The organism is Actinokineospora baliensis (assembly GCF_016907695.1).
Lineage (GTDB): Bacteria > Actinomycetota > Actinomycetes > Mycobacteriales > Pseudonocardiaceae > Actinokineospora > Actinokineospora baliensis.
On sequence record NZ_JAFBCK010000001.1, the window covers coordinates 4,136,910 to 4,252,252 of the forward strand.

The 115,343-nt window shown below is 70.8% G+C and carries 84 protein-coding genes (2 of these 84 cut by a window edge); 57 read left to right on the top strand and 27 right to left on the bottom strand.

The features are described 5' to 3' along the window. Positions 1–165, top strand: partial view of a calcium:cation antiporter family protein gene (locus JOD54_RS19210; RefSeq protein ID WP_204451851.1) — the 3' portion only. 1,155 nt of this gene lie to the left of the window's left edge; 165 of the gene's 1,320 nt are visible here — the last part of the coding sequence; its start codon lies off the left edge, out of view; the stop codon is at positions 163–165. Here the strand turns inward: JOD54_RS19210 and JOD54_RS19215 are convergent. Continuing rightward, the gene (locus tag JOD54_RS19215; protein WP_204451852.1) at positions 144–566 is read right to left on the bottom strand and encodes an anti-sigma factor antagonist; all 423 of its coding nucleotides are present in this window, start codon (positions 564–566) and stop codon (positions 144–146) included. The genes JOD54_RS19210 and JOD54_RS19215 overlap by 22 nt on opposite strands. Before the next feature lie 163 nt (positions 567–729). On the opposite strand from JOD54_RS19215, the gene JOD54_RS19220 reads away from it, so the two are divergent. From JOD54_RS19220 to malQ, 3 genes are all read left to right on the top strand, one after another. Then, positions 730–1,266 carry a hypothetical protein gene (locus JOD54_RS19220; RefSeq protein ID WP_204451853.1) on the top strand — a complete coding sequence of 179 codons (537 nt, stop codon included), beginning with the start codon at positions 730–732 and terminating at the stop codon, positions 1,264–1,266. Positions 1,267–1,304: 38 nt separating this feature from the next. Then, on the top strand, positions 1,305–2,642 hold the full coding sequence (locus JOD54_RS19225) for an SDR family oxidoreductase (RefSeq protein WP_307860167.1): 1,338 nt from the start codon (positions 1,305–1,307) through the stop codon (positions 2,640–2,642). A gap of 70 nt (positions 2,643–2,712) precedes the next feature. After that, a complete protein-coding gene (malQ, locus tag JOD54_RS19230; RefSeq protein ID WP_204451855.1) occupies positions 2,713–4,572 on the top strand; it encodes a 4-alpha-glucanotransferase in 1,860 nt (619 codons plus the stop codon). A 223-nt stretch (positions 4,573–4,795) separates the two neighbouring features. On the opposite strand, the gene JOD54_RS19235 is transcribed toward malQ, so the two are convergent. After that, a complete protein-coding gene (locus tag JOD54_RS19235; RefSeq protein WP_204451856.1) occupies positions 4,796–5,380 on the bottom strand; it encodes a DUF7711 family protein in 585 nt (194 codons plus the stop codon). Between the two features lie 123 nt (positions 5,381–5,503). On the opposite strand from JOD54_RS19235, the gene JOD54_RS19240 reads away from it, so the two are divergent. Next, positions 5,504–6,703, top strand: coding sequence for a cytochrome P450 (locus JOD54_RS19240; RefSeq protein WP_204451857.1), 1,200 nt, complete (start codon positions 5,504–5,506; stop codon positions 6,701–6,703). Next, positions 6,700–6,918: a ferredoxin gene (locus JOD54_RS19245; protein ID WP_204451858.1), complete on the top strand. Its 219-nt coding sequence runs from the start codon at positions 6,700–6,702 to the stop codon at positions 6,916–6,918. Before JOD54_RS19240 ends, JOD54_RS19245 begins: the two co-directional genes overlap by 4 nt. A gap of 493 nt (positions 6,919–7,411) precedes the next feature. Here JOD54_RS19245 and hisG read toward each other — a convergent pair whose 3' ends face one another. The 3 genes from hisG to JOD54_RS19260 form a co-directional block, all read right to left on the bottom strand. Next, on the bottom strand, positions 7,412–8,278 hold the full coding sequence (hisG, locus tag JOD54_RS19250; RefSeq protein ID WP_307860168.1) for an ATP phosphoribosyltransferase: 867 nt from the start codon (positions 8,276–8,278) through the stop codon (positions 7,412–7,414). 438 nt (positions 8,279–8,716) lie between these two features. Next, complete coding sequence (locus tag JOD54_RS19255) at positions 8,717–9,319, bottom strand: SRPBCC family protein (protein WP_204451860.1); 603 nt, start codon at positions 9,317–9,319, stop codon at positions 8,717–8,719. Further along, positions 9,316–9,666 (bottom strand): ArsR/SmtB family transcription factor, encoded by a 351-nt coding sequence (locus JOD54_RS19260; protein ID WP_204451861.1) that lies wholly within the window; start codon positions 9,664–9,666, stop codon positions 9,316–9,318. Before JOD54_RS19260 ends, JOD54_RS19255 begins: the two co-directional genes overlap by 4 nt. Before the next feature lie 179 nt (positions 9,667–9,845). Between JOD54_RS19260 and JOD54_RS19265 the strand changes: the two genes are divergently transcribed. Continuing rightward, the gene (locus tag JOD54_RS19265) at positions 9,846–10,208 is read left to right on the top strand and encodes an STAS domain-containing protein (RefSeq protein WP_204451862.1); all 363 of its coding nucleotides are present in this window, start codon (positions 9,846–9,848) and stop codon (positions 10,206–10,208) included. On the opposite strand, the gene JOD54_RS35645 is transcribed toward JOD54_RS19265, so the two are convergent. Both JOD54_RS35645 and JOD54_RS19275 read right to left on the bottom strand, forming a co-directional pair. Then, the gene (locus JOD54_RS35645) at positions 10,205–11,548 is read right to left on the bottom strand and encodes an FAD-dependent monooxygenase (protein ID WP_204451863.1); all 1,344 of its coding nucleotides are present in this window, start codon (positions 11,546–11,548) and stop codon (positions 10,205–10,207) included. The genes JOD54_RS19265 and JOD54_RS35645 overlap by 4 nt on opposite strands. A gap of 1,006 nt (positions 11,549–12,554) precedes the next feature. Then, positions 12,555–13,718, bottom strand: coding sequence for an MFS transporter (locus tag JOD54_RS19275; RefSeq protein WP_204451864.1), 1,164 nt, complete (start codon positions 13,716–13,718; stop codon positions 12,555–12,557). Between the two features lie 165 nt (positions 13,719–13,883). Between JOD54_RS19275 and JOD54_RS19280 the strand changes: the two genes are divergently transcribed. The 3 genes from JOD54_RS19280 (at position 13,884) to JOD54_RS19290 (ending at position 18,210) form a co-directional block, all read left to right on the top strand. Then, positions 13,884–16,424 carry a terpene synthase family protein gene (locus JOD54_RS19280; protein WP_239573436.1) on the top strand — a complete coding sequence of 847 codons (2,541 nt, stop codon included), beginning with the start codon at positions 13,884–13,886 and terminating at the stop codon, positions 16,422–16,424. Positions 16,425–16,522: 98 nt separating this feature from the next. Next, the gene (locus JOD54_RS19285) at positions 16,523–17,194 is read left to right on the top strand and encodes a hypothetical protein (protein WP_307860169.1); all 672 of its coding nucleotides are present in this window, start codon (positions 16,523–16,525) and stop codon (positions 17,192–17,194) included. After that, positions 17,191–18,210, top strand: a complete 1,020-nt coding sequence (locus tag JOD54_RS19290) for a GNAT family N-acetyltransferase (RefSeq protein ID WP_204451865.1) — start codon at positions 17,191–17,193, stop codon at positions 18,208–18,210. The genes JOD54_RS19285 and JOD54_RS19290 overlap by 4 nt, the downstream gene beginning before the upstream one ends. On the opposite strand, the gene JOD54_RS19295 is transcribed toward JOD54_RS19290, so the two are convergent. Beyond that, positions 18,194–19,378, bottom strand: coding sequence for a hypothetical protein (locus tag JOD54_RS19295; protein ID WP_204451866.1), 1,185 nt, complete (start codon positions 19,376–19,378; stop codon positions 18,194–18,196). The genes JOD54_RS19290 and JOD54_RS19295 overlap by 17 nt on opposite strands. Before the next feature lie 4 nt (positions 19,379–19,382). Continuing rightward, entirely contained in the window at positions 19,383–20,147 is a 765-nt protein-coding gene (locus JOD54_RS19300) for a hypothetical protein (protein ID WP_204451867.1), read from the bottom strand. A gap of 135 nt (positions 20,148–20,282) precedes the next feature. Between JOD54_RS19300 and JOD54_RS19305 the strand changes: the two genes are divergently transcribed. Then, positions 20,283–21,023: a death domain-containing protein gene (locus JOD54_RS19305; protein ID WP_204451868.1), complete on the top strand. Its 741-nt coding sequence runs from the start codon at positions 20,283–20,285 to the stop codon at positions 21,021–21,023. Between the two features lie 529 nt (positions 21,024–21,552). Here the strand turns inward: JOD54_RS19305 and JOD54_RS19310 are convergent. Both JOD54_RS19310 and JOD54_RS19315 read right to left on the bottom strand, forming a co-directional pair. Then, positions 21,553–22,344 carry a hypothetical protein gene (locus tag JOD54_RS19310; RefSeq protein ID WP_204451869.1) on the bottom strand — a complete coding sequence of 264 codons (792 nt, stop codon included), beginning with the start codon at positions 22,342–22,344 and terminating at the stop codon, positions 21,553–21,555. Then, complete coding sequence (locus tag JOD54_RS19315; protein WP_204451870.1) at positions 22,341–23,318, bottom strand: hypothetical protein; 978 nt, start codon at positions 23,316–23,318, stop codon at positions 22,341–22,343. Before JOD54_RS19315 ends, JOD54_RS19310 begins: the two co-directional genes overlap by 4 nt. Before the next feature lie 69 nt (positions 23,319–23,387). Here JOD54_RS19315 and JOD54_RS19320 point away from each other — a divergent pair, with 69 nt between their 5' ends. From JOD54_RS19320 to JOD54_RS19405, 18 genes are all read left to right on the top strand, one after another. Next, positions 23,388–23,771, top strand: coding sequence for a YybH family protein (locus JOD54_RS19320; RefSeq protein ID WP_204451871.1), 384 nt, complete (start codon positions 23,388–23,390; stop codon positions 23,769–23,771). 283 nt (positions 23,772–24,054) lie between these two features. After that, a complete protein-coding gene (locus JOD54_RS19325) occupies positions 24,055–25,062 on the top strand; it encodes an NAD-dependent epimerase/dehydratase family protein (protein WP_204456382.1) in 1,008 nt (335 codons plus the stop codon). Continuing rightward, complete coding sequence (locus JOD54_RS19330) at positions 25,059–26,039, top strand: glycosyltransferase family 2 protein (RefSeq protein ID WP_204451872.1); 981 nt, start codon at positions 25,059–25,061, stop codon at positions 26,037–26,039. Before JOD54_RS19325 ends, JOD54_RS19330 begins: the two co-directional genes overlap by 4 nt. Continuing rightward, complete coding sequence (locus JOD54_RS19335; RefSeq protein WP_204451873.1) at positions 26,036–27,250, top strand: ATP-grasp domain-containing protein; 1,215 nt, start codon at positions 26,036–26,038, stop codon at positions 27,248–27,250. The genes JOD54_RS19330 and JOD54_RS19335 overlap by 4 nt, the downstream gene beginning before the upstream one ends. Positions 27,251–27,278: 28 nt before the next feature. After that, positions 27,279–28,832 carry an amidohydrolase gene (locus tag JOD54_RS19340; RefSeq protein WP_204451874.1) on the top strand — a complete coding sequence of 518 codons (1,554 nt, stop codon included), beginning with the start codon at positions 27,279–27,281 and terminating at the stop codon, positions 28,830–28,832. 18 nt (positions 28,833–28,850) lie between these two features. After that, the gene (locus tag JOD54_RS19345; RefSeq protein WP_307860170.1) at positions 28,851–30,023 is read left to right on the top strand and encodes a sensor histidine kinase; all 1,173 of its coding nucleotides are present in this window, start codon (positions 28,851–28,853) and stop codon (positions 30,021–30,023) included. Between the two features lies 1 nt (position 30,024). Next, positions 30,025–30,663, top strand: coding sequence for a response regulator (locus JOD54_RS19350; RefSeq protein WP_204451875.1), 639 nt, complete (start codon positions 30,025–30,027; stop codon positions 30,661–30,663). Positions 30,664–30,742: 79 nt separating this feature from the next. Beyond that, positions 30,743–32,020 carry a DUF8832 domain-containing protein gene (locus JOD54_RS19355; protein WP_307860171.1) on the top strand — a complete coding sequence of 426 codons (1,278 nt, stop codon included), beginning with the start codon at positions 30,743–30,745 and terminating at the stop codon, positions 32,018–32,020. Then, a complete protein-coding gene (locus tag JOD54_RS19360) occupies positions 32,017–32,421 on the top strand; it encodes a FixH family protein (RefSeq protein ID WP_204451876.1) in 405 nt (134 codons plus the stop codon). The genes JOD54_RS19355 and JOD54_RS19360 overlap by 4 nt, the downstream gene beginning before the upstream one ends. 30 nt (positions 32,422–32,451) lie before the next feature. Beyond that, positions 32,452–33,537: a hypothetical protein gene (locus JOD54_RS19365; protein WP_204451877.1), complete on the top strand. Its 1,086-nt coding sequence runs from the start codon at positions 32,452–32,454 to the stop codon at positions 33,535–33,537. A 3-nt stretch (positions 33,538–33,540) separates the two neighbouring features. Beyond that, complete coding sequence (locus JOD54_RS19370) at positions 33,541–34,059, top strand: hypothetical protein (protein ID WP_372440326.1); 519 nt, start codon at positions 33,541–33,543, stop codon at positions 34,057–34,059. A 181-nt stretch (positions 34,060–34,240) separates the two neighbouring features. Then, positions 34,241–34,489, top strand: a complete 249-nt coding sequence (locus JOD54_RS19375) for a hypothetical protein (RefSeq protein ID WP_204451878.1) — start codon at positions 34,241–34,243, stop codon at positions 34,487–34,489. A gap of 141 nt (positions 34,490–34,630) precedes the next feature. Then, entirely contained in the window at positions 34,631–35,584 is a 954-nt protein-coding gene (locus JOD54_RS19380; protein WP_204451879.1) for a small ribosomal subunit Rsm22 family protein, read from the top strand. Between the two features lie 60 nt (positions 35,585–35,644). Then, complete coding sequence (locus tag JOD54_RS19385) at positions 35,645–35,923, top strand: sigma factor-like helix-turn-helix DNA-binding protein (protein WP_204451880.1); 279 nt, start codon at positions 35,645–35,647, stop codon at positions 35,921–35,923. Between the two features lie 50 nt (positions 35,924–35,973). Further along, positions 35,974–36,399, top strand: coding sequence for an ester cyclase (locus JOD54_RS19390; protein WP_204451881.1), 426 nt, complete (start codon positions 35,974–35,976; stop codon positions 36,397–36,399). Positions 36,400–36,714: 315 nt separating this feature from the next. Next, positions 36,715–39,117, top strand: a complete 2,403-nt coding sequence (locus JOD54_RS19395) for an immune inhibitor A domain-containing protein (RefSeq protein WP_307860172.1) — start codon at positions 36,715–36,717, stop codon at positions 39,115–39,117. Between the two features lie 142 nt (positions 39,118–39,259). Then, the gene (locus JOD54_RS19400) at positions 39,260–39,901 is read left to right on the top strand and encodes a DUF2306 domain-containing protein (RefSeq protein WP_204451882.1); all 642 of its coding nucleotides are present in this window, start codon (positions 39,260–39,262) and stop codon (positions 39,899–39,901) included. A 9-nt stretch (positions 39,902–39,910) separates the two neighbouring features. Then, positions 39,911–40,672, top strand: a complete 762-nt coding sequence (locus JOD54_RS19405; RefSeq protein WP_204451883.1) for a hypothetical protein — start codon at positions 39,911–39,913, stop codon at positions 40,670–40,672. Positions 40,673–40,677: 5 nt separating this feature from the next. Here the strand turns inward: JOD54_RS19405 and JOD54_RS19410 are convergent, their stop codons facing one another. From JOD54_RS19410 to eccCa, 5 genes are all read right to left on the bottom strand, one after another. Next, positions 40,678–41,166, bottom strand: coding sequence for a sigma-70 family RNA polymerase sigma factor (locus tag JOD54_RS19410; RefSeq protein WP_204451884.1), 489 nt, complete (start codon positions 41,164–41,166; stop codon positions 40,678–40,680). A 121-nt stretch (positions 41,167–41,287) separates the two neighbouring features. Beyond that, a complete protein-coding gene (locus JOD54_RS19415; protein ID WP_204451885.1) occupies positions 41,288–41,659 on the bottom strand; it encodes a nuclear transport factor 2 family protein in 372 nt (123 codons plus the stop codon). 10 nt (positions 41,660–41,669) lie between these two features. Then, positions 41,670–42,797: a S8 family serine peptidase gene (locus tag JOD54_RS19420; protein ID WP_204451886.1), complete on the bottom strand. Its 1,128-nt coding sequence runs from the start codon at positions 42,795–42,797 to the stop codon at positions 41,670–41,672. Next, on the bottom strand, positions 42,794–43,009 hold the full coding sequence (locus JOD54_RS19425; protein WP_204451887.1) for a hypothetical protein: 216 nt from the start codon (positions 43,007–43,009) through the stop codon (positions 42,794–42,796). The genes JOD54_RS19420 and JOD54_RS19425 overlap by 4 nt, the downstream gene beginning before the upstream one ends. 390 nt (positions 43,010–43,399) lie before the next feature. Beyond that, a complete protein-coding gene (gene eccCa / locus JOD54_RS19430; RefSeq protein ID WP_204451888.1) occupies positions 43,400–47,347 on the bottom strand; it encodes a type VII secretion protein EccCa in 3,948 nt (1,315 codons plus the stop codon). Positions 47,348–47,512: 165 nt separating this feature from the next. Here eccCa and eccD point away from each other — a divergent pair, with 165 nt between their 5' ends. From eccD to JOD54_RS19490, 12 genes are all read left to right on the top strand, one after another. Next, positions 47,513–48,877, top strand: a complete 1,365-nt coding sequence (gene eccD, locus JOD54_RS19435) for a type VII secretion integral membrane protein EccD (protein WP_204451889.1) — start codon at positions 47,513–47,515, stop codon at positions 48,875–48,877. Positions 48,878–48,941: 64 nt separating this feature from the next. Further along, on the top strand, positions 48,942–50,276 hold the full coding sequence (eccB, locus tag JOD54_RS19440) for a type VII secretion protein EccB (RefSeq protein ID WP_204451890.1): 1,335 nt from the start codon (positions 48,942–48,944) through the stop codon (positions 50,274–50,276). Positions 50,277–50,294: 18 nt separating this feature from the next. Continuing rightward, entirely contained in the window at positions 50,295–50,594 is a 300-nt protein-coding gene (locus JOD54_RS19445; protein ID WP_204451891.1) for a hypothetical protein, read from the top strand. A gap of 51 nt (positions 50,595–50,645) precedes the next feature. Then, on the top strand, positions 50,646–50,936 hold the full coding sequence (locus JOD54_RS19450; protein ID WP_204451892.1) for a hypothetical protein: 291 nt from the start codon (positions 50,646–50,648) through the stop codon (positions 50,934–50,936). A 104-nt stretch (positions 50,937–51,040) separates the two neighbouring features. Beyond that, positions 51,041–51,415, top strand: a complete 375-nt coding sequence (locus tag JOD54_RS19455) for a type III PLP-dependent enzyme domain-containing protein (protein WP_204451893.1) — start codon at positions 51,041–51,043, stop codon at positions 51,413–51,415. Positions 51,416–51,445: 30 nt separating this feature from the next. Next, positions 51,446–53,683: a hypothetical protein gene (locus JOD54_RS19460; protein ID WP_204451894.1), complete on the top strand. Its 2,238-nt coding sequence runs from the start codon at positions 51,446–51,448 to the stop codon at positions 53,681–53,683. A gap of 121 nt (positions 53,684–53,804) precedes the next feature. Further along, positions 53,805–54,203: a YbaB/EbfC family nucleoid-associated protein gene (locus JOD54_RS19465; protein WP_204451895.1), complete on the top strand. Its 399-nt coding sequence runs from the start codon at positions 53,805–53,807 to the stop codon at positions 54,201–54,203. Beyond that, the gene (locus JOD54_RS19470) at positions 54,200–54,505 is read left to right on the top strand and encodes a hypothetical protein (protein ID WP_204451896.1); all 306 of its coding nucleotides are present in this window, start codon (positions 54,200–54,202) and stop codon (positions 54,503–54,505) included. The genes JOD54_RS19465 and JOD54_RS19470 overlap by 4 nt, the downstream gene beginning before the upstream one ends. A 35-nt stretch (positions 54,506–54,540) precedes the next feature. Then, positions 54,541–65,361: a toxin glutamine deamidase domain-containing protein gene (locus JOD54_RS19475; protein WP_204451897.1), complete on the top strand. Its 10,821-nt coding sequence runs from the start codon at positions 54,541–54,543 to the stop codon at positions 65,359–65,361. Between the two features lie 99 nt (positions 65,362–65,460). Next, a complete protein-coding gene (locus tag JOD54_RS19480) occupies positions 65,461–65,778 on the top strand; it encodes a DUF6292 family protein (RefSeq protein ID WP_204451898.1) in 318 nt (105 codons plus the stop codon). 1,709 nt (positions 65,779–67,487) lie between these two features. Beyond that, positions 67,488–68,240: an ANTAR domain-containing protein gene (locus JOD54_RS19485; protein WP_204451899.1), complete on the top strand. Its 753-nt coding sequence runs from the start codon at positions 67,488–67,490 to the stop codon at positions 68,238–68,240. Between the two features lie 367 nt (positions 68,241–68,607). Further along, positions 68,608–70,950 (top strand): M4 family metallopeptidase, encoded by a 2,343-nt coding sequence (locus JOD54_RS19490; RefSeq protein ID WP_307860174.1) that lies wholly within the window; start codon positions 68,608–68,610, stop codon positions 70,948–70,950. A gap of 59 nt (positions 70,951–71,009) precedes the next feature. On the opposite strand, the gene JOD54_RS19495 is transcribed toward JOD54_RS19490, so the two are convergent. The 3 genes from JOD54_RS19495 to JOD54_RS35650 all read right to left on the bottom strand — a co-directional run bounded on the left by JOD54_RS19495 (position 71,010) and on the right by JOD54_RS35650 (position 76,910). Next, positions 71,010–71,654, bottom strand: coding sequence for a class I SAM-dependent DNA methyltransferase (locus JOD54_RS19495; RefSeq protein ID WP_204451901.1), 645 nt, complete (start codon positions 71,652–71,654; stop codon positions 71,010–71,012). A 1,117-nt stretch (positions 71,655–72,771) separates the two neighbouring features. Then, the gene (locus JOD54_RS19500; protein WP_204451902.1) at positions 72,772–73,365 is read right to left on the bottom strand and encodes a hypothetical protein; all 594 of its coding nucleotides are present in this window, start codon (positions 73,363–73,365) and stop codon (positions 72,772–72,774) included. 113 nt (positions 73,366–73,478) lie between these two features. After that, positions 73,479–76,910, bottom strand: coding sequence for an FG-GAP-like repeat-containing protein (locus tag JOD54_RS35650; RefSeq protein WP_204451903.1), 3,432 nt, complete (start codon positions 76,908–76,910; stop codon positions 73,479–73,481). Positions 76,911–77,439: 529 nt separating this feature from the next. Here JOD54_RS35650 and JOD54_RS19510 point away from each other — a divergent pair. Genes JOD54_RS19510 through JOD54_RS19520 form a run of 3 tightly spaced genes read left to right on the top strand, consistent with a single transcriptional unit; the run spans position 77,440 to position 85,330 of the window. Continuing rightward, positions 77,440–84,336 carry an RHS repeat-associated core domain-containing protein gene (locus JOD54_RS19510; protein ID WP_204451904.1) on the top strand — a complete coding sequence of 2,299 codons (6,897 nt, stop codon included), beginning with the start codon at positions 77,440–77,442 and terminating at the stop codon, positions 84,334–84,336. Beyond that, complete coding sequence (locus JOD54_RS19515; protein WP_204451905.1) at positions 84,333–84,797, top strand: CDI toxin immunity protein; 465 nt, start codon at positions 84,333–84,335, stop codon at positions 84,795–84,797. The genes JOD54_RS19510 and JOD54_RS19515 overlap by 4 nt, the downstream gene beginning before the upstream one ends. Beyond that, on the top strand, positions 84,794–85,330 hold the full coding sequence (locus JOD54_RS19520) for a hypothetical protein (RefSeq protein WP_204451906.1): 537 nt from the start codon (positions 84,794–84,796) through the stop codon (positions 85,328–85,330). The genes JOD54_RS19515 and JOD54_RS19520 overlap by 4 nt, the downstream gene beginning before the upstream one ends. On the opposite strand, the gene JOD54_RS19525 is transcribed toward JOD54_RS19520, so the two are convergent. Further along, positions 85,313–85,786 (bottom strand): GNAT family N-acetyltransferase, encoded by a 474-nt coding sequence (locus JOD54_RS19525; protein ID WP_204451907.1) that lies wholly within the window; start codon positions 85,784–85,786, stop codon positions 85,313–85,315. The two genes, JOD54_RS19520 and JOD54_RS19525, sit on opposite strands and share 18 nt — an antisense overlap. A 53-nt stretch (positions 85,787–85,839) precedes the next feature. Here JOD54_RS19525 and JOD54_RS19530 point away from each other — a divergent pair, with 53 nt between their 5' ends. Continuing rightward, positions 85,840–88,977, top strand: a complete 3,138-nt coding sequence (locus JOD54_RS19530) for a toll/interleukin-1 receptor domain-containing protein (RefSeq protein ID WP_204451908.1) — start codon at positions 85,840–85,842, stop codon at positions 88,975–88,977. Then, positions 88,977–89,831, top strand: coding sequence for a macro domain-containing protein (locus tag JOD54_RS19535; RefSeq protein ID WP_204451909.1), 855 nt, complete (start codon positions 88,977–88,979; stop codon positions 89,829–89,831). Before JOD54_RS19530 ends, JOD54_RS19535 begins: the two co-directional genes overlap by 1 nt. Here JOD54_RS19535 and JOD54_RS19540 read toward each other — a convergent pair. Continuing rightward, positions 89,805–90,629 carry a helix-turn-helix domain-containing protein gene (locus tag JOD54_RS19540; protein WP_204451910.1) on the bottom strand — a complete coding sequence of 275 codons (825 nt, stop codon included), beginning with the start codon at positions 90,627–90,629 and terminating at the stop codon, positions 89,805–89,807. The genes JOD54_RS19535 and JOD54_RS19540 overlap by 27 nt on opposite strands. A 613-nt stretch (positions 90,630–91,242) precedes the next feature. Between JOD54_RS19540 and JOD54_RS19545 the strand changes: the two genes are divergently transcribed. From JOD54_RS19545 to JOD54_RS19570, 6 genes are all read left to right on the top strand, one after another. Continuing rightward, positions 91,243–92,094 (top strand): helix-turn-helix domain-containing protein, encoded by an 852-nt coding sequence (locus JOD54_RS19545; protein ID WP_204451911.1) that lies wholly within the window; start codon positions 91,243–91,245, stop codon positions 92,092–92,094. 20 nt (positions 92,095–92,114) lie between these two features. Next, complete coding sequence (locus JOD54_RS19550; protein WP_204451912.1) at positions 92,115–92,291, top strand: DUF397 domain-containing protein; 177 nt, start codon at positions 92,115–92,117, stop codon at positions 92,289–92,291. A 385-nt stretch (positions 92,292–92,676) separates the two neighbouring features. Then, the gene (locus JOD54_RS35155) at positions 92,677–95,802 is read left to right on the top strand and encodes a hypothetical protein (RefSeq protein ID WP_204451913.1); all 3,126 of its coding nucleotides are present in this window, start codon (positions 92,677–92,679) and stop codon (positions 95,800–95,802) included. Between the two features lie 12 nt (positions 95,803–95,814). Next, entirely contained in the window at positions 95,815–95,991 is a 177-nt protein-coding gene (locus JOD54_RS19560) for a hypothetical protein (RefSeq protein ID WP_204451914.1), read from the top strand. Then, complete coding sequence (locus JOD54_RS19565; protein WP_204451915.1) at positions 95,976–98,990, top strand: right-handed parallel beta-helix repeat-containing protein; 3,015 nt, start codon at positions 95,976–95,978, stop codon at positions 98,988–98,990. Before JOD54_RS19560 ends, JOD54_RS19565 begins: the two co-directional genes overlap by 16 nt. A gap of 107 nt (positions 98,991–99,097) precedes the next feature. After that, complete coding sequence (locus JOD54_RS19570; protein WP_204451916.1) at positions 99,098–101,041, top strand: S8 family peptidase; 1,944 nt, start codon at positions 99,098–99,100, stop codon at positions 101,039–101,041. 51 nt (positions 101,042–101,092) lie between these two features. Here the strand turns inward: JOD54_RS19570 and JOD54_RS19575 are convergent, their stop codons facing one another. After that, positions 101,093–103,231: an Hsp70 family protein gene (locus tag JOD54_RS19575; protein ID WP_204451917.1), complete on the bottom strand. Its 2,139-nt coding sequence runs from the start codon at positions 103,229–103,231 to the stop codon at positions 101,093–101,095. Between the two features lie 140 nt (positions 103,232–103,371). Here JOD54_RS19575 and JOD54_RS19580 point away from each other — a divergent pair, with 140 nt between their 5' ends. Genes JOD54_RS19580 through JOD54_RS19590 form a run of 3 tightly spaced genes read left to right on the top strand, consistent with a single transcriptional unit; the run spans position 103,372 to position 106,346 of the window. Next, entirely contained in the window at positions 103,372–103,872 is a 501-nt protein-coding gene (locus JOD54_RS19580; protein ID WP_204451918.1) for a histidine kinase, read from the top strand. Then, entirely contained in the window at positions 103,863–104,525 is a 663-nt protein-coding gene (locus tag JOD54_RS19585; RefSeq protein ID WP_204451919.1) for a response regulator transcription factor, read from the top strand. Before JOD54_RS19580 ends, JOD54_RS19585 begins: the two co-directional genes overlap by 10 nt. A gap of 3 nt (positions 104,526–104,528) precedes the next feature. After that, a complete protein-coding gene (locus JOD54_RS19590; protein ID WP_204451920.1) occupies positions 104,529–106,346 on the top strand; it encodes a sensor histidine kinase in 1,818 nt (605 codons plus the stop codon). Between the two features lie 3 nt (positions 106,347–106,349). On the opposite strand, the gene JOD54_RS35655 is transcribed toward JOD54_RS19590, so the two are convergent. The 3 genes from JOD54_RS35655 to JOD54_RS19605 are packed head-to-tail and all read right to left on the bottom strand — an operon-like array spanning position 106,350 to position 108,911. Continuing rightward, a complete protein-coding gene (locus tag JOD54_RS35655; protein WP_204451921.1) occupies positions 106,350–107,282 on the bottom strand; it encodes a sensor histidine kinase in 933 nt (310 codons plus the stop codon). A 25-nt stretch (positions 107,283–107,307) separates the two neighbouring features. Continuing rightward, positions 107,308–108,726, bottom strand: coding sequence for a serine/threonine-protein kinase (locus JOD54_RS19600; protein ID WP_307860175.1), 1,419 nt, complete (start codon positions 108,724–108,726; stop codon positions 107,308–107,310). Positions 108,727–108,770: 44 nt separating this feature from the next. Next, positions 108,771–108,911 carry a hypothetical protein gene (locus tag JOD54_RS19605; protein WP_204451922.1) on the bottom strand — a complete coding sequence of 47 codons (141 nt, stop codon included), beginning with the start codon at positions 108,909–108,911 and terminating at the stop codon, positions 108,771–108,773. Positions 108,912–109,145: 234 nt separating this feature from the next. On the opposite strand from JOD54_RS19605, the gene JOD54_RS19610 reads away from it, so the two are divergent. After that, entirely contained in the window at positions 109,146–111,896 is a 2,751-nt protein-coding gene (locus JOD54_RS19610; protein WP_204451923.1) for a helix-turn-helix transcriptional regulator, read from the top strand. On the opposite strand, the gene JOD54_RS19615 is transcribed toward JOD54_RS19610, so the two are convergent. Next, positions 111,878–112,357 (bottom strand): DUF6328 family protein, encoded by a 480-nt coding sequence (locus tag JOD54_RS19615; protein ID WP_204451924.1) that lies wholly within the window; start codon positions 112,355–112,357, stop codon positions 111,878–111,880. The genes JOD54_RS19610 and JOD54_RS19615 overlap by 19 nt on opposite strands. Before the next feature lie 418 nt (positions 112,358–112,775). On the opposite strand from JOD54_RS19615, the gene JOD54_RS19620 reads away from it, so the two are divergent. Further along, entirely contained in the window at positions 112,776–113,093 is a 318-nt protein-coding gene (locus JOD54_RS19620; RefSeq protein ID WP_204451925.1) for a hypothetical protein, read from the top strand. A 40-nt stretch (positions 113,094–113,133) separates the two neighbouring features. On the opposite strand, the gene JOD54_RS19625 is transcribed toward JOD54_RS19620, so the two are convergent. Continuing rightward, positions 113,134–115,343 carry the 3' portion of an ATP-binding SpoIIE family protein phosphatase gene (locus JOD54_RS19625; RefSeq protein ID WP_307860176.1) on the bottom strand. The gene runs 151 nt beyond the window's last position, so only the last 2,210 of its 2,361 coding nucleotides appear in the window; its start codon lies off the right edge, out of view; it ends in the stop codon at positions 113,134–113,136.

Genomic DNA, 115,343 nt, shown 5'->3' on the forward strand with positions numbered 1-115,343 from the left:
GTGCTCGCTGGGGTGCTCCCGCAGTCGATCAAGGGCATCGAACTGGTCGCCCTGTCGATCGCCTACCTCGTGGCCGCCGCGGTCGTCACGGTCCGTTCCCGGCGCCACCTCGTCACCCTGGCCAGGGACGGGTTCCGCACCCCCTACCGGGAACTCGCTGACTGACGGTGCGGTTCGAGCGGATCGTCGGCCGCGCTGTGCAACCGGAACGTGCGACGCAGTCCGGTGACGTCCAGCAGGCGCGGCACGGCACGGCCACCGACCACCAGCCGCAGGTCCACCGCCCGCGCCCCCGCCAGGTCGCGCAGTTCGACCAGGGCGCTCAACCCCACCGCGGCCAGGAAGTCCACTTCGGACAGGTCGACCACCAGCAGCAGCGGCTCCGGCACGGCGAGTCCGGCCAGCAGCGCCCGCCGGGTCGCGGCCACGGTCGCCAGGTCGATCTCCCCGCGCACGGTCACCAGCACCGCCCACGGCCCCACCCGCTCGACCTGGAGCCGCTCGCGCGCGCTCGGCGGTCTTGGTGCGGGGATGGGGATAGCCGGGGTGCGGCTGCGAGGAACCATGGCGGCCTCGGTTCGTGCCGTCGGGAAGTCCTCGAAGCATAGAGCACCGTTTTCCCCGGGCAAGGGCCTCTGTGGCGCTTCCCCCGATGGGCGCAGAACAGCGCGATTGGGACTGCCCGAACAGGGGTAGCTCACCGGTGGGCTGGTCACCTGAGGAGGACACGTGCTGCGACGGAACCTGGTGCGCTCCTACCGACTCGCTGTGACCGCGCTGTCGGCACTTGTCGCATTCACGGGCGTGTGCGCGGGCATGTCGTTGCTACGTTCGTGGACTCTGGTTTTCCTAGCGGTGACCGCGGTCTGCCTGGGGCTCGCCCTGTCAGCCGCTCTTACAGGCAACACGAGCCTTAACGGCCTCGCGCTGTCGGCACTCGTGTTCGGAGCGTTGATCGGGACGACCGGGCTGTTCCTGCTCGTCGACTGGGTCGCTTTCGCTCTTGCGGCGGCCTTGGTCGTGGCCGCCATCCCCCTGCGCGGGGGCAGGGGGCACAGCACCGCGCACCTCTGCACCCGTTGGCAGGAAACTCTGATCGCTCTGCGTCAGGCCACCAACCCGGCCCAGGCCGCCGCCCTCCTCCGCGACCGACAACGCTGCCTCGACGAGTTGGAGCGGCGCCACCCAGAGGCGTTCCTCCGGTGGCTCGCCACCCCCGACGCCGATCCCGCGAGCGTCCTGGCTCCCCGGCAGGCCTCTCGCTGACACGCGGGCCCGTGGTGAACCGGGGAACAATGGGGGTCGTGCCCACCTGTCTCGTCCTCGGCGCCGGGGGCTACATCGGCGTCCACCTCACCGCCGCCCTGGCCTCCGCCGGGCACCGGGTCCGCGCGCTCGGCAGGTCCCTCGAAGCCGGGCCGGACGTCATCCGCGCCGACGTGCTCGACGAGACGGCCCTGCGGGACGCGATGGCAGGCGTCGACGTCGTCTACCACCTCGTCCACTCGATGACCGGCGCCGACTTCGCCGCCACCGACCAGAAGATCGCCGTCGCGGTGGCCGCGGCCGCCGCCGAGGCGGGCGTTCGGCAGGTGGTCTACCTCGGCGGGCCGCGTCCCACCGACGGCCCGATGTCGGCCCACCTGGCGTCCCGTGCCCAGGTGGGGGACGTTTTCCTGGCCGCGCGGACCCCGGCCCTGGTCCTGCAGGCGTCGATGATCATCGGGGCTGGCTCGGCGAGCTTCGAACTCCTGGCCAAAGCGGCTCGCGGCGGACCTGTCCTGCCGAACCCCTCTTACATGAGCAACCGAAGTCGCCCGATCGCCATCCGCGACGTCTTGCACTACCTCGTGGAGGCCGCCGAGCGAGAACCGGTCAACTCCGTCGCCGACATCGCGGGCCCCGACACGGTCACCTACCTGGACCTGGTCCAGCGTTGCGCGCGTATCGCGGGTCTGCCGAAGCGCCTCGCGGTCCCTGTGGCACTACCGCCTGCCGTCGTCGCTGCCGTCACTCCCGAGCCACTGGTCCGATCCTTGGTCGAGTCCTTGCAGCACGATCTGGTTCCCGCCGAGGTACTGCCACCACCGCCAGGCGGTGCCACCAGTGTCGACAGGGCGCTAAGAGAGGCATTGGGCGTGCCAACGCCGGAAGGTCCACCTATCGATTCGCCGGACCTCCTACGCGACCACAAGACCACGCGCGTAAGAGCCACACGGGACAGGCTCTGGCAAGTCATCACCGACATCGGAGGCTCCAGCGGGTGGCACACCGTTCCCGGCGCGTGGTCGCTAAGAGGCGCGTTGGACCACCTGGTTGGCGGTGTTGGCCTACATAGAGGCAGGCCCACCCACCTCAACTCCGGCGACACCGTCGACAGTTGGTCCGTGGTCGAGCGGTCCGACGCGACAACCGAACTCGTCCTACGCACCGACATGCGCCTGCCAGGCCGCGCCTGGCTCTCGCTCCGCGCGACCGACAGCGACAGGCCGGGGGAGAGCGGCCTCGAACAAACCACCTGGTTCGAGCCTTACGGCCTCGCGGGCAAGCTCTACTGGTACGCCCAGAAGCCCGCCCATGACGTCGTGTTCGGGTTCATGGGCAGCGGGATCGCCCGCACGGCCGAATCGGGCACCGGGTGAGCCGACGTGGACGGCGCGACCGCCGCCGTTCCGGTTGAATGGGGGCAGCCCCCTCCCGAAAGGCTCCCTTGTGGACGATCGACTTGCCGAGTTGGCCGCCGCCCACGGTGTCGCGTTGGAGTACGAGAACGGCGAGCGGCAACGCGTGCGGGTGGACCCCGCGGTGGTCCGGGCGATCCTGGACGAACTCGGCGACCCGCCGACCCGCGCCGCGCTGCCTTCGGTCATCCGCCAAGGCGAGCGCGTCGAGGTCGGCAGGGGCGAGGTCGAGCTGGAGGACGGCAGCTCTGTCGCCGTCAACGGGGCCCTGCCCGATCTGCCCCTGGGGTGGCACAAGCTGCGCGTAGGCGATCGGGAGACCTCCCTCGCCGTCACCCCCACCCGCCTCCCGGACCTGGAACGCACGTGGGGCTGGATGGTCCAGCTCTACAACCTGCACACCCCCGACTCCTGGGGCATCGGCGACTACCGCGACCTGCGGACCTTCGTCACCCACGCGGCCACCGACGAAGCCGCCGCCATCCTGGTCAGCCCGGTCGCGGCGGGTGCGGTGACGAAACCGGTGCGCAAGTCCCCGTACTCGCCGTCGAGCAGGCGGTTCCTCAACCCGCTGCACCTGGCGGTCACCGACACCCCCGAGTTCGCCGCCGCCGACGCGGACACCCGCGCCAAGGTGCTCGGCCTGCGGCCCGCCCTCGGCGAGCAGATCGACCACGACGCCGTCTGGGACGCCAAGACCGCCGCGTTCGCCCTGCTCAACCCCCTCCTCCCGGACCTGTCGGCGCTCGATCGGACACTGCTCGACTTCGCCACCTTCAGCGCGCTCGCCGAACGCCACGGCCCCGATTGGCGCACCTGGCCTCCCGAGTTGCGCCACCCCGGCAGCACCGACGTGATCCGCGCCCGCGAGGAGCTCGCCGACAGGGTCGCCTTCCACGCATGGCTCCAGCAGCGCTCCGCGGCCCAACTCGACGCCGTGCGCTCCGCGGCCACCGGAATGCGCGTAGGCGTGATCCACGACCTGCCGGTCGGTGTCGACCCGGGCGGCGCGGACGGCTGGTCGCTGCAGGACGTCCTCGCCTCGCGGGTCACGGTCGGAGCGCCTCCCGACGCGTTCAGCCCCCTCGGGCAAGACTGGGTGCTGCCCCCGCTGCGCCCCGACAAGCTCGCCGACCAGGGGTACCGCCCGTTCCGCGACATGATCCGGGCTGTTCTCACCCACGGCGACGGCATCCGGGTCGACCACGTCGCCGGACTCTGGCGGCTGTGGTGGATCCCACCGGGCGAATCCCCGGACCGCGGCACGTACGTGCACTACGACGGCGAGTCCATGCTGGGCGTCTTGGCCCTAGAGGCGCACCGCGCGAACGCGGTCGTCATAGGCGAAGACCTGGGCACAGTGCCGGAGTACGTCACCGAACAGCTGCAAGAACGCGGTGTGCTCAGCTGCGCGGTCGCCTGGTTCCAGCGCGACCGGGACAACCGGCCGCTCCCCGCCAACCGCTACCCCCGACAAGCGGCCGCCAGCATCTCCACCCACGACCTCCCCACGGCCACGGGGTTCCTCTCCGGTGAGCACGTCCGGGTCCGCACCGACCTCGGCCTGCTGACCGACCCCGAAGCCGAGCGCGAGACCGCGGCCGCCGAACGCGCGGCGATCCTGCGGTCGTTGGTCGAAGAAGGCCTGCTCGCGAGTGTGGACGCCCCGGTGGAGGAGATCGTGCTCGCACTCCACCGGTTCATCGCCAAGACCCCCTGTGCCTTGGTGTTCGCCGCTCCCCAGGACCTGATCGGCGAGAAACGCCAACCGAACTTGCCCGGCACCGTCGACCAGTACCCCAACTGGCGGCTTCCGCTGCCCATGACGGTGGATGAGGTGATGGGCCACCCCGCGGTGCGCGCGGCGGTGGCTGCCCTGCGAACCCGGTAGCTAAGGCCGGGCCAGTTCCGGCTCTGGCAGCGGTGCGCTGATCGGCTCCTCGGCCAGGCCCTGCTCCAGCAGCAGCGCGGTGTAGATCGGGTTCGGGTCGACGTCGCCCACGATGGTTCTGCTTTCGCTCGCGTGTACTCGGACGGTAGCGGTGTATCCAGCTGCCACCAGTCTCACACCTCCGTTCGGGTGACGGTTGCCAGTTCGCATTACCCGGAAGGCGCTATTTGATCACATCGAGTAGGTCCAGGTACCCGGCACTGGCCTGCCACAGCGCGTCCGAGACCGGCTCCAGCTTCCCCGGCTTCCACCGCCGCCGCTCGTACTCGTCGGTACCGCCGCGCAGCGCGCGCAGGCTCAGCGCCAGTTCCGCCGCCAGCCGCTCGGCCAGTTCGTCCGCGCTGGGTGCCTGCGGGCGCAGCGCTTCGCCCTCGCCGTCGCCGATCGCCGCGAGCGCCGCCTCGTCCACCCCGCCGTCGACCGACCACACCAGCACCGGCCGCTCCAGCACGTGGTTCCACACCGGCGCGTGGTTCGACCGCCAGTACGCGGTGGCCGGGGTCTGCGGCAGCCGCGCCGCCGCGGCCCAGTGCCGGGAGCCCGACGGCTCGGTGCGCCAGGGCACCTCCTCCACGTCCACCGACAGCGCCACTGTGATCGTCTCCAGCTCGCGGGGCCGCCCCAGCACACCGCCCGCCGCCCACAGCCGGTCCACCCGCAGCGGGAAGATCGACGCCGGTCGGGTCGCCATGTCGGCGCAGGTCGTGGCCAGGGTGGTCAGGTGGTGCACCGCACGCGTCCAGTTCACGCGGCAATCCTGCCGTACCCGACCGGTGGTCACCGTCCGCGACTGATCGTTGACGGTCCGACGTCGACCGTCGTACGTTGGAGGCAGGTGACCGGAGTGGGTGTCCCACGAAGGGGGATCGCGATGACCGCCGCGCCCGAACGCGTCCACGACTACCCGTTCAACCGCCCGGAGGGCCTCGACCTCGCGCCCGCGTACCGCGCCGCGCGCACGAGCCCCGGGATGATCCGCGTGCAGCTGCCCTTCGGCGAGCCCGCCTGGCTGGCCACCCGCTACGAGGACGCCCGGTTCGTCCTCGGCGACCGGCGGTTCAGCCGCGCCGAGGCCGCCGAGCACGACGAGCCCCGGGTGCAGTACCACCGCGGCAGCGGCGGCATCCTCGCCATGGACCCGCCCGACCACACCCGGCTGCGGGTGCTGGTGGCCAGCGCGTTCACGGTCCGCCGCGTCGAGCGGCTGCGGCCCAGGGTTCGCGAGATCGCCGAGGAACTCATCGCCGACATGCGGGCGGGCGGCACCACCGCCGACCTGGTCGACTCCTTCGCGCTCCCGCTGCCGGTGCGGGTGATCTGCGAACTGCTCGGCGTCCCGGCCCGCGACCAGCACCTGTTCCGCGAGTGGAGCGACGGGCTGCTGTCCACCGCGGCGCTGACCGCCGAGGAGTTCAGCCGCAACGACCAGGAGCTCTCGGCCTACATGGCGGGCCTGGTCGCCCAACGCCGCGAAGAACCGGCGGACGACCTCATGTCCGCCCTGATCGCCGCCCGCGCCGACAACGTCGACCGGCTGACCGAGCGCGAACTCGTCGAGCTGTGCGTCGGGGTGCTCGTCGCGGGCCACGAGACGACCGCGACCCAGATCCCCAACTTCGCGCACGTCCTGCTCAGCCAGCCCGACCGGTTCGCCGAACTGCGCGCGGACCCCGACCTCATCCCCGCCGCCGTCGAAGAACTCATGCGGTTCGTGCCTCTAGGCGCGACCTCGGCGTTCGCCCGCTACGCCACCGAAGACGTGCAGGTCGGCGAGGTGGTCGTGCGCAAGGGCGAGGCCGTGCTCGCCGCGATCGGCTCCGCCAACCACGACGAAACCCGCTTCCCCGACGCCGACCAACTCCGCTTCGACCGCGGCGGCACCGGCCACCTCGGCTTCGGCCACGGCGCCCACCACTGCCTCGGCGCCGCCCTCGCCCGGGTCGAGCTGCAGGAGGCGCTGCGCGCGCTGCTGGCACTGCCGGGTCTGCGTGAGGCCGGGCAGCCGGAGTGGAAGACGCAAATGCTGGTCCGCGGCCCCCGCAAGATGCCCGTCACCTGGGAGGCCCAATGACCTGGTCGATCGCCGTTGACGAAACCGCCTGCCTCGGCTCCGGCATCTGCGCAGGCTCCCGCCCCGACGTCTTCGCCTTCCACGGCACCCACGCCGTCCCGGTGGCCGAAGGGATAGCGCCGGACGAAGACGTGCTGGACTTGGCCGACACCTGCCCGGCAGCGGCCATCCTCATCCGGGACGAATCAGGGGCGGAGCTGGCACCCCGCCCCTGACCGGTTCACGCCGCGGCCGGATTCCCAGCGCAGGCCCCGCACGAGGCTCATATCCGGCTGGACTCCAGCGGCGTGAGGATCGTCTTTGCCTGGAGTGCCTAGGCCCGCTCATTGGGGAACGGTGCCCGGTCCTGGGACTGGCGGACCGCACGGCCGTTCAGCCCTTCGCGGCCAACCCGGTGAGACCGGGGGACCAGCTAGCGCTCGGTCGTCCAGCCCGCTCGCGGAGCGCGCTTGGCGCCTCGTGGGCGACGCGACGCGGGGGCGCAGTTGGCAGCTGCGCCCCAGCACCCGGGCTCAGATCCGGCTGGACTCCAGTGGCGTGACCAGGATCGCCCTGGCGCGGTGTCCCGGAGTTCGTCACTAGGAGCGGTGTCAAGGTCCGGGCTGGCGAACGGCACGGTCCTCCAGCCCTTCGCCTGCGAGCGCGGCGAACACCCTGTGGCGACGCGATGTGGGGGGCGGAGCCGGGTGGCCCGCCCCCACATCGGGCTTAGATCCGGCTGGACTCCAGTGGCGTGACCAGGATCGCCCTGGCGCCGACGTCCCAGAGTTCGTCCATGACGAAGGGGGCTCGGTCTCGGGGGACGAGGGAGCGGACGGCCACCCAGCCCTCGCGGGCCAGTGGGGAGACCGTGGGGGACTCGATGCCGGGGGTCAGGGCGCAGGCCGCTTCCCTGACCTCGGTCGGGCAGTCGAAGTCGATCATCACGTACTGGCGGGCGATGAGCACGCCCTTGAGCCGCCTGCGCACCCGCTCGACCGCGGCCGCGGCGGTGCCGTCGTCGTCCTCGGTGCCGGGGCGGCGGATCAGCACCGCTTCCGAGCGCAGGATCGGCTCGCCGAACACCGCCAGGCCCGAGTTGCGCAGGCTGGTGCCGGTCTCGACCACGTCTGCCACCGCGTCGGCGATGCCCAGTTGCACCGAGGTCTCCACCGCGCCGTCGAGCCGCACCAGGCGCGCCTCGATGCCGTGCTGGGCCAGGTGGGCGGCCACCAGGCCGGGGTAGCTGGTGGCGATCCGCTTGCCTGCCAGATCGGCCACCTGGGTGAGATCGCCGGGGCGGGCGGCGAAGCGGAAGGTCGACTCGGAGTAGCCGAGCGGCAGGACCTCCTCGGCGCCGGTGTCGGCGTCGAGCAGCAGGTCGCGGCCGGTGATCCCGGCGTCGAGGGTGCCGGAGCCGACGTAGAGGGCGATGTCGCGCGGGCGCAGGAAGAAGAAGCGCACGTCGTTGCGCACGTCATCGATCATCAGCTCGCGGTTGCCGCGATGGACCCGGTACCCCGCCGCGGTGAGGAGCTGCTCGGAGGGGACGCTGAGCGACCCCTTGTTGGGCACGGCGATGCGTAGCGTGGTCACGCGCCGGAATCCTGCCATACCGCAGCAGCGCGGCCGATGACCCCGGATTGAACTCCAGACGACCTCACCCGCTCCGCCAAGCCGGGAACCACACAGCGAGCCCGCTCCACCAAGCCGGTAACGGTGCCGGGCGGGGACGTGGGGGTGGGTGGTGGGTGGTGGGAGAGAGTGACACAGCCCCGGCGAGGCCGGACACGCAGGGCGTAGGTCGCGTGTCCGGCCCGTACCCGTGGCCGACCCACCATTCGGGTGACCCGGGGCCCGGAGCCGACGGCCGGTTTCCGCGACGGCCGTCCGTGCTCCGATCGGAGTGGTGCAGGGTGACTTGAGCATGCCGGACTGATCGTCGACGCGCCCATCCCAATGACTCATAGTTTCGGGTTATGCACCATTCGCCCGATAGCAGGCTGGTTTGCGCCGAATGGGTGTACGGCGCGCTCAGTCCTTGACGTCGGGGCAGTACTGCGCAAGTGCAGCGGCTCGGCCCGCCTCGATCTGGTCGCCGGGCGCCGCGCCGGTCGTGGCGCTCACCCAGGCCTCGATTGAGGCGAGGTTGAACCGCTGTGCTTCGAGGGAGTTCGCCGCCGCCACCGGGTCGTCGGTGACCTCGCCCGCCAGGTGCAGCGCCAGGCCGAGGACGGCGCCGTCCCACCCGGGGCCGACGAACAGCGACCCGGCCGCGCTCCCGGCGAACTCGACCGGCACCGTGTGCTCGAGCTCGAACCTGGTGCGCGCACCTTCCACGGTCAGGCGTACCTCGACCAGGCTGGTCGGCCCGCCGAAGGTGACCCTGAGTAGAGCAGGTGGCTCGCAATGCAGGATCTCGCCGCCCGCGTTGCCCTCCAGCTGGAACCGCCCGCCCACCCGCAGGTCGCCGGTGATCGGCAGGAACCACCTCGGCAGCCGTTCGGGGTCGGTGATGGCGTCCCACACGTCGGCCACCTCGGCGTCGTAGTCGCGGGTCAGCCGGACCCGGATGAGGCCGCCGGTCTCGTCGACCTCGCGGCCGGTGGCGCCGATCTGCGCGGCTATGTCGATCATGGGGTGCCCTTCTCGGGGGGAGTGGGGGTGGCGCGCCTGCCCCTGGCCAGTTCGGTGCCCAGCGCGTCGAGCCGCTGGGTCCAGAAGCCGCGGAACCGGTCGAGCCACTGGTCGACCTCGCGCAGCGGCTCGGCCTCGACCGAGTACAGCCGCCGGGTGCCCTCGGCCCGCACCGAGGTGAAGCCGTTGTCGCGCAGCACCCGCAGGTGCTGCGACACGCCGGGTTGGGAGATGCCGAACTCGGAGCGGATGAGCTCGGTGATGGACCCGGCCGAGCGCTCACCGTCGGTGAGCAGTTCCAGGATCCGGCGGCGGACGGGGTCGCCGAGGACGTCGAACGCGTGCACCAGGCCACTGTGTCAGTTCAGGCTTATATAAGTCAAGCCTGGCATCCATTGAGGAGGGTCGTGCCTGCGGCGCGACCCGGCCGTCCACTGTGGAGCAGCTGAAAACCGCCGGTCGCCACCCGCCCGCGGCGGTTACACTTGATCGTCATGCGGATGTGTGGCGTTGGCAGGCGCCGGTGATGCGCCCCCTGCTCGCCTTCGCCAGCACGACGGGCCCCGGCTACACCGCGCTCACCGTGTCCGGCGAGGTCGACATGTCCAGCGCGCACCTGCTGGACCGGGAGTTGCGGGCGGCGCAGGTCGGGCCCGGGGTGGTCGTCCTGGACCTGACCGCGGTGCGCTTCCTCAGCGGCGCGGGCGTCGACGTGATCGTCACCGCGGCCCAGCGCGCCGCCGAGGCCGGTACCCGGTTCACCGTGGTGGCCCCCGCCGACGAGCCCGCGCACCGCACGATCACCCTGGCTGGCGTGCTCACCCCCGTCGACCTGGCGGAGACGGTCCTGGTGGCACTGTCCGATGCCGACCGCGAACCGCTGGCCTAGCGGGCTGCGCCGAACGGTCGCCGCGAGGTGTCCACAGTCGACAGTTCACGCGCTCGGGCGCGCAGCCGCCCGGTGTCCGCCGTGGACCGCGCGGTGTCGAGCACGATCCGGTCCGGACGGATCAGGGCGGCGCGGACCCGGGCCGAGCGCAGCCAGTCGGCGTAGGGGGAGTCGAGGTCGACCACCGCGGCGTGCGGGCCGAGCAGGTCGTCGGTCCACCCTTGTGGCGTTGACCACTGCGGACACAGCCGCCCCGCGAGCGGTGCCCGGCCGACCAGGGGGCCTGGGGCGAGCGCGGGGGAGCTGTACCGCAGCGCGGCCCCCGCGACTCCCGGCAGCCGGGCGGCGCCCCGGATCACAGCGCGCCGCGCGGGTCCCGCGCCGAGCGCCCACCCGATGACCTGCGCCGACCGGATGGTCCGCACCGCGTGCGCCATCCGCTCCGACTGGTAGGTGTCGAGGACCGCCGGGTCGCCGCCGCGCAGGACGTGGCCGAGCTTCCACGCGAGGTTGTGCGCGTCCCGCAGCCCCATCCCCAACCCCTGCCCCACGAACGGCGGCCCCTCGTGCGCCGCGTCCCCGAGCAGGAACACCGATCCGACCCGCCACCGCCGGGCCACCCGGGACCGGAACGTGTAGGTCGCCTCGCGCACCACCTGCGCGTCGCCGGTCCACGGTGGTCGTCCCGGCGCACCGTCCACCCGGTACTCCCACCGGTAGCGCCGCCCCGCCACGCGCATGTACGTGGCGGGACGGCGCCGGTCGCACACCTGGTGCACCCCGCCCCACTCGACGAGCCCGTCCCCCTCGACGTCGACCACCGCCCACGACTGCGGGCGCCCCAACGTCCGGCTCCCGATCCCTAGTTCGCGCCGCACGAAGCTCTCCGCCCCGTCACAGCCCAACACGAACCGCGCGCTGAGTTCGCCTTCGGTGGTCCGAACCCCCCACCGCTCGACCCCGGTGACCGCCACGCCCCACCGCACCCGGTCGCCGACCTCGTCGAGCAGCAGCCGCTCCAGGTCCGGCTGGTGGAACATCGACGACTCCGGGAAGCCGCCCGCCCCCACCGCCGAGTCCCGGGTGAACTCCGCCAGCACTCCGCCGCCCGGCTCGACCAACCGCAACCCCGGCATCCCCCGGCTCACCGCCCGGAACCGCGCGCCCACCCCCACGGCCTGCAGAACCCGCGCGACCTCCCCATCCACATGCACCGCCCGCGGCAACCCATATGGCTCGTCGTGCCGCTCCACCACAACAACGTCGACCCCCTCGCGCCGCAACAACCCAGCCACCACCAACCCCACCGGCCCCGCCCCAACCACCACAACCTCAGCCACACCCACCGACTACCACCGCCTCCCACCCACCGCCACCGCTTCTCTGCCTTCTCCGCCGCGCTGCCCTCGGTGCCTCTGGTGCCTCTGGTGCCTCTGGTGCCTCTGGTGCCTCTGGTGCCTCTGGTGCCTCTGGTGCCGCCCCGCGCCCCGCGCCCCGCGCCCCGCGCCCCGCGCCCCGCGCCCCGCGCCCCGCGCCCCGCGCCCCGCGCCCCGCGCCCCGCGCCCCGCGCCCCGCGCCCCGCGCCCCGCGCCCCGCGCCCCGCGCCCCGCGCCCCGCGCCCCGCGCCCCGCGCCCCGCGCCCCGCGCCCCGCGCCCCGCGCCCCGCGCCCCGCGCCCCGCGCCCCGCGCCCCGCGCCCCGCGCCCCGCGCCCCGCGCCCCGCGCCCCGCGCCCCGCGCCCCGCGCCCCGCGCCCCGCGCCCCGCGCCCCGCGCCCCGCGCCCCGCGCCCCGCGCCCCGCGCCCCGCGCCCCGCGCCCCGCGCCCCGCGCCCCGCGCCCCGCGCCCCGCGCCCCGCGCCCCGCGCCCCGCGCCCCGCGCCCCGCGCCCCGCGCCCCGCGCCCCGCGCCCCGCGCCCCGCGCCCCGCGCCCCGCGCCCCGCGCCCCGCGCCCCGCGCCCCGCGCCCCGCGCCCCGCGCCCCGCGCCCCGCGCCCCGCGCCCCGCGCCCCGCGCCCCGCGCCCCGCGCCCCGCGCCCCGCGCCCCGCGCCCCGCGCCCCGCGCCCCGCGCCCCGCGCCCCGCGCCCCGCGCCCCGCGCCCCGCGCCCCGCGCTACCTATACCACAATCTTCTATCCAGATAATGGTTGCCGGGGTGCCCAACCGCCACCGGGTAGCTCGGTGGGACTTGGCCTGCCGCCTGAATGCTGCTCCTCATCTGCCCGAATACACATACCGCCATCTCCTATCTAGATAATGGCTAGTAAGCGGAGCGGTAGGAAGAGGGCCGCCGGGATTCCGAGGCGCTGGCTTGGCACCCTGCGGCAAACGTCAACCGTCAAGGCGCCACTTCACCGGTCTTGGCCTGGACGACCCGGGCTGGCGAGGCCTCGTCCGAGCACGACGACCACCACCCCCGCGAGGACCACGCCCAGCAATCCCACCCGCAGGCTCACCGCGTCCGCCACGACCCCCACCACCGGTGGCGACAGCAGTGATCCGATCCGCAGCATCCAGCTCACGACCGTCAACCCCACGCCTGCCCCCAGCCCCGGGAGCTCGTCCGCGCTGTGCATCGCCGCCGGGACCAATGTCGCCGTTCCCAACCCGGCCAGGGTGAAGCCCACGAGCGTCATCCCCACCGACGGCATCGCCAGTGCCGCTCCCATCCCCACCGCGGCGAGTGCGCCGCCCCATCGCACGACTCGGCGTTGGCCGAAGCGGTCGATCACGCGGTCTCCGAGCAGTCGCCCGACGGTCATCGCGGTTTGCAGGCACACGAATCCCAGGCCGGCGGTCAGCGCCCCGGCGCCCAGGGTGCCGGACAGGTAGATCGCCGACCACGAGGAGCCCGCGTCCTCGACCAGTGCCCCGCAGGCCGCCAGCACCCCGAAGGCGATCAGCAGGCCGACCGGCCGTCCGGTGGTGTGCACGTCGGGTACCCGGTCGGCGCCGGGCAGCATGAACCGGTAGCAGACGACGGCGACGCCGCTGAACAACGCGGCCACAGCTACCAGGTGCACAGCCAGTGGGACCGCCAACCCCGCGGCGGCGGAGCCGATCAGGCCGCCGCAGACCGCTCCCACGCTCCACAGGCCGTGGAACGAGTTGACGATGGACCGGCCGTAGTTGCGTTGAACGCGAAGGCCGTGCGTGTTCTGGGCGACGTCCACAACGGAGTCCAGGGCGCCCGCCGCGAACAGGGCCGCGGCGAGGGGGAACCAGCCCGGGGCCAGGCCGATGCCCACGACGGCGATCGACAGGGCCACGATCCCCAGCGACGCCACCCGCGCGGACCGCATCCGGTTGATCAGGGCCGGGGCGAACAGGCCCGCCACCAGCGCGCCGAGCGGGGCGGCGGCCAGCGCCGTGCCCAGGGCCGCGTTCGTCAGGCCCAGTCCCGCTTTCACCTCGGGCAACCGGGGGACGACGGTGGCGTAGAGGGCACCGTTGGTGAGGAACACCCCGGCGACGGCGGCTCGCGCCCTGCGGTCGGCTGTGGTCGGTGCGGACATCACGAACGAGCCTACGTCACCCACGGTGAGTGGTTGTTCTGGATCTTGAGCGGCTCGATCGGGTGGAATCGCGGGTAGGGGGTTGGCTCAGCGTGGCGGGCACTGGTTCTCTTCACCGCGTCCGAGGTCGTCGGGGGCGCGGGCCCCAGGAAGGTCGGGTCGTCGATGCAGCCGTTCCAGTTGCCGGAGTTCTACATGCCCTACCCGGCGCGGCTGAACCCGAACCTGGAGACCGCCCGCGCGCACACCAAGTCCTGGGCCCGCTCGATGGACATGATCGACGTCCCGCAGCAGGGCACCATGATCTGGACCGAGGCCGACCTCGACGCCCACGACTACGCGCTGTTGTGCGCCTACACCCACCCCGACTGCGACGCCACCGAGCTGGACCTGATCACCGACTGGTACGTCTGGGTGTTCTACTTCGACGACCACTTCCTCGAGCTGTTCAAGCGGACCCGCGACATCGCGGGCGCCCGCGCCTACCTCGACCGGCTGCGGCTGTTCATGCCGGAGGACGGCCCGATCACCGAGGAGCCGACGAACCCGGTCGAGGCGGGCCTGGCCGACCTGTGGGGGCGCACCACCCCGTCGATGTCGGCCGACTGGCGGCGCCGGTTCATCGAGAGCACCAAGAACCTGCTCGACGAGTCGCTGTGGGAACTGGCCAACATCAACGAGGGCCGGGTGTCCAACCCGCTGGAGTACATCGAGATGCGCCGCAAGGTCGGCGGCGCGCCGTGGTCGGCGAACCTGGTCGAGCACGCCGTCGGCGCGCAGGTGCCAGCGGTGATCTCCGGCAGCAGGCCGATGCACGTGCTGCGCGACACCTTCGCCGACGCCGTGCACCTGCGCAACGACCTGTTCTCCTACGAGCGCGAGGTGCTCGACGAGGGGGAGCTCAGCAACGGGGTGCTGGTGTTCGAGCGCTTCCTCGGCATCGACACCCAGGACGCCGCCGAGCGGGTCAACGACCTGCTGACCTCGCGGCTGCACCAGTTCGAGCACACCACCGTCACCGAGCTCCCGCCGCTGTTCGACGAGCACGCCGTCGACCCGGCGGGCAGGCTCGGGGTGCTGGCCTACGTCAAGGGCCTGCAGGACTGGCAGTCCGGCGGTCACGAGTGGCACATGCGCTCCAGCCGCTACATGAACGGCGGCGGCGCCCCCGGCACCGGTGTGCTCGGCGGTCCGCTGGGCCTGGGCACCTCGGCCGCCAGGATCGTGCCGTCGCTGCTGGCCACCCACAAGCAGCGCGAGCGCTCGTTCAGCCACGTCCGGTTCGAGAAGGTCGGCCCGGTCGCCCGGCCCGAGCTGCGGATGCCGTTCCCGGTCCGCTCCAACCCGCACCTGGACGCGGCCAGGGACAACGTGATCGCCTGGGGCCACGCGGTCGGCATCATCGACGAGCTCCCCGGCCTGTGGGACGAGGAGCGCTTCCGCGACTACGACCTGCCGCTGTGCGCCGCGGGCATCCACCCCGAAGCCAGTGCCGAGGAGCTCGACATCTCGTCTGGCTGGCTGTCCTGGGGCACCTACGGCGACGACTACTACCCGGTCGTGTTCGGCGACGCGTCCAAGTACCCGGCGGCGAAGGCGCAGACGGCGCGTTTCTCGGAGTTCATGCCGATCGACGGCGAGCCGACGCCCGAGCCGGTCAACGCCCTCGAGCGCGGTCTGCTGGACCTGTGGCTGCGGACGTCGGCCCCGATGGAGCTCGACAACCGGGCCAAGTTCCGCGAGGCCATCGAGGTCATGGTGGACAGCTGGCTGTGGGAGCTGACCAACGCCTACCAGAACCGGATCCCGGACCCGGTGGACTACATCGAGATGCGCAGGCACACCTTCGGCTCCGAGCTGACCATGAGCCTCTCGCGCATCGGCCACGGCCGCACCGTGCCGCCCGAGGCCTACCGCAGCCGCCCGGTGCTGGCCATGGAGAACGCGGCCATGGACTACGCCTGCATGATCAACGACATCTACTCGTACCAGAAGGAGGTCCAGTTCGAGGGCGAGATCCACAACCTCGTGCTGGTCGTGCGCAACTTCTTCGACACCGACTCCGACACCGCGATGCGCATCGTCGGTGATCTGATGGACTCCCGCATGCGCGAGTTCGAGCACGTCACCGCCACCGGCCTCCCGGCCCTGTTCGCCGACTTCGACCTCGGCGAGGACGCCAAGAACACCCTGCTCGGGTACGCGGAGGAGTTGCGGAACTGGCTCTCGGGCATCCTCGAGTGGCACGAGGGCTGCCGCCGCTACGCCGAGTCCGACCTGCTGCGGCACTTCCCGGAGAGCCCGGGCGCACCTTCCTTCTCCCGCCCCAGCGGCCTGGGCACCGCGGCGTTCACGATCATCGCCCCGCCCACCTCACCCCAGCCCGCCAGCGCTTTGGCACTGGCCGCCCAACGCGCAGGCGTCGACGGCGCAGCCCAGCCCCCCGGCCCTGGTCTCGCCGAAACCCGGGTAGCCCTGCCGACCCCGACCAACCACGTGGAGGTGCCCAGCCCCGCCTCCCTGCCCCGCCACCCGGTCGGCCTGCGCACCGAGGCCCGGATCCCGTACTCCACCCAGGACACCCCCAAGCCCGCCCGCCCCCTCCCCGGCGGCCCCGAGTTCCAGCGCCGCCCCAGCGGCCTGGGCACCGCGGCCGCCCGCATCACCCCACCCACCCGCCAGGGAAGCAAGGTCGCCGACAACTGAGCTGCGCGAGGACATCCGCTCGCTGTCTCTAGGCCGCTCGGACCAATCCCGAGCTCGGCTCACTGTGCGGTGCTGTTCGCGTGGCACACTCCGGGATCGTGTGGACATTCGGGTGGCGGGCGCTCTACCGCCAGGTGGTGCGGTCGTCGTTCGCGACCGTGCCGTTCTACCGGGAGCGGTGGGCGTTGGTCGGCCGTACCGATCCGGTGGTGGTCGATGGTCGGACCGGGGAGCACGGGGGTGCTGTTCCGGCGGCCGATGTCGCGGGGCGGTTGCCGGACCTGGTGCCGCTCGCGGGCGGTGACGCTACCGTAGATCCGTTGCGGGGCTTGGAGATCGTGTTGCACCAGTGCGCCAGGGTCACCCCTGAGACGGTGATCCTGGGTGCTGTCCCGCCGCATCATCCGCGGGGGTTCGCGTTGGAGTCCACACCGGACGAACTGCGGGGGCATGTTCTCGCCGTGGGTACCCCGGAGGAGTTGGCGGGGGTGGCGGCGGAGATCCCGCGGGTTCCGCTGGTGGCCCCGAGCGAGCGCGGCGAAGAGGGCCTGCTGGTCGACGACCTGCTCGGGGTGCTCGGTGGGGTTCGGGACTGCGGCAACTGGCACCTGGACTGGCCGCGCGTGTACGCGCGGGAAACCCCGCTCGGGCTCGCGTTCACCTTGCTGCTGCAGCGTTCCCCGCGGTTGGTCGACATCGTGCCCGCTGGGGGAGCCGAGGGCAGGATCGAGCGGTGCCCCCGCCACCGGACTCCGGTGATCGCGGCGTGAGGGCTGAGATCTTCGACCCCAGGACCGACCCGGAACCCGTGTACTGGAAGCAACTCCGCGTCACGGCGGGATTGCGCGCGGACTGGGCGTGGGAGGTGCTCGCCGCTCAGGCGTGGGGTGCGCGGACGGTTCAGTTGATCACTGTGCTGTTCGACGGGGCCACACCGAAAGCGGTGGTCAACGCGGCGTGGCTGGGTGCGCCGCTGCACCGGTTCTCGTTCGCGGGAGCCGGTTCTCGGCCGTGGGTGGGCGCGGTCCACGTGCGCGGCCCCGGCAGCGGCGCGGTGCCGGGCTGGTGGTTGGCCGACGACGTCCCCTTCACGGTGCTCTCCGAGTCGTACGCCCGGGCCATGCGCCGTGAGCTCGGACCTGGTTGCCTGGCCCTGGTTCTGCGGCAGGTGACCGAGGAGCAGGCCGCGCAGGCGGGGCGGTTCAAGGTGGTGCGGCCGACCGAGCGGATCTGGACGTTCCCGATCCACGAGTGGTCGGACCCGGAGGCGTGGCTGATGACGTTGAGCCGCAGCCGCCGCAGCAACCTGCGCGGGATCTTCCGGCGGGTCCGGGAGAACGAGGACCTGGAGATCCGGGTGCAGACCGGCACCACCGACCTCGACGAGGTCAGGGTCATCGAGGCCATGCGCTGGAACGACGACAAGTACGGCGGCAGGCTGATCCCCCGGGTGCGGACCCTCAGCGGGTACCTGCGGGCGCTGGTCGCCCAGCCGGACGTGCACTCCACCAGCTACATCGACCGCAGGACCGGGGAGCTGATCGCGTTCGGCACCGCGCTGGACCACCCGACCGTGCCGATCGTGCGGTCGTGGACGCAGCGGCCAGCCGAGCAGGGCGGGGCGAAGTACCTGTACTTCTACCACCTGTCCAAGCAGGTTGAGTGGGCCATCGCCGGGGGCAAGAAGGGCGCCGAGTTGGGCAAGGGCAAGGCCCAGGAGAAGCAGTCGCTGGGCGCGGTCCCCTCCGACCAGGCGGCGATGGCGGTCCCTATCCGACCTTGGTGACCTCTGTGGACAGCCTGGCGTGCAAGACGATCGCCTTCGTCGCCAAGCCGACGACCAACGCCAGGAAAGCGCCGACCGCCCCGAGCGGTCCGGTCGCGGCGATCGCGGCGACAGAGGTCGCGATGAGCGACGCCAGCGCCGCGGAGGTGGTCAGCGACAGCACGGACCCGTTGGTGTTCTCCAACAGGAACACCGCGTAGACCACCGCGCAGAACGTCGTCATCTCCACCAGCACCACGGCCCCGAGCAGGATCCGGCTCTCCGACACCGGTGCCAGCGACCCGAGCACGGCGACGGTGACCACCACCAAGCTCGCGATCACCGCTGTCCACCCGCTGATCCGCCGGGCCAGGAGCCTGCCCCCGGCGCCGCCGGTGCCGCGCAGCCGCAACGACGTCGCGGGTTGGATCAGCCGCAGCACCAGCACCCCGAACGCGCCCAACGCGCTCGAGATCAGGATCAGCACGTAGACCAGTGCCGTCTCCGACGGTTTCGCCACCACGGACAAAACGATGTAAAGAACAGAAACCCCGGCGGTGTCGGCGACATCCGAGAAACCCAGCAACAGCACGCGCCGGTTGAGCAGCGTCCCCAACCCCGGGCGGGTCTCGTGTGGACGTTCGCGGGGGATCAGAGCGGCCAGCGCCGCGCACACCAGGACCAGGCCGCCGGTCAACGCGAGCAAATAGCCCAACGGGCGCAACACGCCCAAAGCGGCGAGCCCGGCCATCCCGATGACCCACACCGCGTAGCTCAGGAACGCCACCGTGTCACGGAGGGGTCGCTCGGCCAACCGGTGCACGGCGGCCAGTACCGACAGAAGGCCCAGCCCGGCCGCGTTGGTCGCCGCGGCCGCGTAGAGAGCGACCGGTCCGCCCACCGGCAGCAGGGCCGCGGTGATCACCAATCCCGCCGCGAACGGCACCGCCGCCCGGGTCAGCAGCATCCAGGTCACCTGCGGGCCCAGCAGCCGGGTGCGCGGGACGGCCGTCAGCGCGGACTTCTCCACGCCGATCACCAGGGTCTGCAGCCAGGCGAAGGTCCCGGTGGCCGCCACGTAGCGGCCGAAGTCGTCGGCGCCCCACACCGGCAGCAGCGCCACCATCGACAGCTGGATCCCGGCCCGGGCCGCCCCCCGACCCGCGATGATCCGCAGGGCGGCCCGCACCGCTCTAGCCCTTGGTCGACACGGCGGGCGACTCGTCGGTCCCGGTCGACGCCTCCGCCTCGGTCGAAGCCTGGGTGGAGCCGCTGGCCTGCGTGGTCGACCCCGACGCCTGCGCGGTCTTGCCCCGGCCGACCAGCTTGCGCCACACCCGGTCCGGCAGCGTCAGGATCAGCACCGCCACCACCACGTGCACGATGATCAAGGCGAACGCCTCGTACTTGGTGGCCGGGTGTCCGAGGCGGACGGTCATGTGGTCGGCCCAGGTCCACACCTCGGGGATCGGCGTCCACGCCGGGTCGGTGTGCGGGTTGATGGTGAGGAACGCGAGGTCCTCCAGGCCCGAGAGCTGCAGCACGATCATCGCGTAGCCCAGCCTGCGGGCCCCGCCCGGCGTGCCGCCGCCGAGCCGGTGCGACAGCGTCAGCGCCAGGATGAGGAACGGGGTGAGGGTGAGCACCAGGTAGTAGAAGCTCTTCTCGTTGGCCGCGGCGAAGAAGATCTGCGGCACGAAGAAGGCGAAGTACACCAGGAAGCACAGCGGCACCGCGACCCGCGCGATCAGCTGCTTGGTGGCCACGCTGAACCGCATCGCCGCGATCGCCTCCACGGCGAGCACGAACGGCACCAGCTTCGCCAGCAGCACCCAGATGTTCGGGATCGATTTCTGGTGCGGGAACCCGAACCAGACCGCGCCAGCCGCCGCGAAGGCGAGTGCGGTGATGATGATGAACGTCCTGTGCGCGCGCAGGCCCGTGCCGGTTTCCGCCATGCGATGAACTCCATGCCCCGTGTTGCCCCGATCCAGAATGGGCATAATACGCGGGAATCCCTTGCGTGGAAGGGGGATCGGCCCCCTGGTCGAAGCGGTGGGGCCAATCGGAGCACCCGGGGAGGGAGTGGCCGGATGGGATATTCCCAGTTGGCCTGGGAACGGGCGGCCGCCGCGGTGGCCGCCCGGGCGCTGCGCGAGGTCCCGTTCTACCGGGAGCGCCACGCCCGCGGCCGGGGGTTGGCGCCGGTGCCGACCGAGGAGCTCGAGGGCCGGTTGTGGGCGTTGTGCCCGTTGTCGCGGCCGTACCGGGCGATGACCGAACCCACGCTGTGGACCGGAGATCCGGCTGATCTTGCGGCCGCGGTGCGCGGGTGCGGCGCCGGTGGGGGCGCGGTAGTCGAGGTGCGGTCGGCGGTGGTGCCGTGGGACCGCCTGGGACCGCTGGGGCCACGGTACGCACCCGTGCTGTCACCAACCGCCACCGCCGTCGATGTGTCCGCCTCGGACGGTCCGGCCCGCGCCCTGGTCGCTGGCGGTCGGACGGTGCTGGTGTCCGCTCCGGAAGACGTGGACGCCGTCCAAGGCCGGATCGGCGCCGTGACGGTGGTCGTGCGCAGGTTGGCCAAGGTGGGCGAGCCCGGTTGCCTCGCCGTACTGCACGACAGGCACCTCGGGTACTTCGCCACACGGCCAACCAGCTGCGGCCAGTGGCACCTGCTGTGGCGCCGATTCCACGTCGCACCGGGGGACGGGGGAGTGCTGGTCACCGCGCTCAAGCGGCGCAGGCCAACCCTCGTGCGGGTGGCTGTCGACGTGGGACTGCGCCAAGTGGCGGAGTGTTCCGTGCACGGCACACCTGTACTTCAAGCCTGATCCCGCACGGTGGCGGGATCTCCGCCGTCGGGACGGTCGACTGTCGGTTCCGGACGGTGTCGATCGGGCGCCGAGTGCCTGCTCGCGGCCGGTGCTCGGTTGCTCCGAGTGGGGCATTCGGTGCACAGCACACCGGTTCTTCGAGCTCGAACGGTCGCGCCGTCGCGTTGGCGATCCCGCTCGGCGGCGGGATCTCCGCCGTTGGGCGGGTCGACTGTCGGTTTCGGACAGTGTCCGGACCGCAAGCGGCTGCTCGCGGGCGGCGCTGGGTTGCTCCGAGTGGCGGAGTGTTCCGTGCACGGCACACCGGTTCTTCGGGCTTGAAGGCTCGCGACGGCTGCTTGCCGCGCTGGTGATCCTGCGGGGTAGCGGGATCATCCGTCGAGGCGGGTCGACTGTTGGTTCCGGACAGTCTTGATCGGGCCGCGAGTGCCTGCTCGCGACCGGTGGCGGGTTGCTCCGAGCGGACGAGTGTCCGTGCCCGGAACGCCCGTTCCTCAAGCTTGAGATCCCGCACGGTGGCGGGATCTCAGGCTTGAAGCGCTGCCAGCACCGCTTCCCGCAGGGGTTGCTTCCCCTGCCGGTAATCCCGCACGGCGGCGGAGATCTCCTCCGCTGTGAACAGGTCCAGCAGGGCCACCGGGCGCGGTCCACCGTCGGTTCCGAACAGTCCCGATCGCACCGCCGATGCCTGGTCGCGGTCCAGCGGCTCCCCGCGCAGGTACACCTCCGCCGCCTGCTCCACCGCTTCGGCCTCCGGCAGCTGCTCGACTTGACGTGAAACGATCCAGCACTGGGGGAGTCCTGGGCCTGCCAGCCATCGGCGGGCGTGGTCGACGCGTTCGCGGGCAGCGTCCGTTTCCTGCCCGAGGTCGGCCACCACGTGGTCCACCTGGTAGCACCGTTCGTGCAAACGGCCGATGATCGCCGATACCGACGGTAGGCCACTGTGGACGGAGGTGTCGGCCGTTCGGTCGAATCGGTTGTGCAGTTGGTAGTACGCCGCTCGGTCCAGCGAGGGTGCCGCCAGTGCCTTCGGCGCTGCCGCCTTGGCCCAGGCGAGCACGGCCGGGGTCAGGTACCTGGCGTGCGGATCCACAGGTGGCGGCGGGGTTTCGGGTGGCGTGGCCCGGAGGGCGGCGAAGTCCCGGGTGGACACAACGGCCTCGCAGGCCGCGCACCAGAACCGGGCGGAGCGGCGACTCATCCGGTATACGACGGTTGTCCCGTTCCGGCCGCACTGGGGGCAGGTCGGCGACAGGGCCTCGCGTTCGGGCGAACGGCCCAGGGCCGTGCGCAGGTGTTCGGTGAACGCGCTCACCAGCCCACCACCAGGTGGCTGGCGACCGGTCGCGCGCCGAACCGCTCCTTGATCCGCGCCATCCCCTTGCCCGGCCGCAGGGTGGCCCTGCCCAGGGAGATCGTGTGCGCGACGAGGTCGACGTAGTGGTCGAAGTAGAGGTTGGCCACGTCGCCGTCCACGCGGTCGCGGGCGCCCCAGTAGCTCATGGTCAGATCGATTCCGTTGTCGTGCACCGTGGACAGCGCCAGCAGCCCGGAGCCGTCGGAGTACGTCGCGAACCGGGTCGCCGGGTCGGCGTTGAGGTGCTCGATGTAGTGCTCCGGCACGGGGGTGCGCACGACGCCGGGACGTTGGTGCCTGAACCGAATCAGGCTGATCAACCGGGCCGCCTCGTCGGTGGGCACTGTGTCCACGATCGCCCGTGTCGCGGTGATCCCACTGCGCATCTTGCGCAACTGGGACCGCCACTTCGCGGGAAGGCTGTTCAGGTACTGCTCCACACTGGACCATTCGGCCGACAGCACGCTGTCCGGCGACACCGCCAGCACCCGGCGCGTCCGGCGGTCGAAGGCGGCGAGGTCGTCGGTTTCCACGTGCCGGTAGCAGAACCCGGCGACCCGGTGGCGGGCGCGCGCCGCCCGCTCGAACGCCAGCACCGCGGCCCGTTTGCCAGCCGCGTCCAGCCCGGCGGCGAACAGGTGCCCGGCGATCGACGCGGGCGCCAGGCGGCATTCGATGAATCCCGCTCGCGTCGTGGACCCGGCGCGGTGGTAGGCGCGGTAGCCGCCGACGCCCAGGAACCTGGCGTGGAACAAGGCAACCACGTCCGTCCCATCGCGAACGACGGCGAGCGCGGTCGCGCTCTGGCTGGCCCAGGCCGCCGTCGTCAGCGGCGCCGCCCGCCACAGCACCGGCGCGCCCGCCGAGGTCACGAACCGGTCCCAGTCCCGCGGTACCGCCTCGGTCAGGGGATCGAGCAGTTCCCCGTGCATGATCTCCCCGTTACGCTCCACCGACCTCGCGGGAGACACCCGCGGGCGACACTCTCCCGGAGGACCACCGTGCCTGTCCAGGACTGGCAGTCCGACGCCGAGGCCACCATCGACGCGCACCTGCGCGCGGTGGCCGGGCGCGACCTCGACACCTTCGCCGCCACCGTCCACCCCGAGGTGACCGTGATCATCCCGTCCGGACGGATCCTGCGCGGCGCCGAGGAGGTCGTGGCCTTCCACCGGGAGTGGTTCACCGACGGTGACTGGACCTACGCCACCGCACCGGTCCTGGCCACCTCGACGGCCACCACCGCGACCCGCGTGCTGGAGGTGACCGTGGTCGGCGAGCCGGGCGCGGAGCCGTCCCGGTTCCTCATGGGACTGACCTTCGTGGCCGAGTCCGGGCGCTGGCTACTCATTCACGACCAGTGCACGATCGGCCGTCCGGCGTAGTTTTCCCGCCCGCTCACCCGCGCCGGGGAATTCCGGTGTGCGCGACCCTTTTGCCACTCCAAAAGCGTTGTTATAGTCCGCGTCACTTCGTGGCAAGTCCGACCAGCACAACAGCGCCGATCCCACATCGGCGCCGATCCGCCGTGCGCGCACCGCGCTCCCGGGTCGAGTTTGGCGCAGCGTGACCGACCCGCGAACGCGGTGCCCGCCCCACCGGTGGGCACCGCTGGGACCAGGCGTGACCGACGCCGGGTCGCCGTCGGCTGAGGAGGGGTTCGCGGCAATGGGGAAACCGGTCCTGATAACCGGAGTGGCGGGTTTTCTCGGCAGTCATCTGGCCGATGATTTGCTCGACCGCGGTTACTCCGTTCGCGGTATCGACAACATGATCGATGGATTCAAGGAGAATATCCCGGCCGGGGTGGAGTTCCACGAGGTCGACTGCCGGGACGCGCTGGCGCACCCCGAGCTGTTCGAGGGCGTGGAGCTGGTCTACCACTGCGCGGCCGCGCCCTACGAGGGGCTCTCGGTGTTCTCCCCGTTCCTGGTGCACGAGCACACCACCAGCGCCACCGTCGCGATGCTCTCGGCCGCGGTGCGCGCGGGGGTGTCGCGGTTCGTGCACTGCTCGTCGATGTCGCGCTACGGCGAGCTGGTGCCGCCGTTCACCGAGGACATGACGCCGGTGCCGCTGACCCCGTACGGCATCGCGAAGTACGCCGCGGACCTGCAGGTGCGCGCGATCGCCGGGGTGCACGGCATGGAGCACAACATCGCCGTGCCGCACAACATCATCGGCTCCCGGCAGCGCTTCGACGACCCGTACCGCAACGTCGCGGCGATCATGATCAACCGGGTGCTGCGCGGCCTGCAGCCGATCATCTACGGCGACGGCAGCCAGACCCGCTGCTTCAGCTTCGTCTCCGATGTCGTGTCCTGCCTGACGAAGTTGGGCATCGACCCCGAGATCACCGGCGAGACGATCAACGTCGGCCCGGACGAGGGCGAGGTGACCGTGCTCGCGCTGGCGCAGGAGATCTGCTCCATCGTCGGCGTGGACTGCGACCCGATCTTCATGCCCGCCCGGCCGCTGGAGGTGCACCACGCGACCTGCAGCTCCGACAAGGCGCGGCGCCTGCTGGGCTACCGCACCGAGGTCGGCCTGCGCGACGGGCTCACCGAGATGGTCGGGTGGATCGAGCGCACCGGGCCGAGGGAGTTCGACTACAACCTGGAACTGGAGATCGTCAACGAGCTGACCCCGCGCACCTGGTCGAGCAGGCTGATGTGACCGGCCTGACCGCGATCGTGCCCTGCTACAACGAGGGCGAGCAGGTCGATGTCGCCTACCGCTCGGTGTGCGCGGCGCTGGGCGGTATCGACGGGTTCGAGTTGCTGTTCGTCGACGACGGCAGCCGCGACGACACGTTGGCGCGGATCAAGGCGCTCGCCGAGACCGACACCCGGGTCCGCTACATCTCCTTCGCCCGCAACTTCGGCCTGGTGGCCGCGGTGACGGCCGGGTTCCGGTACGCGTCGCGGCCGTGGTCGGTGCAGTTGGACGCGGACCTGCAGTTCCCGGCCGAGGAGACCTGGGCGCTGCTCGACACCGCGGCCCAGGGCTACGACGTGGTGTTCGGGGTGCGCCGCGACCGCCAGGACTCGTGGTTGCGCAGGATCGGCGCGGCGGGCACGCACTCGGTGGCGCGCAAGCTGTTGGGCATCGAGGTGCCGCAGGGGGCGAGTTCGTTCCGGGTCGTGCGCACCGCGGTCGGTCGGACCATTGTGGACTTGCCGACGGGGAACTCGCACTTCGTCGCCAAGGCACCGCAGATCGGTGCCCGGTACACCACGGTCCCGGTCGCGCACGCGCCGCGAACCGCTGGTACGTCGAAGTTCCGCTTCGGCAGGCTCGCCGGTGACGCGTTCGAACTGCTCTTCGGGTTCTCGTGGCGCCCGCTGAACGTGTTGTACGGGACCGCGGCGGTGGTGTTCGCCCTCGCTGCGGTGCTGTCCCTGCTGGGCGCGTTCGGCGTGGTGTCGGGCACGGCGTTGCTTATCGCCGCGTTGCTCACCAGCGCGCTGGGCATGGCGTCGACCGCGTTGGTCGGCCGCTACCTGCACCGCCGGATGCTCGATGTGCGGCCGAGGCGGATCTACTACATCCGGGAGGCCAACTTCCCGGTGTCCGACGAGGACCGCCTCGACCGCGGCGCCTCAACCGTCCCGCCGCCGGTGCGGCGCCCGACCCTTGAGGTGGCTTCATGACCCCCGCCCTGATCGTGCTCGGCGCGGGTGAGGAGCAGGTGGTGCTGTTCCGCGAGGCGCGCCGCCGCGGCCTGCCGACCATCGCGGTCGACATGCGCGCCGACCGGCCCGGCATCGCCTTGGCCGACCGGTTCCTCCAGTTGTCCACAACGGACCACCAGGCGATCGCGGAGGCCTTGGCTGGCGAGGAGATCGCGGGGGTCGTGTCGACCGCCGCGGACACCTGCCTGGATTCCTGGCACCACCTCTCCGAGCACTTCGGCACGCCGTGGCGCTACCCGGCGTCGGCGGCGTCGGTGTCGATGGACAAGTCGGCCTTCCACGCGCTGGCCGCGTCGATCGGTGTGCCGGTCTACCGGTGGGCGCAGTCGCACGACCTGGCCCACCTCGCGACCACGGCGGCGGAGTTCGGGTTGCCCTTGGTGGTGAAGCCGACCGACGCCTCCGGCTGCCGCGGTGTGCTGCGGGTGGACGATCTGTCCGAATTGGACGCCGCGCTGCACAACGCTGCGGTGAACTCGCCGAGCGGGCAGGTCATCGTCGAGGAGATGCTGCAGGGCAGGGACTACACGGTCAACGTGTTCCTCAGCGACGGCGACCTCGCCTTGGCGCTGATCACCGAGAAGCACATCGTCCCCGGTCCCCGGTTCCTGATCGGCGGGCACGTCGCTCCCGCCGACCTGGACCCCGCGGTGGAGACCGCGCTGCTGGCCGACGCGCACGCGTTGTGCTTGGCGATGGGGTTGACCGACGGTCCGGCCAACTTCGACGTGATCGTCGCCGACGACGGCACCCGCTACGTCCTCGAGGTCGGTGCCCGGATGTCTGGCAACGGGTTCCCCCGGTTGGCGCACGCCGTCGCGGGCGTCGACTGCGTCGCGGCGCTGGTGTCGCTGGCCATCGGCGAACCGGTCGAACTGCGGTCCGACCGCGCCGAGATCGCCCGCCTGCACGTGCTGACCTCACCGCTGGGCGAACCGGGTGAGCTGGTTTCCGTGGCGGATCCCGCCGAGGTGCTGGCGTTGCCGGGGGTCAGCGATGTGGACGTGTTCGCCGCGCCGGGCGACGTGGTGCAGCCGTTCACCGAGGCAGGCCGGAAGTTGGGGTGGCTGGTCGTGCACGCGCCTACGCGCGCGGAGCTCGACGAAACCTTGGACAAGGCTCTTACCGCGCTTGACCTCGTAGTGGCGCCCAGCGCAGTGTCCGTCTAGAGCCGGGCCGGCGGCCTAGGCTGGCGTCATGCTGGATTTGCTGCTGCGTGGCGCGACGTTCCACACGATGGACCCCGGGCGACCGGTGGCCCACCGGCTCGGCGTGTGGCGAGGTCGCATCGTAGGCGTCGATGAGCAGTTGGACGGGCTGCCCGCGCGGCGCGTGGTGGACCTCGGCGGCGCGACCGTGCTGCCGGGGTTCGTCGACGCCCACGTGCACCTCGTGTGGGCGGGCCTGCGGGAGAACGCGCTGTCGGTGGCGCCGTGCGAGAGCGTCGACAAGGTGCTCGCGGCGATCGACCAGGCCCCTGGTGAGCCGGGGGAGTGGCTCGACGTCGTCGGGTACGACCAGCGGCCGCTCGGCAGGCACATCACCGCCGACGAGCTCGACGGCGTCGCCCGTGGTCGCAAGATCCTGCTCCTGCACGACTCCGGTCACGCGTGCGTGGTCAACCACACGGTGCTCGCCGAGCTGTCGGTCGAGCACGACAAGGGGTTCCTGGCCGAGAGCGGCATGGCCGCGGCACGGGCCCTCCGCCAGCCGTACTCGGTCGCCGAGATGGCCGCTGCCATCCGGACCGCCGCCGCCACCTGCCTCGCCGAGGGCGTCACGACGGTGGCCGAGGCCGGGATCGGCGGCGGTCTCATCAGCCACAGCCCGGTCGAGGTGGCCGCCTACCAGCGCGCGGACGTCCCGCTGCGGGTGCGGCTCATGGTGGCGGCCGCGCTCCTGCGGGACGTGGGCGCGCACCCGGCCGACGACCTGCCACGCGGGATGGACCTCGGCATCGGCACCGGCTTCGGCGGCGACCGGCTCGGCATCTCCGCGCTGAAGATCTTCGCCGACGGCGGCATGATGGCCCGCACAGCGGCCCTGACCAGCCCGTACGTCGGGTCTGACGGCAGCGGGCAGTTCTACGCCGACCCGGCCGACATCGTCGGGCAGATCGTCGACGGGCACCGCGCGGGCTGGCAGTTGGCCGTCCACGCCATCGGGGACCGGGCGGTCGACCTCGTCCTCGACGCCTTCGCCGAGGCGCAGCGCCGCCACCCGAGGACCGGCGCCCGCCACCGCGTCGAGCACGCCGGGGCCGTCCGCCCTGACCAGCTGCCCAAGTTCGCCGAGCTCGGCATCAGCGCCGTAGTGCAGCCGGGCTTCCTCTATTACAACGGCGATGACTACGCCGCCGTGATGGGACCCGACCGTGCCGACTGGCTCTATCGCGGTCAGGGGTTCCTCGACCACGGTGTCGACCTGGTGGGTAGCTCTGATCGACCGGTGACCAATGGTGCCCCTCTGCGCGCGATCCAGTTCATGGTCACGCGCCGCACCAGCAAGGGCAACGAGGTAGGCCCCGCGGAGGCCATCAGTGTCGCCGAGGCCCTACGCGCGTTCACGACCACAGCCGCTCACGCCTGCCACATGGAAGACAGCGTCGGATCGTTCGTGGAGGGCAAGCTCGCCGACCTCACTGTTCTCGCCGAAGACCCGCACACCGTCGCCCCGGACCGCATCGGTGACATCCCGGTCGTCGCCACCGCCGTCGGTGGCTCGATCGTCCACGGCGCCCCGCTCTGGTAGCCGCGGAGGTGCCAAGCTGTGGGAGTGTGGGACACGGCGGTGGTGTTGAAGCGGCAGGCGCTGATCGTGGCGTTGGTGTGTGTCGTCGCCGACGTCGGGGTGATCGTCGCGGAGTGCCCTTGGGCGCTGTCGGAACCCCACGGGTGGGTGGCGGTCGGGCTGGCGCTGCTTGTGGACGGTGCGTTGGCCACCCCGGCCCGGTGGTCGGGCGCAGTGGCCGTGGCCCACGCGGTCGTGCAAGGCGTCGGGCCGTTCGTCATTGGCCCTCTAGGGCAGACCTATAGCGCCTACGGCAACATCAACGAGGTGGGCATCCTCGTTGCCGGGTACCGGGCCGGGGCGTGGTTGGGGATGACGGAGGGGCTCGTCGCGCTCGCGTTCATCGCGGCCGGGCTCGCCACCGAGCGGTTCGCCTACCCCGGCGAGTGGTCGCTGACCGTGCTGAACGTACTGGCCAGTGGCCTGTTGCCCTGGTTGGTCGGCAGGCACACCACCGCCCGGCGCGGTCACCTGGCCGAGTTGGAGCAGCGCGAGGCCAACCGGCAGGCGGAGGAGCGCGAGGCCGTCCGGCTGGCGGTGGCGCGAGAACGCACCTCGATCGCGAGAGACCTGCACGACGTGATCTCACACCACGTCAGCGCCATCAACGTCCACGCGGGTGCGGCCCGGTTAGCGCTGAGAGATCGCCCCGAAGACCGGCTCCGCAGCTCCCTCACCGCCGTCGAGACCGCCAGCCGCTCCGCCATGGGCAGCCTGCGGAGCCTGCTCGACCTGCTTCACCACGGCGACGACGGCTCTGTCCGCCAACCCGGCTTGGACGACCTCGACGACCTCGTGGCTCTTACCCGGTCCGCCGGTCTGCCCACCCGCCTTGTCACCTCCGGTATGGGCGCGGTCGTGCCGCGCTCGGTCGACATAGCCCTCTTCCGTATAGCCCAAGAGGCACTCACCAATGCACTACGCCACGGCGGCGGGCAAGGGGCAACGCTCGAGCTCGCGCGTGGAGATGACAGCCTGTGCATGGTGGTCACCAATGACCTCGGCTCGGCCAAGACCGCCGAAGTAGGCCATAGAGGCTTGGCGGGGATCCGGCACCGCGCGACCTTGATCGGCGCCACCGTCGAGTGCGGTCCTATAGGTCCACACTGGATTGTTCAGGTCGTCGTGCCACTTGAAGGTAAGGACCACTGACGTGACCATCACCGTCCTGCTGGCCGACGACCACGCCATGTTCCGTTCCGGTCTCCGCGCGGTCCTGGACACCCAGCCCGACCTCACCTGCGTCGCCGAGGCGGGTGACGGCGCCGCCGCCGTCGAGCAGGTGCGGCTGCACCGGCCGGACGTCGCGGTACTCGACGTGCGCATGCCGAAGATGGATGGCCTCGCCGCCACCGAGGCGATCGTCGCCAACACCCCCACCAAGGTCCTGGTGCTCACCACCTACGACCACGACGAGTACCTCTACCGCGCGTTGCGGGTCGGCGCGAGCGGGTTCCTCCTCAAGAGCCTGCCGCCGGAGGAGATGGTGTCCGCCATCAAGGTCGCGGCCAGGGGCGACGCCCTGATCGACCCGTCGGTGACCCGGCGGCTCGCCGCCCGCTTCACCGACAGCATCCGGCCGACCGACCCCTCCCAGGAGCGGCTGACCTCCCGCGAGCGCGAGGTCCTCCTGCTGGTCGCCGAGGCGCTGAGCAACGCCGAGATCGCCGAGCGGCTGACCATCGGCGAGGAGACCGTGAAGACCCACGTGTCCCGCGTACTGGCGAAACTCGACCTGCGGGACCGGGTGCACGCCGTCGTCTACGCGCACCGGCACGGCCTGGTCCCATAACGGGTCCCCCGCGCGGGGGACCCGGTGATCCCCTCGCGCCGTGACGACGGCCGGGCGCCCGCTCGGTACCGTCGATCATGTGGGGACGGGGATGCGGCGGTTCGCCGTGTGGGGGTTGGTCGTGCTCGGCCTGGTCGGTTCCGGCACGCCCGCGTGGGCCGACGGCGCCCCGGTCGGATCGGACGTCGCGGTCGCGCAAACGTTGGGGGAGCGGGAACTGACGGTCACCGTGCGCCGGACCGACGGCGCGCCCGCACCGTTGCAAGTGGACATCATCAACCACGCGGGCGGCCCGGCGGGTGCCCTGCGGCTGAGCGCGGTACCGGCGGGAGCGCGGCCGACCAGCACCGCGACGGTCGACATCGGGGTGGGCCCGGCGACAGCACACCTGCACGTTGACCGGTTCGGCTACTGGGAATTGGAGATCGACGACGGTAGACACACCGCGCGCATCCCGTTCTCCGTGCCGCAACGCGTTACCCCGGCCTGGGAACGCGCGGTCTACGGCGGTTTCGTCGCGGCGGGGCTGTTCTTGGTCGCCGGACTGGTTCTGGCCACCAGAGGCGGAAAGCTCGTGCTCATACCGGCTACTGGGCTGGTGGTGGCGCTGTCCGTCTCGGTGACGGCCGCCCTCCTGTCGTCAACGATTCCCGTTGTGTCTACACAGGACAATGCGCGGCCACCGGTCAACCTGGCTGTGGCGGCGGACAACCCGACCACCGGCCGTCCCGCCGAATTGACCCTGTCCCTCACCGACAGCGCGACAGGGAGGCCGGTGGACGACATCCTCGTTCACCACGGCGCGCTCATCCACCTCGCCATCGTCAGCCCGACCGGTGGCCTCGCCCACGTGCACCCGGTGCGCGCCGCGCCAGGTGACTACCGCGTCCAGTTCACCCCGACCGAGCCGGGGCGCCACACCATGGCGGCCGAGTTGGCTCGCGTCGGCGGTGGCACGCAACAACTCCGGGCAGAGATCAACGTTGCCGGAAATCCTTTGCCGTCAAGTGAACCCGCGCCGGGAACCATCACGGTCGGTCCACTGAGGGCGGGTGATCCGGCGACGCTCACGGTCGACTTCGCCGGGCCGGACGACCTCCAGCCGTGGCTGGGTATGCGCGGGCACCTCATCGTGGTCGGACCGTCGCCCACCCAGGACGTCTGGGCCCACGTCCACGCGATGACCACGGCCACGGCGGGCACCCAGCCCGACGAGACCGTCGCCGCCTACCCGGCGGAGATCAGCTTCACGTTCACCTTCCCCCGCCCCGGCCGCTACCGGGCGTGGTTCCAGGCCGAACGGGACTACGCGATCCTCACCATCCCCACGACCCTCGACGTGGAGGCACAACCATGACCCGCCGCGGCAAGGGCGTCCTGGCGATCGTCGCCGCGCTCCTCCTGGGCGCCCTCGTCCTCTGGTGGACCCTGCCCGGCGACGACACCCTCGACCTGCGCGCCGGTACCGGCAGCTACTCGGTGCGGCTGACCGTCGCCGACCCCGCTGTGGGTGCCAACACCGTGGACCTGGAGGTCACCGACCTCGCCGGGGCGGCCATCACCGCCGACGAGGTCACCGTCGAACCCGTCATGGTCGACATGGGCCACGCACTCGCGCCCACCACCGCCACCGCGGGCCGGCCCGGCCACTACCGCGCCGAGCGCACCGACCTGCCCATGGCGGGCCCGTGGGAGCTGACCGTCACGATCCGCCACGGCCGCACCACGGAACGCGCCGTCTTCTCGCTGGTCATCTGAAACCGAAGCTAGCCGATCCGAGGAAGGACCATGGACACACAGACACCCAGTGCCGCGACCGGCACCCGCGGCCTCACCGCCGCGGTAGTGCTGTTCGTCGGTGCTCTGCTCACCTTCACCGGGCTGACCTGGGACGTGCAGTGGCACGAGGACGTCGGCCCGGACACCTTCTTCACCCTCCCGCACCTGTTCCTCTACGCCGGGAGCGCCGTCTCCGGGCTCGCGAGCCTGACCGCCGTGCTGATGACGACCGCCGCCAGGCGCGCGGGTCACGAGCCCGACCCCGCGGTGGGCGGCGTCCCGGTCGGGGTGTTCGGCCGGGTCTTCACCGCTCCGCTCGGCTACCTGGTCTCCGGCAGCGGCGCCGCGGCCTTCCTGCTGTACGGGCTGTGGGACCAGTGGTGGCACGGGATCTACGGGTTCGACGCGGTGATCGACTCACCCCCGCACGTCGGGCTGCTGCTGTCGGTGGCCACCACCCTGGTCGGCACGGTGGTCGTGTTCGCCGCCGCCGCGGACCGCAACTGGGGGCGGGTGGGTGTTGTCGCCTCTTTCGGCCTGCTCGCCGGGTTCACCACGATCATCGCCGTCGCATTCCAGGACCTGTCCGACACGGTCAACTCGATGCACGTCGCGATGGTCTGGCTGGTCTCGCTGATCCTCTTCGCCGGTGCCGGTTTCATCCGTAAAGGTGGAATTGCCGTCGCCGTGGCGCTCGGGGTGATCCAGGCCCTTTCGTGGTGGTTTTCCCCGTGGGCCACCCGCGCCTATGCCGACGCCGTTGACCTCCCCATCCGCGACTACATCTCCGGTGTCCCGTCAATGCCGTCGCTGATGCCAATGGCATTGGTCCTCGTCGCATTGGCCACTTATCCGCTCCTGGCCGCCCGGTCCCGCTGGGCCCCGCCTGCCGCGGGTGGCCTGGCCGGAGCCGCCCTCGCCGTCCTGCAGGCCTTCCAGGACGCCCTCGTCTACGACATCCCCGCCCCCGCCGTCGACGACCTGCTGCCCACGGTGCTGGTCGCGACCGTCCTCGGCCTGCTCGCGGGCCACCTCGGCACCCGGTTCGGCCGGATGCTGCGCCTGGTCGCGGGCGCCCGACCGGAAGGACCCTGACCCGTGCGCAGGCTCACCACCGCAATGCTGACCACAGCGCTGCTCGTAATCGCCGCCCCGACCGCCCACGCCTACGAGCCGGTCGGGATCGTGCACACCGAGAAGGTCCAGGCAGGCCCCTACCCGCTCGTCATCGGCTTCAGCACCTGGCCGGTCCGCGCCATGCAGTCCCTCGACTTCACCTTCGCCCCCGACGGCGGCGTCCAGGGCAAAACCGGCCTCCTCACCGTCACCGCCCCCGGCCGCACCTGGCGCGAACCCCTGGCCCGCCACCCCCGCAAACGCGACGTGTGGGGACTGGACGTGCGGGCGATGGAGCAGCCGGGCACCTACACCCTCCAGTTCACCGTGGACGGCCCCCAAGGCCCCGGCCAAGGCGCCCTCACCGGCCTCACCGTCCTCGAACAGCCGGGCCCGCCCATGGGGCTCAGCTGGGGGATCAGCACCCTGCCGCTGCTGGGCCTGATCGCCTTCCTCACCATCGCCTGGCGCCGCACGAGGAAAACTGTCCTCGCCGGATAGCCCCGCCCCGGGGCGTTCGTTCGCTCCGGGGCAAGGGCCCTCCATCCCCTGGTGCGGCACCAGAAGACCTTCCTGGCCCCAGAGCCGAGGCGCTCGGCCCGGCGATGGCCGGTGCCAATCCGCCCACCCGCCGCGGTCCCCCGGGGCGGCCCGGCAGCCCATCGCGGCCCGGTGCCGCCGTGTGGGCGCCGTGCCCGCCCGGGCCGTCCACGCGGCGGGGCTGCTGGCCCGATGCTCGCGGCTGTCCTGGGCCAGCGGCACGTTCTGGCTTGGTCGCCCGTTGACCGCGCCGCCGCCGCGGTCACTGTGGAGTCGGCCGACTTCGCTGGCCCATGCGGCCGTGTGGCACCAGGCCGGTGCCGTCCGCGTGGTGGGAGCTGGCTCGGTGCTCGCGGCGGCCCTGGCCAGCGGCACGTACTGGCTCAGGTAGTACCTGCCGCTGCCCGGCCCAACGGCGGTCCCCCTCGGCCCGGCCACGTTCTCCCACCAGACCTGCCCCGGAGCGTTCGTTCGCTCCGGGGCGAGGGCCCCGGCCAGGGGAGCTCACCTGGTCCCGGCATGATTGACCGCCATGGCCACCCTGTCCGACGCGCTCGACGTCGAGGTCGCGCGGTATCCGACCAAGAGGCTGGCGGACTCGGCGCAGCACCTCATCCACCGCTACCGGACCGGTGTGGACCCCGCGTCCGTCGTCCTCGATGCCGAGGTGACCGCTGCCGCCTATGCCGCTTACCGGATGCCCGCGACCCACGCGGCGGTCACCGCGGCCCTGGCCGAGGTCGCCGGTCTCGCGCCCGACTTCCGGCCGCGGACGATGGTCGACGTTGGTGGAGGGACCGGGGCGGCGGTGTGGGCGGCGGCCGGGGTGTGGTCGTCGTTGGGGGAGCTCACTGTGCTCGACCAGTCCACCCAGGCGATGGGGCTGGGCAAGAGGCTGGCCGAGCACGCCGACAGTCCCGCTGTCCGGGGCGTCCGGTGGCAGCGCGCTGCTCTGGGGGACCTCCAGGTGCCGCCCGCGGACCTGGTCACGCTGTCCTATGTGCTCAGCGAGCTCACCGACCGCGCCCGCGCCGCCACTGTTCGCGCTATGGCGACCGCGACCCTCGCGGTGGTCGTCGAGCCCGGCACACCCGCGGGGTACGAGCGCATCATGGCCGCGCGGGATGAACTCCTAGCCGCGGGCATGCGCGTAGTGGCCCCATGCCCGCACAGTGGCGGTTGTCCGATCCCGCGTGGACAGGACTGGTGCCACTTCGCCGCTCGCCTAGGCCGCAGCCCTCTGCACCAAAGGCTCAAGACGGCCTCGCTCAACTTCGAGGACGAGAAGTTCTCTTACGTCGCCGCCACCCGCGAGCCGTGGCCCAGCGCACCGGGTCGCGTCCTGCGGCACCCTCTTAAGCGCAAAGGCATGGTGTCCCTGAGGCTGTGCGGGCCAGAGGGGCTCAACGACACGATCGTCAGCAAGCGCGACCCCGCCGCGTACCGGGCCGCCCGCGACACCGAGTGGGGCGACCCCTGGCGGTGACGGTGGGTGTACTGCTCGTAACCTGAGGCCTGTTGGGAAAAATCGCACGTAAGTGGCGTCATGCCCGTCCGGGCGGCTCGTCCCAACGGCATGCGGACGCCCAAGACGCCCCACGGCAGGCGGCTCGTGATACCCGGGCCCCGTCGTGACTCGGCCGACCCGATGGCCGTGCTGACCCCGTTGCAGCTGCGGATCCTGCACCTGCGCGTGGTCGACGGCCACACCGCCGAGCAGGTCGCCACCAAGCTCGACATGTCGCCCACCGCGGTGCGCATCACCCAGCACCGCGCGCTGCAGCGGCTGCGCGAGCAGCTCGGCGACGACGCGGACACCACCTGACCGGGTGGATCTTGTGCCACCCGGTCGCGGTCGTCCCTAGCGTGTCGCCCATGAACGCCTCGACCGTGCACCGCGCGCACTGGCAGACCATCGACACCTACGACTGGGAAGCCATGCGCGCCCGCTACCACCCCGACTACCGCTACACCGACGTCACCGGCACCCGCCACACCGACACCGACCAGCCGGTCGAGGTGATGCGCACGCTGCACGCCGCCTTCCCCGACGTCGTGTTCGACTACCGCGACTTCCACCCCAGCGCCGACGGCACCACCTCGTTCGTCGAGGTGCGCTGCGTGGGCACCCACCTCGGCCCGCTCGGCCCGCTCGCGGCCACCGGCCGCCGGGTCGCCAGCTTCGCCTGCCACGTGGTCGAGGTCCGCGACGGGTTGATCGTCGCCGAGCGCGACTACTTCGACATGGCCGCCATTCACCGCCAGATCACCGGTGATCTCGTCGTCGAACTCGATGACTGAGATCGGTCGGTAACCGACCGGTACGTCGCGCAATGTGTTAGACCGGTCCCCGCCGTGTTCACGTTTTTTCTGACAAAACTGTGAAAATCTTCCGCCCCGCCGCGGTCGTCCGGCGGCTGACCAGCGCCCTTCGACTGTCCTGGTCTGCCCGGTTCAACCGCTCTTTGCGCCATTTGGCGTATCACTCCGTGCTATAGGCGAATGTGATGGCCGGAATGGCTCTTGTAATCAGGTCGTGATACCTGCATAGGTCGCGCTCCCTTACAGTTTCGCCTGGCTTCACCCGGAGTCGTCCCCACGAAATTGGAGGAATGAGTGCGCCGAAAACTGGTCGTCGCGATCGCCGCGGCGACGGTGGTCGGGACCGGGGCGGTGGTGGTCAACGGTGCCGCCGACGCGGCCCCGGTCGCTCCCCAGCAACAGACCGCCCAGGCCGCCGCGGACCACGCCGACGAGGTGGTGTCCCCGCTCGAGGAGAAGCGCCGCGCGCTGCGCCAGGAGGGTCTGGCCAAGGTCCTCTCCGGTGAGGCGAGCGCCGAGAAGCGCGGTGCCAGCACCGTGGTCAAGGTCGGCGCCGCCGCCTCGGCCAAGAACAAGGCCACCGGCAAGAAGGGCGTCGACCAGTACGTCGAGCTCGCCAGGGAGAAGACCGACAAGATCTTCGTCGTGCTGGCCGAGTTCGGCGACGAGCGGCACCCGGACTTCCCGGACAAGGACACCAACCCGGCCGTGCCCGGCCCGGCCCGCTTCGACGGCCCCCGGCACAACCAGATCGCCAAGCCCAACCGGGCGGTGGACAACAAGACGATCTGGCAGGCGGACTACTCGAAGAAGCACTTCGAGGACATGTACTTCGCGCAGGGCGCGAACACCGAGTCCCTGAAGACCTTCTACGAGAAGGCCTCCTCGGGCCGGTACTCGGTCGAGGGCCAGGTCACCGACTGGGTCAAGGTCAAGTACAACGAGGCTCGGTACGGCCGTTCCGACGGCTACCCCTGCCCCGGCCGCATCTGCGGCAACTCGTGGTACCTGGTCTCCGACGCGCTGCAGCAGTGGGTCGCCGACCGCAAGGCCCAGGGCGCCACCGACGCCTCGATCAAGGCCGACCTGGCGTCGTACGACACCTGGGACCGCTACGACTTCGACGGTGACGGCGACTTCAACGAGCCCGACGGCTACCTGGACCACTTCCAGATCGTGCACGCCGGTGGTGACCAGTCCGACGCCGATCCCGCGCAGGGTGAGGACGCCATCTGGGCGCACCGCTGGTACGCCTTCTCCAGCAACACCACCGGCCCGGTCAACAACAAGCTCGGCGGTGTGCAGATCGGCACCACCGGCCTGTGGGTCGGCGACTACACGATGCAGCCGGAGAACGGCGGCCTGGGCGTGTTCGCCCACGAGTACGGCCACGACCTCGGTCTGCCGGACCACTACGACACCGTTGGCCCGGGCGGCGCCCAGGAGAACGGCATCAACTGGTGGTCGCTGATGGGCCAGAGCCGCGTGTCCAACACCAACGAGGCGATCGGCCTGCGCGCCAACGACCTCTCGACGTGGGACAAGCTGCAGCTGGGCTGGCTGGACTACGAGACCGTCGTGGCCGGTCAGGACAAGAAGATCGACCTCGGCCCCGGTGCGTACAACACCGACAAGGCCCAGGGCGTCGTCGTCGTCCTGCCCGACAAGCAGGTCTCGACCAGCTACGGCACGCCGTTCGCCGGGTCGAAGATGTGGTGGAGCACCAAGGGCGACAACCTGTCGACCTCGCTCACCCGCTCGGTCGACCTGACCGGCAAGTCGTCCGCGGAGCTCAAGCTCAAGGCGCGCTACGACATCGAGGACTGCGACTGCGACTTCCTGTTCGTGGAGGCCTCGACCGACGGTGGCGCCAACTGGACCGCCCTCGACGGTGTCGCCAACGGCAAGCCGTTCATCCGCGACGCGGTCGGCACCCCGGCCATCACCAACACCACGAACAACCAGTGGGTTGACGTGGCCGTCCCGCTGAACTCGCTGGCGGGCAAGAACACCCAGCTGCGCCTGCGCTACCGCACCGACGGTGGCGTCGCCCTCGACGGCTTCTTCGCCGACGAGATCTCCGTCGTCGCCGACGGCGCCGCGCTGTTCACCGATGGTGCCGAGTCCGGCAACAACGGCTGGACCCCGGTCGGTTTCCGCACCACCACCGGTACGGAGACCTCCACCTACGACCACTTCTACGTGGCCGGCAACCGGACCTACACCGGGTACGACAAGTACCTGCAGCCCGGCCCGTACGACTACGGCGACCCGAGCCGCCCGAACTGGGCGACCCGCTTCCCGTACCAGGACGGCCTGCTGGTGACCTACTGGGACACCTCCCAGCCGGACAACAACGCCTCCGTCCACCCGGGTGAGGGCCTGCTGTCGGTGGTCGACGCGCACCCGGACCCGATCTACAACCTGCAGGGCCAGGCGTGGCGGCCCCGCGTGGCGGGCTACGACGCTCCGTTCTCGCTGCAGAAGTCGGACTCGTTCACCCTCTACGCGGGTGGTCGGGCCAGCTACATCCGCGGTACGGACGCTCAGCCGCTGTTCGACGACACCAAGTCCTACTTCAACGCCGCCCAGCCGACCGCGGGGGTCAAGCTGCCCGCCGCCGGTGTGAGCATCAAGGTGCTGAAGCAGGAGGGCACGTCGCTGCAGATCCGGGTGTTCCCGAGCAAGAAGAAGTAAGACCGCGCTCCTGGTAGCTGTGGCGGGGCATGCCATGTGCGCCGCATAGGGAGTCAGAGGGCCGGTGGTGGGGTTGTCCCCACCACCGGCCCTCGTGCTTGCCGCATGGTTGCGCGGTCCCGGCGCTCCTAGCGTGATCAACATGATCCGAGCGCCCTGGGCCATCCCGGTAGCAGCCCTCATCACCGTGTTCCTGGTCTTCTCCCTACCGCCGTACCTGACCTTCGACCCGGCGCAGTCGCGCGTGCCCGCCGGGTTCGCCTTCCACTACCCGGCCCTGCTCACGCACATCACCTTCGGGGCGGTGGCGATGGTGGCCGGGTTCCTGCAGGTGTGGCCGTGGTTCCGGCGGCACCACCGGCACCGGCACGCGCTGATCGGCCGGGTCTACGTCTTCGGCGGCGTCCTCCCGGCCGCCGCGGCGGGCCTGGTCGTGGGCGTCACCTCGCCGTTCGGGCCGGTCGCCAGGGTGAGCCACGTGCTGCTGGCCACGCTGTGGCTGGTGTCGACGGTCATGGGCTACCGGCGGGCGCGGGCGAAGGACTTCGAGGCGCACCGGGTGTGGGTGGTCCGCAGCTACGTGCTGACCCTGTCCACCATCACCAACCGGCTGTGGGGTCCGCTGGTCGCCCTGGTGCTCACCCCGGGCCTCGACACGACGTTCGGCGGCAGCGAGGTGGCCATGGTGCAGGCGATCGCCGGGATCACCTCGTGGCTGGGCTGGACCATCCCGCTGCTGGCGGTTGAGTGGTTCGCCCACCGGAGGGGGCGGGTGGCTCGATAACCTGGCGGGGTGGGGAACAACAGTCCGGTCCACATCGACGGCGCGGCCGGGCGATGGGTGGTGTGGCCGCCGGGGGAGTCGGGGGGCCTTGCGGAGTCCCGGTTGGGGGCACCGCTCGGGCTGGGCACCGCCGCGGGCGTGGTCGTCGGGTTCGCGGGCGGCCTCGGCGTCTGGACGCTGCTCGTGCCGATCCCCGTCATCGCCTTCATCAGCGCCCGCGACCGGGCCCGGCGCCGCCGCGATGAGCGGGTGGTGGTGTACGACTCGACCCGCTTCGCCGACCTGAGCCCCGAATCGGTCACGCTCGCCAACCGCCTGGTGATCTCCCTGGCCACCCTGTTCGCCAGCCGGACCGCGGGCGCGGGCTGGATCGACCCGGCGACCCTGACGACGGCGCACAAGGTCACCTGGGCGGCGCTGAGGACCCTGTCGGACACCGCCGACCTGCACACCCTGCTCCGCGAGTCGCGCGAGTACCCGGAGCTGAGCGCGGAGGTGGAGGAGCGCACCGGTCAGCTGAGGTCGATCGAAGCGGAGGTCGGGGCGGTGGCCGACCGGATGGACGAGGTGATCTCAGCCCTGGCGGTAGCCGACCAGGAAATCGCGGCGGCAGAGGCAGCGCAGGCCCGCGCGGAACACGTGGAGCACCTACGCGAACGCCTCTCGGGCAGCAAGGCCACCCCAGCCCCTCCCCAGGTAGACCTCGACGCCATCACGGCGGCTGTCACCGCGGCAGCGGAGATCCTCACAACGACGCGCTCGAACCTATAGGCCGATCAGGCCGCCAAGGACGGGGCCGACTCGCGGAGCGCGCGAAGGGCGTAGTGCAGCCTGCTCTTGACCGTCCCCACCGGTACCCGCAGTGTCGCCGCGGCCCCCGCTGCCGTGCGGTCGGCGAAGTACACCTCCACCACCGTCCGCCGGTGTGGTTCGGGGAGCGACTCCAGTGCCGCGTCCACCATCACCCGGTCGATGACCTCGTCCGTCCGCGCGGGGGCGCTGGTCATGTCGACCTCGGGCAGTTCCACCTCCGGCGGTCGCGAGGCCCGGCCGCGGTGCTGGTCGATGGCGATGTTGTGCGCGACGCGCATCAGCCACGCCCGGACGCTGCCCCGGTCCTCGGTGAGCTTGTCCTGGTGGCGCCAGGCGCGGATCCAGGTCTCCTGGACGACGTCCTCGGCGCGGAAGGGGCAGCCGGTGACCCGGCGCGCGTAGCTCAGCAGCGCGGCGCGGTGGGTGGCGACGATGGTGTCGAAGGTGGTCATCTTGGCGCTCCCTGTGTCGCTGTTTCCCTCTGACACAAGGCTTCCGGTTCCTACCCCGGCACTCTCTGGGTCAATCCCCACAACCCGGGGGGACGTCCCGCCGATGCGGGTGGGGATATCCCTACCCCGGCAGCACCGAGGCGTGCGCGGCGACGACCCGCCACCCCGTTCCCGCGCGGACCCAGGTGCGCGTGTACCGCATCCTGGCCAGCAGCGGCACGCCGCCGACCGTCCCTTCGAGCGTGCCGAGGAACCAGGTGACCCCGGTGTGCGCGGTGGCGAAGACCCGCACGTCCTCTTCGGTCACCCGGGTCAGCGCGTAGACGCCCGCCGCGTGCGCGGCCAGGTCGTCGGCTTTCGTGTGGAGGGTCCCGTCCGGGCCGGTGAACCGCAGGTCGTCGTCGAGCAGGTCGGCCAGGGCGGCGACGTCCGAGGTGAGTTGGGCGGTGTGGAGGCGCCGCTCGGCGGCGAGGAGGCTGTCGTGTTCGGACATGCTCCCACTACTAGCGCACCGCGGGCCGCCAACGCCGCCGCCGGGCCCGCGTGATCACCGCCGCTGACCCGCCCGCGAGCACCGCCGCCCCCGCCAGGGCCGCCACGAACCACATCGCCGCACGTGCGGGGCCGGTGTCCTCGGCGGGTGGTAGCGCCAACGCCAGGTGTTCGCGGGTAGCGGACGGCTTCGCCGTTTGTCCGCTCAGGAGGGTGGTGACGGCCGCGACCGGGTCGACGATCCCGTACCCGACCGCCGGGTGCGGCACCTGACCGGCGGGCCGGTCGGCCGTGGCCATCAGCCTCTTGACCACCTCGGCGGCGGGCAGGTCCGGGTACTGCTCCCGCACCAGGGCGGCGGACGCGGCGACGAACGCGACCGCCAACTCCGGCCCCGACGCCAGCCGGTGCCCCGTGCCCGAGGGGCCGATCCCGACCAGCTGCTCGGCCGGTGCCGCCACCGTCGGTTGCGCCCCGAGCTGACCGCTCTTGGTCGGCCCGTCCGGCCCGACGGGCGCCACCGCGACCACCCCGTCCATCGCCGCCGGGTACGCCCGCTGCTTGGCCTGCCGCACCGCCGCGGGCGCGACGACGAGCACGTCCCGCGACCGCGCGAGCTCCACCGCCGCCTGGAGCTCGGGCGAGTCGACGGTGTTGATGACCCCGATCGCGACGATCCGCGCCCCGCTGTCCACCCCGGCCCGAATCCCCGCCGCCAGCGCGCCGGGCTCCACCCGGTTCGGATCGTTGGTCACCCGAACCGGCACGACCCGAGCGGCGGGCGCGATCCCCGCGAACGCGGTCTTCTCCCGAGGCCGAGCGGCGATCAACCCGGCCAGGAACGTGCCATGGCCCGCGCAGTCGGTGTTCGCCACCCCACCGGCGACATCAACCCCGTCCTCCACCGCCCCCACCAACGTTGGCGCCTCAGCGCTGACCCCGGTATCCACCACCGCGATCCGCACGGCCCCCTTGGTCATAGGCCACACCCGCTCCGGCGCCAGTCTCTGCTGCGCCCAAGGCTCCGGCTGCGCCACGGTCAGCTCGGGCGGCGCACACTGTCCCGGCTGTTGCGCGATGGCTGGAGTTGGCGTCACCAGCACGAGCGCGGTCGCGACCACTACGGCCCGCTTCTTCATGCCGGGTCTCCTGTCGCGCTCGCGCCTGTCGCCGGTGTGCCCGTCGCGATCCGGCTGGCCCACTTGGCCGTTGGCCACACCCGCTCCGGCGCCAGTCTCTGCTGTGCCAAGGGCTCCGGCTGCGCCACGGTCAGCTTCGGCTGCTGCGCCACTGCAGGCACCGGCGTCGCCAGCACCAACGCGGTCGCGACTACTACGGCCCGTTTCCTCATGCCGGGTCTCCCGTCGTACTCGCGCCTGCTACCTGTAGTTCCGCCGCGTTCCGGCTGGCCCGCGTGACCGTTGGCCACACCCGCCGCGCCGCCAGCCGTTTCTGCGCCCAAGGCTCCGGCTGCGCCACGGTCGGTTCCGGCGGTGCACACTGCCCCGCCTGCTTCTGAGCGAGGGCAGGTGGCGTCACCAGTGCGATCGCGACCACTACGGCCCGCCTCTTCATCTCGGGTCTCCCGTCGCACTCGCGCCTGCCATTGGTGGTGCCAACCACAGGCCGATCGGGGCAGTCAGTCTCTTCTCCTTCGCCCACACCTGTCGCGGCGCCACCGACAACTCATGCGGTGCGCGTGATCCTGGCAGCCGTGGCAGCGCGATTACCGCTGCTGTTCTCATTCCGGTTCCTCCGTCCACCCGATCTGCAGCGACGTGGCGTCCCGGCGGGTAACCAGCAGTGCTCGGCCCGGGGGCATTTGGCGGCCGCGTTGGCCGTTGAGGAGGGGCATTTCGTTGCCCGGCACCGACAGCGCCAGGTCGGGGGTGTTGGACTCCTGCAGGCGGCGCACCACCGCGTCCATGGACATTCGGCCGGAGCCCGCGGCGGCTCTGGCGAGGACCACGTGCAGGCCGATGTCCCCGGCTTGGGGCAGCAGTTCCACCAGTGCGTCGAGCGGGCCGCCGACTCCGCTGTTGAGCAGGTCGTAGTCGTCGACGATGACGAAGTATTCGGGGCCGGTCCACCAGTCGCGTTCGCGGAGTCGGCTCGGGGTGATGTCGGCGCCGGGGACGCGGGCCTTGAGTTCGGCGGCCAGGGGGCGGATCAGTTCGGCGGCGGGGCCGGAGGAGACCGCGACGCCGTGGCGGTACTGCTCGGGGACGGATTCCAGCAGGCCGCGCCGCGAGTCCAGCAGGACGATGCGGGCGTCTTCCGGGCCGTACACCTTGGGAATCGCCTGGGCGATGAGGCGCAGCACCGCGGTCTTGCCGCTGCCCGTGTCGCCGAGGACGGTCAGGTGCGGGCGGGAGGAGAAGTCGTGCCACACCGGCTTGAGGTCGAGTTCGCCGGACCCCAGTGCGATCCGCATCCGGCCTTCGGGTTCGGGCAGTTCGGCGGCGGGCAGGATGCCGGGCAGCGTCCGGACCCGGGCGGCCACGGGGCCGGACCAGCACTCGGCGACCGAGCGGGCCAGTTCGCGGGTCGCCTCGGCCAGGCCCTCGGCGGTGGCCGCGCCGTCGGCCCGGGGGACCGCGGCGAGGAAGTGCAGCTTGTCCTGGGTCAGGCCGCGGCCGGGCAGCCGGGGCACCTGGCCCGCCTTGCGCATGTCGATGACCGAGTCGATCGCGTCGCCCAGCCGCAGTTCCAGCCGGGTGCCGAGCTGGTCGCGCAGCCCGCTGTGCACGTCGGACCAGCGGCCCGCGGTGATCATCAGGTGCACGCCGTAGGCCAGGCCGCGCACCGTCATCTGCCGGATGGTGTGGTCGTGCTGCTCGAAGTCCGCGCGCAGCGACCCCCACCCGTCGACCACGAGGAACACGTCGCCGTACTGGTCGTCGGTGAACTCGCCCGCCGCGCGGCGCTCCCGGTAGGCGGCCATGCTCTCGATGCCGTGCTCGGCGAAGCGCTTCTCGCGTTCGGCGAGCACCCCCTTGACCTCGGCGATGGTGCGGCCCACACGCTCCGGCTGCAGCCGCCCGCAGACCCCGCCGACGTGCGGCAGGCCCTCCAGGACCGACAGGGTGCCGCCACCGAAGTCCAGGCAGTAGAACTGCACCTCCGACGGCGTGTGCGTCATCGACAGCGCGGTGATCAGCGTCCGCAGCAGGGTGCTCTTGCCGGACTGGGTCCCGCCCGCGATGCCGACGTGGCCGCCCGAGCCGGACAGGTCCACCATGTGCAGGTCGCGGACCTGCTCGAACGGCTTGTCGACCACGCCGACGGGGATCTTCAGCCCGCCGCGGCCCGGCCAGTCGGCTGGGGTCAGGCCGAACCGCGGGTCCGGCACCAGCGGCGGGAGGAGCTGGTCGAGCGGCGGCGGGTTGTCCAGCGGCGGCAGCCACACCTGGTGCGCGGGCGGACCTTGCCCCAGCAGCTTCTCCACGGCGACGTCCAACACCGTGTCGATGTGTTCGTCGGCGACCGGGGCGGCCGCCACGGCTTCGACCTCGGTGACCGTAGGCAGCCTGCCCGCACCGAACGCCACGACCTGCCTACGCACTTCCTCTTGGCGCTGCTCCTTGGTGCGGCGCTGGTAGCGGCCGGACACGTAGGCGGCCTTGAATCGCACAAGGGTCGCCACATCGCTGCGTAGGTAGCCGTTGCCGGGCGCACTAGGCAGCTGATAGGCGTCGGGCACACCGATCACCGACCGGCTCTCCATCGCCGAGAACGTGCGTAGGCCGATCCGGTAGGACAGGTGGCTCTCCAGCTTGTGCATGCGGCCGTCGTCGATGCGCTGCGAGGCCAGCAGCAGGTGCACGCCCAGCGAGCGGCCGAGCCTGCCGATCATGACGAACAGCTCGGCGAAGTCCGGGTTCGCGGCCAGCAGCTCGCTGAACTCGTCGACGATGAGGAACAAGGTCGGCAGCGGGTCCAGCGCCGCGCCCGCCTGCCTGGCCCGCTCGTAGTCCAGCAGCGAGCTGTAGTTGCCCGCCGCCCGCAGCAGTTCCTGGCGGCGCACCATCTCCCCGTGCAGCGAGTCCTGCATGCGGGTCACCAGCGGCGCCTCGTCGGCCAGGTTGGTGATCACCGCCGAGGTGTGCGGCAGCCGGTCGAGGCCGAGGAAGGTCGCGCCGCCCTTGAAGTCCACCAGCACGAAGTTGAGGATCTCCGACGAGTGTGTCATCGCCAGGCCCAGCACCAGGGTGCGCAGCAGCTCGGACTTGCCGGACCCGGTCGCGCCGATCAGCAGCCCGTGCGGCCCCATGCCGCCCTGCGCCGACTCCTTGATGTCCAGGTCGACCGACGAGCCGTCCTCGGCGATGCCCAGCGGGATCCGGAACCGCTCGCTGCCCATCCCGGTGCGCCACAACGACTTCGGGTCCAGCGCGTCCAGATCGGCCACACCCAGCAGCCGCGGCAGGTCGAAGTCGGCGACCATCGGCTCGGCGACGTCGCCGGTGGAGTTGATCCGGTAGGGCGAGAGCACCCTGGCCAGGGCGCCGACCCGCTGCACGCTCAGCACGTCCGGGCGGCCCAACCTGGTCCGCACCTGCTGGCCGGTGCGGTCGGTGCGCACGGTGTGCATGTCCGTGGGCGTGACCTCAAGCCGCAGCCGCGACCGGCCCGCGGCGCCCTCCAGCGCACCGGACACGTCCAGCACGACCGTGTTGCGGTAGCCCGCGGCGGCCAGCCGGGACTCGGCGGGCACGTCGACCCCGTCGAGCACCACGACGACGTAGGGCTCCTCGCGGCTCGGGGTGGCGGCGGCCTCGAACCGGGCCCGCTCCTCGAGTTCGGCGGCCAGCAGTTCGGTCAGCGCGTCCACTCCGTCGGCGAGCAGCCGGACCTGCCCGGCGCCGTCCTGCTCGACCGGGTGCTGGGCGTGCGGTAGCCACTTCACCCAATCCCAGTCCGCCAACCGCTCCGGTGCCGCGCACACCGCGACCCGCAGGTCCTCGGGGGAGTGGAAGGTGACCAGCTGGGCCAGGACCGCCCGCACCGAGGCGCGGATGGTGTCCTCGTCGCCGGAGTAGCGGACCTGGGCGAACCCGCGCAGGAACAGCGCGGTCGGCTGGTCGGCGATGGTGGTGTAGGCGTTGATGAACCGGCGCAGCGCCCGCGCCGACAGCGGCTCCAGGTCGGCGACCGGCTTGGTGTTGAGCGGGTTCATCGCCATCGCCAGCCGCTGCGGGCCCACCCCGATGCGGACCTCGGCGAAGTCGGCGTGCGCGGCGCGGCGCTCCCACAGCCTGCTGGTCATCGCGACCGACCACAGCGCGACCGGCTCCGGGTGCCGCCAGCCCAGCGCGGTCCGCTGCTGGTCGGCGACCGCGCGGACCTGGGCGCGGGTGCCCGACAGGTAGCGCAGGTAGTCCCGGCGTTCGCCGCGCAGCCGCTGGCGCCGGTCGGCGCCGCCCCTGCCCATCTGGCCGAACACCATCATGACGCCCATCAGGCCCATCATCCCGGCCATCATCAGCGCCATCTGCGGGTTTTGCGGCCCCATGAAGAACAACATGGCGCCACCGCCGCCGATGACCATGGGCAGGTACATCAGCGAGCTGCCCATGCCGCCGCCGATCGTCTCGGGCAGCACCGGTGGCTCCTGCAGGGACAGCTCCCCACCGGGCATCTCCGGCGGCTTCTCCCGTGCCTGCCTGCGAAACAGCGTGGTGCTCATCCGTCCACTCCCTGACCGTCCGGCTGCTGCCCGTCACCCCCTACACGGGCGGGCGGGGCCGGTGAGTTCACCGGATTTCCCCGGTGCGCACCGGATGCCCGCGCGTCACCCGAAGTTCACCGAACCCGGCTGAACCGTCCGCGCCGCCCCGGCCGTGTCCTGGGCATGGCCACCACCGCAGCAGCGGGTTCCGGCGAGATGTGCAGGCTGACCATTTGCGGGCCTGCCTCCCGCGTCGAACTCGCCGTACCAGCCCATGTCCCGCTCGCCGACCTGATGCCGACGGTCCTCGGCCACCTCGACCCCGCGCTGGCCACCACCGGCCTGGCGCACGGGGGCTGGGTGTTGCAGCGCCTCGGTGAACCGCCGTTGGACGAGGACCAGGGCACCGCCGCCCTCGGCCTCTACGACGGTGACCTGCTGCACCTGCGCCCGCGCGACGCGCTGCTGCCGCTCGTCGACTTCGACGACCTGGTGGACGGCATCCACACCGGTCTGTCCGCCCGCGACGACAAGTGGCGGCCCGCGTTGACCCGGCGCGTCTTCGTGGTGCTGATGGGTCTTGTCGCGGCGGCCGCGGTCTTCGTGGCGGGTGTCGACGCCATCCGCGCGGGCGGTCTCGCCGTCGTCCTGCTCGGTGCGGCCATGGCCGCCAGCCGGGCGCTGGCCGACCGCCCGGCCGCGTTGCTGCTGGCCACCGCGGGCACGGTCTCCGCCGCTATGGCCGGTGTGGCGATCCCCGGCGGATCCCTTACCGGGCCCGGTGTTCTGGCAGGCGCGGCCGCCGCCACGGTCGCCGCGGTGATCGCACGGGTCGCAGTGGGCGGCCCGGACGCCGCCTTCACGGCCGTGGGTCTCGCCGCGTTGCTCGCCACCATCGGCGGCGGGTTCGCCACCGCCACAGGGCTGGGCGGAGCCGCCGCGGCATCGGTGACCCTCGTCTTGGCTCTGACCTTGGTCCGCGCCGCGCCGCTGGCTTCCGCGCGGTTGGCTGGTTTGGCGGTCGACCAGGTGCCTACGAGCGCGGCGGAGTTCCAGCAGGACCTCGATCCGCAACCCAGCGCGCGGGTCCTCGACAGTGCCACCCGCGCAAACGCTTACCTCACCGCGTTCTTCATCGCGCTCGGTGCTGTCGCCGGGGTCTCGATGGTCGTCCTGGCGCTGCACAGCGGCTGGGACGCCAAAACGCTCACCGCGGTCACGGCCGTGCTGATGTTGTTGCACGCCAGGGAACTCAACGCCACCCACCAACGCCTCTCCGCGATGGTCCCAGCCTTCCTCGGCCTGCTCACGCTGCTGCTGGCGGGAGCGGCCGAGGTGTCGCAACCGTTCTTGCCCGCGGTGCTCGGTGGGTTGGTCGTGGTGGCCGGACTGGCGCTCGCCGCGGCGCACGTCATCCCCGACCGCAAACTCGTTCCCCGCTGGGGTCGTTGGGGTGATCTCCTGCACTGGGCGAGCGCTCTGGCCGTCATTCCGTTGGCGTTGTCGGCCATTGGTGTGTACGCCGCGATCATGGCCGCTTGGTCCTAAGAGGCGTGAACCTTTTCCACCGCGGCAACCGTGTTCTCAGTGAGACAGCGAAAGGAGGAAGGTCATGTACAGCAGGCGCGATCAGGTCCAGGCCCACTCGTTCCTCGTCGGCAGGCTGGTGAGCGCGGTACTGCGGGTCGACCCCGACGCGTTGGACCGGCCGCTGCGCCGCACCGTCGTCGGCCTCTTCGGCGGCACCGCGGTCGCGGGCCTGGTGGTCGTCGTGGTCCTGGTGATCGGCCTCCTTTCCCCCGGTGGCAACGACTCCTGGCGCGAACCGGGTGCGCTGATCATCGACGAGGACACCGGCAGCCGCTACCTCATGCACGAGGGCAAGCTGCGCCCCGTCCTCAACTACGCCTCCGCCAGGCTGCTCCTGGGCGCCAGCCCCAAGGTCGCCACCGTCAGCACCGCCGACCTCAACGGCGTGCCGCAGGGCGGGCCCGTCGGGATCATGGGCGCCCCGGACACGCTGCCCACCGCCGGTGGCGCGCCCCGCGCCTGGACCGTGTGCGCGATGTCCACACCGGACGGACCGGGGGTCACCCTGGCGGTCACCGCCGACGGGCAGCAGATCCCGGCCGTCGACGGCGCGCTGCTCGTGCGGGCCCCCAACGGCGCCACCCACCTCGCTTGGCGCGACCGCCGGATGCGGGTCACCGCGACCTGGGTGCCCACTGCCCTTGGCCTCGACCCCGGCTCCGCCGTGCCGGTCACCGAATCCTGGCTCAACGCCCTGCCCGCGGGCCCCGACCTCGGCTCGCCGAAGGTCGAACGCGGGGGAGAGGGCTTGGTCGTCGCGGGCAAGTCCACCACCGTCGGGCAGCTGCTGCAGGTCCCCGAGGCCGTTGTCGGCGACCGGTTCTACGTGGTGCAACCCGGCGGCCTGCTGCCGGTGAGCGCCACCGTCGCCGCGCTCGTCGTCGCCGACCCCGCCTCGACCGAGCCGCCGCGCCAGGTCACCGCGTCCGCCCTGGCCGCCGCCACCATGCTGCCGACCGCCGACTGGCAGAACGCCCTCCCCGCGGAACTGCCCAAGCCCATGGAGATGGGCGACGGCACGCCGTGCGTGCGGTGGGCGGGGGAGAAGGCCGAAGTCGTTGTCGCCCCCCGCCGCGACGGTGAGCCCGACCCTGCCGTCCAAGGCGCCGGTCGCGACAACCGCACCGCTGACCGGGTTCTGGTCGCCCCCGGCGCCGGGCTCCTGGTCCGCACCCGCCCCGCCCCCGGCGTGCCCGGGGCAGGCATGTACCTCGTCACCGACGCAGGAACCAAGTTCCCCGTCGCGAGCGGCGACGCCGCCGCCGCGCTGGGTCAGCCCGCGGACAGCGCCGCACCGGTCCCCGCGGACCTCCTCGCGCTGCTGCCCACCGGGCCCGTGCTCGACAAGCTCGCCTGACACCGAAGGAGAACCACGATGGCCAACCGCTACGGCTACGACGACGCCACGCTGCAGGGCATCATCACCGCCACCGAGACCAGCCTGGGCAACATGGGCACCCTCAACCAGAACGTCATGGGCATCCAGGCGATGCTGCCCTCGGTCAACAACTCCACCTCCGGCATGAAGCTCGCCGCCGCGATCGGCAACTGGACCGGCGACTTCAACCTGGTCAAGAACCAGCTCGAGGCCCTCAACGGCAAGGCGCAGGCGCTGCTGCAGGCCAACCGCTCCGCCGACACCGACGCCGACAGCGCCTCCAACGGCGCCGCCTGACCTCCCCCGTCCCGCCCGCCCGCCGCACCACAGTCCCGAAAGGACACAGCAATGACCGCCTTCGACATCGACCACGACGGCTACCTCGAGCTCAACGAGCAGCTCTACATGTACGTCAAGCAGCTGGGCGAGATCCTCACCAACCTCAACACCTCGCTCAAGAACATCGACGTGGCCACCCAGGGCAAGGCGACCCCGCTGTGGCAGGAAGCCCAGCTCCAGTGGACCCAGACCTACACCGACATGGAGACCAAGCTGAACTCCCAGTCGCTGTCCTCGATCAACGTCCACGAGATCTTCTCCGAGGGCGACTCCCGCGGCCAGGGCATCATGTTGGGCTGATTCCTCCGGAGTTCCGCGGCGGCGCCACATTCCCACCCACCACAGTGGACATGTGGCGCCCCGCCCACCCCCCTTCGCACACCACACCCCAGGGAGAGCACACCATGGCCAACATCACCTTCGACGAGGAGCGCTACAACCAGCTGATCCGCGTCCTCGACGACATGGAGGACGCGCTGCGGCTGTCCACCGACTCCGACACGATGCCGCTGGACTCCGACTTCACCGTGCAGCCCGGCACCCAGAAGTGGCAGACCGCGATCAACCTGGTCACCAAGGGCAAGGAGTTCGGCGGCTCGGTCGAGCAGCAGAACGAGCTGATCCGCCAGGCCATCGTCAAGTTCCGCAACGCGCTGGTGGCGGCCAAGGGGATCTTCAAGGAGACCGACGACCTGGCCGAGTACGACATCACCCGCTTCATCGCCGAGTTCCCCGACTTCAACGTCGGCGGCGGCTTCAGCGGCACCCCCGGCAAGTAGCCAACCGGACCGAAACCAGGAGCGACCGCCATGGCAGACCCCACGATCCCCGCGACAGGGGACTTCTCCGCCGCGACCTTCGAGCAGATCCTGTTCGCGGTCACCGGCCTGGGCAGCGACCTGCACGCCCTCCTCGAGAACGGCGGTGGCAACGGCGAGTCGCCCAACACCTGGTTCACCTTCACGCCGCCCGGATCGGCGTCGAACTCCTTCTCCTACCGCGCCTGGGACAAGTACTACTTCGGCGCCGACTTCAACATGTCCGCGTTCAACTCGTGGAACACGGCGTGGAACAACATCAACGACGTGGTGTACCGGGCGTCCACCGGCATCGCGGGGCTGATGAACCGCCCGCACCTCGACGCCTCCCGCACCGTGGTCAACAAGTACCTGACCTTCCTCGACGCGCAGCGGACCACCACCAAGACCTGGGCCGACAGCCTCGACAGCGACGACAGCGCGTTCAAGGGCAAGGCCGCCTACGCGATCCAGGTGAACCTGCGCAGGCTCAACTTCACCTTCAACGACCTGCACACCCAGATCTCCCTCGACCGCACCCCGGCCACCCCGGCCGGGCTGGAGGCCGCCGCGACGGCGTTGGCCACCTTCGGCACCGCGATGTACAACGCCTGGCAGGAGCAGTCCACGTTCCTGCTCAACGCGCCGATGAACACCGCCAACTCGTTCGTCGGCAACGTCAGCCAGTACATCAAGAACGCGGGCATCGACGTGTCCACAAAGGGCGGGACGCCGCCGTACCTGCTCGACCAGTGGGGCGCGGGGGACCGGGCCAAGGCCGAGCAGTTCATCAAGGACGCCTTCGCCCGCTACAGCACCAGCGGCGCCCCCGCGATGCCCGCGGACTTCGGCACCGTCACCAGCGACCTCACCAGGGCCGACACCTGGCTGGCGGTCAACACCGGCATCAGCAAGGTCGCCATGGTGGCCATGGTCAAGCTCGACACCGCGGCCCGCACCGCGCTGGCCAACCTCGACACCGCCTACAAGCGGGCCGCCCGCGGCCTGGGGGACCTCAAGACCAACCAGCCGCCCACGATCGGCAGCCCGCCGCCGGACCCGAACACCAACCCCAACGGGCCCAACGGCAACACCGAGGTCCCGCCGCCGCCCAACGGCGACACGAACGTGCCCCCGCCGCCCAACGGGGACACCAACGTACCGCCGCCCCCGAGCGGCAGCACCAACGTGCCGCCGCCCAACACCGACCCCACCGGCGGGCTCAACCTGCCGGGCGGTCCGAACGGCGGCACGAACCTGCCCGGTGGCCCCAACGGCGGCCTGGACCTGCCGGGCGGCCCCAACGGCGGGCTCAACGACGCGCTCGGCCCCGGACCCAACGGTGGCCTGGACCTGCCCGGTGGCCCGAACGGTGGCCTCAACGGCGACCTGCCGGGCGGTCCCAACGGTGGTTTCGTGCCACCGCTGGTGCCCCCGTCGCTGCGCCCGGGCGGGCGGGACACCGAAGGCCCCAACGGCGGCACCACCCTGCCCAACCTCCCCGGGGTGGACAGCCCGCCGGACGGGACGATCGACGACGACGGCTGGTCGCCCAACCAGCCCTCGACCAACAAACCCCCGTCGCTGCCGGGTCTTCCCGGTGGTTCCCCCGGCGGCGCCCCCAACGGCGGCGTGAACTTCGGGCCCGGCTCGCTGCCCGGCACCGGTCCCATCCCCGGCCTCGGCGACGGCGGACTGGGCGGTCTCGGTGGCGGTGGTCTCGGCGGTTCCGGGCTGGAGGCCTGGGGCGCCGCGGGTGGCGGGGCCGGGGTCGGCGCGGACGGCTCCTTCGGCGCGGGCGGTGTGGGTGCCGACGGCGCGTTCGGCGGCGCGGGCACCGGCTTGGGTGCGGGCTCCCCGTTCGGCACCGGTGACGGCTGGTCCGACTGGACCGGCCGGGGCGCCGACGGCGCGAACCAGCAGGGCATCCCGGGCGCGGGCGACCACGACCAGCGCGGCGGCATGCCGTTCTTCCCGCCGATGATGGGCGGCATGGGGGGCATGGGCAACCGGGGCAGCGAGGAGAAGGAGCGCGAGCGCACCACCTGGCTCTCGGAGGACGAGAAGGTCTGGGGCACCGACACCTCCGTGGGCGACGGCGTGATCGGCCGCCCGGACTCCGGCGACCCCGAGGTCGACGAGCCCTTGGTGGCCACGCACATCCACCACCGCACCACCACGAAGGCCCCCGCCAAGCGCACCACCGACACGCAGGACACCACCGGGACCACGGCCAGCACCTCCGGCTGATCCCACACCGCCGCCCGGGGTCGAGCACGGCCCCGGGCGGCGGCACCCGCGCGTGAACCCATCCCGGCCGCCCACCCGTGTGACAACTGTGCGGTCCCCACCGCCCGAGAGGAGCCGCGAGATGTCCACCCCACTGCACAACGAACTGGCCACCGCGCTGGCCGAGCTCCGCGAACAGCAGGAGCGCATCGCCACCGCCGTGGACACCGTCGCGAAGGCGACCACCACGGTCACCACCGAGGACCGCATGGTCGAGGCGACCGTCGACGGCCAGGGCAAGCTCGTCGAGCTCAAGTTCACCGGTCGCCGCTGGCGCGACCTGGCGCCCAAGGAGCTCGCCAGCCGCCTCGTCGACACGATCTCCAAGGCGCAGGAGCAGTCCGCCCAGTCCTCCGCCGCCGTCTTCGCCGGACTCATGCCGGGCGGGGTCGCCCCGTCGGTGCTGGACCTGTCCGACCCCGCCGCGCTCAACGCCGAGATCGGCGCCATGTTCGACAAGGCCGTCAAGGAGTGGCGATGAGCAGGCTGTCGGTCGACCCCGAGGGCCTGCGCCAGGGCGGGGTCAACATCCAGGCGACCGTGGACCTCGCGGTCAACATCTGCAACGAGCTGTTCGTGGCCGTGGAGGAGAACCGCGGCGCGGGCGGCACCGGTGAGATGGGCGAGAAGTTCGACAGCGGCTACCGGCCCGGTGAGGAGCAGGGGCTGAAGTTCCTGCGCCTCATGCAGCGCACGATCGGCGAGACCGGGTCCCGCACGGTCAAGACCGCCGGGGTGTTCAGCGAGACCTCCGACGACGCCGAAGGCGCCGTCCAGCCCTGATCCGCGAGCCAGCGCCGCTGAGGAGGTGACGACCGATGGCCATGATGGTGCCCGACGAGGTGCGCAAGCTGTTCCAGGTGCTCACCGGCGAGGAGTGGCCCGACGCCAACGAGGACAAGCTGCGCGCCCTCGCCGACGCGTGGGACCGGGCGGCCTTCCGGCTCACCGGTGAGCTCGCCCCCCAGTTGCGCACGGCCGTGTTCACCATCAGGTCGAACTTCCACGGCGCCGCCGAGCAGGCGTTCGCCAACCGCATGGCCCCCTACGTCGAGGGCGCCGACAACTACCTGTCCATCGCCGACGAGCAGTTCCGCGCCCTGGCGAAGTTCCTGCGCGACCTCGCGCTGGAGGTTGAGTACGTCAAGCTGGTGTCGATCCTGTCGCTGATCGCGCTCATCGCCGAGATCGCCTGGGCGATCGCGGCCGCGTTCGGCACCGCGGGCGCCAGCATGGCCTGGCTGGCGGCCAGGATGGCGATCGTGCGCTGGCTGCTCAAGTCGCTGCTGGGCAGGCTGCTGATCAAGGTCATCCAGGCGCAGATCGTCGGCATCGCCTTCCAGTTGGTCATCGACGTGGTCGCGCAGCTGATCCAGTTCGGCATGGGCACCCGCACCGAGTGGAACCCCAAGTACACCGCCAGCGCCGCCGCCGTCGGCGCCCTCGGCGGCGCGCTCACCCTGCCGCTGGCCGGGTTCGGCAAGGCCATCGCGCACATCACCACCTCGGGGCTCGACTCGTGGCTCGGCAAGATCGGCAAGGACGCCTTCGACTGGCACAAGGTCATCCCCGACAAGATCACCGAGATCGGCATCGAGGCGTTCCACGAGACGCTGACCGAGGCGCTCTACAAGTACGCCACCGAGGGCGAGTTCGAGATGAACCCGTACTCGGCCACCTCCGGCGGCATCTCCGGCGCGGGCGGCGTGGTCGGTGGCGCCATCGGCGACGCCCTCGCCCCGCCCAAGCCCGCCCCCACCACCAAGGGCCCCCAGACCACCCCGCAGACCCGCCCCGACGGCGTCACCGGCGACACCACCACGCGCCCGAACACGGTGCCGACCACCACCGGGCCGAACACCCAGGTGCCCACCGGCGACCGCGGCCTCGGCGGCGGGAACAACACCGACGAGGTGGGTGGCCTCGGCCCCAACGGGATCGGCGGCCCCACCACCCAGGCACCCCCGGTCAACCAACCCGGCGGTCAGGGGCAGAACCAGGGGCAGCCGGTCCAGGTCGGCGCGGGCCAGCCCGGCCAGGTCCCGCAGTCGCAGAACGGTCAACCCCAGTCGCAGAACGGCCAACCGCAGAACGGCCAGACCCAGCCCGGCCAGCCCCAGTCGCAGAACGGGCAGCCCCAGCCCGGCCAGACCCAGCCCGGCCAGCCCCAGCCCGGCCAGCCCCAGCCCGGCCAGCCCCAGCCCGGCCAGCCCCAGCCCGGCCAGCCCCAGCCCGGCCAGCCCCAGCCCGGCCAGCCCCAGCCCGGCCAGCCCCAGAACGGCCAAGGCCAGTCGCAGCCCGGTCAGCCCCAGTCGCAGAACGGTCAGGGGCAGTCGCAGAACGGGCAGGGCCAGAACACCCAGTCCCAGACCGGCCCATCGCAGCCCGGGCAGTCGCAGAACGGTCCCGGTCAACCGGGCCAGTCCCAGAACGCTCCTTCGCAGCCGGGGCAGTCCCAGCCCGGCCAGGCGCAGAACCCGCCCACCCAGTCGAGTACCACCACTGCCGGCCAGCAGCCCGGGCAGCAACCTTCGACCCAGCCGAGCACTTCGCAGTCCACCACCCAGTCGTCGACCACCCAGTCCAGCACTTCGCAGTCCACCACCCAGTCGTCGAGCAGTCAGTCGTCCAGCTCGCAGTCCTCCACCACGCAGTCCTCGACCAGCCAGTCCTCCACCAGCCAGTCCTCGACGTCCCAGTCGTCGACGAGCCAGTCGAGCACCCAGTCGTCCACCCAGTCGTCCAGTCAGACGGCCAAGCCGTCGACCCCGGCGACCACCGCCACGACCACGACCTCCAGCACCACCACCTCCAGCACCCCCGCCACCACCAGCCAGACCACGACCACCTCGACCACCTCGACCCAGTCGAGCGCCACCAGCACCACCCAGACCGGCGGCACCCAGTCGTCCACCACCCAGACCAGCACCACCCAGTCCTCGGCCAACCAGGCCCTCACCCAGGGCAAGCAGCCCACCACCGGCCAGTCGAGCACCCAGTCCACCACCGCCCAGACCGCCGCCCCCTCGACCGCCAAAACCCCCACCCCGCAAGGCAAACCGGTCACCGCCACCGCCGGGATCGGCAAGCAGCCCGCCAAGCTCACCAAGCCCGCCCCGAAGCCGGTCACCAAGCCGTCCTCGACCGCGCCGACCCTGCCCAAGACCACCGCCGCCCAGGTCCAGGCGACCGCGGGCGTCCAGCCGGTCTCGAACAAGCGCCCCCGCCTCACCCCGCCCAGCGCGACCCCGAAGCTCAAGCCCACCACCACGAGGTTCCAGGACTTCCGCTCGTGGGTCGGCGGCATCAACAAGGTCAAGGGCGACATCAACTGCGTCGACGCCGCCGTCGCCTTTCACTCCACGTGGCGCGGCAACCCGACCACCGCGGGCAAGGACCGCGCGGGCACGAGTCTCGCCAGCGAGCGCACCGGTTACGCCCCCGCGTTCCTGGGGGAGGGCAAGGCCGCGCTCGCTGAGGTGGAGAAGCGCGTCAAGCGAGGCGGCCACGGCACCGACGCCATCGTCTTCACCACGCCGCCCGGTGCGAAGGACGGGCACGCGTGGAACGTGGTCAACCAGAACGGCGAGGTGTCCCATGTGGACGCCCAGTCGGGCACCTGGTCGGACACCGGTCCGGACGCGGGCAAGGTGTGGGCGATCGTCCTGGACCCCGAGGGCACCTTCGTCGACGGCGACACCGTCGACAACTCGGGCAGCACCGGCCCGCAGGCCATCGGCGACTCGTTCGGCCAGCGCCCGCCCAACAACATCAACACCCTCGCCACGCAGGCGCTGACCGCCACCCAGGGCCACCTCGACGCGGCGAACGTGTCGGTGCGGCGGGCCGAACAGGCGCAACGTTCGGCGCAGGCCCAGGTCTACGGCGCCGCGGAGCCGCACCGGCAGGCCCAAGCTGCCGTAACGGCGACGCAGGCCGTGTCGACTCCTCTTGTGCAGCGGGTGAACGCGCTGCGCGGGCAGATCAACGCCGCCATCACCACGCTGGGTCTGCAGGTGCAGAACGAGAGCCAGCTCCAGCAGCAGGTCGACCAGGCAGACCAGGCGGAGGACACCGCGGGCATCGCCCTCGACAACGCCCAGACCGCGCTCGACAACGCCACGAACGCCAACCGGGGCACCCTCACCACCGCGCGCGACGGCCGCCAGACCGCGTTGGCCCAGCTCGTCCTCAACCACGGTCCGCTGCGCGCCCAACTGGCGCAGGCCACCCTGACCCGCCAGGGCACCCAGAACCAGATCGCCAACCTGCGGATCCAAGAGGCCGCCGCGCACGCCGCCGCCCGCGGCCCGAGCGCCGCCTCGACCTCGGCGGCCACCAGTGCCCTCACCGCGACCCAGCGCCTCGGCGCGGCCACCACCGAGCTGAACAACACCACCGGGCACCTGGGCACCGCCCGCACCCACCAGCAGACCGCCGACCAGCAGGTGACGACCGCGACCGGCCTGGTCACCCAGATCCAGACCGAGGCGGCGACCGAGATCCTGCGGCACAACGCCGCGCAGGCCGCCGACCTCGCCGCGACCACCGCCGAACAGGCCGCGGACCTGCTCGACCAGCAGGTCGTCGACCTCACGACCCGGATCAACACGCTGCGCGACACCGTCGCCCAGGCGAAGCTGGACGTGGCCCGCGACAAGCGCGCCGTGGCCGCCGCCAAGGCCCAGTTGGCCAACTCCGGGCCGAGCTCGAACGCGACCCCCGCGCCGACAACGACCCCGCAGATCACCCAGCAGGAGACCGCGATCGCCAAGGCCGAGGAGGCGATCGGCAGGCAGGAAACCCAGATCGGCACCCTCGACCGGCAGCGGCAGGGCATCACCACCCAGCTGGGCACCGACCGGCCGGAGGCGGTGCGCCTGCGCGGTTTGGCCGACACCGCGCAACTGGCCGCGGACCAGCAGGCCGACGCCGTCAACACCCTCTACACCGCGCTCACCAACGCCCGCGACAACGCCCAACTCGCCGCCCAGAACGCCGCCGCGTCCGCCACGTCGGCCAACAACACCGCGCGCAACGCCAAGGACGCCGCGGCCGACGTGAAGACCGCCGCCAAGCAGGGCGACGTCGAGCGCGGCCTAACCCTGCTCACCGACACCCCGTTCGCCGAGCGGATCGTGATGGAGGAACTCGGGGACACCACCGGCGTGGCCAACGCCGTCGGCGGTCTGTTCACCGACCACCCCGGGGTGGCCAACCAGGCGGGGCAGACCGCGGTGAACGCGGTCGAGAACCACCTCGGCGAGATCATCAACCAGGGCCGGGAGATCACCGTCGCGCTGCCCGGCGGCACCACCGCGCGGGTCCTGCTCACCGGCCGCCCCAAGCGCCCCGGTGACACCCGCAAGGCCGCGACCGTCAACGCCGTGCCCAACTCCCACCCCGACATCGTCAAGACCAGGCGCGACGACACGCACAACCCGAAGGCGGTGACCTCGTCGAGCAACCTGCCGGTGCGCATCCCGCTGGTCTCGCTCGCCCCGCTCACCGACGGCGGCCTGTTCCTGCGCCCGGTCGCCTCCGCCGGGTTCACCCTCAAGCGCTCGCAGGGCATGACCTCCAACGACATCAGCAGGCCGGGTGTGCGCACCGGCGACCGCGCCTGGGTCGAGGCCGACTTCGAGATCGTCGCCACCCGCATCGGCGGACCGACGGGCCCGGCCACCGCCACCGTGCACGGCGGGGTCCGGGTGCCCGCCGTGGTGCCCGCGCCCGCCGCCCCGCAGCCGCTGCCCGCGCACGGCCGCAGCGAGCTCACCTCCGACGCCGTGCGCATCCCCACCGCGTTCACCGACGGCATCGAGACCGCCCTCAACAACACCGACCACCGCGCGGAGATCACCGACCTGCTCGGGTCGCCCCGCGTGCGGCACATGCCCAACAACGGCAGCGTCACCCAGACCATCGGCGGCACCCAGGTCACCGTCGTCCCCAACGGCGCGCCGCAGATCACCCTGGTCGGTCCGTCCACAAAGGTCGATGAGCAGCGCACCGGCGTCAACCCGTCGTCGGCGGTGACCAAGGGCGGAGACGCGACCGGGGCGCTCGGCATGGCCGTCGGCATGGAGGTCCCCGGCCTGCAGTGGTTCGTCGGTCTCTTCAGCGACTTCTCCAGCGGCCGCAGCGGTGGCTACAACCGGGGCAACGAGTCCGCTGTGGAGCGCAACGCCTCGCAACCCGAGTTGGTCTACCAAGTGACCCGCCCGCTGACCGTGACCGCCAACGGCACTTCGGTGAACAACACCGTCACCGAACTGGTCACCGTCCCGCTCTCGGTGGCCCGCGAGCTCAACCTCACCATCCCGGCGCACCTGGACCCGGCGAACACGCGGGTGCGCACGGCGGGCAACCAGCCCTACGTCATCGGCACCGACGACATCACCGGTGTGCCGGGCCGCGACCAGATCGTCAACTTCCTCACCGCCGGCATCGACGCCACCGGGCAGGCCGCGGTGCGGGAGAAGTTCAACTCAGACCCCAAGACGGTCACCGCGATCTTCAACACCATGCACGGCGGCGAGGAGGTCACCTGGGTCGCCGACGGGCGGCTGCACAAGCTGGAGATCTACACGCAGATCGTGCCGCCCGCCGCGAGCTACCCGTCCGGCCAGACCAAGGCCACGGTGCAGGACCAGGTCACCTCGCAGCGCAGGCGCACCGACCAGATGAGCCGCAACGCCAAGCTCGGTGTCGGCGCCGAGGTCCGCCCCACCTTCAGCGGCGACAAGCCCAACAACGGCAACCCCAACGCCAGCGGCACCGCGTCGCAAGGCCTGCCCCGCGTGGTCATCTCCGGCACCTACGAGCGCAACCGCTCCTCCGCGGTCGGCACCAACGGCCGCGACGGCCGCATCACCGCCTACGGCGGCGAGTACCGCGGCTTCGACGGCACCCTGGAGATCGTCGTCGTCCACCGCGACACCCCGGCGCCCAACTGGTTCCGCCGGGTGTTCATGGGCGGCAAGATGACCTTCGGCCCGCCCTCGGCCGACCGCCTCACCGAACCCACCACCGCCGACGTCGACACCGCGCGCACGCTCAACGCGAACGCCCCCGCCACCGCGCCCCGGGTCACCAAGCAGACCATCCCCAACGCGGTCTCCATCTCCGCCCCCGTCGACAAGTTCGCCTGGTCCGACCAGGCGATGGCGCCGTCGACGATGACACCCGGCCTCTACGTCGGCACCGCGCCCAACCAGCCCGCGGGCACCGTTGTCGTTGACTCGGCCCAGTTCGGCGAGTTCGCGGGCATCGAGCACGTGCGGGTCAGCCCCAACTCGACCGAGGGGCTCAACCTGGTCCTGGCCAAGAACGTGCAGACCCTTCCGGTGGTCAACCCGCCCGCGAACATGCCCGCCCCGGTCACCCGCCGGTCGCCGTTCATGAGCGGCACCTGGCCGTCCTGGGGCACCAGGACGCTCACCGAGACCAACCGCGGCGCGGGCATCCCGCAGCGCCAGTTCCGCTACAAGCTCTCCGAGCTGACCAAGCCGGGCACCACCGCGGCCGACGCCGTGCGCGGGTTCGTCTCCCAGGTGGGCAGGCGCGGCGCGGCCGTGCTCGGGCTCAACGGCGAGAAAGCGGGCCCGCACAAGCTGTTCGAGCCCGGCAGGCTCACCGACATGAACGGCGCCATCTCCGCCACCGCCACCTATTCGGCGCCGCGCGTGGTGGACGTGCGCAAGGACGGGCAGCTGCAGCGGCGCCAGGACGGCGACCTGGTCGTCAACAACAGCAAGCACCGCCAGTTCGGCCTCGACGGCGAGCTCGCCGTGGACGTCATCCCGCGCCGGTTCCACCGCTTCGGCGCCCGGATCCGGCTCGTCTTCGGCGGCAACAAGCGCTGGGGCAAGGGCAAGATCAGCGAACTCACGCCGGGCGGCCGCCAGCTCTACAACTACAAGGGCCCGACGGTGTGGCTGACGATGGACGTCCGCTACACCTACACCGGCGACGTCAACATCCGCAACTCCATCAAGACCTCCCAGGCGGAGTCCCTGTCGGTCACCGTGGACGAGCCGGACGGGGTCCTGGTGCAGCTGCCAGCCACCACCGCCGCGGAACTGCTCACCCAGGCCGGGCTGCCCATCCCGCCCGAGGTCCAGGCGGTGCTCCCGGCCCCGCCCGCGGCGACCGGCACCACGCAGCACCTGATCACCGACCCGACCAACCCGGCGTACAACACCTACGCCTCGCACGGCACGACCACCGTGTTCAACTCCCGCCTGCACGGCCCCGACCCGCTGCGCGACGTCCGCACCCGCCTCGACGCGCTCGGCGTGACCGGCAAGTGGCAGGCCGACGTGCTCGAGCGGATCACCGAGCTGTTCTCCAGCCCGCGCGGCCAGATCTCCCTGCGCGACGTGCTCGCCGACACCGGGGTCATCTCGATCCCCGACAACGACCCGTTCTACACCGACGTCGTCGACATCCGGATCACCTCGGCGCCCACCCAGCACGCCGCGGGCGTCCCGAACCGCCCCGCGCTGCCGAACAACCCGCTCACGCCCAACTCGCAGACCACCTACTCCTACATCACCACCACCGACGCGGCCCAGAAGACCAGCTCCTACAGCCTCGCCGCCGGTCTGCAGAACGACCTGGTGGTGCGCGACGCCGCACCGAAGGACGCCCAGGGCAACGCGCAGCCCGGGTCCACCGCGGGCAACCTCGGCGCGCTCCTGGGCGCCGGTCGGCAGGTCTCGGAGTCGGAGACCCTGCCGGGCAGCAAGACCCTCAAGCCGATGCGGCTGGAGACCTTCGAGCAGCTCGACCGCTCCACCCACGACGTGACGTACTCGCTGGAGATCTCCCGGGTCCGCATCGCCAACCCGGCCGCCGACGCGTTGACCCTCACCGCGGCCCGCCACTTCAACCGCAACAACATGGCCACCACACCGGTCGCCGCGCACGGCTCGGTCGACCTGATCGCCCCCAAGCCCGGCTCGTCGCCCGCGATGACCGCACCGACCACCCCCGCCACCTTCGACGTCCTCGCGACCAACCCGCTGACCCTGCCGCCGACCGACCCGAACTTCGTCCAGCAGCAGTACCTCGACCCGGACTCGATGTGGCACCTGGAGTCGCTGGGCTCCGACACCGCCAAAGCCATCCGCGAGGTCGCCTACGCGCAGACCTCCAACGCGCCGGTCCGGGTCGGCAACGGGGTCGCGCGGGCGAACTTCCGCACCGCGGGCAACACCCCCTCGCCCTACACGGCCAAGGGCACGACCTCCGAGTACGCGCTGCACACCCTGACCACCGGCACCGGCCTGCACAACGGCGGCTGGTCGATGTTCAGCAACGGGTCCTACTCCACCAAGGGCATCGTCGGCGCCAAGCGCACCTTCCACGACGAACTGCTCGACGTCTCGATCGCCGCCCGGTTCGTGCCGGGGTCGTTCACCCTGGTGCCGCTGAACAACCCGGGCAAGGTCGACCACGGCCGCGAGACCGAGGACATCACCCTCACCGGCTCGTCGCGCACGGTCACCTGGTCGCGCGGTGTCACCGCCTCCGGCCTGGGCGGCGGCACGGCACTGCACCCCAACGACAACCTGACCCCGTCGCCCGCCACGATCCAGACCACCCCGACCGTGGGCGTCGACAGCGGCATCGGCAACCCGGAGGCCTGGTCCAACGGGTCCTTCGACCTGACCGTCGTCGCCCAGAGCGGCCGCTCGTACCTGTTCGACGCCAACGCCGAGTTCTACGTGCAGACCACGCCCCGGCGCACCAACGCGCTGATGAGCAAGATCAAGGGCTGGTTCGGCGGGCAACCGGTGCCGTCCACGGTCAAGATCACCAGCACCGGCGACGTCCGGGTCCGGGTCTGGGAGGCCGACGCGCTGCGCCAGGGCCTGATCACCCTCGCCGACGTCTACACCGCCGCGGGCACCACCCCGCCCACCGGCCTGGCCTTCACCCCGTCCGCAGACGGCGTCGTCCTGCACCCGGGCGGCACGCCTGCCGTGGTGCCGCCCGGACTGGCCAACGCGGGCCCCGCCGACGCCAGGGGCCGCACCCTGCGGGTCGAGCCGGGCGTCACCCAGAACCAGGTCGTGGACTTCGTCGCCGGGCTCGGCCTCGACGTCCGCCCGCGCACCTTCGTCGTCCCGCCGGGCAGCACCTTCACCGCCCAGGACATCGCTGACGCCGTCGCCGCCCGCACCGCGCCGGGCGACGTCGCGGGCCCGGTGGTGCAGCCGAACCCGGTGATCCCCGCCTTCACCCCGACTCCGCTGCGCCGCGGCACGCCCGCCGTCATGGCGCCCGCACCGTCCACTCTGAACAACTCGGGCGGGTCGCAGCTCACCACGATCCCCGAGGGCAACGTCCCCGGAGACAACGGTCCGCCCGGGTCGCAGTCGTTCCAGATGACCACCTTCGCCAGTTCCAGCGGTGGCAACCACGCGGGCGACCAGGTCACCGGACCGTGGAACCCGGCAGACCACGTGACGGTCCCGTCGACCCCCGACGCACCGACCACAGTGGACTCCAGCGGGCCGCGCGGCACCAAGCGCTCCCGCGAGGAGTTCGAGGCCGACCTCGGCCCGGTAACCCACCCTTCGCCGCCCGGGACCCGCAGCGTCCAGGACACCCTGACCCCCGCCTCGGCCAAGGACGTCCTAGCCCTGGAAGCCGTTGTCCCGCAGGGCGCCCGCTTCACCGACCCCGCCCTGTTCGTCGACCTGCTCAACGGCGACCGGACCGCCCCCGGCCGCGACATCAACTGCGTCGACGCCGCGGTGTCGTTCCACTCGACCTACCACGGCCAACCGCGCGTGGCGGGCATCGGCACCCCGGGGCAGGCGCCGCGCGGCGCTGTCAGCAAGGCGGCCGAATGGACCTCTTACGCCCCTGAGTTCGTTGGCACCGGGGCAAAAGCGCTTGCGGACGTCATCGAACGCGTCACCCGCGCGGGCCATGGCGCCGACGCCATGCTCATCGCCTTCGGCGCCAACGGCGGCCGCGGCCACGCCTGGAACGTGGTCAACCACAACGGCACGGTCTCACTGGTCGACCCCCAGCAGGGCACCATCGTCCCCGCGACCGCCGACGCGCTGCCCGGTCTCGGTCGCGTCCACGCCATCCCGCTCGACGCCAACAACCAGTTCATCCCGGGCACCCCCGTCCGCGGCCTGCCCACCGGCCTGCCCTCGGGCATCGCCGCCGACTTCGCCGCCACGGTGGCCGACCCCAACCCCGACTGGTCCTCGCACGTCGACGAGGTCGGCCAAGAGCTCGACGTCCTCCGCGACTCCTTCGACTCCACCCACACCAAGAACCAGGCCGACGCCCTCTCACTGCACCTGAGGGCCGTCGACATCCAGCGCATGCGAGCCCTCTCCGGCGCCAACGACATCATCACCCTCCGCGGCACCGAATACACCCTCGTCCCCTACCGCGGCGGCTACCGCCTGGTATCCGACACGGCCGCCGACCCCGGTTTCATGGCCGAAATAGCCGCCTCCATCCTCGGCCGAAGCGTTTTCGCATTGGTCATCGGCGCGGACGCCGAAACACCCCAGGTCCTCGAGTTCCCGCCCAGGGGCCGCCCCCTCCCGGTCGACCCGGAGGACTTCGACACCAGCGAACCCCCACCCGCGGCCGACTAATCCTCTCCAGGTGATCCGCCCCCCGACCACGCTTGGAACCCGGCGAAACGGGGCACCTGCCTCTCGCACACACCCGTCCAGCGAGAAAGGCGCCACTCCGTGACCCCGCCACTCCAGCCCTCCGCCCACCTCGCCTACTTCGCCGAGGTAGCCGCCGAGGTCGGCGTCAGGCCCGAGTCGGTCATCCTCGAAGAGGACACCGCCTACCTCTGGCTGGACCGCCGAGTGGCCACCCACCCCACCCGGGCCGCCGCCCTCCTCTGGACCCCCCACCACGGCTGGTCCCTGGCCGTGGAGACCCACTCGGGCGAAGACCTGATCATCCTGCGGGACCTGGGCCCCACCCCCCGCCCCACCCCCGCCGCCGTGGCCCACTTCGCCACCACCGCCCGCCAAGCCCTCCCCGTCGCCGCCTGACCCCCCTCGCCCGGCACAACGCTCCTCCCCGACGGGGTCCGCTCTTCGTCGTGCTCGGTCTCCTGCCCCACCTCACCTACCCCAGCCCGCTTCCGCCTATCCCTCCGCCCCACCCCCCGGAGCGGCCTCGCTCGCCCCGCCCGCCCCGCCTCGCCCGCCCCGCCCGTCCCCGCCCGCCCCGCCCGTCCCGGCCCGCTCGGCCCTGCTTGCCCCGGCTCGCCCGCCCGGCCCGCCCGGCCCGCCCGGCCCGCCTGGCCCGGTCTGCCCTGCCCACCCTGCCTCGCCCGCCCCGCCCGTCCCGGCCCGCTCGGCCCTGCTTGCCCCGCCTCGCCCGCCCGGCCCGCCCGGCCCGCCCGGCCCGCCTGGCCCGGTCTGCCCTGCCCACCCTGCCTCGCCCGCCCCGCCCGTCCCGGCCCGCTCGGCCCTGCTTGCCCCGCCTCGCCCGCCCGGCCCGCCTGGCCCGGTCTGCCCTGCCCGCCCTGCCTCGCCCGGCCCGCTCGGCCCGCCCGGCCCGGTCTGCCCTGCCTCGCCCGGCCCGCTCGGCCCTGCTTGCCCCGCCTCGCCCGCCCGGCCCGCCCGGCCCGGCCTGCCCTGCCTCGCCCGGCCCGCCCGTCCCGGCCGCTCGGCCCTGCTTGCCCCGGCTCGCCCGCCCGGCCCGCCTGGCCCGGTCTGCCCGCCCTGCCTCGCCCGGCCCGCTCGGCCCTGCTTGCCCTGCCTCGCCCGGTCGGCCCGCCTGACCCGCCTGGCCCGGTCTGCCCGGCCCGCCTGACCCGCCGGCCCGGCCCGGCCCGGTCTGCCCTGCCTCGCCCGGCCGCTCGGCCCTGCTTGCCCCGGCTCGCTGCTTCGCCCTACTTGCCCCTCCAGCTCGGCCGCCCTGCCTGCTCGCGGCTTGCCTCGCCGGGCCCGGCCTGCCCTGCCTCGCCCGGCCGCTCGGCCCGCCCTGTCTGCCCCCGGCTCGCTGCTTTTGCCCCCACTTGCCCCGCCCGCCCCTCCAGCTCGGCTGCCCGGCCTGCGCTGCTTCGCCCGGCCCGGTCTGCCCGGCCCTGCCCGGCCCGGCCCTGCCCGGCCCTGCCCTGCCTGCCCGGCCCTGCCCGGCCCTGCCCGGCCCTGCCCGGCCCTGCCCGGCCCTGCCCGGCCCTGCCCGGCCCTGCCCTGCCCTGCCCTGCCCGGCCCTGCCCTGCCCGGCCCTGCCCGGCCCTGCCCGGCCTGCCCTGCCCGGCCCGGTCTGCCCGGCCTCGCCCGGCCTGCCCGGTCCGGTCTGCCCTGCTTGCCCCCGGCTCGCTGCTTTTGCCCACTTGCCCGCCCGCCTGCCCCTCCAGCTCGGCCGCCCTGCCCCGCTCGCGGCTTGGCTCGCCGGGCCCTGTCCCCACGCGCTTCCCGCCCATTTCCCCCGACTTGTCCACAACCCCACCCCCCCATCCCCAGCCCACTCACCGCTCCCTTGACAACCCGCCCCGCCCGATATCGTCAAACGTGGGACCCCAAACCCCGGGTGGGCGGGCTCCCGGCGGGGGGTTGATCTTGAGCGGGGTGGGGGCAGTCGGGGGGTTGGTGGGTGGGGTTCGCGGCGGGCGAACGGTGCGACCAGCGTCGGACCACCGCCACCGCCGGGAGCGCGACCGCTCCGGTCGCCGCCCGACTAGGATCCTCGGGACGACTCCGCGTTGAGCAGCCAGCGCCGTGCCCATGGTGGGTCGCGGGTCGCATGGATGGCGTTGGAGGGCGTGCGCGTGGCTGGTGGAGTGGATGACGCCGGGGGGTTGGCGCAGCAGATGCTGGGGTTGACCCAGGACCTGCTCGCGGCGGGGTCGTTGGCCGACGTCTTGGAGCGGGTCGTGGTGACGGCCAAGGACGTGGTGGGCGGTGACCTGGTCAGTGTGACGCTGCGTGCACCGGATGGCGGGTTTCACACCCCGGTGAGCACCGATCTGGTGGCGGTGGAGCTAGACCGGTTGCAGTACGAGTTCGGCGAGGGTTGTTGCGTCGAGTGCGCCCTGCCCGACGGCCCGGCCGCCGCGCACAGCCTCGACCTGGCGTCGGACACCCGGTGGCCCCGCTTCGGCCCCGCCGCCGCGCGGTTGGGGTTCCGCGCGCTGGCCTCGGTGGCCCTGCTGCCGGAGGTCCGCGCGCCCAGGCTCTCCGGCGCGCTCAACGTGTACTCCCGCGAGGCCGGAGCCTTCGACGAGGCTGACCGCGACGCGCTGCTGCTGTTGGCGACGCACGCCTCGCTGGCGCTGGCGATGACCGAGGGGGTCACCCGCGAGCAGTTGCGGGTGGAGCAGTTGCGCGAAGCCCTCGACAGCCGAGACGTCATCGGGCAGGCGAAGGGGATCCTCATGGCCCGCCGCCGGATCGACTCCGACATGGCCTTCGACGTGCTGCGCCGCACCTCGCAGAACATCAACGTCAAGCTGCGCGACCTGGCGGCGACCCTCATCGACCGCCACCACCTCCTCGACTAGGTCCCGGCGACCGCCCGCCGGGTCGCGGCGACCCGGCGGGCGGTCTTCCATGGCCTGCGTGCTGCTGCTTAACACGCGGCGCACGGCTCATGGACGCCCCAGTGGTACCCACCGCGACGATCATCCACACCACACACTTCGCGGCTCAAGGTAAAAGTTCGCCAAAGCGAAGCCATAGGCCGCGCAAAGGCAATTTCGATCGTCCCGTTAATGGATTCCCGGGAATTCTGGGTAATCCAGCCGATTAGTCCGAATAAATCCTCTGGCAATTGGGGACAAGACGGCATTTGTTGACGCTGGAATGAACCGGTCCATACATTGGCCGTCCGAGTTCTTCGGTATTCCCTGCATGCCAGAGGAGTTTGGTGTGAAACGCACCCTTGCCCTCGTGGTGGCCGCGAGCGCGGCCACCCTCGCCGTGTACGCGGTGACCGGCGCCGCGGGCGCGGCCCAGCCCGCGCCCCAGGCGGCGCCATCCCCGGTGGCGCTCGCGGTCGCCGCCGCCGACAAGGCGGCCGCGTCCGGTCTCGACGCCCTCGCCAAGGGCCCCGACGAGCAGTTCACCCGCCGCGCGGTCTACCAAGGGGGCATCCCCGGCCGCAAGGACCTGTACTACGTCTCCTACGACCGCACCTACAAGGGGCTGCCGGTCGTCGGCGGTGACGCCGTGGTCGCCACCGACGCCGCGGGCAACACCCTCGACACCGTCGCCGCCAACCGCGGTGGTCTCGCCGTGTCGACCAAGGCGAAGCTGACCGCGCAGCAGGCGGAGAAGATCGCCCGCGCCAAGGTGGCCAAGGTCGACAAGGTGGAGTCCACCACCCTGGCGGTCTTCGCGGGCGGCCACGGCACCCTGGTCTACGAGACCGTCGTGGCGGGCAGCCGCGCCGACGGTGTCCCGACCCGGTTGCACGTCTACGTCGATGCCAAGAGCGGCGCCGTGGTCGACTCGGTCGACGACGTGCGCGCGGGCACCGGCACCTCCCAGTGGAACGGCCCGAACCCGCTGACCATCGACACCAGCAACAACAGCACCGTCGACAGCACCAGGCCCGGTCTGTCCTGTGTGGACTACTCGACCAAGCAGCCGTTCACCAAGGCCAACAACTCCTTCGGCAACGGCCAGGCCACCAGCAAGGAGACCGGCTGCGTCGACGTGCTGTTCTCCACCCAGAAGCAGTGGGGGATGCTCAAGGATTGGCTGGGCCGCAACGGTATTGACGGCAACGGCCGCGGCGTGCAGGTCCAGGTCGGCCTCAACCAGGTCAACGCCTACTGGACCGGTGACCACATCGAGATCGGCCGCAACCAGGCCAACCAGTGGATCGCCTCGATCGACGTCTCCGCGCACGAGCACGGCCACGCGATCGACCAGTACACCCCCGGCGGCGCGGGTCGCGAGGCGGGCCTCGGCGAGGCCACCGGCGACATCTTCGGCGCGCTCACCGAGGCTTACGCCAACGAGCCCTCGCCCTACGACGTCCCCGACTACACGGTGGGGGAGTCGGTCAACCTGACCGGCCGCGGCCCGATCCGCAACATGGCCAACCCGTCGCTGGTCAACGGCGACCCCAACTGCTACTCCAGCGCCATCCCCAACACCGAGGTGCACGCGGCCGCAGGCCCGATGAACCACTGGTTCTACCTGCTCGCCGAGGGCACCAACCCCGGCGGCGGCAAGCCGACCAGCCCGACCTGCAACAGCAGCACCCTGACCGGCATCGGCATCCAGGCCGCGGGCCGCATCTTCTACAACGCGATGCTGCTCAAGACCTCCGGCATGTCCTACGCCAAGTACCGCGTCGCCACCCTGACCGCGGCCAAGAACCTCGACCCGACGTGCGCGCAGTACAACGCGGTCAAGGCCGCTTGGAACGCGGTCACCCTGCCCGCGCAGTCCGGCGAGCCCACCTGCACCGGCCAGCCCGGCAACGAGTTCAGCATCTCGCTGAACCCCACCTCCGGCACCGTGCAGGCGGGCGGGAGCACTACCACGACCGTGTCGACCGCGACCACCTCCGGTAGCGCGCAGACGGTCGCCCTGTCGGCCACCGGCCAGCCCAACGGCGTGACGGTCACGTTCAACCCGGCGTCGGTGCAGTCCGGCGCGTCGTCCACGGCGACCATCTCGGTCGGGTCCGGGGTCACCGCCGGGACCTACCCGATCACGGTCCGCGGCGCGGGTGCGACCTCGCACACCGTGACCTACAACCTGACCGTGGGCGGCCAGCCCCCGGCCGACGACTTCTCCCTGGCCCTGAACCCGACCAGCGGCAGCACCGCCGCGGGCGGCTCGGTCAGCACGACCGTCGGCACCGCCATCACCGCGGGCGGCTCGCAGAAGGTGAACCTGTCCGCCAGCGGCCTCCCGTCCGGCGCCACGGCCACCTTCACCCCGTCGTCGATCGCCTCCGGCGAGACCGCGACCCTCACCATCGCCACCACCGCCGACGCCACCCCCGGCGACTACTCGGTGACGGTCACCGGCGAAGGCACCGCCTCGCACTCGGCCACCTTCACCCTCACCATCACCGGCGGCAACCCCGGCGGCTGCGGCGGCCTCCCCGAGTGGAGCGCCTCAACCTCCTACGTCCCCAACGACGAGGTGTCGTTCGGTGGCCACAAGTGGAAGTCCACCTGGTACTCCACCGGCGCCGAGCCCGGAGCCCCCGGTTCGTGGGCGGTGTGGCAGGACGCGGGCACTTGCTGACCTGACCACATGAAGAAGGCCCCGCGGTCCACCGACCGCGGGGCCTTCCCCTGTGGAACTCAGGAAGGGCGGCGAGCGAAGAGAAACGCTTGCGGAACCAGCTCGTCCGGGTCGCACAACCACCGAGCCTCGACCTCAAACCCGGCGTCACGCAACCAAGAAGCCACCTCGTCCGGCTGACGGCGGTGGACGTGGACCGCCATCGGGTGGCCGCCATACCCCTCGGTCTTCAACCGCGTGGTGTCACCAACGTGAAACCCGACCTGCAACGGCCCCCCTGGGCGCAACACCCGACGGAAGTGCGCGAACACCCCAGGCACCTCGTCGTCGGGGATGTGGATCAACGACCACCAAGCAAGCACCCCCACCACCGAAGCATCGGGCAGGTCCAGGTTCGTCATCGAGCCCACCTCGAACCGCACCCCCGGATAACCCCGCCGCGCCACGTCGACCATCCCCGGAGAAAGATCAATCCCAAAGGCGTCGATCCCCAGCCCCCGCAGGTAGGCAGTGACATGCCCAGGCCCACAGCCGACGTCCGCAACAGGCCCACCGCCCGCAGCCAGCACACGTTCGGCGAACACCGCCAGAGCAGCGCGAAGGTAAGGATCACCACCGATGGCGCCACGCAGTTGATCGGCATAACTGCCCGCCACCGTGTCGTAAGACCTGCGAGTATCAGCCAACCAGTCATCCATGGTCATGCCCACACGGTATTCCATGATCACGATCTCGCCCCATGCCGCAGGCCCCCGAGCCAGCCCACCCAACCCGGCCACCCGAGCCAGCCCCGCCAGCCCGACCACCGCCCCAAGAAGCTGCCCACCCAACTGCTCGATGGGGCGGACTTGTTTTGTGTGGGGTGGCGGCAGTCGTAGCCTTGCCTCGCTGCAGGGCCATGCTTTTCGGCCCCGGCTTGTGCGGTCCTGCCACGGCTGGTGCAGGGGCCCCGCGCAAAACAAGTTCGCCCCATCGAGCACACCCAACCCACCACGGACCGGGTCGCAATGCCGAAGGCGAGCCGACCCCGAAGCCGCTGGTGCCACCCCCCCGAGCCAGCCCCGCCAGCCCGACCACCGCTCCCGGGAGCCGTCGGTGCCCGCCAAGCCCCCCGAGCCGTCCCACCCAACTCGGCCACTGGACACTCGGAACCCGAGGTGCCATCTGCTCGATGGGGCGGACTTGGTTTGTGTGGGGTGGCGGTATCCGTAGCGTTGTGCGCGGACAGGGCCATGCTTTTCGGCCCCAGCTTTGCGGTCCTGCCACGGGTGGCGCAGGGGCCCCGCGCAAACCGAGTTCGCCCCATCGAGCACACCCACGCCACCGCGATCCAGCGCAATGCCGCAGGCGAGCCGACCCCGAAGCCGCCGGTGCCAACCCAGCCCCCCGGGCCACCCCCGCCAGCCTCACCACCGCCCCCGGAAGCCGCCCACCCAGATGCTCGATGGGGCGGACCTGTTTTGCGTGGGGTGGCGGCAGTCGTAGCGTTGTGCGCGGACAGGGCCATGCTTTTCGGCCCCAGCTTTGCGGTCCTGCCACGGGTGGCGCAGGGGCCCCGCGCAAACCGAGTTCGCCCCATCGAGCACACCCACACCCCGCGATCCAGCGCAATGCCGCAGGCGAGCCGACCCCCGAAGCCGAAGGCGAAGGCAACAAATCCCTTGCCCCCACAAGATCAACCCATTCAAGCGCCCCCGATTCACATCCTACCGAGGCACACCGACACATCGGGCGCAGCAGAAAGCACCTGTGGACAACCACCCCCCTTGTGGACAGCCGTGCGCGAACCGCGACAGCCGCGACAGCCCCGACTGCAGCCCCCTACACCCGCCCCAACGCCTTCACCGCCACCGGCACCAGCCGCGCCACCACCTTCCCGCAATACCCCAGCTCAGCCTCCAACGGCGTCCCCTCAACCAACACCACCGTCACCACATTCCCCCGCGCCGCAGCAGCCCCACACCCCTGCACATCCACCCGGATGTAGCACCACGAGTAAGCAGCATCGATATCCACCAGATTGGGCAAGATAGGCCCAGTAGACCACTTCCCGCCCTCCCCGAGCAGACAAGCGTCAGGCACCTCCGACCGCAGCCCCGCCACCAGCCCGCCCGCGTCGTCGTAAGATTCCACCGACTGCAGCACGTTCACCTTGGTGTCCGTGAGTGTCCACAGTGACACCATCTTCGCCACCGGTTCGCTCCCCGCGCACCCGGCCAGCAGCGCCGCGTCGGTCACCCCTTCCGGCTTCGGCACCCCCACGTCCACCAGGTCCTCGGCCACGAACGCCGCCTTCACCAGTCCCGCACTGGTGTACGCCTTCGGTGAAGTGGTCACGACTGGAGCCGGTTCGCCGGTGGTTCCCCCGCAGCCCGAGAGCACAACACCGGCGACCAGCACGGCCAACACCCGCACGCCATCCTCCTGCAACGTAGCCCTATGTCCACTCGCGACTGTTCCCGGCCGCCGCCCCGATGCCCATGGCGTTGACACCACAGCATCGGGGCAGGGCCATGAACCCGGAAGGGTTACCAGCCGGTCGCGGTGACGACGCCGGTGCCGTTGGACCAGCTGCCTGCGCCGTCGGTGGTGAAGCGCTTGACCGTGCCGGGGGTGAAGCGGGTGAGCAGCGAGGTGTGCGTGGAGCCCGGCCAGCGCGCGAAGCCGAAGAAGGTTGTCCCGTTGAAGCCCGCGCCCACCGTGACCCCCGCCCCGTTGCCGGTACCCGTGTTGTCGCCCGGGTACATCCGCAGGGTGTTGGTGGGGATGTAGCGGGTCACGATGTCCTGGTGGCCGTCCCCGTTGAAGTCGACGATGCCCCACGGGGTGAGGTCGGCGCTCCAGCCGTTGCCGATTTGGGTCGAGGGCGCGAAGCCGCCGGTGAGGTCGCCCGGGTAGACCAGAAGCGTGCCGCTGGAGTTGGTGGCGATGACGTCGAAGTGGCCGTCGCGGTTCCAGTCGGTGACGCCGTACGGGGTGTAGCCGCACCACCCGACGCCGACCTGGACGGGCAGGGCGAACCCGGTCGGCGAGCCCCGGTACACGAGCTCGGCGCAGGTGTTGTCGTCGCGGGCGATGAGGTCGGGGTAGCCGTCGTGGTCCCAGTCGGCGATGCCGAACGGGGTCAGCCACTGCCAGCCCGCGGAGCCGACCTGCTTGGGGGCGCCGAGGATGCCGGACTGCTGCGGTTGGAACAGCAGCAGCTGACCGGTTGGGGTGCCGGCGTAGACGTCGGTCTGGTCCTGCCCGGTGTCGGAGTTGTGCCACCGGATGGCACCGAACGACCGCAGGTTCGCGCTCGCGGGCGGTAGCACCGTTCCCGCGGCGCTCGGCGCGGCGAAGGTGTGCGCGCTGGACCCGGCACCGAAGGACGCCGCTCCCGTGCCGGTGATCGCCCACAGGTCGGTGTTGGTGTCGTTGGTGGCGTCGTTGCTGACGATGAACGGCGCCGAGGCTGCGGTCAGCGCCGTGCTCGCCGACCGGGCGACGGTGGTGGTCGAGTCGACGAACCAGTTGGTGTCCCAGCAGTCCACGACGCAGTTCGTCCGGTGCAGCACGACCTGGCCGGTCGCGTTGTCCCGTACCACCAGAGCGGGTTTGCCCTGGTGCTGGGTGCCCGCGATGGTCTTGGTCGACCAGTCGGTGCTCGAGTCGAGGACGACCGCGGGCTGGTAGCCGCCCGGGTAGGGGGAGTGCTCGAACCACCACAGCTGGTGCTGCCCGCCGACGGCCACCACGGCGATCAGGTCGGGGAACGCCGACCCGCCGCTCTGGTCGCTGCCCTGCGGCAGGTGGCCGATCGCGGTGAGCTGGCTCGGCGCGGTCATCAGGTCGGCGAAGTCGGGGGTGGCGAACCGGTCGCCGCCCAGGGAGAACACCCGGTCCGTGGTCGGGACCAGCGGCGTCCCGTCGCCGGAGTTGAGGTAGAACTTGGTGATCCCGTTGGCCGCCGTCGCGATCACGTCCTGCATGCCGGTGCCGCCGAACTGCCCGGTCGCCACGACCACCCCGGTCCAGTCCTGCGGGCTCTCGGTCATGTCCAACCGGCCGCGGATGCCGAGGTTGGTCGACACGCCGACGCCCCCCGCTCCGTTGCCTGGGCTCAGCCACAGGCCCGCCGCCGTTCCCCCGGTTCCGCCGGGGGTGAGGATGTCGGCCTTGCCGTCGCCGTTGAGGTCGCCTTCCCGGTCCGGGGTGGTGGGCGCGGTGGCGATGACGTGGTGCACGGCGATCGGGCTGGGTGTCCCGGCGGCGGTGATGGCCTGCACGGTGAGGGTGTTGGTGCCCGCCCTGGTGGGGGTGATCGTGCCGGTCCAGGAGCCGTTGGTGGCGGGGACGTTCATCCCGGTGCCGCCGTTGAGCTGGTACCGGTACCAGGCAGGCTGGGTCGCCCCGGCCACCGGCGCGAACGTGAAGGTCCCGGCAGTGCGCACGGGCTTGCCCGCTGTCCCGTCGGGGTAGTCGGTCGAGGTGACCAGCGGTTGGGCGGGCACGCTCAGGTCGAGGGTGAACCGGCACTCCTGCGACCACCCCGAGGTGAGCGCGCCGTCGGTGACCCGGGTGGTCCACCGGTAGCTGCCCTGCGGCAGCGTGTTCTGGGGGAGCACGGTCGTCGCCCAGTCACCGGTGTTGACGGTGACCTGGCGCTGCGTGCCGCCGATGGCCGGATCGGGGTTCTGGTCGGCGACGGGCTTGATCGAGAACGTCGCGGTGAGCGCCTTGGTGATGTTGTCCGACGCGCGCAGCGTCTGCACCCCGAGGTAGAGGTCGGTCTTGCCGATCACCGGGTACGGGGCGGTCGTCGTGCAGGGGACGACCGGGGAGGTGGACGGGGTCACCGGCGTGGCCGGGGTGACGTCCCACGTGACCACGAGGCTGGCGTTGTTCTGGGTGAACTTCTTCCACCCGGCGCTGGAGGTCCCCTCGTCGACGGCGCGCAGCCCGAAGGTGATGACACCGGTTCGGTTGGTGACCGCCGACTGGACCTGCGTGGTGACGCTGTTGCCGAAGGTGCCCGTACAGGTGGCCTTCTGCGCCACGGTGCTCAGGATGGCGGGCTTGGTGTTCCAGTTGGTGCTCGGCGAGATCGCCCCGGTCCGGTCCAGCGCGACCTGGGAGTTGCAGTCGTAGGAGTACTGCGGGACGAAGTTGACCTCCGCGGAGAGGATGGTCGCGCCGTAGAGCGGGGTGATGCCCCACTGGAAGTAGGAGCGGGTGATGTCGATGCCCTTGCAGGTGCTGTACCCGAAGCCGCAGTAGCCGATCTGCGCGGGCCCGGTCTGGTGCCAGCCCGCGTAGGTGGGCTTACCGCTCTCCACCTCGGTCCAGTCCGCGGTCGCGCCCCAGCTGTTCGGCACGAACGTCGGGTCGATCATGACCGGGTAGGTGGTGGCCGGGTCCGCCAGCAGCGCGGGGTCGGGGACCAGGTCGTACCCGTCCGCGTTGGCCACCACCGAGACCGGTGCGACGCGCGCGAGGTCACCCGGTTCGGCCGCGGTGGAGGCCTTCGCGGCGGACTTGGTGCCCTTGGCCGAATCCCACATGGTCGCCGGTGGCGTGGTGTAGACGGCGCGGCCGCTGGCGTCGGCCGCCGTCAGCCTGCCGTCGGGGGACGAGGTCAGGGTCAGGCCGGGGGAGTCGATCGACACCCGCAGCCGCGCCACGGCCGGGTTCGCCGCCGCGGCCCGGGTCTTGACCACGAGCGTGTGCGCGAAGTCGCCCTGCTCGCTGACCGACGCGACGAGGTCGACCCCGGGCAGCACCTCCGGGTAGGTGGCCGTGTTGCCCACCACCGTCGGCGCGGTGAGGGCGACCGGGAAGGTGAACGCCAGGCTCTGCCCGCGGTTCGCGATCGTCGCCAGCGGGCCGGGACCACCGCCGGACAGGGTCACCGAGGCGGCCGCGGCCTTCGGGCGGTACGCGCCGTCACCACCGCGGTGGAGTGTCGCGTCGAGGTTCACCCATTTGCCATCGCGTTTTGTGCGGACCGGTCGTAACGATGTCGTTTTTGTCAGCGTGCCATTGGGGTTGGCGATTGTCTGACTTGTCGAATCGGTTGCCGCGGTGGCCACGACCGGTTGTCCGCTCAATCGGGCACGGGTCAAGGCTGAAATCAGCGCCACTTCCCCCTGGCTCGCCGCCTGTCCGGTCTGTTCGGTCGCCGCGGCGGCCGGTGGAATGCTCAGCAGGGCCATGACCAGGGAGAATGCGAAGATGAAAGGTAGTGGCGATCTGCGTCGCCACCGCCGGGCTGTTCTGTGCAACGGGTGTTCCTTCGCAGGCAGGGATGTCGCGAGCGCGGCGAATATATGCGCTGTGGTGTCCTGGAAATAGCGCTGTCCGGGTGAGATCAATGTGACGTGCGTCGTGGCTGTCGGCCATTGTCTTCGCCGCCGGATATGGCAGAGTTCACGCCGGTCTGCCGGGCGTCCGCGTTCCCGGCACCTGGGGAGTGAGGCTGGTGTGGGCGGGTTGACCTTCTCTGTGCGTGTGCTGATCCCGGTACTGGTCACCTCGACCGCGCTCTCCGGGGTCGCCGCGCTGCCGGGCTCCGCGAGCGGCGAGCCCTCGCCGGGTTCGTACACCAGGTCGGTCACCGGTGGCGCGCCCATCGCCTCGACTCCGCCGCGCTTGGCCGACGCGGCGGGCAAGTCCGCCGCCGCACCGGCCACGTCCTGGCCCACAACGACCTCGGCGTCGATCGCACTCGCGAAACCGCTCACCGACGGCCGCGATCGCACAGCAGGCTCGCGCACCCGCGTGTACGCCCCGGGAACGCCCGTGTGGGCGGCCACCGACACCGCAGGCGCCACCCCAGGAGCCGTCGACGTCCGAGTCCTCGGCCGTGACCTGGCGGCGAAAGCCGGAGTCGACGGAGTGCTCGTCGCGGTCACCCCCACGACCGCCGTCAAGGACGCGGTGACCATCGGCGTCGACTACTCCGGCTTCGACTCGGCCGCGGGCGGCGGCTTCGGTGCCCGTCTGCGGCTCGTCGGACTCCCCGACTGCGTGCTCACCACGCCCGACCGCCCGGCCTGTCGGGCGCAGAGTCCGCTGGCCCACACCAACGAGGCGGCCTCCAAGTCGGTGACCACCACGGTTGGCAAGCCCGCGGTCTTCGCCCTGACCAGCGGTGCGTCGTCGTCCTCCGGCGCGGGCTCGTTCACCGCCACCTCCCTGAGTCCGGAGGGTTCCTGGACCGGAGGCACCCAGAGCGGCTCGTTCACCTACCAGTACCCGGTCCCCGTTCCGCCCGCCGCCTCGACCCTGATCCCGACGGTCTCCTTGTCCTACGACTCCGGTTCGGTGGACGGCAAGACCGCCGCGACCCAGTCCCAGGCGTCCTGGGTCGGCGACGGCTGGTCCTCGCCGTCGTCGTTCATCGAGCGCACGTACACCTCGTGTTCGTCCTCGCCGGGCGGCTCGCCGTCCTCTGTGTCCACAGAGGACCGCTGCTACACCGGCGAGATCCTCACCATGTCGCTCAAGGGCGCCACCACCTCGCTGATCTGGGACGCCGCCCAGGGCGTCTATGTCTCCGCCTCCGAGCCGGGCACCGTCGTCACCCGGGTGACCGGCAGCGGCAACGGTTCGGGGACCTACAACACCGAGTACTGGAAGGTGACCGACCAGACCGGAACCGTGTTCCTGTTCGGCCGCAACCAACTCCCCGGCTGGACGGCGGGCAAGCCGACCACCAACTCCGTCGACAGCACACCGGTCTTCTCCTCCCACCCCGGCGATCCCTGTTACAACGCCGCCGGGTTCGCGTCGTCGGTGTGCACCATGGGGTACCGCTGGAACCTCGACTACGTGGTCGACGTGCACCAGAACGCGATGTCCTACTACTACAAGCAAGACACCAACTACTACGGCCAGAACAACGGCGCCGCGAACGTCCCCTACATCCGCGACAGCCACCTGGACCGGATCGACTACGGCTTCACCGACGGCAACGCCTACGGCACCGTCCCGAACCAGGTCCTGTTCACCACCGGCGACCGCTGCCTGACCGGCACCTGCGCCCCGCTCTCGGCCGCCACCGCCGCGAACTGGCCCGACGTCCCGTTCGACCTCAACTGCGCATCAGGCGCCACCTGCGGCCCGAAGGCGCCGTCGTTCTGGTCGACCGTCCGGCTGACCACGATCTCGACGCGCCAGTACGACACCGCCACCGCGCAGTACCGCCCGGTTGACTCGTTCGCGCTCACCCAAACACTCCCGGCGACCGGCGACACCACCCCGGCGACCCTGTGGCTCTCGGGCATCACCCGCACCGCCCAGGACACGACCGGCGGCGGCTCGACGACCCCGATCACCCTGCCCACCGTGACCTTCGCCGGTCAGGCCTACCCGAACCGGGTCGACGACCCCAACGACGGCCTGGTCCCGTTCACCCGGTACCGGATCAGCGGCATCACCACCCAGACCGGCGCGAGCTTCGGTGTCTCCTACACCCCGATCAGCGACTGCACCTGGCCCGTGTCCACGACGCCGTCGGCCAACGGCTCGCGGTGCTTCCCGGTCAAGTGGACGCCGCCTGGCTACAGCACCCCGCAGAACGACTGGTTCCACAAGTACGCCGTCGCTGCGGTCAGTCAGTCCGACAACACCGGCGGCGTCACCTCCGAACGCCTGCTGACCAGCTACACCTACACCGGCCCCGCCTGGCACTACGACGACAACGAGCTCGTCAAAGCCGCCGACCGCACCTGGGGCCAATGGCGCGGCTACCAGAAGGTCCAGGTCCGCACCGGCCAGGTCGGCCAACCCCAGACCCTCGCGGAAACCGTCTACTACCAAGGCATGCACGGCGACACGCTGCCCTCGGGCACCCGGTCGGTGACCCTCACCGACTCCCAGGGCGGTGCTCACGTCGACGACCCGCGGTTCGCGGGCCAGCCCCTGGAGAGCACCACCTACCTCGGCGACGGCGGCCCCGTCGAGTCCTCCACCATCTCGTCGTACTGGGTGTCCGTGCCCAGGGCCACCCGCACCCGCACGGGCCTGCCCGCCTTGACGGCCACCCACACCGGAACGACCGAAACCTGGACGCGCCAAGCCATCTACTCCGGCGCGACACCGACCTGGCGCGTCACCCAGACAGATCAGACCTACGACCCGGTGACCGGCCTGCTGGTATTCACCCACGACCACGGCGACGTCTCCCGCACCGACCAGGCCACCTGCACCTCCGTGACCTACGCCCCCGCCAACACGGCACTCAACATCGTCGGACTCGTCGCCGAGACCGACGTCATCGCCAAGCCGTGCGGCGGTGTCGCCCCCACGACGTCGGCCCCGACCCCGGCCCAGGTCAACGCCCTCGCCGCGCCCACAGGGGTCGTGCGGCCCGATGACGTCATCAGCAACACGCGGAACTTCTACGACAACCCGGTTCTCGCCCAGACATGGCCACAGCCCGCCACCCCGACCTGGCCGCAAGCCTTGCCCACCAGGGGTGATCTCTCTGTGGTGCGCGCGGCCGCAGGCTACAGCGGGGGAGTGCCCGCCTACCAGACCACCACAGCAACGGTCCACGACTTCTACGGGCGCCCGACCGAGTCGTACGACGGCCGCGGCGGCAAGCTCACCACCGCGTACACGATGGTCGGCGGGCTGACCACCGGGACGCTCGCGACCAACGCGCTCGGCCACACCGTGTCCTCGACCGTGCGCCCGGCCCGGGGACTTCCCGTTGAGGGCAAGGACGTCAACAACGTCACGACCACGACCCAGTACGACCCGCTCGGGCGCGTGACCGGGGTGTGGACCGCCAACCGCCCCACGACCGCGCTCGCGACGGCGAAGTTCAGCTACGCGCTCTCCCAGACGGCCCCTTCGGTGGTGACCTCGTCCAAGCTGACCAACGAGGAGACCTACCAGACCCAGTACGCCATCTACGACTCGCTGCTGCGGGAACGGCAGACCCAGTCGCCCACTCCGCAGGGCGGTCGGTTGCTGACCAACACCTTCTACGACTCCCACGGCTGGGTCGTGAAGCGCAACGCCCCGTACTGGGACTCGTCGTCCACTCCGAACGGAACCCTGGTCGGCTTCCCCGACAACCAGATCCTCAGCCAGCAGCGCTACACCTTCGACGGCCTCGGTCGCCCCGTGGTCGCGGTGTCCCAGCGCGCCGCGGTCGACGTCGAGAAGACCACCACGGTCTACGGCGGCGACCGGGTGACCACCATCCCGTCGACCGGCGGTGTCGTCAACGCCTCGGTCACCGACGCGCTCGGCCGACCTGTCGCTACCGACCAGTACACCACCGCGCCTGCGGTGACCTTGCCGCCCAACACTTTCTCCAGCCGTCCGACCGTGGCGGGTGGCACCAAGCAGACCACCCAGTTCACCTACAACCGACTGGGTCGACCGCACCAGAAGATCGATCCCGCGGGCAACACCTGGACCACCGGCTACAACCTTCTCGGCCAGGTCGTGTCGTCCGCCGACCCGGACAGCGGCACGCTTACATCGACCTATGACACCGGTGGAAACCTCAGCTCCAGCACCGATGCGCGTGGTGCGACCGTCAGCTACGCCTATGACGTCTTCAACCGCAGGACCGCGCAGTACGACGGGCCCACGTCCGCGTCCCCGTTGTTGGCGTCGTGGGAGTACGACGGCGGCCCGGGTGGTCTCCCCTTCGCTAAGGGAAGACTGACCTCGTCAACGTCCTATGTGAACAGCAACGCGTACACCACGAAGACCACCACCGGCTTCACCGTCTTCGGCTCGCGTCTCGACACCACGGTGGTCATCCCCACCAGTGAGGGCGCGCTCGGCACCACGTACAAGTTCACGCACAAGTACAACGCCACGCTCGGCAGGCCGACCTACGACCTGCTCCCGGCGGGCGGCGGTCTGCCCCAGGAGAACCTGGCCTACTCCTACACCAACATGGAGTTGTTGTCCGGTCTCGGCAGCCAGGTCGCCGGGTACGCCAGTGGCACCGGGTACGACGCCTACAGTCGACCGACCTATGTGGACATCACGCCCACCGGCAACATCGGCGACCTGACCTTCAGCTACGACGACCACACCGGCGCGCTGACCCAGCGCACGTACGCCAACAACACCGGCATCATCGACAAGGCCGAGTACGCCTACGACCTCGCCGGGAACCTCACGCGGGAGAAGTCGACCCGCAACAACACGACCACCGAGACCCAGTGCTACCGCTACGACAGCCTGGCCCGCCTCAGCCAGGCCTGGACCGCGACAGATCTGTGCGCCGCGGACCCGTCGACCAACGGCGGCGCCACCGTCGGCAATCCGTTGGGCGCGGCATCGACGTACTGGACCAACTGGGCGTTCAACGCCGTCGGTGACCGCACTTCCCAGATCCAGCAGGGCCTTTCCGGCGCCGCCGACACCACGACCACCTACTCCTACCCGGCGGGCGGTGCGGTCCGGCCGCACGGCCTCACCGGCACCGCGACCACCGGCCCCGGCGGCACCAGCTCCACCAGCTACGGCTACGACGCGACCGGCAACACCACCAGCCGCGCCCTCCCGTCGGGCAACCAGACCCTCACCTGGGACACCAGCGGCCGCCTCGACACCGTCACCACCACCGCAGGCGCCACCAGGTACGTCTACGACGCCGACGGCAACCAGCTGATCCGCCGCGACCCCGGCAAGACGACGCTGTACCTGCCGTTCCAGGAACTCGTCCTCGACACCGCCACGAACGCGGTCGCCGGCACCAGGTTCTACGCGCTGCCCGCGGGCGGCCAGGCGGTGCGGACCGGGTCGGGCACCAACTACCGGTTCGAGCTCACCGACCGCCACGGCACCGGCACCCTGTCGCTCAACAACACCGGGCAGACGCCGACCTGGCGCCAGTCCACGCCTTTCGGCGAGGCGCGGGGTCCGCAACCGCCGTGGGTCACCCAACACGGCTTCCTGAACAAGCCGGTCAACCCCGGCACCGGCCTCACCGACATCGGCGCCCGCAAGTACGACGCTTCGCTGGGCCGCTTCCTTTCCGTCGACCCGGTCCTCGACGTCGGCGACCCTCAATCGTGGACCGGTTACGCCTACGTCAACAACAACCCGACCTCGGCCAGCGACCCGTCCGGCCTGATCGCCGACTACGACAACATCGGTCTCGAGTACACGACTTCTACTCTGACCAACCAGAACGCTGCCGCTGTCGTCCACGACGACGTCGTCTCCGGCCGCAACAAGGAGCGCACCAAGCAGCCCAAGATCGCGGGCGTCATCGTCCCGACGTTCGACGAGCTGCGCAAACGCATCCGCGGCCACAACTACAACGACGGCGAGTACCTGCGCGCGGTCGCCGACTGGGCCAAGAACATGTGCGGCGGTGGCGGGTTCACCGGCGGCCCGGAGGATTTCTGCCGGGAGGTTCACAACGCGGGCTTGCTCGAAGTAGACCGCGAGGTGCTCCTCTCGCTGCTCCCCGGCTACGGCGTGTACAAGTGCGTCACCGGGGACACCTCGTCCTGCTACACGATGTGGCTCGACTTCGTCCCCTTCGGCAAGCTCGCGGGCAAGGTCGGCAAACGGATCGACGGCTTCGTCGGCACCGCGGCCAAGTCCGCCGCCGAGACCGCCACGGAGTCGGCCACCACCCGAGTCCTCACCAAGGGCCTCTGCCACAGCTTCGTCGCGGGCACCCGCGTCCTCATGGCCGACGGCACCACCAAACCCATCGAAGAAGTCCAGGTCGGCGACGTCGTAGCCAACTCCACCCCCGGCACCGACACCCTCGAACCCCACCCCGTCACTGACCTGCACGTCACCGACAAAGACACCCGCTTCGTCACCATCACCGCCACAACCCCCACAACCACCGGCGACATCGTCGTCACCGAACACCACCTGTTCTTCGACCCCACCACCGCCACCTGGCTCCGCGCCGACGACCTGACCCCCGGCACCACCCTCCAGTCCCCGGGCCAAGACGCCAAAGTCGCCGCCACCCGCGAGCACGCGATGGCCGCCCGCACCTACGACCTGACCATCGCCGACGTCCACACGTACTATGTGCTCGCCGGTAGTTCTCCCGTCCTGGTCCACAACGCAAACCCTTGCAAGGAGGTCGTTCTTGAATCGGCGGGTACCTTCGAACGGGCGCGGAACAGGGCGTTGGAGCTGATGGGGGAGATCGACCCCGCCACCCGCGAGGTCTACCACGGCCGCTTGGCCAGTGCGCCAAGTACGTACGGCAACGCGGTCGGGTTCACCACCCGGGTCAACGGCGAGTTCAAGCGCATGAGGCTGGACTACGACCCGGTGAAGGGCCCGCACATCAACGTTGAGGTCGGCAAGGGGGATTCCGCCCAGAAGTGGGCCATCCCCTGGGACGGCACCGAGGCGGACTTCGCCCGAATCCTAGGCGGCAACCAGTGACGATCGAAACGGCCTACGGGACGCGCCCCGCCTCCCTACCTCGCTCCCTGGTCCGCCTCACCCGGGCCGACAACGGCCTCCTCTGGGTGGGCCGCGCCGGAGTGGAGTTGCTGGACTTCGCCCAGCACCACCGCTACCAGACCGAAAGCCTCGACCGCTTCCCCCACCACCGCGACGGCACCATCGACTGGGCTGCTGTGGACCCCGAACTGGTCCTGGGCAAGGCAACCACCGACTTCGACACCGCGATGCCCCAGTGGCTGGACATCCTGGGCGACCACGTGGTGATCATCTGGAGCCTGGTCGTGGTCCCCACCGTGCTGATGGCGGCAGACCTCTTCGCTCAGTCCCTCTCCGAAATCAGCGCCACTTCCGCCGAGTTCTGGATCTATTCGCCCGACACCGGTGTCCTGGTCGAAAACACCTTCGCGGGCCAGTTGACCGCCGCACGCGTGCCGTGAGCGTCCCGCCGTTCGAAGGCACGTACCTCGTCGCCACCGGGGCGGGCATGTGCGGCCTGTGGCAGCCGGAGCGGTTCGAGGACGTGTCGGACCTGGGCACCTGGGAGGATGTGGTCTCGGACGTCGATGTGCTGCAACGGCACATCGGTGAGGGATCCTTCGTGCCGCTCAACGTAGGCGGAGACGGCTCCTTCCAGATCGTCGTCCGTGAAGGCGCCAGAAGCGTGCGGGAGGAGAGGTACACCGTCGTGTCCTCCGACCCGTACCTGCTGATCTCCCGAGGAACCCTGTCCTTGGGCGGCCTCGAGAACATCGGCCCGTATGTCGGCGGGTCCCACGAGATCCCCATTCGTGCCGGTCGCTACGCGGTGCGCGTCCACCTGGTTGACTGGGAAGCAGAACCGGGTTCTACCACTCCCACGGCAGGCCCACTGCCGGACTTCGTCGTGGAGATCCACCCGGAGTACGGGACCGAGGACGACTACCGCAAAAGCATCTTCACCTTCGACAAGCCTTCACTTTCGGACCAGTAGGTACTCCACCTGTGCCAACGGCTGGCCGTCCCCGAAGTCGCGGGTTCGGGAAGCTCCTGTCTCCACGAAGCCGCACTTCCTATAGAACCGCCGAGACTGCTCCGTGTTCCGCAGCGTCCACAGGTGCACCCGCTCCACCCCCGCGACCGTCCCCGCCATAAGAGCCGACGCCACGCCAGAGCCCCACCCGTCCGGATGCCCATAGAAGCTCAGGATCTCCAAGAACCCTTCGCGTTCTGCTGACGGAATCGTGTAAGAGAACGCCAGCAGCCGTCCGTCCGCTAGGGCGGCCACCAGCCCGTCCAAGGCCCGCTGGCGCTCCCGTCGGTCCCTAACCCCTGCCTCCGCGAACGCTGGGGCGAACAGGGGTGCGTACACGGCCTCCCAGGACGCGGCGTGGACTTCGCCGATGGCGGGGACGTCGTCGGGGCGGGCGGGGCGTACTTCGAACTTCATACCTTCACGCTAAACCCGGCCACTGACAGCGCACTCTGGAAGAATCACCCGATGTGGCCACGCGGGTGTTCATCTCCTACGCGCAAGAGTCGGACGCGCACCGGGAGGCTGTGCGTGAACTGTGGGTCTACCTGCGCGAGAACGGGATCGACGCCAAGTTCGACCAGGCTGCGGCCGAGACGCGGCAGGATTGGGCGTTGTGGATGGGGGATCAGGTCCGCGCCGCCGATGTTGTGCTGTGCGTGGCCTCTGAGCAGTACCGCAAGCGCGCTGAGGGGCGGGAATCGCCGGAGGTGGGGCGGGGTGTGCAGTGGGAGGCCCGGCTCATCCGCGACGCCTTCCACGCTGCGCAGGACAACCTCACGCGGTTCGTCCCCGTGGTCGTCAAGGGCCAGACGCGTGACGGGGTGCCCGACTTTCTGGCCCCCTCGACGACGACCGTCTATCACGTGGACACGCCGCAAGGCGCCGACAGGCTCTTACGCTTCCTGCTAGACCGCCCTGCGATCGTCGAGCCACCGCTAGGGCCTCCGCGCCTGGAGTACGACGCCTATAGCCCGGACTTGGCTGCCGCGATCGACGGTAGTCCCGTAGGCACCGTGACTGACGTAGTCGTCTGGCTTCCCCACGACGCCACGACGGCCAAACCACCGCGCTTAGCCGACGGCCGTCTGCTCGCCGCTATCCCCGGTGTCCGCGTCTCCCACCGATTACGGGGGATCGAGCGCCCCGCCACCCCGCCGTTGCCCGGTCCGCTCAAGGTCCTGACCACTGACCTGGAGTCCGACCTGCCCGTCCAGGTCCGCGTGCTCGAGGTCCCCTCCCTCGACGAGATCACCCACGCCCTGCGCGCCGACCAGTTCCACGTTGTCCAGCTCTCCGGTCAAGCTTCACCCGAAGGTGTGGAGTTGGCGGATGAAGACGGCACCCCGGTCTTCGTCCCGGCCCGACAGCTTGTCGACGCCCTTCGCTCGGGGGAGCGGCCCCTCCCCTTGATCGTGGTCACCAGCGTGGACCTCGCGGTCACCCTGATCCGCCTAGGTGCCGATCGCGTTGTCGCCACCACGAACCCAGCCCTTGACCTCTATGAGGCGTTGTCCAACGGCGCCACAACCGCCCAGGCCCTGCGCGACGAGCAGGCGATCCTCTTACGCTGTGGCGCCGACCTACCTCTCGTCGATCCAAGCCTTCCCGCTGAACCTCTATCGCACATAACGCTTCCCAGCACTGGCATAGGCGTCCGCGAGCTGCCTATAGGCAGGCTGATTGGACGCCGCGACGTTGCCCGCACCGCAATGGCGGTCATCCGTGGCACCGACCGAGACCAGTACGGCGATCTGGCAGGCGTCGTCATCACCGGCGTAGGCGGTATAGGCAAGACCGCGGTGGCGGGCCGGATCCTCGCGCGCGCCCGCGAACACGGCTGGCGGATCGTGGTCCACGAGGGCGCCTGGAACCCCACCCGACTCATCACCGAGATCGCCGGACCCAACGGCGACCTCGACGCCGTGTGCGAGCACCTGCGGACCAGCCGATTAGTGGTCCTGTTCGACGACTTCGAGCAGAACCTCACGCCCGACGGTCAGTTCCGCGACAACGGCTTCGCCGCCCTCTTCGGCCAACTGTGCCAGGCTGCCCACGCCGCCACGATCCTCGTCACCTCCCGCTACCCGTTCCCCAACGAGGACCTACTCCACCGCATCGACCTCCCGCCTCTTACCCCCGTCGAGCAAGCACGCCTCTACCTGCGCCTGCCAGCATTACGCGACCTCTCCGCGGAAGACCGCCGCACTGTCACCTACACCCTCGGCGGCCACCCCAGGCTCATCGAGTTCCTAGACGTACTCCTCCGCCAACGCGCCGACCTCCGCCACATCACGGCCAAGCTCCGCGCGCTGGCCAAGGAAGAGGGCCTAGACCCCAAGGCCACGCGAGACCTCACATCGGGCATCACCGACGCCATCCGCCTAGGCAGCCGCGACATCCTGCTGAGCGCCCTGCTGACCCACCTCACGGAAGCCCAAGCCGACCTAGCGCTGCAGTTGAGCCTCTATAGGGCGTCCACCACCCGCGCGGACCTGGCTTTCACCCACGAGTCGCCCACCCTGGACGTCGACATCGCGCGCCTACGCGACCTGACCCTGATCAGCACCACCGGCGACGAACACCTCATGCACGCCTGGGTCGCCCAGTCCATCCGCCTGCACCTCACGCCCAAGCAGCGCGAAGTCCGCCAGAGCAGTGGGTTCGCGATGCGCTCCGCCCGGGTGGAGGCGGGCACCGCGCGCGTCGAAGACAAGATCGAGATCGTGCGGCACCTGGCGAACCTGGGCTGGTACGGGGTGGCGGAGACCCTGGCGGTGCGGTTCACCCAGGAGCTGCCCGGCCACCTGGTCGCCCGCGCGGCGTTCCTCGCCGAGGTGGTGCCGCTGTTCCCGGTCACCGCCGTCGAGGGGGTGCGCATGCTCTCCCTGGAGTGCATCGTGGCTCGGGCCTGCGGGATGGTGTCAGCGGACAAGGTCCAGCGCACCCACGATGCCGCGTTGCGCCTCGCGACCGCGCACCCGGACGAGGAGACGTTGTGGTTGCTGGTCACCGCCCACGATCTCTTAGGCCAAGAGGCTCAGGCCAACTTCGCCCACGGGATCGCCTATAGCCACTACACCGAGGCGCTCCGGATCACCCAGGAGTTGGCGGACGCGCTGCCGGAGCGGCTGGACTTCCGGCGGGGTGTGGTGGCGGGTCACCTCCGGTTGGGCGCGATCGTGTTCGGCCCGGATCACGCCGAGACCAGGGCTGAGCACCTTGCCGCGGCCGTGGACGCCGCCGAGGCCCTCCACGACCTCAACCCCGACGATCCGGGCGCGGTGCGGGGCCTGCTGGTCGTCTACAGCGCGGTGGGAGACTTCCTCCTCGAACAGGACGAGGTCGAGGAGGCGGGGGAGTTCTACGCGACCTGCCTGCGGTGTGCGGATCTGCTCACCGGGCCTGAAGCTCTGCACGACCGCGTGGTCGTCCACCGGAAGCTCAGCGGCCTCGCTGCCTCTCAGGGAGATAAGAGGATCGCCGGTCACCACCTAGGCGAAGCCGCTCGGCACATGGAGAAGTTGCTCGCCCTAGACCCGGAGAACGTCCAGTACGCGAAGAGCCTGGTTGAACTCCACACCGCTCTCTTAGACACGGAGACCTGATGGCCCTAAGAGCCCACGCGGTCCGATTGGCGCTGGGCACGCGTCGCGGTCTTACCCTGTTCGCGGGCAGCGCCCTCGCCACCTTCGGTGTCGTCGGCGGCTCACTACAGGTCTACGACGTCCTTACGCCTCAGCCCAGCTACCACCCGGTGGTCATCATCGTGCTGTTGGCGGTTCTCCCCGTCACGGTCGGTCTGGTCCGCGCGTGGCCGCGCAGGACGCTGTCGCGCGATCTGGGCCGCCCCGACACCACCATCACGATCACCGTCGGCGACCTCTTCGACCAAGACACCCACCTGGTCATCGGCTACACCGACACCTTCGACACGGACACTGTCGACACCCGGGTCGTCCACCCCAGCAGCATCCAAGCCCAGTTCCAGCGCCGCTACCACCCTGACCTGGCCGCGCTCGACGACGCCCTCGCCCAGGCCCTGCCCGCCTCGACGCCAGACCCGGCCAAGACCGTCGGCAAGTCCCACCGCCACCCGATCGGCACTGTCGTTGTTCTGGACGCAGGCAAGCACCGCGCGTTCTGCCTCGCCTATGCCCGGCTCGGCGAGGACCTGGTCGCCCGCGCGACCGTAGACGGCATCTGGACCAGCCTGTCGACGCTGTGGGATGCGGTCTATAGGCACGCCCACCGCGAACCGGTCTCCATTGCTGTTATTGGATCTGATCTCGCCCGCGTCGACACCCTCGACCGCGCCAGCCTCATCCGGCTCATCGTGCTGTCCTACGTGGCCCGCTCCCGCACCAGCGTCGTCACCCGCGAGCTGCGGATCGTCATCCACCCCACCGACGTGGACAAGGTGGACATGCTGGAGCTAGCGGCCTTCCTCGCCACCGTCTGAGCAGGCTGATCCGGTCACCACCGGGTCGGCCAGCGCCGCCAGCAGGTCGCGGCTGCGGTCGGCGGACACGCAGGTGCCGATCAGCTTGTCCGCCAGCACCGTGTACCGGTCGATCGTGCGCTGGTTCTCCAGGAACAGCGCGGACTCGCCCAGGTCCAGGTGCACCAGGCTGCCCTGCTCGGCCACGGTGACCAGCCGGAACGGGATGTCGTGGCTGAGCACGGTGTGCGGCACGACCTGGATGGTCACCGTCCGCCTGGTCGACTCCCAGAACAGGTGCCTGGCCTGCTCCTGGATCACCCGGGGCGGGAGTCCGCCCGGCGTCAGCGATTCGCGGGTCACCACGAAGTGCCAGTTCGGTTGGGTTGGCTGGTCGAAGACGTGCCTGCGCGCGGTCGTGCCCATCGCCTCGGCGTACTCGTCGGTCTGCAGCGGGGCGGGCAGGACACCGGGGGTGAACGACAGGATCGTGGCGGCCTGCGTCTCCAGCTCGTCCAGGGTGTGGGCGAGCAGCGACGAGTCGCGGCCGTCGTGCCACCACTCCTCGCGCCGCGCGTCGGCGTTGAGCGCCAGGTAGTCCTGCCGCTGCGCCCGAGTGGCCACCCCGCAGGTGAACAGCAGCAGGCCCAGCTCCGGGTTGGGGATGCCGCGCTGCCCGTTGAGGAAGCGCGACAGGTCCGAGCGGTGCCAGTTCAGGCGTTCGGCGATGTCGCGGTGGGCGATGCCGGTGCTGTCGATGAGGTGCCGCAGGCGCCTGCCGAGCAGCCAGGAGCGCAGGGAGGGGATGCGGGAGGTCACGGTCGCCTTTCTGTGGGGGTGGCCCGGCCGGTCCGCGCGGGTCGAGGTCGCGGACCGGCCGGGTGGCGCCTGCCGTCGGGGCATGACGGCGGTGGGGCACCGGGATCCGGCACGCGGGCGGGGAGGAGGCGCCCGCGTGCCGGGGTTCAACTCGCCTCTGGCCGGTCATCCAGGGCGGGGTCGAGGGCGGAGAAGGTCAGTGCCGCGTCCCGGAGCGCGGCCCGCAATCTGCCTACACGAAGTGGGTCCAGCAGCCAAGGCCCCGGGGCGGACGAGGTGACGACCACCCCGGCGGGCGCGATCTCCACCGTGATCGAGGCCCGGTGCCCCGACCGGTCCCGGCACGGGATCGACCAGGTGCCCGGCCGCCGGTGCCACCCCCACTTGGCCAGCGCGCCGAACAGGGTGCCCCCGCGTCGCCCCCGGGCGCCTGGGTCGTAGTGTTGGTCACTATCATCCGGCTTGCAGGTCCAATATCGAGCCACGACGGGCATGCACCACCTCACCCGGGGAATTGTTGGTGAAGGAGACGGTACGTGGAGTACGTACGCCAAGGAAATACCTCGATCGTGTGACTGGTGTACGTACGCGGACAACGGGGAGACTGTCGGCCATGAACGACACCGATGACCTGACCCCAGGCTCGCTAGTCCGCCGCTGGCGGTTGGGCAAGCAGCTCCGGGAGTTGCGCGAAGCCGCGGCCAAGACCCAGGACGAAGCCGCCGACTACCTGGGCGTCAAGCGGCCCACAATCAGCCGGATCGAGAACGGCAGGCACGCCATCCTGCCGAAGAACGTGCGGTTCCTCTGCCAGCTCTACCAAATCGGCGCCCCGCAGGTGGACACCCTGATCCGCCAGGCCCAGGAGTCCAACGAACGCGGCTGGTGGGTCAGCCACAGCGACACCATGCCCGACTGGCACGAGACCTACGTGGGTTTCGAAGCCGACGCCAAGGCGATCTGCGTCTACGAGTCCGAACTGGTCTACGGCCTGCTCCAAGTCCCCAGCTACACCCGCGCCGTCCGCTCCGCTTTCGTTGACCACGTTGACGAACTGGCGTTGGCCAAGTCGATCGCCTTCCGGCAGGAGCGCCAGAGGCACCTGGACAGCAAGCACCCGGAACTGCGCATCATCCTCAACGAAACAGTCGTCCGTCGGCCTGTCGGGGACATGCGGGAGCAGTTGCTGCACCTGCTCAAGGCCTCGGAGTGGCCCTACCTCACGCTGCAGATTCTCCCCTTCGCGGCAGGTCCGCACCCCGGCATGACCAACCCCTTCTCCCTACTGACCCTGCCGGACGAGTCGTCCCCGAACTTCGTGTACCTGGAGCACGCCGACGGCGCCATCTACCTGGAACGACCGGCTGATCTCACGCTCTACGCCGCGAACTTCGAGCGCATGTCCGAGCAGGCACTATCACCCGAGGAGACGCGGGCCTTCTTGGCTAGCCTGGTCGACGGCTAGTCCAACAGGGAGGTCAAGAGATGAAGCAGGTCAGGTGGCGCAAGAGTTCTTACAGCGGTGGCAATAACGGACAGTGTGTGGAGCTAGCGCACACCCTCACCGAACTCCGCGACAGCAAGAACCCAACCGGTCCAGCCCTCATTGGGCGGATCGACGCCCTGATCGCCGCCGTCAAGAATGGACCCCTGGGCCACTGACCCAGGGACGGCTCAGGCCCCCGCCCCGTTCCGGGGCGGGGGCCTACCCCTTCCTCGGCGACCACGTGCCCGAGCGCAGCCTCCGGCCTCGAGCCCGCTTGCCGTGGTGGCTCCTCTGCCTTGCCGCTCTCATGCCCTCGGGGCAATCACCCGGTACCCCGCCGCTCTGTCGCACCTCCGGCCCGGAGCCCGCTCGTCCTGGCGGCCTGCACTGCTCGCCGCCGTCGTGCTGCCGGGGTAATCACCAGGCGGTCCCTGCCCTCGCGAACACCAGACCTGCCCATGTTCCCCGAGTCTTCGTCCAGGTTGATGCCGTGCCCGGTTTCCGGTGAACCATCCGCCCACCCCCACCCGTGTGGTGGGTGGGAACGGAAAGGAGACCGTCGTGGCGATCACGGTGGAGCGAACGGGCAACGCGCTGGTGCTGCGCGAGCCGGGGTCCGACGAGCAGGCCGCGGCGATCGCGGGCGCTCTGCCCGAGGAACGGCACCGGACCGCTGTCGTGGTCGGCGCGTCGGCGTGGCCCGCGCTCGCCCGCCTCGACCCCTGGCTCGTCGCGGACCTGGACGAGCAGGTGGACACCGGGGTGCGGCTGCTGGCCGCCCACGCCTCCACCATGACCGCGGGCGAGGTGTCCCTGGCCCGCCGCCTCGCCGACCGCCTCGGCGTCGAGGTCGTGGCCCCCGACGGTGACCTCTACACCCTGGCCGACGGCCACACCTTCGCCTCAGGCCTCGGCTGGGTCGCCCACGGCGCAGGCTCCGACCGTCGGCCTATAGGCCACCGATTCCCCGAACCCTGGTGGCAGGGCTACCTCCCCGCGGGCCACGAACAGATCCCACTAGGCATCTGGGTCCGCACCCCCGGCGGCCCGGCCCGCGAAGACGACCCCCTCCGCTGGATTCAGCCCGACCCCGAACGCCCCACCGTCGTCGTGGGCGCGCCCGGCGAACAACCCCCCACTCCCGCGGCGGTGGTCGAGGTCCTCGACGCCTTCCCCCAAGACATGCGCGGCCGCGTAGTGCTGGCCTGTTACGGCAGTGACATCGCCCAAGCCGTGGCCCGCGAACGCGGCGCCGCCGTCCGAGCCCTGCACGGGCTCCCCAGCACCCACGGCCTCGTCCACCTCGACACCGACGGCCACTTCGCCTGGTACCCCTTCGCCGTGGAGAGCGTCTACCGCCCCGGCTGCGCCCCCGTCCTGGACCGCTGGGTCGCGCCCATGCCGTCGCTGGCCATGTTCGCCCCCGCCCGCTACCGCCTCACCTCCGGCTGGTCCCTCGACGTCCTGGCCCGCGGCCTCCTGGCCCGCCCCGACACCCTCCAGGTCGACCCGGCCCTGCTGACCCCCACCGGCCCCACTCCCGAACTCCTCCTTGCCTGCGGCGCGACCGTCCCCGCGGCGGTGCTGGCCGCCCTCACCGAGGTCCTCGACCAACTCCCCGACTCCACCAAGTCCGCCCTCACCGTCGTCCCCACCACCCCCGGCGCCACCCTCGCCGCCCGAACCCTCACCGCCCACCTGTCCGACACCCCCCGCCCCACGGCGGCCCCGTGGCCCGAAGACCACACCCAGCGCATCGCCGCCACCGACATCTGGGGCTCAGCCCCGTTGCCGCGGGTCACCGCCGGATCCAGCCTCCTCACCCCCGATTCCTTCCCCTACGACGAAGAACCCCCCGCCCCCGCGGCGCTACCCCGCACCACCGGCACCCCCCTCACCACCCCACCCGGAGTTGCCCCCTCAACACCCCCCACCCCAGCGACAGCCACCGAGTCCGCCTCACCCAGCACCACCCCAACCCCCTCGACCGCCGCCGCCCCACGCTCACACCCGCCCGCGCCGCAGCTCAAGCCAACCAGCGTCGCGACCGCAGCCGTACCGCTGGTGCCCGCCCAGATCCTGCCTGCTGAGGTGCCCGCCGAGCCCGCCGCTCCTTCGGCGTCGCCCGAGCCGACCCTCTGGCCAACCGATGTCGCGACCGCAGCCGTACCGCCATCGCCCGCCCAGATCCTGCCCGTTGAGGTGCCCGCCGAGCCCGCCGCTCCTTCGGCGTCGCCCGAGCCGACCCTCTGGCCAACCGATGTCGCGACCACAGCCGCACCGCCATCGCCCGCCGTGGTCCTGCTGGCCGATGCGCCCGCTGCCGCCGTGGCGGCGCCGCTCCGGCCGACTGGTGTCGCGACGGCGGCCGCGTTGCCGTTGGCTGCGGGGGTTCCGCTCGCTGATGTGCCCGCTGCTCCTTCGGCGGCCCCCGTGCCCGAGTCGGGGCTTCCGCCGACCGGTGTCTCGACGGCGGCCGCGCTGCCGTTGCCCTCGGCTGAGCCCGCTGCGCCTGTGCCGCCGCTTCCGCTGGCGGTCGCCTTGAGCGTGGCCGCGCCGCCGTTGGTCGTTGAGGGTCTGCTCGCAGGGGTGTCGGCTGAGTCTGCTGCGCCTTCGGTGGCGCCCCCGTCCGGGGCGCCACTTCGGCCGACTGGTGTCTCGATGGCAGCCGCGCTGCCGTTGGGTGCTGAGGTTCCGCTCGCTGATGTGCCGGATGGGCCCGCTGCGCCGTTGGCGACGGAGGTGGCCGAGGGCGGGCCGGACGGGGTGTCTTCAGCGTTGTCCGCAGGGGCATCTGCTTCCCTTCCTGGTGTCGCCTCTTCGGTCGCCGAGACACCCCTTGTCGCCCCGCTGCCGTTGTCTGATGCTGCCTCCTCGTTGCCGTCCGCGCAGCCGGGTTCGGTTCGGCCGCCGGTATCGATTCCCTTGCCGCTCTCGGGGGCGTCGGTGTCGGTGCCTGTGGCGGTTGCCCCCGCTTCTCCGGTCCCGACGCCGCCTGCCGCGCGCACGCTCCCGCCTCTCGCGGGTGCGCTTGCCCCGCAGAGTTTCCCGGCGAGTGCCCCCGCGGACGCCCGCAGTACTGAGGCGCAGCGGCGGGCGGTGCGGGCTGCCTTGGGCACGAAGTACGACTCGGCTACCCGCGCCGTGGTCCAGTTGCTGGCGGAACGCCCGGGGTTGCGGGCTTCCGGTGATCACGCCGCGCTGTTGACGGAGCTCGCGGTGGTTCGGGTGTTCGCCGAGGAGCCCGGCGCGTATGACGCGGCGTTCCACACGTGCCTGACGTCGGGGTTGCGCAGGTTGCCGACCATGCGGGGCGTGGTGGTCACCGGTTCGCAGCGGGTGAACCACCAGGAGGGCGCCCGGTTCAGCCTGACGGGCCCGATGCTCGCCGTCGCCGCGGTGGGGGCCGCGGTGCCGGGGGACACGGAGTTGCTGATCTGGACGACCACCGCCCGCAGGCTCGAAGGCCTGCTCGACGCCGACCGCCGCAATGACGTCGTCCTAGCCGCTCACACCTCCCTCCGCGTCCTCGCCGTCGAGGACAACCGGCTTCTGCTGGCAGAAGAGGGCGCACCCACCGAACGAGCCCTCACGAACCTCCGCGCCGCGGCGACCGCCCGGGCCGCCGTCGACATTCCGCACAACCCCAACGCCGCGCGCTGGTTCGGCGCGCTCCCCGCCGCCTGACCGGAGCCCGCCATGCTCACCACCCCCTTCGCCTCGAACGCGGTGACCACCGCGTTCCCGCGCGCAGCCGCCCAGAGCCCGCCCCGCCAGACCCTCCGCTGGGACCAGCGCGTCGACCACCACCAGCGCCTGATCGACTTCCTCGCCGGTGCCGACCCCCAGGAGGTGCCGTCATGGCGAGCAGGCTGACCAACGTCCGTTCCGTGCTCAGCGTCTCGGCGACCGACGCCGACTGCTTCCGCACCGTCAACGACGCCATCGCCGCCGCCGCGGACGGCGACGTGATCGCCGTGCGGCCGGGGATCTACCGCGAATCCGTGGTCATCGAGCGCGACATCACCCTCTCCGGTGCCGGGTCGGCGGGGGAGGTCCGCATCGAAACGGTCGGGGCGCCCGCGCTGCACCTGACCGCCGAGCGGGCCACGGTGTCCGGCATCGTGCTGGCGCACAGCGACGGCGAGGCCGCCGTTGACCTGACCGCGGGCTCGTTGCGGATGGACGAGTGCGTTGTCACCGCGGACTCCGCGGTCGCGGTGGCGGTGCGCGGCGGGGCGGAGCTGCACGCGCGGGACTGCACCGTCAGCAATCCCGGCGGCGCCGGTCTGCTCGTGTTCGACGGTGGGGGCGCCGAGGTGCGGACGACCACCTTCACCGGCATCGCGACCACCGCCGTGGTCGCCCGCACCGGGGGAGCGCCGCGGCTCACCGAGTGCGACATCGCCGACTCCGGCGGCGCCTTCCTCGCCGCGGACAACGCCGGTGGCACGGTGAAGAAGTGCCGGATCGAACGGATCAACGGACCTGGCATCGTCGTCGAGGAGAACAGCACCCTGGTCGTCAGCGGCACCACGCTGTCCGAAGTGGAGGGTGTGGCCTTCCTGGTCGGCGCCGGCTCGTCGCCGAGCATGTACGACAGCACCATCAGCAACGCCCAAGCCCAGGCGATCGTCCTGGTCCAGGGTGCGACGGCGACGGTGGAGCGCACGGAGATCCGTGGCGCCCGCGGCCACGGTGTGCACGTCCTCGACTCCTCCCGGGCCGAGCTCACCGAGTGCACCTTCACCGATTCCGGCCACGACGCCGTCCTCGTCGGCGGAACCGGCTCGGCCACCCTGACCAAGCTCACCGTCACCGGCGGCACCAACTCCGCCGTCATCGTCGAGGACAACGGTGATGTCACCATCGCCGAACCGAGAGTCGAGCGGGTCAAGTCCACTGCGCTCATCGCCCGCGGTGCCGCTCGGCTGCGCGTCGACGGCGGCACCATCACCGAGTGCGGCACCGGTGTGCTCTGGGAGGGGGCGTCCACCGGGCAGCTCAGCGGGGTGGTCGTCGAGCAGAACCTCGGTGACGGCGTTGTGCTCCGCTCCAGCGAACCCATCGAGCTGCGGGGTTGCCGCATCGAACGCAACCGGGGCAAGGACCTGCGCGATGACGCCGGACTCGCCCAGGTCGAGACTCCACAGGAGACACCGCCGCCGAAGGTCGAGACCTCCGACGATCTCAGCACCCTGCTGGAGCAGCTGAACGGGTTGGTGGGCCTCGACGGCGTCAAGCGCGAGGTCGAGACCCTGGTGCGGCTGCACCAGATGGCCGAGCGCCGGGCCGCCGCCGGTCTGCCGTCACCGCCTCTGGGGCGGCACCTGGTTTTCGCCGGGTCGCCTGGTACCGGCAAAACCACCATCGCCCGGCTGTACGGCAGGATCCTGACCGCGCTGGGGGTTCTGCGCACGGGCCAGCTCGTCGAGGTGGCCCGCGCGGACCTGGTGGCCGCCGTCGTCGGCGGCACCGCGCTCAAGACCGCCGAGAAGTTCGAGGAGGCGTTGGGTGGTGTGCTGTTCATTGATGAGGCCTATTCCCTTTCCGCTGGGTCCGGTGGCACCGGACCCGACTTCGGCCGCGAGGCGATCGACACGTTGGTGAAGCTGATGGAAGACCACCGCGACGACGTCGTGGTGATCGTTGCGGGCTACACCAACGACATGCGCACCTTCATGGCCGCCAACCCCGGACTGTCGTCGCGTTTCACCCGCACCATCGAGTTTACCGACTACTCGGCCCCCGAATTGGTGACAATTGTCGAGGGACTGTGCCGGGCTCATGATTACCGTCTGGAGTTCGAGACCCGCGCCGCGGTGCACGCTTACTTCACCAAGCTGCCCAGGGACGCCACTTTCGGGAACGGCCGCACCGCGCGCAAGGTGTTCGAGGAGATGGTCGGCAGGCAGGCGTACCGCCTCGCGGAGGACGACGACGCGACGGCCATGGCCTTGACGAGGCTCTTGCCGGAAGACCTGGGACCGTTGCCAGGCAGCGGAATCGGCGCGGGCGCCGGACGCATCGATCAAGAGCAAGTGGACAGACTCCTGTCCGACCTCCGTGGCCTAGTAGGCCTCGATGACGTTAAGAGCGAAGTCAGCAGCATGGTCGACCTGCTCGATTCCGCCAGGCAACGCCGCGAAGCAAATCTGCCCGTTCCTTCTCTTAGTAGGCATCTCATCTTCGCTGGCCCGCCAGGAACGGGTAAGACAACGGTTGCGAGGCTCTATGGGTCTATCCTCGCTGCCATGGGCGTCCTCGCCCAAGGACAGGTGATCGAGGTAAGCCGCGCGGACCTCGTGGGCGAGTACATAGGTCACACAGCGAAGCGCACAACGGAGTCCTTCGACCGCGCACGCGGCGGACTGTTGTTCATCGACGAGGCCTACACGCTGTCCAGCCGTCCCGGCGGCGGGCAGGACTTCGGTCGCGAGGCGATCGACACCTTGGTGAAGCTGATGGAGGACCACCGCGACGAGGTCGTGGTCATCGCGGCGGGCTACGCGGGGGAGATGGCGGGGTTCCTCGCCGCCAACCCGGGGTTGCAGTCGCGCTTCTCCCACCACGTCAACTTCGCCAACTACACCGCCGACGAGCTGGTCACCATCGTGAGCCAACACGCGACCAAGATCGGCTACGAGTGCACGGCGCCCACGGTCGCGGCGCTGCGCAGCCACTTCCTCGCGATCCGCAGGGACGAGTCGTTCGGCAATGGACGCTATGCGCGCCAGGTGCTCGACGAGGCGGTCACCCGGCACGCCCGCCGCATGCGCGGGATCGCGTCGCCGACGATCACCGACCTGTGCGTCCTGCTCCCGGAGGACATCCCGGCGGCGAGCCAGAACGGCAAGCCACCCGGGCAGGCGTAACGCCGAAGTGGCCTGCCCATTCGGCGGGTTGTGCGGCCGGGCAAGGGGGTGTGAGCCTTGTCCGGACCGCGCGCCTTCTGCGCGGCGGCGTAGGGGGAGGAACCTCAGTGCACGTACAAAAACGGCGTAGACGGCTGTCGCTCGTAGTGGCCGCCATCGCCATCTTGTCGCTCTTAAGCCCAACGGCGTCCGGTGCGTCAAACAGCCCAGGACGGTCGCAGCCCGCCAAGAAGTCCGCCATCATCGACGGTAGCTACATCGTCGTCTTCAAGGACGCGCCCAGCGCCAGGTCAGCCACGTCCAGCACGGCTGCCACAGTGGCATCCCGCTACGGTGCGCAGTTGTCCTACACATACCGCCACGCTCTTAACGGGTTCGCTGGCCGCTTCGATGCCGAGACGGCGCGCAAGATCGCTGCCGATCCGCTGGTGGCCTACGTCAGCCAGGACCTCAAGGTTCACAAGGACGGAACCCAGGTGACCCCACCGTCGTGGGGCCTGGACCGCATAGACCAACGCGATCGGCCGTCGGACAACTCTTACAACTACCCCGCTAACACCGCGACCAACGTCACCGCTTACATCATCGACAGCGGTATCCGGACTACCCACCAGGACTTCGGTGGCCGAGCGACGTGGGGCACCAACACCACGGGCGACGGCAACAACACCGACTGCAATGGCCATGGAACACACGTCGCGGGAACAGTGGGAGGAAGCACATACGGCGTCGCGAAGGGTGTCAAGCTCGTGGCCGTCAAGGTGTTGGACTGCAACGGCGACGGCACCTCCGCGAGCTTCCTCGCCGGCCTCGACTGGGTGACGGCCAACCACGTGTCCGGGCCCGCTGTCGCCAACGTCAGCCTCGGTGCCGCCGGTACCAACCAGGCGTGGGAAGACGCGGTCCGCAACTCCATCAACGACGGGATCGTCTACACCATCTCCGCGGGCAACGACACCGAGGACGCCTGCAACCACACCCCCGCCCGCACCCCGCAGGCCATCACCGTTGGTGCTACCGGCATCAACGACCGCATCGCCGACTTCTCCAACTACGGCGCCTGCGTCGACATCCTGGCTCCCGGCGAGGGCATCCTCTCGGCTTGGAACGACAGTGACACTGGTAGCGAATCCTCCGACGGCACCTCTATGGCGGCACCGCATGTAACCGGGGCTGCCGCGCTGCTCGTCGCCGCAGAGCCCACCTTGACGCCTGCGCGCGCCGCCGAGGCGCTCTTGCTCGACTCGACCCCCAACAAGGTCACCGCTGCACGCGTAGGTACACCCAACCGTCTGTTGTCGACCAACACAGGCAACCGGCCGGGCTACCCGGTTGTGGCGAACCCGGGCTTCCGCGCCGCGCGCGTTGGCACCGCGTTCTCCTTGACGCTCACCGCGGCGGGTGGGACTGGCCCGTACAAGTGGACCGCTACTGGTCTGCCCGCGGGCCTGGCCATTAACCTCAACACCGGTGCCATTACCGGTACGCCGACGACCGCGGCGACCTCGACCGCCACGGTGACCACCACCGACGCGGCCAATCGGACGCGCGCCACGGCGTTCCAGATCACAGTGACGCCCGCGGCAGGCAGTTGCTCCAGCCCTGGCCAGCGCCTGCTGAACACCGGCTTCGAGAACGGCTTCGCCCCCTGGACCGGCTTCACCTACGTGATCGGTGCGTGGACAGGTGGCGACCGCGGACCGCGCAGCGGCACGCGCGCCGCGATCGTCAACGGCAATGGGGTGGACCACGAGGAGCTGCTCAGCCAGGCCGTTCTCATCCCGGCGGGCTGCGTCCACTCGACACTGTCGTTCTACCTGCGCACTACGACGGAGGAGACCGACCCCATCCCGTACGACACCGTGACCATCTCGCTGGGTAACACGGTCCTGGCGACCTACGACAACACCAACGCCGGTGCGTACGCGCTGAAGTCGTTCCCCGTAGGCGCCTACGCGGGGCAGGTGCTGGTGCTGACGATCGACGGCACGGAGGACTTCGCGGCCAAGACCACGCACTCCTTCGATGACTTCTCGCTTGTAGCGTCCTAGTGCAGACGGCGGCGCGGGGCCTGCGACGGCCCCGCGCCGCTGGCGGGGGCCTTAGGCCCCCGTGCTCAAGATGGTTACGGAGTCGCTAAGCGTGTTGGTCACGTAGGCCTCCTTGCCGTCAGGGGAGACGGCGAGTGACCATGGCTCTCTGCCCACGGGCACGGTGGCGGTGACCTGTTTGGTACCTACGTCGATGACCGACACGGTTCCCGATCCGTTGTTGGCGACGTAGACGTGTTTGCCGTCCGGCGCCACCGCCACCGCCATGGGCCGTTCGCCCACGTCGATCGTGTCGGTCACCTTCTGGGTGTCCGTGTCCACTACGGACACGGTGTTGTCGTCGAAGTTCGCCGTGTAGACGGTCCTGCCGTCCGGAGACACTGCCAATGCCAGACTGCTCTTGCCGACCCGCACCGAGCCGAGAACCCGGTGGCTGTCCAGGTCGAGGATGGTGACCTGGTTGAGTTCCACGCTCACGACATAGACCTTGTTGCGATCCACCACTAGGCCTCGGGAGCCCGCTGGGGCCTTCGCGAACGGCGTCGCCACTGTGCCGTCGGTCTCCAGTTCCAGGATCTGGGCAGCCTCCTGGTCAGGGATGAGCAGCCTCTTACCGTCCTGTGTCGTGTCGGGGACGAACAGCCCCTTGCCCGCCGGGACAGTCGAGACCACTTCATCCTTCCCGGTGTCGACAACGGCCACGGCGTTGCCCGGGCTAAGAAGCGTCACGAAGGCCTTGTTGCCACTCAGCACCACGTACTGCGGCGGCGCTGTCATAGGGATCGCTCGGATCACCTTACGAGTGGAGCGGTCGATCACCGACACGGTGTTCGAGACGCTGCTCGGCACGTACACCTTGGAGCCCGAGACCGCTACGCCCCGAGGGCGTCGCCCTACGCCGTTGATCGTCCCCGCGACAGTTGGAGAGCCGCTGCTCGCCCCGATGACGGCATCGGCTTCTGCCGCCCCGGTCTCGCTGCCACCACCGGTAAGGACTGCGATACCGCCACCAACAAGGGCGGCAGCGGCGACCGCAGCCATAGGGATCAGGAACTTTCGCCGACTCACCCTCGGTCGCGGCGAGGGCGCGGGCACGTGTGTCGGCTTTGGTGTCATCCGCCTAGAGGCGATGGCTGCTGCGCCTAACGCCACGGTGAACTTCGGGTGTAATCCAGTCCTCACGGGACGCCCGAAGGCGGCAGAGACAACCTGGTCGACCAAGGGGATACGCGACGACCCTCCGGCGAGCAGCACCGCCGCCAAGTCGCGCGGGGTGAGCCCCGCCGACGAGATGGTGCGGTACAACGCCTCCACGGTCAGGTCCACCGACGGCCTGATCATCTCGTTGAACGCCAACCGGGTGACGACAACGTCGCGATGGCCCGACAGCAGGGGCACCCGCACAGTCACGTCCGGCTCGATGGACAACTCTTCCTTCGCGCGAACGCAGGCCGCCCGCGTCGCCGCCAGCACGCCCGCAGCTGCGGGATCGGCCGGGTCCAACTCGGAGAGTCCGCCGCCCACAGCAGCGTCCACATGCGCGAACAAGGCCTCGTCGAAGTCCATGCCGCCCAGGCGCTCGATGCCCTCGGGGGTGCCCACGATCTCCATGCCGTCTTCGCGCGCCCGCAGGATCGTCGTGTCGAAGGTTCCGCCCCCGAGGTCGTACACCGCGACGAGTTCACCGACGCCTAGGCGACGCTCGGCCGCGTAGTGCGTCGCGGCCGCCTCAGGCTCGGTGACCAGGACCGCGCCAGGCAGGCCCGCGAGCCGCGGCACCTCGTCGAAGTGTTCACGCCGGTAGGGCCCCCACACCGCCGGGCATGTCAGAACCACCGACTCCGGAACAATGCCTATAGTCGCCGTCACCCGAGCCATCACGGATTTCAACTGGGCGGCTAATAGCGCGGCGGGGGAGTAGGGGGCGCCACCCACGACTAGCGGTGTCGGATCACCCAACCGGCGCTTGAATCCGCGGACCAGCCTGTGCGGCTCATTTCGCGCGGCGTCCACCGCGGCGTCACCCGTCAGCAACGTCCCGTCCATGGCGGCGAAAACCGCTGATGGCTCAACGACTCCGTGGCGACCGAGGGGGACCATCGTCGTCGCTATCGGGCCGGAACCGGTCGGGCCGACGATGGCGACCCCGGTGAATGTGGTGCCGAGGTCGATGCCGACTCCGTGGCCCATGGAGTTCTCCCAGTCCGCGCGGGCGATAGCCCTGCTCCGGTAGTTGACTCTATCTCCGCGCGGGCGGGTAGGGATATCCCTACCCGGCTAGAGGGCAACCCCTGTTGCCCGTGATCGTCGGCGCGCCGCAACATTGTCCGATGAACCCGATCACCCGCTGGTGGCGACGGGTCCGCCCGGTGCGGTTGCGGCCGGTGGACCCGGTGACCTGCGCGCTGCGCCGGGGACTGGAACGTGATCTTAACGACGGTCCCGCGCAGCGGGTCGCGGCGCTGTCGGTGGAGCTAGGGTTGCTGTCCGTGGACCTGCCCGACAACCCCGCGTTGGCGGGGCGCATCGACCAGCTGCGGTGCTCGCTGGACACCGTGCTGGCCGAGCTGCGGGAGATCGGTGGCGCGTTGTACCCACCCGTGCTGGCCAGCGACGGGTTCGAACCGGCGCTGCACGCCGTGGCCGAGCGGCACGGGGTCGCGCTCGCGGTCAGCGGCGACCCGGTGGACCGCGACACGGCCGACGCGGCGTGCCTGGCCGTGGTCGACCACCTGCGGTCGGTTCCCCGCGACACCAGGTTGGACGTGCGGGTGCGGCGCGGACTGGGATCCGTGTGGGTCGACATCACCGAGGAGCGGCTGTGCGGGTAGCCATCGCCGATGACGGCGCCTTGTTCCGCGAGGGCCTGGTCATGCTGCTGCGCGCGGCGGGCCACGAGGTGGTCGGTTCGGTCTCCGACGGCGACAAGCTGGCCGCCCTGGTGGCCACCGACCCCGTCGACGTGGCCATCCTCGACATCCGGATGCCCCCCGAACCCGACGGCGGCCTCGCCACCGCGGAACGCGTGCGGGCGCTGCGGCCGGAGACCGGGCTGTTGCTGCTGTCGCACTACGCCGAGACCCACTACCTGATGCGGGTCCTGGAGATCGGCACCGAAGGGGTCGGCTACCGGCTCAAGGAGAAGGTCGCGGGCGTGCAGGTGCTCGACGACACCCTTACCCGCCTGGCTTCGGGAGAGATCGTGATCGAACCGTCGCTGGCCAAGCGGCTGGTGGAACGCCCGGCGGGCGGCGATGGACCGGTCGGCGCGCTCAGCGAGCGCGAGCACGACGTGCTGCGGCTCATGGCGGAGGGCCGCACCAACAACGCCATCGCCAAGGAACTGTTCATCTCCGCGAAAGCCGTGGAGAAGCACATCGCGGCGATCTTCACCAAGCTGGACCTGCCCGGCGATCCCAGCGTCCACCACCGCAGGGTTCTGGCGGTACTCGCGTACCTGCGTGCCAGGCGGATCGACGGTTAAGAGGTGGACTTCGAGGCGTTGGTCCGTGAACTGGCCGAGTCGACCGGTCAGTCCGCGGCGTACTACGCGCCTGATGGCGATGGACTGACCGTTGCCGCCTCTTGGCCTGGGCCTGCCGCCCAAGCTGACCGCGTCGAGTCGATCCCAGGTGTCGTGGAGCGGGTGCCCGGTGGGGGAGCAGTGGCTCTATCGTCCGCGGGGGCGGGCGATCTGCAGCGGTTGCGCCGAACGGCCCACAAGATTGCCCTAGTCGCCGCTGATGATCGGTTGCGGGCTGAACGTGAACGGCTCACCGAGCGGGTCCACGTCCTAGAGGCGGATGCACGCGCTGCTCGGGAGCGGCTCGCCGAGGTAAGAGAGCTCGAACGTCGCCGCATCGCCGTGGCGCTCACTGCGGTCACCACGCGCGAGTTCACCGACTTGCGGTCCTTACTCGCCGACTTGGACTACGCGGGCAGCGACACCGCTCGCGCTCTTACCGCGTTCCGCACCGCGCTCGACGATGTCATAGACCGCTTCCGCACCGTAGTGCGCGGCGTCCACCCCGCGATGCTGCCCGACCGCGGACCCGTTGCCGCACTTGAAGAACTTGCCGCGGACCTGCCCCGCCCCATCCGATTCACCGGGGACCTGGGGCGCAGGGTCGGCTGGGAGGTCGAGTCCGGGATCTACCACGCTGCCGCAGCCGTCGTGTCGTTGTTGGCGGAGGGCCCATCCCGCGACCCCGTGGACATAGAACTGTCGCGTGTGAACGGTGCTCTGGTGCTGACCTTCACCGATGGCGCGTCGACACTCACCGGCGCCGAGTTGCGGTCCACGCTGAAGGACGACGCGGATCGATTGGCCGCGTTCGGGGGCATCCTCGACACCTGGGTCACCGGTGGGCGTGTGGTTGTTCGGATCTGGTTGCCGGAGCGCCTTGACGGGTCCGCGGTCGTCGCGCCCGCCTCGGCCGAGGGGACGCTCTTGGCGCGCGTGCGCGACCTTGTGGCGACAGCGGTGCGGGAGTCGGTAGCCGGTTGGGCTGAGATCGCTGACCGCCTCGACCAGCCACCGACCGTCGCCCTGGTCGACTCGTCGGGAGCCGTGGAACTGCTCACCGGCTACACCTTCGCCAGCGACGGCGCCGCCGCCTGGTACACCCACGGCCGGACCGGAGACGTGACGTTCCACCGCCCGGGCCTGCCGCCGGTCACCACCCCGGTCTCGGTCGCGGGACTCACCCGCCCCTCCGACGTCTCCCGCTTGGTGATCCGCTGGCCCGCCGACATCCTGCGCCACCTCACCCTGGTCGACATCCCGACTCTGCCCACCGCCGTGACCGGCTTCGACGTGATCGTGCTGCCGCGACCGAACCCGACCTTCCTGCGCACCTTCCGCGACAAGGTCGACATCATTGTCGGCACGGACGATCTCGCCGCCCTCTTACGCCGCCGAGTCATAGAGCGCGCCGATCTCATCACTGCCCGCTCAGTTCTCGCGGCCGCACGGCGTGCTCCGCGCCCAGAGCCGCTCGCCCGGCTCTTAGATCGGATCGAGGCTGACGCGCACGAGCTCGCGGAACTCTCTCTGCTGAACGATCTCGAGTCTGGACATCTGACGCTGCCAGGCGACCCAATCCGCCTCTTAGGCGCTCATGGTCGCGCTGCGCACGTCCGCCTGGGTTTACCGGCCTCCTCCACCCGTGACGAGATCCACCACGCCGCTGTCACTGCTACGGCTCTATGGCGCACTCGCGCGGGCAACCCCGCCACCAGCCCTCATCACCGAGATGCGTGCCTGATCCTTGTGCGCACATGTGAGGGCTTGTCGCTGATCTGATGGCTAGGTAGCCGGGATGAAGCCTTCAACGGTGGTTCCGTTGCCCAGGGCCGAATCCACCCGGACGGTGCCGCCGACATCGGTCAGACGTGTGGTCAGGTTGACCAAGCCCGCCCCATTGCCTGTCCTCTCGAACCCGGGCCCGTCGTCGCGGACGGAGAAGTGCAGGCCGTCGTGGGTGGTGTGCAGGCGGACGTCGATCGCGGCGCCGACGGCGTGCTTGTGGGCGTTGTTGACCGCTTCCAGGCACACGAAGTAGACCGCTGTCTCGACCTGAGCCGGGAACCGGGGCAGGTCCGCGGCGACGTCGAGGCGGACGTCGGTGTGCGGGGCCAATTCGGCCCCCAGAGCGGCCACCAGGCCCTTGGCGAGCGCGGGCGGCAGAACGCCCGCCGCGGTGCGGATCAGGCTCTCCTGGGCGGCGTCGAGCCGGTCGGCGAGGGTCGCGATGACGGACGGGTCGTGTTCGGCGACCGCGACGGCCATGCGCAGGGCCACCAAGCGGTGCTGGGTGCCGTCGTGCAGGTCCCGTTCGATGCGGCGCCGCTCGGTGTCCATCTCCGCGGCCGCGCGCCACCGACCATCGGCCAGGTCGGCGCTCGCCTCGTGACCGCGGCGGCGCAGGTCGTCCACCGAGCGGGTCAACCGGATCAGGTCGACCACCGGGGCGAGCACGGCGGCGACCGCACCGAGCCTGGCCCGACTGGGTCGCACCCGCAGTTCGGCGCCGGAGGAGATCACCGCCCGAAAGCCGCTGCCACCAGCTCCCCACGCGTACCGGACGCCGTCCAGACGCAGCTCACAGCCCTCAGCACCCAGAGCGAGCCCAACAGCTTCGGCCACGGCTTCTGGGCGGGGGTCGCGCTCGCCGACCACGGTGGCGACAGCGGCAAGGACGGCATCCACCGCAGAGTCCCCGTGATCACGCCGCGCCACCTCGTCACGGTACCTGCCAGGAGCGTCAGACGGGACGGCTGCTGAGCACCGTCGACTGGTCGATCTTCCACTGACCGCCTACGTTCACCAGCACGTAACGGTGTACTTCCCTGACGTTCTTGCCATTGGCGAACCGGTAGTCGAGCGTGACCTTCACCGTGTTCTCCCCCGCGGGGGTCACACCCGAGATCTTCACCCCTGCGACGGCGCTCCAGAAGCGCTGGTAGCCCTCGTACCCACCCGCTGGGTTGCGCTGGAACTTCTCCGTCAGCCGGGTCCACCCTTGCTCAAGCCCGCTCGGCATCAAGGCGTAGTAGTCCGTGAGCGCCGCCACGGGATCCCCCGGCGACTGCACTACGGGGTCTTGGGCAGGTGGGGCAGCGGTGGTCACAGGTGGCTGCGGTGACGTTGTCGGCGGTTGCGTTGGGGCCGGGGTGGTAGCCGCAGGTGTGAGCGGCGTGGACTCTATGGGGGCCGCGACACCTGTGTCTTGGCTGTCGACCAAAGCGAGAGTCGCGACCGTAGCGCCCGCTAGTAGCGCCAATGCCACCAACACGATCGCTGAACGCCTACGCTTCGGAGGCTCTACTGGCTCCAGATGCTCTGTCGGCGTGAAGGCGATCGGATCGGCCTTGAAGGCGCTCAAAGCGTCGCGCGCCTCGACCATCGTGGGGCGCACTGCCGGGTCTGGATCCAACATGTGCAGAAGCAGCGGTGCTAGTGCACCCGCCCTCTCTGGCGGCGTGAAGACCCCGGTCGATACCCGGTACAGCAAGGCGATCGGGTTGTCGTCCCGACCGAACGGCGGGGCGCCCTCAACAGCGGTGTACAGCGTCGCGCCGAGCGAGAACACATCGGAGGCGAACGTCGCCACTTCGCCTCTGGCGACCTCCGGTGCCAGATAGGCCGGGGTGCCTCTTACGGTGGAGGTCATGGTGCCGGAGGAGTCCGCAGCGAGCCGCGAGATCCCGAAGTCGGTGATTTTGATCCGGCCGTCTTCACCTAAGAGCACATTGGCGGGCTTGACGTCGCGGTGCACCACCCCGGCTTCGTGCGCCGCGGCCAAGCCAGCCGCGACAGCCGCGCCGATACGTGCGGCCTCCTCCGGGGAAAGCGGCCCGGAGGAGGCCAGCACCTCAGATAGGCTCGTGGACGGCAGGTACTCCATGACGAGGCACGGGTAGCCGTCGTCGTCGATGACGTCGAACACGGTGATCGCGCCCGGGTGCTGCAACTTCGCCGCGATCCTGCCTTCTCGCTCCGCGAGTCGGCCGACGCGCTCCGCCTCGGGTCCCGCCGGGACCCGCATCCGCTTCACCGCCACCGTGCGGTGCAGGCGCTCGTCGTAAGCCCGCCACACCTCGCCCATGCCGCCTCTGCCCAGCGGCTCGACCAGACGGTAGCGGCCGGAAACCTGTCGCCCGGAATCCCGTCGTTCAGTCACTCAGGTGGGTTTACCCGCGCGCGGGGCGGGTGAAACGGACAGTGCTAGTTGTGGGTCATCCCGGGCGTGGAGTTGTGCGTCATGCCCGGGTCGGTGCCCGCGGCGGCGGGGGTGGCGATGACCACGCCCACGACGAGCGCGGCGGCGGCGATGAGGGCGGCGAAAAGGGAACGCTTGGCGCGCATGGGGTTCTCCGTCGGTCGGCCGTCCGGCCGGTGCGGCCCGGACGGGCTGTGCACGGTGTGGACCGGACCGATCGTCGCAATGCCACGCCACGGTGACGCCACACCCGCGTCAACGCCCGGTGAATGCGCGCGTAACCCCAGGCGACCACGGTGGGTGAGCGGTCGCTAGGCCATTGGGCTCGACCTTGCCGTGCATGCCTGTTCACCTTCCGTTCACCTTCTTAAGCTGATCCGATGTCCGCACCACTGGGTCGCGCCCACCAGCGCCGTCGCCTCGACGCCGCTGTGGTGGCCCTGCGGGCTGGGCGGGGCCGCGTGCTGTTGATCGAGGGCGAACCCGGCATAGGCAAGACAACCCTCGTGCGAGCCGTCACCGGAGAGGCAACCGGGTGTGCCGTCCGGTGGGGCTATGGCGACGAGCTCGGTCAGGACCTGCCTCTGTTGCCTGTGCTCGACGCTCTGCGCGGTGACGATCCCCGCCTAGAGTCCGCTGACCGGTTGCTGCGCGGCGAGACCGGTGCCACTGACCCTGTGGCCGCCGCGTCGCGCCATCTCTTGGCCATCATCGCTGACCAGTGCGCGGCGACCCCCACTGTGCTTGTCATGGATGACCTCCAGTGGGCGGACAGGGCTACCGCTGCCCTCTGGTGTCACCTGGCGCGCCTTGCCCGCGACTTACCTCTGCTTCTTATAGGCATGGCCCGCCGAGTCCCGCGCGGAACTGAGTTGTTGGCGATTCGCAGAGCCGTTGGCCGCTCCGGAATACTTGCCCTCGACCGCCTCGACGATGACGCGGTCACGACTCTTGTCGCTGACCTCGCGGGAGGCGCTCCCGGCGCCCGCCTGCTCGCGCTCGCTGATGGGGCTGCCGGAAATCCGCTCTATATAACCGAACTCGTCGATGCCCTGCGTCGGGCGGGCGCCATAGCGGCACAAGAAGGCGCGGCCGAGCTCACGGGTGACTTGGCACCTGGGTCACTTGCTGCCGCCATAGCGCACAGGTTGGACTTCCTGCCGGAACGAGTTCGCTCCGTTCTAGGCGCCGCTGCCCTGCTGGGCGTCGAGTTCGACCCCGCCGACGTCGCCGCGGTACTGGGGGAGCGGGTCACCGATCTGGTAGGCGCGTTGGAGGAGGCTCGTGCTGCGGGCGTTCTTCGAGAGTCAGCCGACAGGCTGGCCTTCCGCCACCCCTTGATCCGGTCCGCGATCCACGACGACCTGCCAGCCGCCGTAAGAGCCGTCCTGCACCGAGACGCCGCTGTCGCCCTCGCGGGTTCTGGAGCCCCGATCCGCCGCGTCGCGAAGCAGTTCCTCCGCGCGGTAGACCTGTCCGGAGCGGCTCGCCTGGACGCCTGGTCCACCGCGTGGCTTGGTGACGCCGCGCCAGCACTCATCGCGCAGTCCCCGGCTCTCGCTGTGCGTCTACTGGATCGTGCGGTCCGCGATACCGGCGAAGGCGGCAATCTCGCGGCCCGTCTCGCTGACGCCCTCTATCGCACGGGTGACCCCAAGGGCTCCGAGGACGTGGCGACGCGCGCGCTGGCCGCCACGGTCGACCCGGACCTCGTCGTCGACCTCCATTGGACTCTCGCCCAGTGCCGCGCCTTGACCGGTCGCTCTAGGGAGTCTCTTAGCGCTCTCGCCGCCGCGGGTGCTGGGCTGCCGGAGAGGCACCAGGCTCGGCTGCTGGTGCTCACCGCTCGAGCTCACCGCGACCTCGGCGAGGTCGACCTGGCTGGAGTTGTCGCCGCCCGCGCGTTGGAGGCCGCAGGTGACGACCGCTGGACCGTTGGCTGGGCCCTGCACGTCCTGACCATCGTGTCGATCATGCGAGGCGATGTCGCCGCCGCGTTGCCCCTGTTCGACCGGGCCCTCGCGGTCACCGGCGCCGATCCCGCGTTGCTCGACTTGCGCCTACTCCTGCAGATCAACCAGGCAGTCGCTCTAGGCGACGTCGACCGCTACCCGGAGGCCATCGCCGCCGCGACCGCCGTGCGCATCTTGGCCCAAGAGGCAGGCGGCCAGGTTCGGCTCGCTCAAGCCCACAGTGCGCTCGGCGAGCTCTTGTTCGATGTCGGCCGCTGGGATGACGCTCTCCATGAGGTGACCGCGCTGGCTGATGACGTCAAGGACCCCGGAGTCGCGTGCTGCGATCACGGCATCGCCGCGCTTGTCGCCTTTCACAGGGGCGACCCAGACCGCGGCGCCGCTCACCTTGCTGCTGCGGCTGAACCCGCGAAGCGGATCGGGAACCGCGTGATCGGCTCTCTGGCTCTCGCCAAGGCAATCGACCATGAACGGCGTGGTAAGGCCGACCGCGCGCTGGCCGGTCTCTTGGGTTGCCTGTCGGAGACGGCGCAGGAACTGGAAGAGATGGAGGACCTGCTTCCCGAGACCGTCCGACTCGCGCTGCTCCTCGGTGACCGCACTGCCGCAGAGTATGTCGCCGGACTGGCCGAGAAGTCAGAAGAACCCACTGCCCACCGGAGGGGAGCGGCCGCCCTCTGTCGAGGGTTGATCGACCGCGACCCGTTCGCGTTGTCTAAGGCTGCCGAGCACTTCCTCACCGCGGGCCGCCTCTTCGCGCGCGGCCGCGCACTGCACTCCGCCGCGATCGCGTGGGCCGAAGCGGGGGATGCCGCGAAAGCAAGAGCGGCGTTCACGGCCGCCGACGACCTCTATGAGACGCTCGGCGCGGCTTGGGATGCGGCAGGGTTGCGCTCGGCGCTCCACGCCCATGGCATCCGTCGCGGCCCTAGAGTGCGGCATCGCGTAGAGCGCACGGGGTGGAGCAGCCTCACACCGGCGGAATCGACCGTGGCCGAACTGGTCGCACGGGGACTGAGCAACCCCGCGATCGCCGCGAGACTGGTGCTGTCCCGGCGAACCGTGGCCACCCACGTCTCGCACATCCTCGCCAAGCTGGGCATGGCCTCCCGGACGGAGATCGCCAGGGAGGCCGCGCGCTACCTCGAGTCCGGATGACGCTGCCCCCGCCGCCGGCTCCACATCGGCACCGCGAACCACCACCCCACGAACCACCCCACGATCCCGGCCGTCAACCAGACCGCCTGACGCGTACCCAGCACCACGTCCAGGATCAGCAGCATTGACGCTCCTAGAGACAGGACGAGGAAGCCTAAGCCGCACAGGGTGAACCATCCGGTCACCGCCACCAGGTGGCTCTTAAGGCGGCGCCGGAAGACGAGCCGGTGGAACGGTGCGGGTGCTATGAGAAGCGCCGTGGCCGCTGCCCCCAACAACAGGGCCACTACGTAGACCGTGCGCTGAAACTGACTGATCTCGGCGAACCGCGGTGTGAACGCCAACGCGAGCAGGAACGCCAAGAGGAACTGCACCCCGGTCTGCGCGACTCGGATCTCTTGCAACATCTCGCCGTAGTTGCGCGTAAGGCGCTGGTGCGGGGTTTCGGGGGAGGGGGTCATCGCGTGCTCCAGGATCACAGGCAGGGTGGTTTGTCCTGGTACCAGCCTGCTCGTCCACCCCACCCGAGACATCCGTCCACTGACCGACATGCGAACGCCACCCGACGAACCACCCGGCCCGGCATCGGGGCGGAAGCCGTCCGAGTGTGTGACCCGCTGCTGGTCCATCCTGGCGGCAGTCAGCCACCCCGAGGCGCTGACGTTGACGGTGCTGGCCAAGCGGGCCTACTTGGCCGCGGATGACGTGAACAAACTCGACGTGCCCGTGGCGCGATCCGAAGACAGGAAGAAACACGCCACTCGATCAATTAGACCGCTAATGGAGTGCTCCCCGTTACTTGGGCGCCATCAACCGCGCACGGTGTGATCATCGCTGTCTCCGGCACCCGCTGCGGGCATCAACGACAGCGGGATCGTCGTGGGCAACGCCACGGTTGGCCCCAACCAGTTCCGCGCTGTGCGCTGGGATGCCCTGGGCGCGGCCTCCTACCTGGCCATCCAGTCGGATGCGATTGGCAGTGCCGCCTACGACCTCAACAACAACGGCGTTGTCGTCGGGTATGAGCGGGGATCGGGGTCGTTCTTCTCCCGCGCCGTGAAGTGGAACGCCACGGGCGCTGTTGTCTCGCTCCCGGTCCCGGCAGGGTCGTGGAGCAGCCAGGCGACCGCTGTCAGCAACAAGGGCACCATCAGCGGTGTGTCCCTGAACGACGCTGTGCGCTGGAACAAGCCCTGACGGAAGCCGTGGTGGCGGCACTAGTAGCCGCCACCACGGCCTAACGCTTGCGGGGGAGGATGATCTCCGCCCACACGACCTTGCCGTCGTGGGTTGTTCGGGTGCCCCAGCGGGAAGCGAAGGACTCCACGATGTGGAGGCCTCGGTGGTGCTCGTCCTCTAGGGCGGCGGGGAGGGTACGTGGGCGTGTGGGGCCGTAGTCGCTGACGTCGATGCCTAGGCGGGTTGAGTCGGCGTGGAGGCGGAGGACGGCGGGTTGGCCGGTGTGCATGATGGCGTTGGTGACCAGTTCGCTGGCGATGGTGACCGCGCGATCTGTCAACACACCCAGTCCCCACGCTTCCAGGTGCCTAGTGGTGAAATCCCGGGCCCGTGCCGCGGCGTCGGCGGCGGTCGTTAGGGCGAGCGTGGCGAAGTGGCGGTTGTTGCCCTCGTTGAGCACATAGAGCAAGGCCACGTCGTCCGTGTGGGCTCCGGCGGTCAGGTGCGTGATGAGCTCGTCCAAGGCGTTGTCGTCCGCGGGCAGTTCGCGAAGAGCGCTCGCAAGGGACTCGATGCCGTCGTTGAGATAGCCGTTCCTGGTCTCGACAAGTCCATCCGTATAGAGAGCAAGTCGTGCGCCTACAGGGAACTCGATCTGCTGCTGCGTGAAGGTCGTCCCAACACCGAGCGGCATCCCCATCATCTGCCCGATCAGCGAAGGTGTGCCGTCGGGCGAGATGTACACCGCGGGCAGATGACCGGCACTGGAGAACGTCAGGGTGTTGTCGGTGGGATCGTGCACCGCATAGAGGCACGTGATGAAGTCAGCGTCCGGTGTTGCCATCGCCAACTCAGAACTGTTGCGCAACACTTCGGAGGGCGGTAGGTCCAACAGCGCGTAAGAGCGCACCGCCGTCCGGATCTGGCCCATCACCGCTGCCGCTGACACGCCTCGACCCGCGACGTCGCCGATGACGAAAGCCGTGCGGCCGACCGGTAGTGACACCACGTCGAACCAGTCGCCGCCCACCTCGGCGCCGGTCGCGGCGGGCAGGTACCGCGACAGGACGCGCAGGCCCGGGGTCGGCGGGATCGTCGGCAGCATGCTGCGGGCCAACTCCGTCGCCATCGTCCGCTGCCTCGCGAACAGCCGCGCGTTGTCCAACGCGATCGCGCTGTAGCCCGCGATGCCTTCGGCCAACTGCTCGTGGCGCTCGGTGAACTGATCGGGTTCGGGGTGGCCGAAGAAGAAACCCCCCAGAACTTCACCGGAGGACGGGGACACCACCGGCACCGCGAGGTAGCTGCACACGGGCAGGTGCCCTCGCGGCATGCCGTGGTAGGGCGGGTTCTGCCCGTAGCGCTCGTCGATGGTGATGTTGGGGGAGCGGGTGGTGCCGGTTCCCACGAAGGTGGGGGCGAACACCTTGGTGTTGCGCGGCATGGGGAACTTCTCGAACGCCGACCTAGGCACGCCCGACAGCGTGAACAAGGTGTACGACTCGCCGTAAGAGTCGATCAGGTTGTAGAAGAACGCGCCGAACGCCGCCCCCGTGGCCTTGGTCGCCGCATCGGTCGCGTCTTGCACCATCGCATCGATGTCCAGCTGCGCTGTAAGACGCCTGCCCACGACCTGCAGTGAGTCGACCAGGTCGGCAGCGGCGCGCCACTGCTCGACGGCTTCCTCCAACGCGGTGGCCTGATCCCTAGAGGCCTTCTCCAGCACTGTTAGGTGCTGGCGCAGCGCATCACGCTCGGCAGGCAGACCCGCCCCGTGCGCCAGCAGGCCTACGCGCAGCCCGATCGCGACCGCCTTGAACTGCTCCGCGGTCCCGGCAGGCACTGGCACCCGCGAGTACAACACCGCCGCGAAAGGCGTACCCCCCGGCAGCACACCCCCGAACCCCAGCACCGAGGCGATGCCGTGCTCGGTCACCAGCGCCTGGTCCCGCAGGAAGCCACTACCCGCGGCGACCGGGACGTGGAACACGCCGTACCCGTCGCCGTCACCGCGCCCGTGGACCGTGTCGCCGGGGGAGAGGCCGAACTCGCGGGTCATCGCGGCCATGAACGGCATCGAGTCGAGTTCGTCGAGGCGCGGTAGCTCGCGCACCACCTCGGCCTCGGCGTAAGGCCCGACAGCCGCCTCTAACACCAGGTACCTGGCCGCGGCCGACACCCCCGGGTGCTCGAGCTCCGCGCCCGCACGGATGGTCAGCAGCCGGACCAGAGGCAGCACGGGGCCGTGCTCGTCGGTGAAGCAGTCGT

Excerpts from the sequence above, each read along its gene's own strand:
- JOD54_RS19215 (WP_204451852.1), bottom strand. The coding sequence starts at position 566 with ATGGTTCCTCGCAGCCGCACCCCGGCTATCCCCATCCCCGCACCAAGA.
- JOD54_RS19240 (WP_204451857.1), top strand. The coding sequence starts at position 5,504 with ATGACCGCCGCGCCCGAACGCGTCCACGACTACCCGTTCAACCGCCCG.
- JOD54_RS19245 (WP_204451858.1), top strand. The coding sequence starts at position 6,700 with ATGACCTGGTCGATCGCCGTTGACGAAACCGCCTGCCTCGGCTCCGGC.
- JOD54_RS19255 (WP_204451860.1), bottom strand. The coding sequence starts at position 9,319 with ATGATCGACATAGCCGCGCAGATCGGCGCCACCGGCCGCGAGGTCGAC.
- JOD54_RS19265 (WP_204451862.1), top strand. The coding sequence starts at position 9,846 with ATGCGCCCCCTGCTCGCCTTCGCCAGCACGACGGGCCCCGGCTACACC.
- JOD54_RS19275 (WP_204451864.1), bottom strand. The coding sequence starts at position 13,718 with ATGTCCGCACCGACCACAGCCGACCGCAGGGCGCGAGCCGCCGTCGCC.
- JOD54_RS19280 (WP_239573436.1), top strand. The coding sequence starts at position 13,884 with ATGCAGCCGTTCCAGTTGCCGGAGTTCTACATGCCCTACCCGGCGCGG.
- JOD54_RS19300 (WP_204451867.1), bottom strand. The coding sequence starts at position 20,147 with ATGGCGGAAACCGGCACGGGCCTGCGCGCGCACAGGACGTTCATCATC.
- JOD54_RS19305 (WP_204451868.1), top strand. The coding sequence starts at position 20,283 with ATGGGATATTCCCAGTTGGCCTGGGAACGGGCGGCCGCCGCGGTGGCC.
- JOD54_RS19315 (WP_204451870.1), bottom strand. The coding sequence starts at position 23,318 with ATGCACGGGGAACTGCTCGATCCCCTGACCGAGGCGGTACCGCGGGAC.
- JOD54_RS19325 (WP_204456382.1), top strand. The coding sequence starts at position 24,055 with ATGGGGAAACCGGTCCTGATAACCGGAGTGGCGGGTTTTCTCGGCAGT.
- JOD54_RS19335 (WP_204451873.1), top strand. The coding sequence starts at position 26,036 with ATGACCCCCGCCCTGATCGTGCTCGGCGCGGGTGAGGAGCAGGTGGTG.
- JOD54_RS19340 (WP_204451874.1), top strand. The coding sequence starts at position 27,279 with ATGCTGGATTTGCTGCTGCGTGGCGCGACGTTCCACACGATGGACCCC.
- JOD54_RS19360 (WP_204451876.1), top strand. The coding sequence starts at position 32,017 with ATGACCCGCCGCGGCAAGGGCGTCCTGGCGATCGTCGCCGCGCTCCTC.
- JOD54_RS19365 (WP_204451877.1), top strand. The coding sequence starts at position 32,452 with ATGGACACACAGACACCCAGTGCCGCGACCGGCACCCGCGGCCTCACC.
- JOD54_RS19380 (WP_204451879.1), top strand. The coding sequence starts at position 34,631 with ATGGCCACCCTGTCCGACGCGCTCGACGTCGAGGTCGCGCGGTATCCG.
- JOD54_RS19385 (WP_204451880.1), top strand. The coding sequence starts at position 35,645 with ATGCCCGTCCGGGCGGCTCGTCCCAACGGCATGCGGACGCCCAAGACG.
- JOD54_RS19390 (WP_204451881.1), top strand. The coding sequence starts at position 35,974 with ATGAACGCCTCGACCGTGCACCGCGCGCACTGGCAGACCATCGACACC.
- JOD54_RS19400 (WP_204451882.1), top strand. The coding sequence starts at position 39,260 with ATGATCCGAGCGCCCTGGGCCATCCCGGTAGCAGCCCTCATCACCGTG.
- JOD54_RS19410 (WP_204451884.1), bottom strand. The coding sequence starts at position 41,166 with ATGACCACCTTCGACACCATCGTCGCCACCCACCGCGCCGCGCTGCTG.
- JOD54_RS19415 (WP_204451885.1), bottom strand. The coding sequence starts at position 41,659 with ATGTCCGAACACGACAGCCTCCTCGCCGCCGAGCGGCGCCTCCACACC.
- JOD54_RS19420 (WP_204451886.1), bottom strand. The coding sequence starts at position 42,797 with ATGAAGAAGCGGGCCGTAGTGGTCGCGACCGCGCTCGTGCTGGTGACG.
- JOD54_RS19425 (WP_204451887.1), bottom strand. The coding sequence starts at position 43,009 with ATGAGGAAACGGGCCGTAGTAGTCGCGACCGCGTTGGTGCTGGCGACG.
- eccCa (WP_204451888.1), bottom strand. The coding sequence starts at position 47,347 with ATGAGCACCACGCTGTTTCGCAGGCAGGCACGGGAGAAGCCGCCGGAG.
- eccD (WP_204451889.1), top strand. The coding sequence starts at position 47,513 with ATGGCCACCACCGCAGCAGCGGGTTCCGGCGAGATGTGCAGGCTGACC.
- eccB (WP_204451890.1), top strand. The coding sequence starts at position 48,942 with ATGTACAGCAGGCGCGATCAGGTCCAGGCCCACTCGTTCCTCGTCGGC.
- JOD54_RS19445 (WP_204451891.1), top strand. The coding sequence starts at position 50,295 with ATGGCCAACCGCTACGGCTACGACGACGCCACGCTGCAGGGCATCATC.
- JOD54_RS19450 (WP_204451892.1), top strand. The coding sequence starts at position 50,646 with ATGACCGCCTTCGACATCGACCACGACGGCTACCTCGAGCTCAACGAG.
- JOD54_RS19455 (WP_204451893.1), top strand. The coding sequence starts at position 51,041 with ATGGCCAACATCACCTTCGACGAGGAGCGCTACAACCAGCTGATCCGC.
- JOD54_RS19460 (WP_204451894.1), top strand. The coding sequence starts at position 51,446 with ATGGCAGACCCCACGATCCCCGCGACAGGGGACTTCTCCGCCGCGACC.
- JOD54_RS19465 (WP_204451895.1), top strand. The coding sequence starts at position 53,805 with ATGTCCACCCCACTGCACAACGAACTGGCCACCGCGCTGGCCGAGCTC.
- JOD54_RS19470 (WP_204451896.1), top strand. The coding sequence starts at position 54,200 with ATGAGCAGGCTGTCGGTCGACCCCGAGGGCCTGCGCCAGGGCGGGGTC.
- JOD54_RS19475 (WP_204451897.1), top strand. The coding sequence starts at position 54,541 with ATGGCCATGATGGTGCCCGACGAGGTGCGCAAGCTGTTCCAGGTGCTC.
- JOD54_RS19485 (WP_204451899.1), top strand. The coding sequence starts at position 67,488 with ATGGCGTTGGAGGGCGTGCGCGTGGCTGGTGGAGTGGATGACGCCGGG.
- JOD54_RS19495 (WP_204451901.1), bottom strand. The coding sequence starts at position 71,654 with ATGACCATGGATGACTGGTTGGCTGATACTCGCAGGTCTTACGACACG.
- JOD54_RS19525 (WP_204451907.1), bottom strand. The coding sequence starts at position 85,786 with ATGAAGTTCGAAGTACGCCCCGCCCGCCCCGACGACGTCCCCGCCATC.
- JOD54_RS19535 (WP_204451909.1), top strand. The coding sequence starts at position 88,977 with ATGGCCCTAAGAGCCCACGCGGTCCGATTGGCGCTGGGCACGCGTCGC.
- JOD54_RS19545 (WP_204451911.1), top strand. The coding sequence starts at position 91,243 with ATGAACGACACCGATGACCTGACCCCAGGCTCGCTAGTCCGCCGCTGG.
- JOD54_RS19550 (WP_204451912.1), top strand. The coding sequence starts at position 92,115 with ATGAAGCAGGTCAGGTGGCGCAAGAGTTCTTACAGCGGTGGCAATAAC.
- JOD54_RS19560 (WP_204451914.1), top strand. The coding sequence starts at position 95,815 with ATGCTCACCACCCCCTTCGCCTCGAACGCGGTGACCACCGCGTTCCCG.
- JOD54_RS19565 (WP_204451915.1), top strand. The coding sequence starts at position 95,976 with ATGGCGAGCAGGCTGACCAACGTCCGTTCCGTGCTCAGCGTCTCGGCG.
- JOD54_RS19575 (WP_204451917.1), bottom strand. The coding sequence starts at position 103,231 with ATGGGCCACGGAGTCGGCATCGACCTCGGCACCACATTCACCGGGGTC.
- JOD54_RS19580 (WP_204451918.1), top strand. The coding sequence starts at position 103,372 with ATGAACCCGATCACCCGCTGGTGGCGACGGGTCCGCCCGGTGCGGTTG.
- JOD54_RS19605 (WP_204451922.1), bottom strand. The coding sequence starts at position 108,911 with ATGCGCGCCAAGCGTTCCCTTTTCGCCGCCCTCATCGCCGCCGCCGCG.
- JOD54_RS19610 (WP_204451923.1), top strand. The coding sequence starts at position 109,146 with ATGTCCGCACCACTGGGTCGCGCCCACCAGCGCCGTCGCCTCGACGCC.
- JOD54_RS19615 (WP_204451924.1), bottom strand. The coding sequence starts at position 112,357 with ATGACCCCCTCCCCCGAAACCCCGCACCAGCGCCTTACGCGCAACTAC.